This is a genomic window from Photobacterium sp. SP02 (assembly GCF_038519165.1).
Lineage (GTDB): Bacteria > Pseudomonadota > Gammaproteobacteria > Enterobacterales > Vibrionaceae > Photobacterium > Photobacterium halotolerans.
The window spans coordinates 1-83,779 of sequence record NZ_JASJOJ010000017.1; the positions used below are offsets into that span (position 1 = coordinate 1).

The 83,779-nt window shown below is 53.1% G+C and carries 76 protein-coding genes; 28 read left to right on the forward strand and 48 right to left on the reverse strand.

From position 1 onward, the window contains the following. Window positions 1-246 precede the first annotated feature (246 nt). The 6 genes from P0Y67_RS09485 to gmhB form a co-directional block, all read right to left on the reverse strand. Complete coding sequence (locus P0Y67_RS09485; protein WP_342391680.1) at window positions 247-1,065, reverse strand: ABC transporter ATP-binding protein; 819 nt, start codon at window positions 1,063-1,065, stop codon at window positions 247-249. 32 nt (window positions 1,066-1,097) lie between these two features. Continuing rightward, window positions 1,098-1,967: an ABC transporter ATP-binding protein gene (locus tag P0Y67_RS09490; RefSeq protein WP_342391681.1), complete on the reverse strand. Its 870-nt coding sequence runs from the start codon at window positions 1,965-1,967 to the stop codon at window positions 1,098-1,100. 14 nt (window positions 1,968-1,981) lie between these two features. Next, the gene (locus tag P0Y67_RS09495; protein WP_342391682.1) at window positions 1,982-3,814 is read right to left on the reverse strand and encodes an extracellular solute-binding protein; all 1,833 of its coding nucleotides are present in this window, start codon (window positions 3,812-3,814) and stop codon (window positions 1,982-1,984) included. Between the two features lie 33 nt (window positions 3,815-3,847). Beyond that, the gene (locus P0Y67_RS09500; RefSeq protein WP_342391683.1) at window positions 3,848-4,891 is read right to left on the reverse strand and encodes an ABC transporter permease; all 1,044 of its coding nucleotides are present in this window, start codon (window positions 4,889-4,891) and stop codon (window positions 3,848-3,850) included. 1 nt (window position 4,892) lies between these two features. Next, entirely contained in the window at window positions 4,893-5,918 is a 1,026-nt protein-coding gene (locus tag P0Y67_RS09505; RefSeq protein WP_342391684.1) for an ABC transporter permease subunit, read from the reverse strand. A gap of 271 nt (window positions 5,919-6,189) precedes the next feature. Beyond that, window positions 6,190-6,747, reverse strand: coding sequence for a D-glycero-beta-D-manno-heptose 1,7-bisphosphate 7-phosphatase (gmhB, locus tag P0Y67_RS09510; RefSeq protein WP_342391685.1), 558 nt, complete (start codon window positions 6,745-6,747; stop codon window positions 6,190-6,192). A 342-nt stretch (window positions 6,748-7,089) separates the two neighbouring features. Between gmhB and metN the strand changes: the two genes are divergently transcribed. The 3 genes from metN to P0Y67_RS09525 all read left to right on the forward strand — a co-directional run bounded on the left by metN (window position 7,090) and on the right by P0Y67_RS09525 (window position 9,748). Then, window positions 7,090-8,124 (forward strand): methionine ABC transporter ATP-binding protein MetN, encoded by a 1,035-nt coding sequence (gene metN / locus P0Y67_RS09515; RefSeq protein ID WP_342391686.1) that lies wholly within the window; start codon window positions 7,090-7,092, stop codon window positions 8,122-8,124. Continuing rightward, a complete protein-coding gene (locus P0Y67_RS09520) occupies window positions 8,114-8,800 on the forward strand; it encodes a methionine ABC transporter permease (protein WP_337112942.1) in 687 nt (228 codons plus the stop codon). Before metN ends, P0Y67_RS09520 begins: the two co-directional genes overlap by 11 nt. 123 nt (window positions 8,801-8,923) lie before the next feature. After that, the gene (locus P0Y67_RS09525) at window positions 8,924-9,748 is read left to right on the forward strand and encodes a MetQ/NlpA family lipoprotein (RefSeq protein WP_342391687.1); all 825 of its coding nucleotides are present in this window, start codon (window positions 8,924-8,926) and stop codon (window positions 9,746-9,748) included. Between the two features lie 106 nt (window positions 9,749-9,854). On the opposite strand, the gene ykgO is transcribed toward P0Y67_RS09525, so the two are convergent. Both ykgO and P0Y67_RS09535 read right to left on the reverse strand, forming a co-directional pair. After that, a complete protein-coding gene (ykgO, locus tag P0Y67_RS09530; RefSeq protein ID WP_192017596.1) occupies window positions 9,855-9,998 on the reverse strand; it encodes a type B 50S ribosomal protein L36 in 144 nt (47 codons plus the stop codon). Next, entirely contained in the window at window positions 9,995-10,258 is a 264-nt protein-coding gene (locus P0Y67_RS09535) for a type B 50S ribosomal protein L31 (protein WP_342391688.1), read from the reverse strand. The genes ykgO and P0Y67_RS09535 overlap by 4 nt, the downstream gene beginning before the upstream one ends. 143 nt (window positions 10,259-10,401) lie before the next feature. Between P0Y67_RS09535 and tsaA the strand changes: the two genes are divergently transcribed. From tsaA to P0Y67_RS09565, 6 genes are all read left to right on the forward strand, one after another. Next, window positions 10,402-11,109 (forward strand): tRNA (N6-threonylcarbamoyladenosine(37)-N6)-methyltransferase TrmO, encoded by a 708-nt coding sequence (gene tsaA, locus P0Y67_RS09540; RefSeq protein WP_342391689.1) that lies wholly within the window; start codon window positions 10,402-10,404, stop codon window positions 11,107-11,109. 141 nt (window positions 11,110-11,250) lie between these two features. Continuing rightward, entirely contained in the window at window positions 11,251-12,966 is a 1,716-nt protein-coding gene (locus tag P0Y67_RS09545) for a proline--tRNA ligase (protein ID WP_342391690.1), read from the forward strand. A gap of 169 nt (window positions 12,967-13,135) precedes the next feature. Then, the gene (locus tag P0Y67_RS09550; RefSeq protein WP_342391691.1) at window positions 13,136-14,260 is read left to right on the forward strand and encodes a patatin-like phospholipase family protein; all 1,125 of its coding nucleotides are present in this window, start codon (window positions 13,136-13,138) and stop codon (window positions 14,258-14,260) included. A 93-nt stretch (window positions 14,261-14,353) separates the two neighbouring features. Next, a complete protein-coding gene (locus P0Y67_RS09555) occupies window positions 14,354-15,208 on the forward strand; it encodes a GGDEF domain-containing protein (RefSeq protein WP_342391692.1) in 855 nt (284 codons plus the stop codon). Window positions 15,209-15,283: 75 nt separating this feature from the next. Continuing rightward, entirely contained in the window at window positions 15,284-15,493 is a 210-nt protein-coding gene (locus P0Y67_RS09560; protein WP_342391693.1) for a YaeP family protein, read from the forward strand. Continuing rightward, on the forward strand, window positions 15,490-15,678 hold the full coding sequence (locus P0Y67_RS09565) for a DUF4250 domain-containing protein (RefSeq protein WP_342391694.1): 189 nt from the start codon (window positions 15,490-15,492) through the stop codon (window positions 15,676-15,678). The genes P0Y67_RS09560 and P0Y67_RS09565 overlap by 4 nt, the downstream gene beginning before the upstream one ends. Before the next feature lie 73 nt (window positions 15,679-15,751). Here P0Y67_RS09565 and P0Y67_RS09570 read toward each other — a convergent pair whose 3' ends face one another. From P0Y67_RS09570 to rpsB, 20 genes are all read right to left on the reverse strand, one after another. Next, the gene (locus P0Y67_RS09570; RefSeq protein WP_342391695.1) at window positions 15,752-17,101 is read right to left on the reverse strand and encodes a sodium-dependent transporter; all 1,350 of its coding nucleotides are present in this window, start codon (window positions 17,099-17,101) and stop codon (window positions 15,752-15,754) included. 171 nt (window positions 17,102-17,272) lie between these two features. Next, a complete protein-coding gene (locus P0Y67_RS09575; RefSeq protein ID WP_342391696.1) occupies window positions 17,273-17,584 on the reverse strand; it encodes a c-type cytochrome in 312 nt (103 codons plus the stop codon). 70 nt (window positions 17,585-17,654) lie between these two features. Beyond that, window positions 17,655-18,977, reverse strand: coding sequence for a tRNA lysidine(34) synthetase TilS (tilS, locus tag P0Y67_RS09580; RefSeq protein ID WP_342391697.1), 1,323 nt, complete (start codon window positions 18,975-18,977; stop codon window positions 17,655-17,657). A gap of 153 nt (window positions 18,978-19,130) precedes the next feature. Next, on the reverse strand, window positions 19,131-20,090 hold the full coding sequence (gene accA, locus P0Y67_RS09585; RefSeq protein WP_192017586.1) for an acetyl-CoA carboxylase carboxyl transferase subunit alpha: 960 nt from the start codon (window positions 20,088-20,090) through the stop codon (window positions 19,131-19,133). Between the two features lie 56 nt (window positions 20,091-20,146). Then, a complete protein-coding gene (dnaE, locus tag P0Y67_RS09590; protein WP_342391698.1) occupies window positions 20,147-23,626 on the reverse strand; it encodes a DNA polymerase III subunit alpha in 3,480 nt (1,159 codons plus the stop codon). A gap of 85 nt (window positions 23,627-23,711) precedes the next feature. Next, window positions 23,712-24,329, reverse strand: a complete 618-nt coding sequence (gene rnhB / locus P0Y67_RS09595; protein WP_342391737.1) for a ribonuclease HII — start codon at window positions 24,327-24,329, stop codon at window positions 23,712-23,714. Window positions 24,330-24,342: 13 nt separating this feature from the next. Further along, window positions 24,343-25,503, reverse strand: a complete 1,161-nt coding sequence (gene lpxB / locus P0Y67_RS09600) for a lipid-A-disaccharide synthase (RefSeq protein ID WP_342391699.1) — start codon at window positions 25,501-25,503, stop codon at window positions 24,343-24,345. Window position 25,504: 1 nt separating this feature from the next. Then, entirely contained in the window at window positions 25,505-26,293 is a 789-nt protein-coding gene (gene lpxA / locus P0Y67_RS09605) for an acyl-ACP--UDP-N-acetylglucosamine O-acyltransferase (RefSeq protein ID WP_342391700.1), read from the reverse strand. Then, window positions 26,290-26,745, reverse strand: a complete 456-nt coding sequence (gene fabZ, locus P0Y67_RS09610; RefSeq protein ID WP_027251674.1) for a 3-hydroxyacyl-ACP dehydratase FabZ — start codon at window positions 26,743-26,745, stop codon at window positions 26,290-26,292. Before fabZ ends, lpxA begins: the two co-directional genes overlap by 4 nt. Before the next feature lie 103 nt (window positions 26,746-26,848). Further along, window positions 26,849-27,877 (reverse strand): UDP-3-O-(3-hydroxymyristoyl)glucosamine N-acyltransferase, encoded by a 1,029-nt coding sequence (gene lpxD / locus P0Y67_RS09615; protein ID WP_342391702.1) that lies wholly within the window; start codon window positions 27,875-27,877, stop codon window positions 26,849-26,851. A 209-nt stretch (window positions 27,878-28,086) separates the two neighbouring features. Further along, a complete protein-coding gene (locus P0Y67_RS09620; protein WP_192017580.1) occupies window positions 28,087-28,596 on the reverse strand; it encodes an OmpH family outer membrane protein in 510 nt (169 codons plus the stop codon). 19 nt (window positions 28,597-28,615) lie between these two features. Then, entirely contained in the window at window positions 28,616-31,033 is a 2,418-nt protein-coding gene (gene bamA / locus P0Y67_RS09625) for an outer membrane protein assembly factor BamA (RefSeq protein WP_342391703.1), read from the reverse strand. A gap of 36 nt (window positions 31,034-31,069) precedes the next feature. Further along, window positions 31,070-32,425 carry a sigma E protease regulator RseP gene (rseP, locus tag P0Y67_RS09630; RefSeq protein ID WP_342391704.1) on the reverse strand — a complete coding sequence of 452 codons (1,356 nt, stop codon included), beginning with the start codon at window positions 32,423-32,425 and terminating at the stop codon, window positions 31,070-31,072. Beyond that, entirely contained in the window at window positions 32,422-33,618 is a 1,197-nt protein-coding gene (gene ispC / locus P0Y67_RS09635; RefSeq protein WP_342391705.1) for a 1-deoxy-D-xylulose-5-phosphate reductoisomerase, read from the reverse strand. Before ispC ends, rseP begins: the two co-directional genes overlap by 4 nt. Before the next feature lie 149 nt (window positions 33,619-33,767). After that, complete coding sequence (locus P0Y67_RS09640; RefSeq protein ID WP_342391706.1) at window positions 33,768-34,616, reverse strand: phosphatidate cytidylyltransferase; 849 nt, start codon at window positions 34,614-34,616, stop codon at window positions 33,768-33,770. Window positions 34,617-34,746: 130 nt separating this feature from the next. Next, on the reverse strand, window positions 34,747-35,514 hold the full coding sequence (locus P0Y67_RS09645; RefSeq protein ID WP_036759066.1) for an isoprenyl transferase: 768 nt from the start codon (window positions 35,512-35,514) through the stop codon (window positions 34,747-34,749). A gap of 87 nt (window positions 35,515-35,601) precedes the next feature. Next, window positions 35,602-36,159 carry a ribosome recycling factor gene (frr, locus tag P0Y67_RS09650; protein ID WP_342391707.1) on the reverse strand — a complete coding sequence of 186 codons (558 nt, stop codon included), beginning with the start codon at window positions 36,157-36,159 and terminating at the stop codon, window positions 35,602-35,604. A 67-nt stretch (window positions 36,160-36,226) separates the two neighbouring features. After that, window positions 36,227-36,958 carry a UMP kinase gene (gene pyrH / locus P0Y67_RS09655; RefSeq protein WP_027251665.1) on the reverse strand — a complete coding sequence of 244 codons (732 nt, stop codon included), beginning with the start codon at window positions 36,956-36,958 and terminating at the stop codon, window positions 36,227-36,229. 91 nt (window positions 36,959-37,049) lie between these two features. After that, window positions 37,050-37,895 carry a translation elongation factor Ts gene (gene tsf / locus P0Y67_RS09660; RefSeq protein ID WP_342391708.1) on the reverse strand — a complete coding sequence of 282 codons (846 nt, stop codon included), beginning with the start codon at window positions 37,893-37,895 and terminating at the stop codon, window positions 37,050-37,052. A gap of 114 nt (window positions 37,896-38,009) precedes the next feature. Beyond that, window positions 38,010-38,738 (reverse strand): 30S ribosomal protein S2, encoded by a 729-nt coding sequence (rpsB, locus tag P0Y67_RS09665; RefSeq protein WP_337112919.1) that lies wholly within the window; start codon window positions 38,736-38,738, stop codon window positions 38,010-38,012. A gap of 327 nt (window positions 38,739-39,065) precedes the next feature. On the opposite strand from rpsB, the gene map reads away from it, so the two are divergent. From map to P0Y67_RS09680, 3 genes are all read left to right on the forward strand, one after another. After that, the gene (gene map, locus P0Y67_RS09670) at window positions 39,066-39,863 is read left to right on the forward strand and encodes a type I methionyl aminopeptidase (protein ID WP_337112918.1); all 798 of its coding nucleotides are present in this window, start codon (window positions 39,066-39,068) and stop codon (window positions 39,861-39,863) included. A 172-nt stretch (window positions 39,864-40,035) separates the two neighbouring features. Further along, window positions 40,036-42,666, forward strand: coding sequence for a bifunctional uridylyltransferase/uridylyl-removing protein GlnD (gene glnD / locus P0Y67_RS09675; RefSeq protein ID WP_342391709.1), 2,631 nt, complete (start codon window positions 40,036-40,038; stop codon window positions 42,664-42,666). A 203-nt stretch (window positions 42,667-42,869) separates the two neighbouring features. Next, entirely contained in the window at window positions 42,870-43,250 is a 381-nt protein-coding gene (locus tag P0Y67_RS09680; RefSeq protein ID WP_027251660.1) for a DUF3461 family protein, read from the forward strand. 95 nt (window positions 43,251-43,345) lie between these two features. Here P0Y67_RS09680 and P0Y67_RS09685 read toward each other — a convergent pair whose 3' ends face one another. From P0Y67_RS09685 to P0Y67_RS09695, 3 genes are all read right to left on the reverse strand, one after another. Beyond that, complete coding sequence (locus P0Y67_RS09685; protein WP_342391710.1) at window positions 43,346-43,801, reverse strand: flavodoxin; 456 nt, start codon at window positions 43,799-43,801, stop codon at window positions 43,346-43,348. 120 nt (window positions 43,802-43,921) lie between these two features. Further along, complete coding sequence (gene truC, locus P0Y67_RS09690; RefSeq protein ID WP_342391711.1) at window positions 43,922-44,674, reverse strand: tRNA pseudouridine(65) synthase TruC; 753 nt, start codon at window positions 44,672-44,674, stop codon at window positions 43,922-43,924. Next, on the reverse strand, window positions 44,671-44,997 hold the full coding sequence (locus tag P0Y67_RS09695; RefSeq protein WP_342391712.1) for a YqcC family protein: 327 nt from the start codon (window positions 44,995-44,997) through the stop codon (window positions 44,671-44,673). The genes truC and P0Y67_RS09695 overlap by 4 nt, the downstream gene beginning before the upstream one ends. A 148-nt stretch (window positions 44,998-45,145) precedes the next feature. Between P0Y67_RS09695 and P0Y67_RS09700 the strand changes: the two genes are divergently transcribed. The 4 genes from P0Y67_RS09700 (at window position 45,146) to P0Y67_RS09715 (ending at window position 48,464) form a co-directional block, all read left to right on the forward strand. Further along, window positions 45,146-46,186: a DUF3549 family protein gene (locus P0Y67_RS09700; RefSeq protein ID WP_342391713.1), complete on the forward strand. Its 1,041-nt coding sequence runs from the start codon at window positions 45,146-45,148 to the stop codon at window positions 46,184-46,186. A 34-nt stretch (window positions 46,187-46,220) separates the two neighbouring features. Continuing rightward, window positions 46,221-46,523, forward strand: coding sequence for a DUF3301 domain-containing protein (locus P0Y67_RS09705; RefSeq protein ID WP_027251655.1), 303 nt, complete (start codon window positions 46,221-46,223; stop codon window positions 46,521-46,523). A 1,391-nt stretch (window positions 46,524-47,914) separates the two neighbouring features. After that, entirely contained in the window at window positions 47,915-48,145 is a 231-nt protein-coding gene (locus P0Y67_RS09710) for a DUF2789 domain-containing protein (RefSeq protein WP_027251653.1), read from the forward strand. Between the two features lie 31 nt (window positions 48,146-48,176). After that, window positions 48,177-48,464, forward strand: coding sequence for a hypothetical protein (locus P0Y67_RS09715; RefSeq protein ID WP_342391714.1), 288 nt, complete (start codon window positions 48,177-48,179; stop codon window positions 48,462-48,464). A 90-nt stretch (window positions 48,465-48,554) separates the two neighbouring features. On the opposite strand, the gene P0Y67_RS09720 is transcribed toward P0Y67_RS09715, so the two are convergent. Continuing rightward, window positions 48,555-49,325 (reverse strand): Zn-ribbon-containing protein, encoded by a 771-nt coding sequence (locus P0Y67_RS09720; protein ID WP_342391715.1) that lies wholly within the window; start codon window positions 49,323-49,325, stop codon window positions 48,555-48,557. A 3-nt stretch (window positions 49,326-49,328) separates the two neighbouring features. Beyond that, window positions 49,329-49,883: a SecY-interacting protein gene (syd, locus tag P0Y67_RS09725; protein ID WP_342391716.1), complete on the reverse strand. Its 555-nt coding sequence runs from the start codon at window positions 49,881-49,883 to the stop codon at window positions 49,329-49,331. A gap of 67 nt (window positions 49,884-49,950) precedes the next feature. Between syd and queF the strand changes: the two genes are divergently transcribed. From queF to xni, 5 genes are all read left to right on the forward strand, one after another. Next, entirely contained in the window at window positions 49,951-50,796 is an 846-nt protein-coding gene (gene queF, locus P0Y67_RS09730; protein WP_342391717.1) for an NADPH-dependent 7-cyano-7-deazaguanine reductase QueF, read from the forward strand. Window positions 50,797-50,903: 107 nt separating this feature from the next. Beyond that, window positions 50,904-53,168 (forward strand): tetratricopeptide repeat protein, encoded by a 2,265-nt coding sequence (locus tag P0Y67_RS09735; protein WP_342391718.1) that lies wholly within the window; start codon window positions 50,904-50,906, stop codon window positions 53,166-53,168. A 229-nt stretch (window positions 53,169-53,397) separates the two neighbouring features. After that, a complete protein-coding gene (locus P0Y67_RS09740; protein ID WP_342391719.1) occupies window positions 53,398-54,924 on the forward strand; it encodes a diguanylate cyclase domain-containing protein in 1,527 nt (508 codons plus the stop codon). 227 nt (window positions 54,925-55,151) lie between these two features. Further along, a complete protein-coding gene (ppnN, locus tag P0Y67_RS09745; RefSeq protein ID WP_342391720.1) occupies window positions 55,152-56,525 on the forward strand; it encodes a nucleotide 5'-monophosphate nucleosidase PpnN in 1,374 nt (457 codons plus the stop codon). A gap of 59 nt (window positions 56,526-56,584) precedes the next feature. Further along, a complete protein-coding gene (xni, locus tag P0Y67_RS09750; protein WP_342391721.1) occupies window positions 56,585-57,358 on the forward strand; it encodes a flap endonuclease Xni in 774 nt (257 codons plus the stop codon). Window positions 57,359-57,395: 37 nt separating this feature from the next. Here xni and rlmM read toward each other — a convergent pair whose 3' ends face one another. From rlmM to P0Y67_RS09770, 4 genes are all read right to left on the reverse strand, one after another. Beyond that, window positions 57,396-58,478 (reverse strand): 23S rRNA (cytidine(2498)-2'-O)-methyltransferase RlmM, encoded by a 1,083-nt coding sequence (gene rlmM / locus P0Y67_RS09755; RefSeq protein WP_342391722.1) that lies wholly within the window; start codon window positions 58,476-58,478, stop codon window positions 57,396-57,398. A gap of 9 nt (window positions 58,479-58,487) precedes the next feature. Continuing rightward, window positions 58,488-58,862 (reverse strand): DUF423 domain-containing protein, encoded by a 375-nt coding sequence (locus tag P0Y67_RS09760; protein WP_337112904.1) that lies wholly within the window; start codon window positions 58,860-58,862, stop codon window positions 58,488-58,490. 38 nt (window positions 58,863-58,900) lie between these two features. Further along, entirely contained in the window at window positions 58,901-59,566 is a 666-nt protein-coding gene (locus tag P0Y67_RS09765) for an alpha/beta fold hydrolase (protein WP_446728823.1), read from the reverse strand. 119 nt (window positions 59,567-59,685) lie between these two features. Then, a complete protein-coding gene (locus tag P0Y67_RS09770) occupies window positions 59,686-60,624 on the reverse strand; it encodes a transcriptional regulator GcvA (RefSeq protein ID WP_342391723.1) in 939 nt (312 codons plus the stop codon). Between the two features lie 384 nt (window positions 60,625-61,008). Here P0Y67_RS09770 and csdA point away from each other — a divergent pair, with 384 nt between their 5' ends. Both csdA and csdE read left to right on the forward strand, forming a co-directional pair. Then, window positions 61,009-62,226 (forward strand): cysteine desulfurase CsdA, encoded by a 1,218-nt coding sequence (gene csdA / locus P0Y67_RS09775; RefSeq protein ID WP_342391724.1) that lies wholly within the window; start codon window positions 61,009-61,011, stop codon window positions 62,224-62,226. A gap of 15 nt (window positions 62,227-62,241) precedes the next feature. Further along, window positions 62,242-62,682: a cysteine desulfurase sulfur acceptor subunit CsdE gene (gene csdE, locus P0Y67_RS09780; protein ID WP_342391725.1), complete on the forward strand. Its 441-nt coding sequence runs from the start codon at window positions 62,242-62,244 to the stop codon at window positions 62,680-62,682. A 25-nt stretch (window positions 62,683-62,707) separates the two neighbouring features. Here csdE and tcdA read toward each other — a convergent pair whose 3' ends face one another. Beyond that, window positions 62,708-63,514: a tRNA cyclic N6-threonylcarbamoyladenosine(37) synthase TcdA gene (tcdA, locus tag P0Y67_RS09785; protein WP_342391726.1), complete on the reverse strand. Its 807-nt coding sequence runs from the start codon at window positions 63,512-63,514 to the stop codon at window positions 62,708-62,710. A gap of 54 nt (window positions 63,515-63,568) precedes the next feature. Beyond that, window positions 63,569-64,765 (reverse strand): murein transglycosylase A, encoded by a 1,197-nt coding sequence (gene mltA / locus P0Y67_RS09790; protein ID WP_342391739.1) that lies wholly within the window; start codon window positions 64,763-64,765, stop codon window positions 63,569-63,571. A gap of 336 nt (window positions 64,766-65,101) precedes the next feature. On the opposite strand from mltA, the gene P0Y67_RS09795 reads away from it, so the two are divergent. Further along, entirely contained in the window at window positions 65,102-65,329 is a 228-nt protein-coding gene (locus P0Y67_RS09795) for a hypothetical protein (protein ID WP_046221995.1), read from the forward strand. Between the two features lie 23 nt (window positions 65,330-65,352). On the opposite strand, the gene P0Y67_RS09800 is transcribed toward P0Y67_RS09795, so the two are convergent. Beyond that, a complete protein-coding gene (locus tag P0Y67_RS09800) occupies window positions 65,353-65,736 on the reverse strand; it encodes a DUF2850 domain-containing protein (RefSeq protein WP_342391727.1) in 384 nt (127 codons plus the stop codon). 217 nt (window positions 65,737-65,953) lie between these two features. Here P0Y67_RS09800 and argA point away from each other — a divergent pair, with 217 nt between their 5' ends. After that, window positions 65,954-67,279 carry an amino-acid N-acetyltransferase gene (gene argA, locus P0Y67_RS09805; protein ID WP_342391728.1) on the forward strand — a complete coding sequence of 442 codons (1,326 nt, stop codon included), beginning with the start codon at window positions 65,954-65,956 and terminating at the stop codon, window positions 67,277-67,279. 39 nt (window positions 67,280-67,318) lie between these two features. On the opposite strand, the gene recD is transcribed toward argA, so the two are convergent. From recD to P0Y67_RS09825, 4 genes are all read right to left on the reverse strand, one after another. Beyond that, window positions 67,319-69,451 carry an exodeoxyribonuclease V subunit alpha gene (gene recD / locus P0Y67_RS09810; RefSeq protein WP_342391729.1) on the reverse strand — a complete coding sequence of 711 codons (2,133 nt, stop codon included), beginning with the start codon at window positions 69,449-69,451 and terminating at the stop codon, window positions 67,319-67,321. Then, complete coding sequence (gene recB, locus P0Y67_RS09815) at window positions 69,451-73,095, reverse strand: exodeoxyribonuclease V subunit beta (protein ID WP_342391740.1); 3,645 nt, start codon at window positions 73,093-73,095, stop codon at window positions 69,451-69,453. The genes recD and recB overlap by 1 nt, the downstream gene beginning before the upstream one ends. A 364-nt stretch (window positions 73,096-73,459) precedes the next feature. Next, the gene (gene recC / locus P0Y67_RS09820; protein WP_342391730.1) at window positions 73,460-76,903 is read right to left on the reverse strand and encodes an exodeoxyribonuclease V subunit gamma; all 3,444 of its coding nucleotides are present in this window, start codon (window positions 76,901-76,903) and stop codon (window positions 73,460-73,462) included. A gap of 104 nt (window positions 76,904-77,007) precedes the next feature. Next, on the reverse strand, window positions 77,008-77,979 hold the full coding sequence (locus P0Y67_RS09825) for a TDT family transporter (RefSeq protein ID WP_342391731.1): 972 nt from the start codon (window positions 77,977-77,979) through the stop codon (window positions 77,008-77,010). A gap of 135 nt (window positions 77,980-78,114) precedes the next feature. On the opposite strand from P0Y67_RS09825, the gene P0Y67_RS09830 reads away from it, so the two are divergent. Further along, on the forward strand, window positions 78,115-79,053 hold the full coding sequence (locus P0Y67_RS09830; RefSeq protein ID WP_342391732.1) for a LysR substrate-binding domain-containing protein: 939 nt from the start codon (window positions 78,115-78,117) through the stop codon (window positions 79,051-79,053). On the opposite strand, the gene P0Y67_RS09835 is transcribed toward P0Y67_RS09830, so the two are convergent. Continuing rightward, window positions 79,000-79,683 (reverse strand): DNA-3-methyladenine glycosylase I, encoded by a 684-nt coding sequence (locus P0Y67_RS09835; protein WP_342391733.1) that lies wholly within the window; start codon window positions 79,681-79,683, stop codon window positions 79,000-79,002. The genes P0Y67_RS09830 and P0Y67_RS09835 overlap by 54 nt on opposite strands. Window positions 79,684-79,779: 96 nt before the next feature. On the opposite strand from P0Y67_RS09835, the gene P0Y67_RS09840 reads away from it, so the two are divergent. Both P0Y67_RS09840 and dapD read left to right on the forward strand, forming a co-directional pair. Beyond that, window positions 79,780-80,082 carry a YebG family protein gene (locus P0Y67_RS09840; protein ID WP_027251631.1) on the forward strand — a complete coding sequence of 101 codons (303 nt, stop codon included), beginning with the start codon at window positions 79,780-79,782 and terminating at the stop codon, window positions 80,080-80,082. Between the two features lie 256 nt (window positions 80,083-80,338). Beyond that, window positions 80,339-81,370 carry a 2,3,4,5-tetrahydropyridine-2,6-dicarboxylate N-succinyltransferase gene (dapD, locus tag P0Y67_RS09845; RefSeq protein ID WP_342391734.1) on the forward strand — a complete coding sequence of 344 codons (1,032 nt, stop codon included), beginning with the start codon at window positions 80,339-80,341 and terminating at the stop codon, window positions 81,368-81,370. 60 nt (window positions 81,371-81,430) lie between these two features. Here the strand turns inward: dapD and P0Y67_RS09850 are convergent, their stop codons facing one another. From P0Y67_RS09850 to P0Y67_RS09860, 3 genes are all read right to left on the reverse strand, one after another. After that, the gene (locus P0Y67_RS09850) at window positions 81,431-81,757 is read right to left on the reverse strand and encodes a DUF2799 domain-containing protein (RefSeq protein WP_342391735.1); all 327 of its coding nucleotides are present in this window, start codon (window positions 81,755-81,757) and stop codon (window positions 81,431-81,433) included. Window positions 81,758-81,843: 86 nt separating this feature from the next. Further along, the gene (locus P0Y67_RS09855) at window positions 81,844-83,046 is read right to left on the reverse strand and encodes a multidrug effflux MFS transporter (protein ID WP_342391736.1); all 1,203 of its coding nucleotides are present in this window, start codon (window positions 83,044-83,046) and stop codon (window positions 81,844-81,846) included. A 139-nt stretch (window positions 83,047-83,185) separates the two neighbouring features. Then, window positions 83,186-83,503, reverse strand: coding sequence for a hypothetical protein (locus P0Y67_RS09860; RefSeq protein WP_161446673.1), 318 nt, complete (start codon window positions 83,501-83,503; stop codon window positions 83,186-83,188). Window positions 83,504-83,779: the final 276 nt, after the last annotated feature.

Genomic DNA, 83,779 nt, shown 5'->3' on the forward strand with positions numbered 1-83,779 from the left:
TCACTGATAAATCTTTTATGACTGTATCATTGTCGAGTGCCCACACAGATTGCATGGTCAAATTGTTAAAGAACGTTTTGTTATCTCGTTAAGCCGTGCGGTTTATCGTGACAACGAGGGCGCATTATAGAGAGATGTTCTTACAGCGCAATAGTTTTTTTTGATTTTTATTTCGTTGGTCTATTTTTTAGACAACACCAAGACATGCAGTCTAAAAAAGCACATTTCACCCACTTTAAAAGGAAATTATTGTGGTACTGCAGGTCTTTTCCGTTGCGATGGATGGCTGATAGGGATCGCTGCTAATAAGGTTTTCGTATAATCCGCTTTCGGTGCATGATAAATCTCTTCAGCCGTGCCTATCTCGACAAGTTTGCCGTAGTACATAACCGCCACTCTGTCTGACACATGCTTTACGACTGACAAATCGTGAGAAATGAAAATCACGGTGAGTTTCATCTCCTGCTGCAGCGCCAGTAACAAGTTCAGTATCTGCGCCTGGACAGAAACATCCAAAGCAGAAACGGATTCATCACAGATTAATAGTTTAGGTTTTAGCGCAATCGCGCGGGCAATTCCGATTCGTTGGCGCTGCCCACCAGAAAACTCATGAGGATACCGGTTGATGGCAGTGGCAGGTAAATCGACTTTATTCAGTAATTCCAGCACCCATTGCTTACGCTCGGCAGGTGTTCCTACATTATGGATAATAAACGGCTCTTCCAGAATCATGCCTATCGTATGTCGCTGATTCAGCGATTCCAGAGGATCCTGAAACACAATCTGCATATCTTTTCTGAGCGGGCGCATCTGGCGAGGGGACAAATGCGTAATATCCTTACCGTCGAAAAAGATGTTACCTTCTGTCGGCTCATGCAACTTCAGAATAGTTCGGCCCAGTGTACTTTTGCCGCAGCCTGATTCACCGACCAGCCCTAAGGTCTCTCCTCGTCTTATTGAAAAAGAGACACCATCAACGGCTTTCACTGTGTAGCCCTTTTTAAATATTCCTTTACCTGAAACAAAGTGCTGCTTCAGGTTCTCAATACGTAAAATGTCATCCATGAAAACACCCGTTCCTTTGCGCAGTTGCCACTCTATTCCCCAAATTCCGGGAACCTTGATGGATCTATGGGTTCAAAGGGGATCATTTGTTTGCTTGGGCGTTCAGCGCTGGGCATCAATCCCAGCAGCCGTTGGGTGTAGGGATGGCGGGGATGGTCGAACAACTCAAACACATCGGCCGTTTCCAGCACTTTGCCGCCATACATAACAGCCACATCATCACAAATTTCCGCCACTACGCCCAAATCATGGGTAATAAAGATCATCGCCATCTGGGTTTCTTCCTGCAGTGCCTTCATCAATTTCAGGATTTCGGCCTGGATAGTGACATCCAGTGCCGTGGTCGGCTCATCACAGATCAGAATGTCTGGCTTGCAGGCCAGCGCCATGGCGATCATCACCCGTTGCCGCATGCCGCCGGACAAGCTGTGGGGGTATTCATGCAGGCGTTTTTCGGCCATGGGTATCTGCACTTTATTCAGCATGTCCAGTGAATAACGGTTACGCTCCTTTTTGTTCAGTTCCGGACGATGAAGCTCCAGCACTTCATTGAGCTGTTTACCTATGGTGTACACAGGATTGAGTGCTGTCATTGGGTCCTGAAAAATCATTGATATGCGATCGCCACGCATAGCACACATGTCCTGGGCGGAAAGTTCGAGTAAGTTCGTCTCCCGGTACAAAACCTTGCCATTGGTTACCCGGCCATAAGGCTTTGGCAGCAGGCCCATGACAGACATGGCCGTCACGCTTTTTCCCGACCCTGACTCGCCGACCAGCCCCAGGGTGCGGCCTTTTTTGACATCAAACGACACGCCGTGCAGTACCTTTTCCACACCGTCATCTGTGCGAAACTCAGTTTCCAGATCCTCTACCCGCAGGATAACCTGATGATCGTTCATTTCGCCCTCCCCGCTTACAGCTTGTAGGCCTCTTCCATGATAGTAACGGGCTCGAAGGTTTTGCCTGACTTCATAGCCGCTTTGGTTTCACGCTTCAGCGACTCATCAATCCAATACGTGCCCAAATCCCGGAACGTACCCGAGGGAAACAGAAATTCGGTGGATTTTGTCATCGCCGGTTGCGGTATCTGCAGCCAGCGCCAGTAAGCTTCACGGGCATAGGGGCGCATGTAACCGGGAATAATGACGCTTGCGTCTGCCACTATGCTCTGTATTTGCTTGGCAAGTGCTTTCTTTTTATTCAGTTCAAATTCGGATCGATAGGCCAGGATCAGCCGGTCTAATTCAGGCGTGCTGTAATTGGTGAAGTTATTATTCTGCGGCTTATTGGCGTTTTCAGAATAGAAATACTCCCAGTATTGGGGAATTTCATTCGTTGCCATAGAGTGGAAAGAGAGCTCGTGCTTTTTCTCCAGCACATATTTGAATGCCGATGAACCATCAACCAGATTCAGGGTGTATTCGAGCCCGGCCAGTTTGGCCTGCTCTTTCAGATAAGCCACTTGTGGTGTCAGGTAGCCATAGCTGTAGGTGATAGCAAACGAAAGCCGCTGCCCTTTGTCGTTGATCCGAATGCCATCCGGGCCAATGTTACCGAAACCCGCTTTCTGAAAATACTCAATCGCGGTATCCGGATCAAACGGCGGCGCTTTCAGCTCGCTGTTGGTGTAGTCGCCATGCCCGACTCCCATCGGGTTGGGTTTCCTGATGACATCACCACGTAAGACTTTTTCAATCAGGCCATCAAAATCGGTGGCGTATGCCAGGCCTTTGCGGATATCCAGATTCCCCAGCAGAGGTTTGGCGGTATTGAGCCATAATCCACCCGCGCCCATAGGAACTTGGTTATATCCCCAAAACTTATGGATATAGCCGTGCTCAAAATTGGGGGTGTCCGACTTCTCGCGCCACAGCTCCGGGGTGTCCAGCCAGAAGGAGTCCAGATTGCCTTTTTCAAAGTGCTGACGGGCAATGTCTTTGTCGCGTATCACTTTGACGCGAATTTTCTCGACATTATAACGATACAGATAATAAGGGTTTGAGTATCCCCACCAGTCTTTGCCCACATGCTTGAAGGTGATCGACTTGCCTTTTTTGATATCGTCAATGTAATACGGTCCGGCTGACGGCTCGGCTTTAAAGTTGTAATAGCGAACAAAGTTATCTTCTACCCCATCACTGTTTTTATCGACTTTCGGTTTATAAAAATGAGCGGGACGGGGCTGCAGATTGGTGTACAGCATTAACTCTTCTTTGTTGCGTTTTTCTGCCGAGACCACAGCAAAGGTGTGCTCATCGTATTTGATGACATCGGCAATCTGCTGGGTATAAAAGGTGTTATACCAGGGTGCGACTATGTCTTTAGAGCGCATAAACGTCAGCACATAGGTAAAATCATCGGCAGTAATAGGTTTGCCATCAGACCACCTGGCATTGGGATTAATACGAAAATAAACGGTTTTATCGTCATTGCCATAGGCCCATTCACTGGCGATATCCGGGATCCAGGCCTTAGTGTCAGGGTGGCGGGTAACCGCCGCTGGGCGGTTGTCGAGCAGCCAGGTACGGAAACGGCCGTTGGAATCCGGCCCGACGATACGAAATGTCTGCGGAAAACTCTCAATATAAGTATTAAAAGTGCCGCCGAATTGGGCTTGCGGCGAAGCAAAACGCGGTTCGTGAAGATTAGACTCCCATTTCAGCCCGGCCGGAAGCTCGGCGGCCCCTGCCGGTGCACCGCTCAATGTGATGGCCCAAAAGGCGAATATGTTCAGTATCTTTCTCATCGTACATCCTTGTTATCTGGCTACACGTCTTTATTAACTATAACGGGTAAATTTTTTCGGATCGAAAGCCGCGCGTACACTCTCGCCGATAAAGGTCACCATCACCAGAACCAGCACGATGGCCGTCACCACGGTAATCACTATCCAGGGCGCCCCCAAATTTGATTTCCCTTGCTGCAGTAAATCCCCCCAGCTGGGTGTCGGCGGCATTAAGCCCAGACCAAGATAATCCAATGCCGTTAGCGCCGTAATATTGGCCGCGATAGTAAACGGGGCCAATGTCACTATCATCACCATGACATTGGGCAAAATGTGGGCGTAAAGAATCCGCCAGTTTGAGGCGCCCAGCGCCTTGGCGGCCATCACATAATCCCGGGCCACTTCTTTGTAGGTCATAGTGCGCATGTACCAGGTCATTCCCATCCAGCCGAACAGCACATTGATGGCGACAAAAAGCGTAAACGAAGGCTGGGTAATAGAGACAAGTATCATGATGACATAGAGAAAAGGCACCATTGACCAGATTTCGATAAAACGCTGCACCAGCAAGTCAAATTTTCCGCCCCAAAAACCCATCGCGCAGCCAACGGCTGTACCTATGGCGTAGGAAATGGCCATGGTCAGTAAGGCAAACCCCATAGTGATACGAAAACCGTAAACCAGCCGGGCTAAAATATCCCGCCCTATGGTATCGGTACCAAGATAATGCCGGGACTCGGCGTCAGGCGCGGTGGGAGGAAAATCCCCGCTAAAATCCTGCTCATAGGGATTCCAGGGCACAAGCGGCATCAGCACGAAGTTATCCGTATCGCTTTGTGCAAAAGCCTGCTGCAATTCCCGGTACTGTGCCTCGCTTTGGTACTCCTGCCCGAACTGGGTGCCAGGCAGCACATCGCTGACAACCGGAAAATAGTACTCCCCCTGATACTTGACGATCAGCGCTTTGCTGTTAATCAAAAACTCGGCAAAGAAGGACAACACCAGCAGGGTGGATAAAATGATCAGTGACCAATAACCACGCTTTATCGTTTTAAAACGCTGGATTTTCTTTTTTGTCAGTGGGCTCAGTGTCAGCATCTCAGGCTCCGAATCTCACTCGGGGATCAATCATGGCAACACAAGCATCGGAAATGATATTGCCCAGCATTAGTAACACAGCATTGATCGCCACGATTCCCATCACCACAGGATAGTCCCGCTCAATGATAGATTCGTAGCCCAGCAGACCGATACCATCAATATTGAAGATCACCTCAATCAAAAAAGATCCTGTCATGAAGAACAGCAAGGAGTTTCCAAAGTGGCTGGCGATAGGAATCAGACTATTGCGAAGTGCGTGGCGGCGAACCGCGGTTGAAAATGGCAACCCTTTAGCGATAGCGGTACGGATATAATCCGCTGACAGCGTCTCCATCATGTTGTTTTTCATTGTCATTGTCAGGGTGGCAAAATCACCAATCAGGTAACAAATCAGCGGCAGACAGGCATGCCAGAGGATATCTTTTACCTGCTGCCAGAGTGATTCATAGTCATCGAAATCGTCACTGACAAAGCCGCCCATTGGAAACCATTCCAGGTGATAGCTGAACAGCGTAATGAGCATCACCCCAACCACATACCCCGGCAAGGCATAACCGACAAAAATCAGAATTGAAGACCCGGAGTCAAAGCCGCTGCCGTGTTTTAAAGCTTTGTAGTAACCCAGAGGAATAGAGATAAAGTAACTGAGAAAAAAGGTCACGCCGCCGTAGAACATGGACACCGGCAGCCTGTCCATAATCATGTCCCAGACCGGTTCGTAGTAACGGGTCGACAACCCGAAGTCCAGATACAGCATTTTGGTCAGCCACTCGGAATAGGCTTCAAATACCGGCTTGTCTAATCCGTAAAACGCATTGAGTTCGGCCAGTTGATCTTCTGACAGCGCATTACTTTCCCCTGCCATGGACGGGGACATAGACATACTTTGCTGCGCCTGAATACTGGCCAGCATACGCTCGACCGGCCCGCCCGGCACAAAACGGGTGAGGGCAAAAATCAGAATTGTAATGCCGATAAAAGTGGGGATGACCAGCACCAAACGGCGCAAAAAGTATGAAAGCATGAAAGTAAATGACTCCTGTCATTAGTCAGCCTGTTCCTTGGTGTAGTGAGTATAGCAGTTGGTTGTATAACTAATGATGACCCAAACAGCAGCCAGCTCACCATTTGACAATAAAAACATAAGCTTATATTTAACCCTGCATCAGAGGGAAAATACTGACCTGATATTCTGGCCCACCAGACAGGCCATCAGGGTGCTCACTATACAGATATAAAAAAACAGACACGGTTTGAGCGTGTCTGTTTTTGTGAACCTTGAAAATGCCGGACAGTTAGTGGTTGGCCGCTAACCAGGCCGGTACCTCAGCGACACTGTCGAGCACAACCGATGCCAGTACCTCCCCTTCAGGAGTGACTGGCTTACCGGTACGCACCAGAATTCTGGTGCCCACGTCCGCTGCTTGCGCCGCTGTCATGTCATCGGTTTTATCGCCAATCATCACTGAACGGGCCATATCAATCTTCAGAAAATCGCGGGCTGAAATAAACATGCCTGGTTTGGGCTTGCGGCAATCACAATCTTGCAGATAATCGCCCTTTCCTTCTGTCGGGTGGTGCGGGCAGTAATAGATCCCGTCAAATTCGACACCGTTATCGACAAAATTCCAGTCCATCCACTCTGTCAGGGTCAGAAATTCATCTTCGGTATACATGCCTCTGGCAATACCGGCCTGATTGGTCACCAGTACCAGAAGGTAGCCCTGCTCTTTCAGTTTCTTGCAGGCGTCAAACACCCCTTCGATATATTCAAAGTCGTCAACAGTATGGACATAGCCGTGATCAACGTTAATGACGCCGTCACGATCAATAAACACAGCAGGCTTAGCCAAGCGATCACCTAAAGATAGAAATCAAATTCGCTAAATTATGGCATGGCTGACACGCGGAATCATCTCTTTATCCTCAGGCAGACGGGCTGACACTTTTCCGGCTTAATCGCAGCGTTTTTTGATTTAGCCGTCTAGACGTAAAAATATCTATTGACTTAGCCATCTAGACACCCTAGCATCCAACAACAGATGACACGGAAAAATTCCGATAACACAAGAAGATGACAAGGTCTATCGCTTAAACCACACACAAAAACACTAATGCAGGCGAAATTACGACCATAAAGCTATGCTGGTTTACAACACAGCGAGCAAGTTAAAAAAGCAGTAGCAGGACACAGCATGATAGAGATCAACAGGGTCAATAAAACCTTCAGAGTCGGGGATAAAGACATCCACGCCTTACGCGATATCAACCTCAGCATTGAGCAAGGCACGATTTTTGGTGTAATCGGTGCGTCCGGTGCGGGAAAAAGTACCCTGATACGTTGCGTTAACTTGCTTGAGAAGCCGACCTCAGGGCACATCATTGTTGATGGTATCGATCTCACTCAGCTCTCTAATCAGGAATTGACGCTGGCTCGCCGTAAAATCGGCATGATTTTCCAGCATTTTAACCTGTTATCGTCCCGCACCGTTTTCGACAATGTCGCGCTGCCGCTGGAACTGGCCGGCACGGATAAAGCGGAAAGCAAACGCAAAGTGACCGAATTGCTCAATCTGGTTGGCTTGGCTGACAAACATCAGTCCTACCCGTCAAACCTCAGCGGCGGACAAAAACAGCGGGTAGCGATTGCCCGTGCCCTGGCCTCTGATCCTAAAGTCCTGCTGTGTGACGAAGCCACCAGCGCACTGGATCCGGCCACCACCCAGTCCATTCTTGAGTTACTGAAAGAAATCAATAATAAGCTGAACCTGACCATTTTACTGATCACCCATGAGATGAACGTGGTGAAAAGCATCTGCTCAGAAGTGGCCATCATAGGCAACGGCGAGCTGGTCGAGAAAGGTCCGGTGGGTGATATCTTTGCCCATCCGAAAACAGAACTGGCACGTGAATTTATCCGTTCTACCTTAGATCTGTCGATACCGGAAGATTATAAAGCGCGCCTGGAAACCGAGCGTACCGCAACAAACTATCCGCTGATACGGCTGGAGTTCACCGGCGCTTCCGTGGATGCGCCGCTGCTCAGTCAGGCATCGCGGCAGTTCGGTATCGATGCCAACATTCTGAGTGCCGACATGGATTATGCCGGCGGTGTGAAGTTCGGCCTGATGCTGGCGGAATTTTTTGGCTCTGAAGAAGCGACACAACAAACCATCGCTTTCCTTCGCGAACACAAAGTAAATGTAGAGGTGCTGGGTTATGTTGCTTGATTCTATCGCCACCTGGTGGCAAACCAACGAACGCCTGATTGGTCTGCTGACGGACGCTTTAGGCGAAACACTGATGATGGTCTTCGCCTCCGGCCTGATTGGTTTCGCTATCGGTATTCCTGTCGGTGTCGCTCTGCACCTGACCAAACCCAACGGCCTGCTGGCCAATCCGGGCTTGAATAAGGTGCTGGGTGGTGTGGTCAATATCGGCCGCTCGATCCCGTTCATTATTCTGCTGGTGGCCATTATTCCGTTCACCCGCTTTGTGGTGGGCAGCTCCATAGGAACTGCGGCGGCCATTGTGCCACTGACAGTCGGCGCGATTCCCTTTATCGCCCGCCTGGTGGAAGGTGCGCTGCTCGAAGTGCCCAGCGGTCTGGTTGAAGCCGCGCAAGCTATGGGTGCCACACCGGTGCAAATCATTCGCAAGGTGCTGCTGCCGGAAGCGCTGCCGGGCATTATTAATGCCGTCACTATTACTCTGGTCACCCTGGTCAGCTACTCGGCCATGGCAGGCACGGTTGGCGGCGGCGGTTTAGGTGATGTCGGTATCCGCTATGGTTATCAGCGCTTTGACGGCACAGTCATGATGATCACTGTGATCATGCTGGTCGTGTTAGTACAGCTGATCCAGTCCGCCGGGGATCATCTGGTCCGCCGCGTCGACCACAGATAAGTTTGACGAGAACACAACAGAAAACTCACATCCGCCGGACATGGCTTGCCGGCGAAACCGATAAGTTACAGAAATACAACGACAACAAAGTACAGGGATTCCCTGAACAATAGGAGAAGTACAATGGCTCTGAATATTAAACATTTCTTTGCAGTCGCGGGTCTGGCGTCAGCTCTGGCACTGACCGGCTGTGGCGAGAAACAAGAATCCACCGCTGCGGCTGACAACAGCAAAATCAAAGTGGGTGTGATGGCCGGTGCTGAAGCACAGGTAGCTGAAGTGGCCGCCAAAGAAGCCAAAGACAAGTATGGCCTGGACGTTGAGCTGATCACTTTCACCGACTATGTGTCACCTAACGCGGCGCTGGAAGAAGGCTCGATTGACGTGAACGCCTTCCAGCATAAACCTTACCTGGATCAGCAAATTAAAGACCGTGGCTACAAGTTCGCGATTGCCGGTAACACCTTTGTTTACCCGATTGCCGCCTACTCAAGCAAAATCGCTTCTATCGATGAGCTGCAAGACGGTGATCAGATCGCAGTGCCAAACGATCCAACCAACCTGGGCCGCTCACTGCTGTTGCTGCAGCAACAAGGCCTGATCAAACTGAAAGACGGCGCAGGCCTGACAGCCACTGTGCTGGATATCGTTGAAAATCCAAAGAATCTGGACATCGTTGAGCTGGAAGCACCGCAACTGCCGCGTTCTCTGGATGACGTCAAACTGGCCATTATCAACAACACCTATGCCAGCACTATCGACCTGTCTCCGGATCACGACGGTATCTTTGTGGAAGGCAAAGAGTCACCTTATGTGAACCTGATTGTTGCCCGTGAAGATAATGTGAATGCCGAAAACGTGCAGACCTTCATTAAAGCATATCAGTCTGATGCGGTGAACGATGCAGCGATGGAGATCTTCAAAGGCGGCATCGTCAAAGGCTGGTAAGCCATCGCCTCGCAACACCTTGCCGATAAAAGTTCAAAAGCCCCTGCAACGGGGCTTTTGTTGTTCTGGGATGGGGAACAATGAAGCGACCAGACAGCCCGGTCGTTTACTTCTTCTTTTTCACCGTGCCCTGTACGGCTTTAAAACGTGGATTTGATTTGCAAATCACGTAAATGCGGCCACGTCGCTTGACCACCTGGCAATCTCTATGGCGCAGCTTGGCGCTTTTGAGTGAGCTTAATACCTTCATTGTGCTTCCTTATTTCCAAACGCCGCAAAACGGCGGTTAAAGTTTGCCATCCGGCCTTCTGTCTTAATCACCCGCTGCTTGCCGGTGTAGAAAGGGTGCGATTCAGACGACACGTCCAGCAAGAAGTAGGGGTACTCCTTGCCGTCCTGCCATGTGATGGTTTTATCTGTCTTCAGTGTCGAACCGACAACGAAATATTTATCTACGCTAGTGTCGTGAAACACCACTTTACGGTACTCGGGATGGATATCTGGTTTCATCATGCCTCCTCGCATTAAATGTTATAGTATAACATAACACTCAATACGGTTTTCCTACAACAAGATTTTCAGCAACACCACATTGAGATGTGCTAAGGTCTGGCAGATAAGATCTGCAGCGACATGCACGAATGACAGAGAAAATGACTTTTCAGATTGAGCCGATTGGTGTCATCCACTCCCCTTACAAAGAGAAATTCGCCGTTCCCCGTCAGCCCGGTCTGGTACCCAGCGCCAGAGCAACCCTGGTGCTTTGCGGCGATGCGAACACGCCGGAATCGATCAGAGGCATAGAGCAGTTCAGCCATTTGTGGCTGTTGTTTTTATTTGATCAGAACCTGCCGGCGGGCTGGCGTCCTACCGTGAGACCGCCCAGACTGGGCGGTAATGACCGCATCGGCGTCTTTGCCAGCCGGGCCACTTTTCGCCCTAACGGCATAGGAATGTCAGCTATCAGGCTGATCGGCGTGCGGCATGAAAAAGGTCAGGTCCTGTTGGATTTGGCCGGTGTGGATTTGGTTGACGGCACGCCTGTCATTGACATCAAGCCCTACATTCCCTATTCCGACAGTGTGCCGGATGCCAGCGGCGGCTTTGCGGCAGAGACACCAGAACTGCTTCCCGTCGAATTTACCCCCGCAGCACTGGCTCAGCTTGATGGCGAAGATGCGGCCTATCAACAGGCGGTGATTGAAGAAGTACTGGCGCAGGATCCCCGTCCGGCCTACAAGAAAGGGAAAACGGATGACAAACGCTATGGCGTCTTATTGTTTGACTACAACGTACGGTTCCGGTTTGAAGGCGATAAAGTCCTGGTCGAACAAATAGTCGCCCCGGGCAAGCTGACCTGACAGGCTATACTTAGCCTGTTTTCCGGTGACTGAGGTCACCGGACAGCCAATAAGCCTCGGGTTCCCTTTGGCGAAAGGCGGATACGCTGCTAATATACTGCTCTCAATATTAATCCTCATAATTACCAACGGATACCATCAATGCGTACCAGTAAATATCTTCTTTCTACCCTGAAGGAGACTCCAAACGACGCAGAAGTCATCAGCCACCAGCTGATGCTACGTGCAGGTATGATCCGTAAGCTGGCCTCAGGTTTGTACACCTGGCTGCCTACAGGTCTGCGTGTCCTGCGTAAGGTCGAAACCATTGTTCGCGAAGAAATGAACAATGCCGGTGCAGTCGAAACACTGATGCCTGTGGTTCAGCCGTCTGAACTGTGGCAGGAAACAGGCCGCTGGGACAAATTCGGTCCTGAGCTGCTGCGAATTGCTGACCGCCATGACCGACCGTTTGTACTGGGCCCGACGCATGAAGAAGTGATCACTGACATAGTGCGTAATGAGGTGAAATCCTACAAGCAGTTGCCATTGAACCTGTACCAGATCCAGACCAAGTTCCGTGATGAAGTTCGTCCCCGTTTCGGTGTGATGCGCTCACGCGAATTCATCATGAAGGATGCCTACTCCTTCCACCTGGATAAAGACAGCCTGCAAGAGACCTATAACGACATGTACCGCGCTTACAGCAACGTCTTCAGTCGCATGGGTCTGGATTTCCGTGCCGTACTGGCAGATACAGGTTCTATCGGCGGCAGCGGCTCGCACGAGTTCCACGTTCTGGCCGAAAGTGGCGAAGATCTGATTGCCTTCTCTACCGAGTCGGAATACGCCGCCAACATCGAGAAAGCCGAAGCGCTGGCGCCTGCCACCGAGCGCGCCGCGCCAACAGAAGAGATGAAGCTGGTCGATACCCCGAACGCCAAAACCATCGCTGAACTGGTTGAGCAATTTGGCCTGCCGATTGAGAAAACCGTGAAAACGCTGTTCGTGAAAGCGTCTGAAGACTCAGAGGCAGAATTAATCGCCCTGATCGTGCGTGGCGATCACGAACTCAATGAAGTGAAAGCAGAAAACCTTGATTGCGTTGCCAAACCGCTGGAGTTTGCGACAGAAGAAGAAATCCGTGCCGTTGTGAATGCCGGTCCGGGCTCACTGGGACCTGTCAACCTGCCTGCCACTTTCATTGTTGACCGCAGCGTTGCCGTGATGAGCGACTTCGGTGCCGGGGCCAACATTGATGGTAAGCACTACTTTGGCATCAACTGGGGCCGTGACGTAGAACTGGGCCGCGTAGAAGATCTGCGCAATGTGGTCGAGGGTGACCCAAGCCCATGCGGTAAAGGGACTATCTTGCTCAAGCGCGGTATCGAAGTGGGCCATATCTTCCAGCTGGGTACTAACTACTCTTCATCCATGAACGCCACTGTGCTGGATGCCAACGGCAAGCAGGCCGTGATGGAAATGGGTTGCTACGGTATTGGCTGTACCCGTGTGGTCGCAGCGGCTATCGAACAGAACAACGATGAGAACGGTATTATCTGGCCAGATGCCATTGCGCCGTTCCAGGTGGCCATTGTGCCGATGAACATGCACAAATCAGAAGAAGTTCAGCAGGCGGCTGAAGCCCTGTATGCGGATCTGACGGCTGCCGGTATCGAGGTACTGTTTGACGATCGTAAAGAGCGTCCTGGCGTCATGTTTGCCGATATGGAACTGATTGGCGTGCCACATACTGTGGTGATCGGCGATCGCAGCCTGAAAAACGGTGAAGTGGAATACAAAGACCGCCGCACAGGTACGAAAGAGCCTGTGGCCGCCGACAGCATTGCAGACTTCATCAAGCAAAAGCTGGCTTAAGCCTTGGCTGATTGATCCGTGATATTAAAAAAAGCCTCCGTCCGGGGGCTTTTTTGTGTCTGTGCCACAGATACTCAGTTTAAATTACAAATAAACTGAGTATTATCACTAGACTAGACGCCACCAGTGTCTGTCGCATCTGTTTAGTATCTTGAGTGGAACGTTTTGCATGGGCAAGGAAAAGCCAAAAATCAGTCTCTTGCTTTCCGGCGGTGGTGCCAGAGCGGCCTACCAGGTTGGCGTGCTGAAAGCGATTTCTGAGTGGTACCCTCGTAACCACCACAGCCCCTTTGCCATCTACAGTGGTACCTCTGCCGGTGCCATTAACGCCACTGCGATTGCCTGTTATGCATCCTGTTTTCGATTAGGGGTGAAAAAGCTGGAGTGGATCTGGGCGCGCCTGCACAGCAGACGGGTGTTCCGTTCCAGCAGTTGGGGCATCACCCAGCATTTATCACATCAGCTGCTGGCAAGGTTGCGGGCAGGACATCACCCCAGACCGCCGTTCGGGTTGCTGGACAATCGGCCACTGCGTCTGTTGCTGAACCAGGTCAATAATTACGGCCGGCTGGAGCAGCAGATCCTGGCAGGCAATCTGCACGGCATTTCTATTACGGCCTCAAGCTATAAAAGCGGCAAAACCGTCAGCTTTTTTCAGGGCCAGCAGAGTATTACGCCCTGGACTTATTCGAAATCCAAAGGACGCCGCTCACTGCTTACCACAGAGCACCTGCTAGCCTCATCAGCCATCCCTTTTGTATTCCCGGCCAGCCGGATTGGACAGGCATACTATGGCGACGGATCGATTAACCAACTGACGCCACTGCGTCCTTCGATGAAAATGGGCGCAGACAAGATACTGATCATTGATCTGATCAATCAAAGGTTGCGGCCGCAAGATCCCACTCAGGCCCCAGGCGTGGGTATGCTGACGGGCCATCTGATGGATACCATTTTCAGTGATACCATGGCCGCTGAGCTGGAACACCTGGAATACACCAATACGTTGCTCAGCAAGCTGCCGGACGATGAAAGGCGCAAAATGGCGGTCAAATCGGTTGATACCCTGCATTTGTACCCGAGTCAGTCGTTTGAACCTCTGGCCCAGGCTTTCTATCACCATATGCCGCTGGCCGCCCGCTCTCTGATGCGCTTATTGGGGATCAGTCCCAAGGACGATGCCGCCCTGACCAGCTATATCCTTTTCGAGCCCAATTACATACACGCACTGATTAACCTCGGTTATTTGGACGCCCAGGAGAGAGAAAGTGAGCTACGTTCGTTTTTAGAATAAAAACAATGGGAGATTTTCATTTCATTCCATTTTCTATTGATCTGGTTCCAAAATCTCATATATTAAAAACCTTGCTTATCAATGATATCAGTCATGGATCCAATTATCTGGCACAAAAAGCAAACCGATACCAGCCGAACCCGCGCCAAGCCGCTGGGGGCGGATCAGCGCTTGCTTATCCTGCAAAAAATGCAGGGCAAGCCTGAGCTGTCTGTGCTGCTGGAAGTCTTTGCGCTGGAAGTTGAGAAACAGATTGATATCAGTCGCATGCTTTGGCGCCATGAAACCACCACCACCCTGATACGTCACGGGCAAGGTACAGACAACCGCCAGTGCTTCGCCCTGCGCTATGCCGATCATTCTCTGGGAGAGATCCAGTACGACACACCTTATGCGCTGGATCAGGATGAAATTAACCTTCTCCATACCTACCACAGGCTGCTGGCCGGGCCGTTATTCAGTGCGATAGAGTATCGCCGGATCAAAGAAATGGCGATGCGGGATCATCTGTCCGGCCTGCGTAACCGCAGTTGTCTGGATCAGGACATACTGCATGCCATCGCCATGAGTGAGCGCCGCCAGGTTGGCCTGGTGCTTTTATTGTTTGATCTGGATAACTTCAAGCAGGTCAACGATAAATATGGTCATCTGGATGGCGATAACGTGATCCGCCGTTTTTCGTCGATCCTGAAGCAATCAGTCCGCACCTCAGACCGATGTTACCGTATGGGCAGAGACGAATTTGTCCTGTTGCTGCAACCGGCCTCGGAGCAGTCTGCACGCAAGGTCATCCACCGCGTGATGACGCGGATAGATCAGGACCACACCCTGCGCAGCCTCGACATAGGCACCTCGATTGGCGCCACCCCTTACCGCCGTGGCGATACGCCGGTCAGTTTATTAGAGCGGGCCGATCGCCAGCTCTACCAGCACAAGCGCTCTAAATAGCCCGCTTCGCTCGATTTCAATAGCCGATAGCGGTAAGCTCTGACTCATCTTTCGTGACCATATTCAGGAGACACTATGAAAGTCGCTGACTGCTGCGAGCTTGTCCGTCAGAGTTACAGCCAGATTGGCAGCGGAGATCAGGGCTATATCCCTGCCGCGATTGCCTGTGCCGTACGTGCTTTAAATAACGTCGCCGCCAGCGCTGAGGTGCCGCAGGCCATCCGGGAGCAGGCAGCCTTTGCCGCTGCGAATTTACTGATCAGTGATCACAAGGACGCGCAATGAATCTGAAAACATTCGACACTATGGATCCTGTCATGCTGATGAGTATCGTCAATATGAAGATGCGCGATGAGTTTGGCGATCTGGACGCTCTGGCCCGTTATTACGAGATTGACAAAGATAAGCTGATCGCCAGGCTGGCAGCCGCCGGATTTGACTATTTGCCTGACGCCAGACAATTTCGCTAAGTACCCCACAAAAAAAAACGGAAAGCCAGGCTTTCCGTTTTTGTATGGCACGTGATGTTCTCAAGCAGCAGAGTTAGCTGAAAGAAGACACCAGGACCGCGATGACCAGCACAGGGCAGACAAACTTCAGATACACAGGCCAGATTTTCCAGAACAGCGACTTCTCCAGTTCCGGGCTGCCAGCACTCAGCTCTTGCAGTTTACGGTGACGAGACCATACCCAGCCACCAAACACAGTGAACAACAAGGCCGCAACGGGCTGGAAATACTGGGTGGCTATGGTCGCCACCAGGCCAAACAGCTGACCAAAGTTAAAGATAATCACCGCACTGAATACGGCAATAACCCCGCCCAGAACCCAGCTTGTCGCTTTACGGTCCGTTTCAAAGCGCTCACTGACCAAAGCCACCGGGCACTCCAGCATTGAAATCGAAGACGTCAGCGCCGCAATGGTCATCAAGACAAAGAACACCAATGCTATCAGCTGACCGGCAAAGCCCAGGCTGTCAAACAGCAGCGGCAGTACGGTAAAGACCAGGGTATCCGACCCCAGCAGCGAACCGTCTTCAGCGTATATCGCCACCCCTTTCTTCATGGCAACAAACATCGCCGGCAGCACCACCAGACCGGCAATAAAAGCCACCGCCGTATCCACCAGGGTGACGCTCAGTGCCATTTTAGGCAGGCTCTCTTTCTTGCTCAGGTAAGAGCCGTAAATCAGCATGGAGCAACCGCCGATCGTCAGGGAGAAAAAGCCCTGGCCCATTGCTGCCAGCAGCAGCTTAGGTTCCAGTACCTTACTGAAATCAGGGATAAGGTAATGCTTCAGACCGTCCATTGCGCCATCCTGAGTCATGATGTAAACAAACATCAGCAGGAAAAGCACAAACAGCGCCGGCATCAAGCGGGTCGACCATTTTTCAATCCCCTGCTTCACCCCGCTTTGTACGATCATAATGGTCAGCAAATAGAAAATAGCCGCACCAAACAGGTTCCGGGAGACAGAAAAGCCTTTCAGCCAGGCGGTGGCATCTGCCATTCCCAGAATATCGGTCACAGCCGCCAGCAGGAAGGTCACCAGCCAGCCTGCCACTATGCTGTAGAACGCCAGCACCAGACAAGGCACCATCAGGCCAATCCAGCCCACCAGCGCACCCGCACGCTTTGCCGTCGGGTTATCGCTCAGGCTGCGCATACTGTCTACCGGGTTAGCCTGACCATAACGACCAATCGCCATTTCAACGATTAGCATAGGGAAAGCCACCACCAGAATCATCAGAAGATAGACCAGCAGGAAAGCGCCGCCGCCATTGCTGGCCGCTTGAGTGGGAAATCCCCAGATGTTACCCAGCCCTACCGCTGCCCCTGCAGCCGCGAGGATAAAGCCCATCCGTGAGCCAAAATGTTCGCGTGTTCCTGCCATGCTTTACAACCCTATCGTATCAGTGAACTAGTACAATATATTTATTGGTGGGTTTTATCAATGCCAGTGAATCCGACTGGTCAAGAATGCAGCAACCGGAAGATTGTTTAATCGCGAAGAGAAAGAAAGGGAATTTATCCGCCCAGCCCGGCCGGGCGGATACGGTGGCCATTACTTCATTTGCGAGAAGTAAGCCGCCAGATTATCAATATCTGTATCACTCAGCATTGCCGCCTGTGGCTGCATCAAGATGGCGTTGCCACCATTACGTTCTTTATTCTTATAGGCTTTGAGGGCATTCACCAGATACTGCTCATTCTGGCCGCCCAGGTTGGGATAGCCCGGAATCACCGCCTTACCGTCAGCACCATGGCAAGCCGCACAAATAGCGGCCTTTCCCTTGCCGGCCTCGGCATCACCAGCAGCCATAACAGGAAGTGAAAATAGTGCCGCAGTCAGTGTCAGCGTCATTGCTTTTTTCATAAGATCCTCATTATTTTACTTATATCGACATTCAAACACTGCCTGACTATCTACATTCCTGACCCCGGTGTCAGTGTAGGTGATCACACTTCCAGACTAACTCGCATTCATTACCTTCAAAGCCTTCGACCACAAATAAGCCCGCCACCGCGGCCAGTTTGTCGCCATAAAACAGCAAGGGTGTCTGGCGCCGGCGCCAGCTGGGCACCCCATACTCCTGAAACAGCTTCTTCAGCTTGCGACGGCCAGCTCGCCCCAGTGGTTGTGCCTGCAGGCCGCTGGGATCAAAAGCGACCCGCACCCGCTCATCCGGCGCAGGGCTGCGCAGATGTCCGCCAGACAGACGGCTGAGTGTGATAACACCCAGCGAAGCCGGTAACGGGCAAGGGGTATCCGGGGTGATCTCCCGGCGCCATTCCGTCACATCCGGCCGGGGCCGGACCGCATACAGACGAGACTGAAAGCGGCGTACTTCATATCCGTGCAACGACACACAGGGGTTAGCGTCTTTACGGGCCAGACAGACCGCCTGCCAGATTTGTTCCAGTTGCGCTTTGGAGGGGACAGGCAGATCCTGGCGCTGCAACCAGAGACGCACCAGCGCCCGGCCCTGTTTCTCGTCCGTCACTGCGCTCAGATCTATGCTGCCGTCTGGCGCACTCATCTGGTGAAGTTTGTCGGCCAGCAAGGATTCCAGCAATGACTGTTGTTCGCCGCACAAGGCGGCACTTCGTGCTACGGCCTGCCGTAATCCCGGCCAGCGAGATGTCAGTGCCGGCACAATATCCAGCCGCAAAAAATTACGGTCAAAACGCCTGTCCTGATTGCTCTCATCATCCACCCAGTCCAACTGATGCTCATTGGCGTAGGCGTGCAGCTCGGCGCGGCTGACATCAAGCAAAGGGCGCAGGTGCAAGCCATTGGCGAAGGGTTTGACCTCAGGCATTGCCGCCAGACCGGCAGGGCCACTGCCGCGCTTTAACGCCAGCAAGACAGTTTCCAGCTGATCGTCGGCATGTTGCGCGGTCAGCAGGTACTGCTGAGACTGAACATACCCCGCCAGCGCGCCATAGCGAGCTTCTCTCGCAGCCTGTTCCAGACTGATTCGGCTTCCCGACGGCACACTGACGCGCTCACAGTGAAAGGTTACCGCATCGCTCTTCGCCCAGGCTGCGCACTGCGCTAACCAGCGATCCGCATTCGGGCTTAAGCCGTGATGCACATGCACAGCAAGCGCCTGATAATGCGGGTGCTTTTGTATAAACCGACTCAGAAGATGCAATAAAACACGGGAATCGAGCCCGCCGCTGAGCGCAAGAACCAGCTGGGATGGCTGCGGACAAAGACGTAAAAGGGTGTCGGAGAAATGAGTAAACAGCATAAATGTCAGCAATTCTGCTCTGTGGTCTGTGGCAATAGGGCTATCTTATCTCAGCGCTGTGTCAGGCGTTAGTGCTGCTTTGGGTCCGCGCGTACCAACGACGCGCAGCGGATAACAAAACGGGCCGCCAGTGGCGACCCGTTGATCCGTATCCGGAACTGATTATCAGCAGTAGCCGTAACTCAGCAAACGCTGATAACGACGCTCGCGCAGGCTGTCATCATCCAGACCTTCCAGATCGTTCAGCGTATTGAGCAGTTGCTGTTTGATCCGCGAAGCCATGACAGGCACGTCACGGTGCGCACCACCAAGAGGTTCTTCAATGATGTTATCAATCAGACCCAGCTCTTTGAGACGATTGGCCGTCATACCCATAGCTTCTGCAGCCTGAGGGGCTTTATCAGAATCACGCCACAGAATCGACGCACACCCTTCCGGGGAGATCACGGAATAAGTCGAGTATTGCAGCATGTTCACGCAATCACCGACACCGATCGCCAGTGCGCCGCCAGAACCGCCTTCACCGACCACATTACAGATCACAGGCACGCTCAGACCGGCCATGACTTTGAGGTTCATGGCAATGGCTTCAGACTGGCCGCGCTCTTCGGCACCGACACCTGGGTACGCGCCTGCGGTATCAATAAACGTAATGATTGGCATGCGGAAACGCTCAGCCATTTTCATCAGGCGCAATGCTTTACGGTAGCCTTCAGGTTTAGGCATACCGAAGTTACGCAATACTTTCTCACGGGTCTCGCGGCCTTTCTGATGGCCAATCACCATCACCGGACGACCATCCAGACGGGCGATACCGCCGATCAGGGCTTTGTCATCGGCAAATGCACGATCACCGGCCAGCGGATCGAATTCAGTAAAGATATGCTCGATATAATCCAGCGTATACGGACGCTGCGGGTGACGGGCCAGCTGTGCGACCTGCCAGGCGCCCAGATCGCCAAAAATCTTTTTGGTCAGTTCCAGGCTTTTTTGTTCAAGCTGTGCAATTTCTTTGTCCAGATCAACCGAGGCCGATTTATCACGGTGCGATACATCGCGCAGTGCTTCAATTTTGGCTTCTAGCTCGGCAATAGGTTGTTCAAAATCAAGGAAGTTCAGGCTCATACCACTTGTAATCCTTTGTCCATTGTTAGCAACCTGTCTGACAGGTGCCGGACTCATTAATTAAACTCAAATTCGACTTGCTGCTCGCCCAGTAACACTTTGAGATCAGTGATTAAATCATCACTTGGCGTTATCCGCCACTCTGTGCCAAGGGTAAGTTTAGCGCGTGCATTCGAACGCTGATAATAAATATTCACCGGGACAGTGCCTGCCCGATGCGGCTCCAGCGCTTTGCTGAAACGCTCAAAAAATGTGTGATCAATCTGCCCTTCAGTCAGCGAGATAGCAAGACCCCGCAGGTGCTTTTCTCTAGCTTCAGAAATATCAAGGACTTCACGTGCAGACATTTTAAGGCCCCCATTGAAATCATCAAAGCTGACCTGTCCGGAAACGACCAAAATCCGGTCTTTTTCAATCAGATCGAGATATCGATCCAAAGCATCGGAAAACAGCATGACTTCCATACGCCCCGACCTGTCATCCAGTGTCAGCACCCCAATCCGGGTACCCCGCTTGGTTGTCATCACCCGGGCGGCGATAACCAGCCCGGCAATCGTCACTACCTTATCACGCCCTGTCGGGTGGGCGTCTTTCAGGCGCCAGGTCACATAGTGCTTGAGCTCGCGCACATAACTGTTGATCGGGTGACCGGTCAGGTACAAGCCGAGCGTGTCCCGCTCGCCTTCCAGCCAGATTTTCTCTGGCCATTCCGGAATATTGGCGTAGGCTTTTTCTACCTCTTCCGGTGCCGCGGTCAGCACGCCGAACATGTCAGCCTGACCGAATGCCTCGGCCTGATGGTGCTGGCCAGCGGCTTTCAGCGCGTCGTCCAGCGTGGCCATCATCGCCGCACGGTTAGGCCCGAGACGATCCATCGCACCGGCTTTGATCAAGCGCTCCAGGACACGTTTATTGACCTTCTTGGTGTCTATTCTGGCACAGAAATCAAATAAGTCCTTAAAATGGCCGCCTTTTTCCCGTGCCGCAATAATATTTTCGATCGGGCCTTCACCGACCCCTTTGATAGCGCCTATGCCATAGACAATGGCGCCTTCATCATCAACGGTGAAGCGGTAAAGCCCCTTGTTAACATCCGGCGGCAGCATTTGCAGGTTCATGCGCTGGCACTCTTCCACCAGGCCGACCACTTTATCGGTATTATCCATGTCGGCGGTCATGACCGCGGCCATGAACTCAGCCGGATAATGCGCCTTGAGCCACAGTGTCTGGTAAGACACCAGGGCATAGGCGGCCGAGTGCGATTTGTTGAAGCCGTAACCGGCGAATTTCTCTACCAGGTCGAAGATCTTCATCGCCAGCTCGCCGTCGACCCCGTTATTCACGGCGCCGCTTTCAAACGTGGCTCGCTGCTTGGCCATTTCTTCCGGTTTTTTCTTACCCATAGCACGGCGCAGCAAGTCAGCGCCGCCCAGGCTGTAACCGGCCAGGACCTGGGCAATTTGCATGACCTGTTCCTGGTACAGAATAATGCCGTAGGTCGGCTCCAGAATCTCTTTCAGCGATTCGTGCTGATAAGTGGCATCGGGATACGAGATCTCTTCACGACCATGCTTACGGTCGATGAAGTTATCCACCATGCCAGATTGCAGCGGGCCCGGACGGAACAGGGCCACCAGTGCGATCATGTCTTCAAAACAGTCCGGCTGCAGGCGCTTGATCAAATCTTTCATGCCGCGCGATTCAAGCTGGAACACAGCGGTGGATTCTGAGCGCTGCAGCATGGCGAACGATTTCTGATCCGCCATAGGAATAGCCGCAATATTGACCGGCGGTTTACCCTGCGCTTCCAGGCGCGGGTTAATCATGCCCAGCGCCCAGTCAATAATGGTCAGCGTACGCAAGCCCAGGAAGTCGAACTTCACCAGCCCCGCGGTTTCTACATCGTTCTTATCGAACTGTGTGACCGGATGATGGCCTTCTGCGTCACAATACAGCGGGGCAAAATCTGTGATTGTGGTCGGCGATATGACCACCCCTCCGGCGTGTTTACCGGCGTTTCGGGTTACCCCTTCCAGCACCCGGCACATGTCGATCAGATCTTTGACTTCTTCATCGGCTTCGTACACTTCGCCCAGCTGCAGCTCGGCCTCAAAGGCTTTGGCCAGTGTCATGCCCGGCTCGGCCGGAATCATCTTGGAAATGCGATCGACAAAACCATAAGGGTGGCCCAGTACCCGGCCCACATCCCGGATAACGGCTTTGGCCGCCATGGTACCAAAGGTAATAATCTGGGATACCGCATCCCGGCCGTACATTTCGGCCACGTGATCTATTACCTGATCCCGCTTATCCATACAGAAATCGATATCAAAATCAGGCATGGATACCCGTTCCGGGTTCAGGAAACGTTCGAACAGCAGATCAAAAGCCAGCGGATCGAGATCCGTGATATCCAGCGCATAAGCGACCAGGGATCCTGCACCCGAGCCCCGCCCCGGGCCAACGGGCACACCGTTCTCCTTCGACCACTGGATAAATTCCATGACGATCAGGAAGTAGCCGGGAAACCCCATCTGGTTGATCACTTCCAGTTCAATATCCAGACGTTCGTCGTATTCAGGGCGACGGTTTCTGCGCACTTCTTCATCCGGGAATAAGAATTCCAGACGTCGCTCCAAACCTTCTTTAGACTTCAAGACCAGGAAATCTTCCGTCGTCATGTCACCGGTCGGAAAGTTTGGCAGGAAATATTCACCTAACCGGACCGTTACATTACAGCGCTTGGCAATTTCTACTGAGTTTTCCAGTGCTTCCGGAATATCAGCAAACAGCTTGCACATTTCTTCTTCACTGCGCAGATATTGCTGAGCACTGTAATGTTTGGGACGGCGGGGATCGACCAGAGTATAACCATCATGGATACAGACGCGGATTTCATGAGCATCGAACTGATCCGGACTGATAAAGCGCACATCATTGGTTGCCACCACAGGCAAGTCTGCTTGCGCGGCCAGTTCAATGGCAAAGTGCAGGTACGCTTCTTCATCCGGCCGGCCGGTACGGACCAGCTCCAGATAATAACTGCCGGGAAAGTGTTGCTGATAAAAGGCCACGCAGCGATCTACCGTCGCCTGATTGCCTTTGAGCAAGGCCTGTCCGACATCACCGGTTTTACCGCCAGACAGCAGGATCAACCCCTGCTTCTGCTCAACCAGCCAGTCGCGGTCAATCACAGGCATATGTTGCACATGCCCGCGCTGATAGGCACGGGATATCAGCAAAGTCAGGTTTTTGTAACCGTCATTGTCTGCCGCCAGGACAGTGAGATCAGACAGCTCATCGCCATTCTCATCGCTGCGCACTTTGAAATCCGCACCGATAATGGGCTTCACCCCCGCACCATGGGCCGCGAAATAGAATTTCACCAGGCCGCACAGGTTAGTGAAATCTGTCAGGGCCATAGCGGGCATGCCCAGCTCTGCCACTTTCTTGACTAGAGGCGGGACCTTACTCAGGCCGTCGACCATGGAAAAGTCACTGTGGATGCGCAGGTGTATAAAGCGTGGTTCTGCCATGATGATGTCGTCAATTCAGCGGTTAAGACACAAACAGGGGTTGAGTCTAAAATGATTTTTCGTCAACGCAAGTGCCCGAAAGCCATTACTTCAAATTTTGCGCAATTCGCTCTCGAACTGGCTTAAAACTCTTACGGTGCTGGTCAATCGCGCCGTGTTTTTCCAGCGCCGCAAAGTGCACTTTGGTTGGATAGCCTTTGTGCTGGGCAAAGCCGTAAGCAGGGTACAGCGCATCCAGAGCTTGCATTTCTCTGTCGCGGGTCACCTTGGCCAGTATGGATGCCGCGCTGATTTCTGCCACCCGCATATCACCTTTCACCACGGCCTGTGCCGGCACAGGTAAGGATGGTACACGGTTGCCGTCGATCAGGACATAATCGGGCTGGACAGACAGACCAGCCACCGCGCGCTGCATCGCGACCATAGTGGCCTGCAGGATATTCAGCTCGTCAATTTCTTCCGGCTCACAGCGGCCCAAAGACCAGCTCAGTGCTTTTTCCTGAATTTCGTCAAACAGCGCCAGCCGCTTTTTCTCGCTCAGCTTCTTCGAGTCAGCAAGCCCGACAATGGGGTTGGCCGGATCGAGTATGACAGCGGCGGTTACGACAGCACCGACCAGCGGCCCGCGGCCAACCTCATCCACGCCCGCAATCAATCGGGCATCCGGGTATACAAAGGGTTCGTATTGCATCATGTGTTTCACTCTGTCCGGCAGGTTAACACCGGCCACTGCTGGATGACTTACCGATGAGGGTCAGCACGGCTTCGGCAGCCTGCTTGTCCGCATCACAACGAATAAGCTGGTGCAAGCGGGTAAATTCGGCCATCAGTTGATGATTGTCGGCTGTCAGGCACTGCTCAACCGCGGCGGCCAGTTTCTCTGGCACACACTCTTGCTGCAATAATTCAGGCACCAGTTCTCTGTCCGCCAGAATATTGGGTAATGACACATATTTGGTCTTGAGCATGCGTTTGGCTAACCAGGCTGTCAGCGGCTTGACTTTATAGCCCACCACCATAGGACGCTTCACCAGCATACACTCCAGTGCCACGGTACCAGAAGCCAGTAACACCGCATCTGACGCCGTCATGACATCGCGCGCGGTGTCATCCACCAGGACAAAATCCAGCTCAGGCGCCGTCGCCTTCCACGCCTGTTCAAACTGTTCCCGGCGTTTGGCGTTCACCAGCGCCACCACAAAACCCAGCTCTGGCTGTTTCGCTTTCAGCAACTGGCAAGTCTGAATAAACGGCTCTGCCAGCAGACCCATTTCACCGCCACGGCTGCCGGGTAACACGGCCAGCCAGCGTTTATCGCTGTCCAGTCCCAGCTTTTGCCGGGCCGCGGCTTGGTCTGTCTCTAACGGAATGGCATCTGCCATGGTATGACCGATGAATTCACACGGAACGTTAAATTTATCGTAAAAGGCTTTTTCAAAGGGCAGGAAGGCCAAAACCAGATTGGTCGCGGCTTCAATTTTGAAGATCCGCTTCTGCCGCCAGGCCCAGACCGACGGGCTGACATAATGAACGGTTTTGATCCCCTGACATTTCAGGTCTTTTTCCAGACGCAGATTAAAGTCAGGCGCATCAATGCCCACGAACACATCCGGCGGATTGGCTGAGAAATACTTCACCAGCTCGGCTTTAATGTGAAACAGACGAGGCAGCCGACCGACAACCTCGACGATCCCCATCACCGCCAGCTCTTCCATATCAAACAGAGCTTCGCAGCCCAGCGCCTGCATGCGCGGTCCTGCAACGCCGACAAACTCGGCATCCGGATACCGGGCTTTGACCGCTTCAATAAAGCCGGCCCCTAAAATATCGCCGGAGATCTCCCCGGCGACGATTCCAATGCGAAGAGGCTTGCTCATATCAGCGAATAATTCCGCGTTCGGTATTGTTCAGCGCATCCAGCAACAGGCCAACTGACGGCCAGTCTTTCGCCATCTCTTCCAGTACCGGCTTCACCTCGGCCTGCGTTTTACCCGAACGGTAAATCTCTTTATAGGCACGGCGCAGCGCATGGATTTCTGGCTTTTCAAAGCCATTACGCTGCAAACCCACAATGTTCAGTCCGAACGGTGTGGCATGGTTACCCTGGGCCAGTACATAAGGCGGCACATCCTGCACCACGGCAGAACAGCCACCGACATAGCTGTACGCACCCACATTACAGAATGGATGAATGGCTGACAGCGCCATCACGCCGGCGTAATCACCGACCACCACATGGCCGCCCAGAATTGAGTTGTTACCAATATGGGTGTGATTACCTATCACGACATCGTGAGCAACGTGGGCATTGACACACAGCAGGTTGTCATCACCAATAATAGTGACGCCTTTATCCTGTACCGTGCCGCGATGGATCTGTACGCTTTCGCGGATCACATTGCGATCGCCAATTTCCAGGCGCGTCGGTTCACCGTTGTATTTCTTGTCCTGGCACTCTTCACCGACGATCGCATAAGGAAAAATGCGATTATCCTTGCCAATCGTGGTCGGGCCTTTGATCACAACGTGTGACATGATCTCGTTGCCGTCGCCAATTTCGACATCTTTGCCAATGTAGGTAAAAGGGCCAACGGTCACATTGGCTCCGATTATCACACCGTCTTCAATCACCGCCGATGGGTGAATTTGTGCTGTTTCGTGAATCATGAAAACTCTCGTCTCGCGCATTTCAACTCAGCAGAACACACAACATCGCCGTCCACTTTCGCAATGCCATTAAACATGGCAATACCGCGGCGCTCTTTCAGGAATTCCACTTCAATCACCAGCTGGTCACCAGGGCCAACGGGTTTACGGAATTTCGCATTATCAATGCTGGCAAAGTAATACAGTTCATTTTCTGCCGGCGCACCAAAGGTTTTAAACGCCAGCAAGCCAGTGGCCTGTGCCATGGCTTCAAGAATCAGTACACCAGGAAAAACAGGCATTTTCGGGAAGTGGCCGGTAAATTGCGGCTCATTGACGGAAACGTTTTTAATCGCTGTCAGTGTTTTGCCTTCTTCGTAGTTAACAACACGATCAACCATCAGAAAAGGATAACGGTGCGGAAGAAGAGCTTGGATCTCGGTGATATTCAGCGTTTTGTTTTCGCTAGTCAAAACTGCATTCCTGTCTAAAAAGTTAATAAAGCGCCGGACAAAAACGTAAGCGGCCTACGCGGTCAATGACGCAGGCCCGAAGCGGCAAAATGAGAACGAAAAACTACTGACTATCTTTTTCGAGTTTTTTCTCTACAGATTTCAATCGCTTATTCATTTCTTCAATTTTCAGAACACGTGCCGCCGTTTTACGCCATTCCCGGTTTGTCTGTAGTGGGATACCGGATGAATACACGCCAGGCTCAGTAATAGGTCGCATGACCATTGCCATACCTGTCACAGTCACGCCATCGGTAATTTCCATATGGCCATTGAACACACTGGCTCCGCCAATAAAACAATGTTTACCGACTTTCAGACTGCCTGCCATGACCGTGGCGCCTGCAACCGCAGTATTTTCACCAATGGAAACGTTATGGGCAATCTGGCACTGGTTATCAATGATAACACCATCAGCGATCAGGGTATCCTCAAGCGCACCACGATCAATAGTGGTACAAGCTCCGATCTCTACTCTGTTGCCAATACGCACTGTGCCCAGCTGAGGAATTTTTTGCCACTGGCCTTTATCGTTCGCATAGCCAAAGCCATCAGAGCCAATCACAGTCCCCGACTGGACCAGGCAGTCATCACCCAGCACAACATTGTGATAAATACTGACATTGGCCCACAGCTTAGTGCGACTGCCAAGGCGCGCACCTTTACCGACAAAGCAGCCGGGACCAACCTGAACATGATCGCCCAGCACCACACCGGATTCGATCACGGCATTATGGCCAACGGCGACGCCCTCACCCAGAACGGCGTCAGGGGCAATATACGCTGATGGCGCAATGTCTACCGCGCTGGCTGGTGTGGAATCGAGCCACTGAGCCACTTTGGCATAAGACAGATAAGGGTCTTTAACAATCAGTGCATTACCGTCGAAATATTCAGCATCAGCCGGTGTCAACATCACCGCTGTCGCCTTGCACGCTTGCAGGTGCTGACGGTATTTACTGCTGGAAAGGAAAGTGATCTGGCCGGAGCCTGCCTGGCCCAACCCTGCGATTGCTGTGACTTCAGCCGCTGCGTCACCACGCAGCTCCGCACCTAATTTTTCTGCTAATGCAGCAAGCGTCAATGCAGCCATTATTTACCTTAATATTTCGTTTTGTACGTACTGCGCCTTATTATCTGCGGAGTAAGAGACAATGCAAAGGGATAACGCAGAAACGCCCACAATTTGAACAATGTTCACATAATAATGTCATTTTGGATACCAGGAGCAAATACACCAGACGGGCCTTGATTCCCTTCCCGGTGTACTCACTCGCTAGCACTCAGTGAAACAAGCGCAGCTTATTTCACCGCTGACATCACTTTCGCAGACAGATCATCTTTAGGGTTGGCAAACAGGATTGCCTGACCATCAACGACCATATCGTAGCCTTCACGCTTAGCCACATCCTGAATCGCTGTACGCAGTTTCATGGCCAGCTTTTGCTGCTCTTCCGACGCACGACGCGCCTGATCTTCCTGCAGGGCACGCGCTTTTTGCTTGAACTGGCCATCCAGCGTCTGCAACTCATTTTGCAGTTTAGACTTGTCGCTGGCACTCATCAGCTGGCCATCACGCTTGAGCTTTTCCAGCTTGGATTTGATATTGGTTTCCAGCGAGCGCAATTCTGTTACCCGTCCCTGGAACTCGTTACGCAGCTTATCCTGCAAGTTGTAACGCTGTGCCAGTTGCGCCATGGCTTGAGCCGTAGCAACGTAGCCTACCTTCTCAGCCGCTGCCGCTGCCTGGGTATACATAGATGATGAAAGAACGACCAGGCTAAGACCGGCTGCTTTAATCCACTGTTTCAAAGGCTCTCTCCTTAAAGGGTTAGAATGTGCGTCCGATGGTAAAGGTGAAGAATTCTTCGTCATCGCCATCGTATTTCTTAAGTGGCCTCGCTACCGAGAAGACCAGAGGTCCCATTGGTGACATCCACTGCAGAGCCGCACCATATGAAGCACGGATCAGGAAAGGATCTGAATAGTCATACAGAAAATCACCATCCTGTCCGCTCAAATCGTACTCTGTGTCCCACACGTTACCGGCATCAATAAACAGGCTGGTACGGATCTGGTTCCTCGCTTCTTCAGAAGCAAACGGAGTCGGGACGATCAGCTCAACACTGGCCAGGGCGACAGCATTACCGCCCGCCGCATCATCAGAACCTGTCGCACAGCTGTTATTGCCACCTATGCTACCACCGCTGTCACAGCCACCAACGTAGACGGCTTTCGGACCCACAGTGTTGGAACGGAACCCCCGCAGGGTAGAGAAGCCACCTGCATAGAAGTTTTCATAAAACGGTAACAGCTGATCGCTGCCATTATCCGTTGTACCGTAACCATTACCATAGCCCAGCCGGCCGCGAAGCAACAGAGTAAAATCCTGTTCCTGGGTTAACGGGAAGTACTGGCGGACATCATACTGCGCTTTAAAATACTGGGCATCTGAACCCGGTACTGTCATGCGGAAGGTAGCACGCTGATGGTTACCTGCTGTCGGGAAGAAGCCACGGTTCAGGTTATTGCGGGTCCAGGACACCGACCAGTCAAAATCATCCAGCTCGATGGAAGTATTGGCCTGATCAAAGTCATGAATCTGCTTGAATTTTTCGATCTGATAATACTCTTCCGTATTCGAGATCTTGTTGTGGTCATAACCCAGGCCAAATTCAAAGAAATTCAGTTCATCGTACGGGAAACCCCAGGTCAGACTGGCACCGTAACTCTGGTTGGTATAGTCAGAAATGTTAGCGTCAGAGGCTTCAAACTCGTTGTAGTACACTTTGCCGCCCAGGCTGATACCATCCAGCGTGAAATACGGGTCGCGGTACTCAACGCTGACGTTTTTCTGGTAATCGTTCATCATGGCACTGATGCCGAAACGGTTACCGGTTCCCAGGAAGTTATCCTGCTGGATACCGGCCTGGAAAGAGACCCCGGATTCGGTACCATAGCCGACACCAAAGTTGATGTTACCGGCGTTAGCTTCTTTCACCTTGTACTGAACATCAACCTGATCTTCGGTGCCCGGAACACGCACGGTCTGGACATCAACCGATTCAAAGAAACCGGTACGGTTCAGACGTTCTTTACCGCGTTCAATCGACTTAGAGTTGAGCCAGCTGCCTTCCATCTGGCGCATTTCGCGGCGCAACACTTCGTCCTGGGTTGAGGTATTGCCAGAGAAAGCAATATTTCGCACGTAAATACGTTTACCTGGCTCAACGTTCACCAGCAGGGACACCTGCTGATTGGTATCGTCAAACTCAGGAATGGTATTCACCTGCGGGTAGGCATAGCCCAACTCGCCAAGCCGGCGTTTGATCGATTCTTCCAACCCTGTGACTTTCGCACCGTTGTAAATATCGCCCTCTTTAAAGGTGACCAGCCCGGCCAGTTCGCCCTGCGCGCCAACCAGGTTACCGCGGAATTTGACGCCCTTGACAGTATACTGCTGGCCTTCATTGATATTCAGGGTGATGTATACCCCTTTCTTATCCGGGGAGATAGACACATGGGTCGATTCAAGCTTGTATTTCAGGTAACCGTTGTTGAGGTACTGAGAACGCAGGGTTTCCAGATCGCCAGCCAGGACCTGTTTCTGATACTTTTCATCGGCCAGGAAGTTCCACCAGGGTACATCGGCCTGCAGATTGAATTTGTCGCGCAGATCTTCATCGGTAAACACGTTATTACCAATGAAATTAATTTGCTGAATTTTCGCCGATACCCCTTCGGTAAAGACAAATTTCAGGTCAGCACGATTTCGTGGCAATGGGGTCACAACGGCCTTAACACTGGCGTTGTACTTACCCACGCTGTAGTAGAAATCTTCCAGACCCTTTTCAATCTTACTCAGAGTCGTGCGATCCAGTGCTTCACCCACGCTGATTTTAGACGCGTTGAGGTTTTCCTGGAGCTGCTCGTCTTTGATTGCCTTGTTGCCAGAAAACGTAATGCTGGCAATGGTCGGGCGTTCAATGACTTTCACCACCAGAGCGTTGCCGTCACGAAAAACCTGAATATCCTCAAAATTCCCTGAAGCAAACAAGGCCTGAATCATATCCGCGACGTCACGTTCATCGACCGAATCACCAATTCTGACAGGCGTTTTCAGCAATGCAGCCCCCAAGGCTACACGCTGTAATCCCTCAAAGCGGATATCATCCACCACAAATTGTTCCGCATGTACCACACTGCTGCCAAGCAAGAGGGATGCGACTAACAGTTTCTTCATCGCCATTACTGTTCTGATTATTCCTTGCTAAAAACGCACTTATTAAAGGCGGGTAAAATCATTTATGAGCGCTACAGCCATCAAAACGACTAAAATCACAGATCCAAGACGGTAGCCAAGATCCTGTATACGCTCTGAAACAGGACGTCGTGTCACAGCTTCAATTGCAAAAAAGAGTAAATGCCCACCATCCAGCACAGGCAGCGGCAATAGGTTCACTATACCCAGGTTAACGCTAATTAAAGCCAGAAAACCCAAAAAGTACACTATGCCATAATCAGCCGTTGTTCCCGCACCTTTGGCGATAGAAATCGGGCCGCTTAAATTCTTCAGTGCCACATCCCCGGTCACCAGTTTGGTTACCATGTCAAAGGTCAGTGTCACCAGTTGCCAGGTTTTCCCGGTCGCTTCGCCAATGGCCTCAATCGGTCCATACTGGCGAACAAAGCGCTGATCTGCTGGCCACTCTGACATCACAGGTGCAAAGCCAGCGTATCCAACCCACTCGCCGCTCGGCAATTCTTTGCTAATGGGCGTCAAGGAGGCTTCTACCAGCTCGTTACCACGGCGCAGCTGAACAGTCAGCGCTTGATCCGGGCTGGAGCGAACCGCATCAACCACCTGCTGCCATTGCGTAATCGGCTGCTTGTCGATAGCGACAATCGTATCCCCTATCTCGAAGCCGGCTTTTTTGGCCGCTCCGTTATCCACCAGCTGACCAATTTCCAGCGTGATCGGCGGTGAAAACGGGGTGAGACCCAGAGTCGTCAGTATACGCTCACTTTCCGGGTCAAAAGACCAGTTACGCAAATCCAGATTGAATGTCTTTTCGTAAGATTCTTCCGACGGCACGGCTGTCAGCGTCATCTCATCATCACCAATATGGCTTATCATGGCCATATTGACGGATTCCCAATCCGGAGTTTGGATGCCGGAAACTGACTTAAGTTCCATACCGCTTTCAATACCGGCCTGGGCAGCGATGGATTGCGGCGCAACCTCTCCGATCACCGGCTTAACCGCAGGGACACCAATCAGGTACACAACCCAATAGGCAAAGATCGCAAAAACAAAGTTAGCAACAGGGCCTGCCGCCACAATGGCACTTCTTTGCCACAATGACTTGTTATTGAAAGCCTCATGGCGGCGTTCCGCCGGCACAGTGTCAACCCGCTCATCCAGCATTTTGACATAGCCGCCGAGTGGGATCATTGCCAGTATGTATTCGGTTCCTTGCTTGTCGACCCGGCGCCAAAGGGGTTTACCAAAACCAATGGAAAAACGCTCGACATACACGCCGCAACGGCGTGCAACCCAGAAATGTCCGAATTCATGCACCGCAATTAAAATGCCCAGCGCAACGAGAAAGGCACCCAAATTCCACAAAATTCCCATCATTTAGCTACCTTCTGAATCACTTGCTGCGCCAGCTGTCGTGCATCAGCATCCAACGCCATCACACACTCCAGACTCCGCGGCTCTGCCAGATTAACCCGCTCCAGCACTTGCTGGTTTACTCGCGCGATATCGGTAAAACGTATTCCGCCGGCCAGAAACTCTGCCACCGCCACCTCATTGGCCGCATTGAGCGACGTGGTTGCTGCCTGTCCACTGTAGCACGCATCTATCGCAAGCTGCAGACACGGATAGCGCGACATATCCGGCGCCATAAATGTCAGTTCGCCCGCCTGGGTGAAATCAAGCGGTTTCACACCGGCATCCACCCTTTCAGGATAGGCCATGGCAAAAGCGATTGGCGTCTGCATATCCGGCAATCCCATCTGCGCAATCACAGAACCATCTTTGTACTGTACCATAGAGTGGATGACCGACTGGGGATGAATCAGCACCTCCAGTTGCTCCCTGGCCGCATTAAACAACCAGCGTGCTTCTATGTACTCCAGCCCTTTATTCATCATAGTGGCCGAGTCGACAGAAATCTTCGGTCCCATCGACCAGTTTGGATGCGCAATGGCCATTTCCGGCGTCACTGTCTCCAGATCCCGTGGATCGGTATAGCGAAAGGGACCACCCGAGCCGGTCAGCAAAATCTTGCTGATCCCAGCCGCAGTCAGATCACAGCGCCCGGTCTGCTTTTGAACACCTAAAGGTAGACACTGATAGATAGCATTATGTTCACTGTCCACAGGTAATAATTCTGCGTCATACTTAGCAACAGCATCAATAAACATCTGGCCAGACATCACCAGGGCTTCTTTGTTGGCCAGCAGCACACGCTTGCCGGCTTTGACCGCAGACATAGTCGGCATCAATCCGGCCGCCCCCACTATGGCGGCCATCACGGTATCCACTTCATCCAGCGCGGCAATTTCGCACATGCCAGCGACACCGGTCAGCACCTGAGTGGCTAGACCGTGAGCTTTCAACTGCTCAGACAGTTCACGTGCGGCCTGCTCGCAGGCCATAGCAGCAAACTTGGGCTTCCACTGACAGCACAGTTCAAACATTTTACGGCTGTCTGTCCCGGCCGCCAGCGCGACCACTTCAAACTGATCAGGATTGTTTGCCGCTACGGCCAGTGTACTGGTGCCTACCGACCCCGTTGCTCCAAGAATGGTTAACTTACGCATACCTTCACTACTTTACGAATTCTGGCTGTTCACAGCCATAATCCTACTGTTCATTTTCAGTCAGTGTGTAAACAAGGGGTCAACACACTATCAAGGGTATCAAAATCAAAATGGGGGAAGTGGTTACCCGCTTCCCCCCGAATCAGGTCTCAGATAAGCCAGAGATAGAGCAATGCAAAAACGGGCAACGCCGCCGTCAGGCTGTCTATCCGGTCCAGAATACCACCGTGGCCGGGTAAGATCTGTCCACTGTCTTTAATTCCGGAAACACGCTTGAGCATACTTTCGGCCAGATCACCAAATACAGAGGCAATCACAGTCAGCACCACTGTCACTAACAGCGCACCGCTGTTATTAAAGGTGATGCCAAACAGTTCTGCGGTTGCCCACGCGACGACCACGGCCAGCACCACACCTCCGGCAAGCCCTTCAAGGGTTTTATTCGGGCTGACTCTGGGGGCCATTTTGTGGCGGCCAAAACGCTTACCCGCGAAATAAGCCCCGCTGTCAGCCGCCCAGACCAGCAAACACACCAACATCACCAGCTTGGCACCCAGATAGGGGGCTTCGGCATAGTTAACAGCACGCAGCATGACGACGCCCCAGAAAAAGGGGATCAACGTCAGTAAGCCGAAAAGGTAGCGAAGCGTGGTTGAACCAACCCAGAAGCCAGATTGGTTCGGATAGGTCACGACCAGCAAACAGGCAAACAACCACCAGGCGCCACCTGCGGCTAACATGATGTGATGGGGAAATTGTAAATGACCCAATTCGATGGCATCAGCAGGGAGGGCCAGAAACGACGCCAGTAAGACTAATACAGGGGGTACCATTGCCAGCAGGCGTGAACGGGTATTTACAAACTGGGTCCATTCCCAGAAGCCAGCCAGGGTGATACCTGCGATAGCCAACATAAAACCCGAAAAAGGGAGCAGGAAGATGCCGGCTACCACCAGTGGTGCCAGAACCAATGCAGTCAAAATTCGTTGCTTAAGCAAGCTTGTTCCTCTCGTTATTATTTATCGTTGTCGCTTCTCAGCAATATCTTGCTTGGCAGCAATCCAACAAGCCACGAGCTTGTTTTCAGAATGGCAGCGGGGTTCCATTTTCCACGCTACCATCTTGGTGTTACTGAGCTTTCAGTAACTTTTTTATTTGTTCACCCGTACAACCGAAACGACGCTCCCGATCCATAAACCAGGCAATGGCATCGGCTAAGGTATTTTCATCAAAATCAGGCCAGAGTTGCGGTGTGAAATACAACTCGGCATAGGCGGTCTGCCACAGCATGAAGTTACTGATCCGGCATTCGCCACTGGTACGGATAAGAAGATCGACATCAGGCAAGCCACTGGTGGATAAGCGGGCAGCCAGCATGTCTTCAGTGATATCGTCCGGGGTCAGCCCCTGCTCGGCCACTTCCCGGGCAAGAGCCTGGGTGGCCTGAAGAATATCCCATTGCCCGCCATAATTCGCCGCCACGTTCAGAACCATGCCGGTGTTGGCAGCAGTTAAGGTTTCGGCTGCCGTGATTTTGTCCTGAAGACGCTGGCTGAAGCGGCTGGTGTCGCCAATAATTTTAAGACGGATGTTATTTTTGTGCAGACGCTTCACTTCCCGGCCAAGAACGGTCAGAAAGAGTTCCATCAATAAAGACACTTCATCTTCCGGGCGGCGCCAGTTTTCACTGCTGAATGCAAACAGAGTCACTACCTGGATACCAAGACGGCTCGCAGCAGAGACAGTTTTACGTACGGCTTCTACACCGGCTTTATGGCCAAACACCCGCGCTTTACCCTTCGCCTTAGCCCAGCGCCCGTTACCATCCATAATGATAGCCACGTGCTTGGGCAGGTTCTGGGTGTACCATTCAGTGCTGCTTGTATGCTCTGTCATACTTTTCCCTCAACAAAAAAGCGCCGTGCTGCACGCACAGCGCTTTAGAGCTTATCAAGCCAGAGTCAATAATAAGTAAGGAGAACCTTATACTTCCATCAACTCTTTTTCTTTCGCTTCCAAAATGGTATCGATCTTCTTCACGGCGGCATCAGTCAGCTTCTGAATGTCATCCTGAGCACGACGATCATCGTCTTCTGAAATTTCTTTATCTTTCAGCAGCGCCTTCACTTCCGCGTTAGCATCACGACGGATATTACGAATGGCGACACGGCCTTGTTCAGCTTCAGCGCGAACAACCTTCACCAGGTCTTTACGACGCTCTTCCGTCAATGCTGGCAGTGGAACCCGGATAACCGTACCCGCAGAGGATGGGTTCAGACCCAGATCCGACATCATGATCGCCTTTTCAATTTTAGGCGTCAGTTCCTTGTCGAATACCGTAATGGCCAGAGTACGGGCATCTTCAGCGATGACGTTCGCTACTTGACGCAGCGGTGTGTTGGATCCGTAGTAGTCAACCTGAATACCATCTAGCAAACTTGGATGTGCACGACCAGTACGCACTTTTGCCAGCTGAGATTTCAGTGCTTCAACACTTTTGTCCATGCGCGTTTGCGCATCAGTTTTAATATCGTTAATCACGTTTGTACCCTTGAATAGTCGGTCTTAGCAGGAAGCTGTTTTCCTACCCTATCAATATGTTACGCCCTTACTCGCTATGAGCGATCAAGGTACCTTCCGGCTCGCCCATCACAACTTTACGCAGTGCGCCAGGTTTATTCATGTTGAACACACGAATTGGCATACCGTGGTCACGAGCCAGTGTAAAGGCGGCGAGATCCATGACTTTCAGCTCTTGTTCCAGAACGTCCTGATAACCTAGCTTATCATAAAGAACCGCTTCTGGGTTTTTAACTGGATCGTCGCTGTAGACACCGTCCACTTTTGTGGCTTTCAGCACAACATCAGCTTCAATTTCAATACCGCGCAGACATGCTGCTGAATCTGTTGTAAAGAAAGGATTACCTGTACCGGCAGAGAAAATAACGACCCGGCCCTGGCGAAGCTGGCTGATAGCTTCTGCCCAGTTATAGCTGTCACAGACACCATTCAGCGGAATGGCTGACATTACTTTCGCGTTCACATAGGCACGGTGCAGCGCGTCACGCATGGCAAGGCCATTCATCACTGTCGCCAGCATACCCATGTGATCGCCCACAACTCGGTTCATACCCGCAGCAGCCAGACCTGCACCACGGAACAGGTTACCACCACCGATAACCAGACCAACTTGTACGCCCAGTTCTACCAGTTCTTTGATTTCCTGAGCCATGCGGTCAAGCACATGTGCATCAATACCAAAACCTTCGTCGCCCTGCAGCGCTTCGCCACTCAGTTTCAGCAGGATCCGTTGATAAGTCGGTTTAGGATTCGTGGTCATTTATTGTACCTTCCAGGCTTACTATAGAGATATGGAGTTGTAAAAAGACCGCAGCCTTGGCCACGGTCTTCTATAAGCAATTTGCGAAAGATTAACCTTTCTGCGCCAGAGCAACTTCTTCAGCGAAGCTCAGGCCTTCTGCTTTCTCAATACCTTCACCTACTTCCAGGCGAATAAAGGTAGAAACAGAAGCACCGTTTTCTTTCAGTACGTCACCGACAGATTTCTTAGGCTCCATGATGAAAGGCTGACCAGTCAGAGAGACTTCGCCAGTGAACTTCTTCATACGGCCTTCAACCATCTTCTCAGCGATTTCTTGAGGCTTGCCTTCGTTCATGGCGATTTCAACCTGAACTTCACGCTCTTTAGCAACAACTTCAGCTGGTACGTCTTCTGGGTTCACGTACTCTGGGCGTGAAGCTGCAACGTGCATTGCAATGTGCTTCAGGGTTTCGTCTTCGCCGTTACCAGCAACAACAACACCGATACGGTCGCCGTGACGGTAAGAAGCCACTTTCTCACCTTCGATGTAAGCAACACGACGGATAGAGATGTTCTCACCAATTTTAGTAACCAGTGCGATACGTTGTTCTTCGAATTGTGCTTGCAGTTCAGCAACATCAGCTTTGCTCGCCAGTGCTGCATCAGCAACTTCGTTCGCGAACGTCAGGAAGTTACTGTCTTTAGCAACGAAATCAGTCTGGCAGTTAACTTCAACCAGAGCCGCTACGCTGTCGTTGTTCTTGATGATGATAGAACCTTCAGCAGCGATGTTACCTGCTTTCTTAGCCGCTTTTGCAGCGCCGCTCTTACGCATGTTCTCGATGGCCAGCTCGATATCAGCATTTGCTTCAACCAGTGCTTTTTTACATTCCATCATACCTGCGCCAGTACGCTCACGCAGTTCTTTAACCAGGGCAGCTGTAACTGTTGCCATTGTTATATCCTCAGTTTTCAAATCTTGGTGTAAAAATCAGGGGCCTGTAAACGGCCCCTGTTAACCATACTTAGTTTACACAAGGTAACTTAAGATGCTCAAAGGAGCGACTGATTACTCAGCTTCTACGAAACCGTCTTGCTCAGCCTGAACAGCGATGTCCTGGTTACGAGCTTCAGTAACAGTAGTTGCAACAGCACCTGTGTACAGCTGGATAGCACGGATTGCGTCATCGTTACCTGGGATAACGTAATCTACGCCGTCTGGGTTAGAGTTAGTATCTACGATAGAGAATACAGGGATACCCAGGTTGTTCGCTTCTTTGATAGCAATGTGCTCGTGATCAGCATCGATAACGAACATAGCGTCTGGCAGACCGCCCATGTTCTTGATACCGCCCAGAGATTTCTCCAGTTTTTCCATTTCACGAGTACGCATCAGCGCTTCTTTCTTAGTCAGCTTGTCGAAAGTACCATCGGTAGACTGAGTCTCCAGATCTTTCAGACGCTTGATTGACTGACGAACAGTTTTCCAGTTAGTCAGCATACCGCCCAACCAACGGTTGTTCACGTAGTACTGATCACAGCTGTTTGCCGCGTCTTTGATAGATTCGCTTGCAGCACGCTTAGTACCAACGAACAGGATTTTACCTTTGCGAGCAGCGATCTTGTTGATTTCTGCCAGCGCTTCGTTGAACATTGGTACAGTTTTTTCAAGGTTGATGATGTGTACACGGTTACGAGCACCGAAGATGAATGGCTTCATCTTAGGGTTCCAGTAACGGGTTTGGTGACCAAAGTGTACACCAGCCTTCAGCATGTCGCGCATTGATACAGTTGCCATTGAATATTCCTCAATTGGGGTTAGGCGTCCACATATCCCATGCTACCGACCCTTGACCTTGTTACGGCCGACTTACTCATAAGCCTTGGGCACCCCGGAGCACGTGTCGATATGTGTGAGTGATTAAATAAAATAATGTTTTCGCAATCTGACCTGCCGCACTGACTTTCGCCAATGCACAATATGCCAAATTACGGCGCGCTTTATACCATATTTAGACCGCAAAAATCCAGTCAAAATCTTCTGCGCAGACCAAAGTCAGTTTTCATCCTCCGCTCTCGCTGATACCATATAAAGTATAGAGACTGACAGAGCAGAGAAGTTTGCATGAGCATTAAGATCAAGACGGCTGAAGAAATTGAAAAGATGCGCGTGGCCGGCCAGTTGGCCGCCGACGTACTGGAAATGATTGAGCCGTATGTAAAACCTGGCGTATCCACTGAAGAACTGAACCGGATTTGTCATGAGTACATCACCGAAACCCAGGGTGCGATCCCGGCTCCGCTGAACTATCACGGTTTCCCTAAATCCATCTGTACCTCAATCAACCATGTGGTGTGCCACGGCATTCCCAGTGAACAAGACGTATTGCAAGATGGCGATATCATCAACATTGATATCACGGTAATCAAAGATGGCTACCACGGCGATACCTCTAAAATGTTCGAAGTGGGCGAGGTCTCACTGGAAGACAAGCGCCTGTGCCGTGTCGCGCAGGAAAGCCTTTACCAGGCCATTAAAAAAGTGAAGCCTGGCACCAAGCTGGGCGAGATTGGCACCACAATCCAGAAGTTTGTGAAAAACGGCAACAGCCGTTTCACCATTGTCAGAGACTACTGTGGCCACGGCATCGGTGATGAATTCCATGAAGAGCCACAAGTGGTCCATTACAAAAACGCCGACCGCACGGTACTCAAAGCGGGCATGTGTTTCACCATCGAGCCAATGATCAATGCCGGTAAATTCGGCTGCCTGCTTGATGATGAGGACGGCTGGACGGTATACACAGTCGACGGCAAAAAATCGGCGCAATGGGAACACACACTGCTGGTCACCGATAACGGCTGTGAAATCCTGACACTGCGTAAAGAAGAAAGCCTGCCACGGGTAATGAAAAACGCCTGATCCACGGGTCAATACGACTGACCATTGACTCAAAGCCAGCACATTGCTGGCTTTTTTGTTGCTGTAATTCAGGCTAGAGTAAAGAGACGACAGTTTTCCCCAGCCACCAGCAAAAGCTCGGGGAAAAGGCTTATTTGCCCGTCACTGATACCTCAACATGGCATGGACAGCAATGACACAGACTCAATCCGAACCTCACGCCCCAATCAGCTGCGAAGACACAGGTCAGCTTCTTACCGTGCTCAAGGAAGAGCTGGAGCAATTCAACGAGCAGCAGCAGTTGCTGTTCTCCCAGCATGTTCCTGTGACTGAGCTGGTCGAAGCCAGAGCCGGCTGTATAGACCGGCTGCTTCGCCATCTCTGGCCCCTGTTCGGACTCGATAAGCGCGACGATCTCTCGCTGGTCGCGGTCGGCGGATACGGCCGCGGCGAGCTGCATCCCTTGTCTGACGTTGACATCCTGCTGCTCAGTGCCACACCGCTCGATAACCACACGGGAAAACAAATCAGTGAATTTCTGACCTTATTGTGGGATCTCAAGCTGGAAGTGGGTCACAGCGTCCGTACCGTTGAAGAGTGTATCAATATCGGGCTGGAAGATTTGACCGTGGCCACCAATCTTCAGGAAGCCCGCCTGCTGTGCGGCAGCGAAGACAGCTTTATGCAGTTACAGGATCAGGTCAATTCCGGCAAGTTCTGGCCCAGCGAAGCCTTCTACCGTGCCAAAGTCGAAGAGCAGCGCATCCGCCATGCCCGCTATCACGACACCACCTATAACCTGGAGCCGGATATCAAATCCAGCCCCGGCGGACTGCGTGATATTCACACCTTAAGCTGGGTCGCCCGCCGGCATTTCGGTGCGACCAATCTGCTGGAGATGAGCCGCTTTGGTTTTTTGACCGATGCCGAGTACCGTGAACTGTATGAGTGCCAGGCCTCGTTGTGGCGTATCCGTTTTGCCCTGCATTGTGAGCTCAAACGCTACGACAACCGGCTGACCTTCGAGCATCAGGCTTCCGTCGCGCAAAAACTGGGCTATCAAGGGGAAGGCAACAAACCGGTCGAAATGATGATGAAAGAGTTCTACCGCACCCTCAGGCGTGTGGCCGAACTCAATAAAATGCTGCTGCAGCTGTTTGATCAGGCGATACTGAAAAACGGCGACGAGCTGGCGATCGTCGATCTGGACGAAGACTTCCGCCTGGTCGGCAACCTCATCGAAGCCAGGAAGCCGGCCTTATTTCAGGCCCGCCCGGAAACCATTCTCGACATGTTTCTGCATATTGCCGGCAATTCAGAGATAGAAGGCATTTCAGCCCCCACGCTGCGCCAGTTACGCACCGCACGCCGGCGCCTGAACCGCTTTTTGGTCGATATTCCGGCCGCCCGCGAGAAATTCATGGAGCTGGTGCGCCAGCCAAACGCCCTGAACAAAGCTTTTCGCCTGATGCACCGCCACGGCGTGCTTGCGGCCTATCTTCCGCAATGGAGCCAGATTGTGGGGCAAATGCAGTTTGACCTGTTCCACGTTTACACCGTGGATGAGCACAGTGTCCGCCTGCTCAAACACATGAACAAATTCAGTGACCCGGCCAACCGGGAGCTGCACCCTATCTGCTGTGAAGTGTATCCGCGAATTCAGAAAAAAGAATTGCTGATACTGGCGGCAATTTTCCACGACATCGCCAAAGGGCGAGGCGGCGACCATTCCGAGCTGGGGGCAGACGACGCCTACCGGTTCTGCCTTGAGCATGGCCTGTCGCGCCCGGAGGCCAATCTGGTCACCTGGCTGGTCAAAAACCACCTGCTGATGTCAGTCACCGCCCAGCGCAGGGACATCTATGACCCGGATGTGATCACTGAATTTGCCAAGACGGTGCGCGATGAAGAGCGGTTGGATTATCTGATTTGCCTGACAGTGGCAGATATCTGCGCCACCAATCAGGAGCTGTGGAACAGCTGGAAACGCACCCTGCTGGCCGAGCTGTATTACTCCAGCCAAAAAGCGCTGCGCCGCGGCCTGGAAAACCCGCCTGATGTCCGCGAACGTATTCGCCACAACCAGCAGATGGCCTCTGCCCTGCTGCGCAGCCAGGGCTTCAGCCAGCGTGAAGTCGAGGTGCTCTGGCAACGCTTTAAAGCCGACTATTTTCTGCGTCACACCCACCAGCAGATAGCCTGGCATGCTGAAGCCCTGCTGAAACACGAGAACCCGGATGAGCCGCTGATCCTGATCAGCAAAAAGCCGACCCGTGGCGGGACCGAAGTGTTCGTTTACAGCCGCGACAAAGCCAAGCTGTTTGCCATTGTTGTGGCCGAACTGGATAAGAAAAACCTCAGCGTTCATGATGCACAAATCATGACCAGTAAAGATGGCTACACCTTAGATACCTTCATGGTGCTCGATCCAAACGGCGATCCCCTGACGGACAACCGCCGGGCCACGGTCCGGGACGATCTTATCCATGCTCTGGACACTATGGTTTCGGTGCGGCGCAATAAACGTCCGCCGCGCAAACTGCGCCATTTCAACGTCAAAACCCAGGTCGATTTTCTGCCAACCAAAACCGGCAAAAAGACCATGATGGAACTGGTGGCGCTGGACATGCCGGGACTGCTGGCCCGGATAGGTTCAGTGTTTGCCGATCAGAATGTCAGTCTGCAGGCCGCCAAGATCACAACCATAGGGGAGCGGGCGGAAGACTTTTTCATTCTGGTCAACGAAGAGGGTCAGCAACTGAGCGCCGAGCAGGAATCGGCGCTCAAAACCGCACTGATTGAACGCATTGACGACGCGGCCTAGTCAAACCCGCCAGCCCGTCAGCCAAACATGACGGGCTGTTGCGAATCCTTGACGCAGATTCTGCGCCGCGTACAAGATTTACCCCACATTAATTGCTAGAGTAGCAACAAACTGCCTCTATCAACGCCAGGTAATACCACTTTCGTGGCATATTGTTGTACTGAGCGCAGACGGTTTATTGACTGAAACAACACGAGGCCGCCATGTACCCCAACCTTACCAGCCTGGGCATAGAACACCCTGAACGCATTGAAAGTTATAGTCTGCGCCAGGAAGCCGCGAATGACATTCTGAAAATCTACTTCGCCAAAGGAAAAGGAGAACTTTTTGCCAAAAGCATGAAGTTCAAATTTCAACGCCAGTCCAAATCTGTCATCGTGAACAGCGGCAACCGTGAAGCCAAGGAAGTCTCGGAGATTAATCGCAAGCTGACTTTTGTCACCGACGAGTTAGATAAGATCACGAAAAAGCGCCACACCGATGTCGACATCAAGAAAAAAATTCTGGACGATTTACGCCATCTGGAACAGGTGGTCAGCCATAAAATTGCCGAGATCGAATCCGATCTGGCAAAACTGAAGTGACTAGCGGTAAGAAGTAAGAAAGTAAGAAAGAAAGCAGAAATCGGGCACCTGCCAAGGTGCCCTTTTGGCATCCCGCTATCTGTCAGTCACCGGCATTAGAGCACTTTTTTCATAAAGTCCTGCAGCCAGGGCAGCGCGGCTTCCGCCGGATCAAAATTGACGCAGGCATCAATATCCAGACGCGCCGTCACCGGCTTGGCCTGCAGTTCCTGAAGTAAGGCGTCAAACTGCCGTCCGCCACCACAGTATCTGTCCTCACCGTAACTGGAATCTCCCATCGCTATCACGCCATAGTTGAGCGCCGGCATCAGCGGAAACTGATCATTCAGCGCCAGATACAGCGGTAACAGGTTTTCAGGGATCTCCCCCTGTCCTGTGGTGGAAGTAATCACCAGCGCGACCTGATCCCGGTAAGCCAGAAAATCATCCAGACTGGGATCTGTGAACAGTTCCGCATCGTGGCCATTGGTTTTCAGCTCGCTGACGACTTCTTCTGCGACTTCCTCTGCCCCGCCAAACACGGAGCCCACAAATACACCAATAGTTGCCATCACAGTCACACCTCACTCCCTGTTTAAATTTCAATGACCTGAGATTACTCTGACTCCTGTGCCGGTCAGATGCAAATCCCGAAACCCAATTGCGCGATCCTGCAATCAAAAACGGTGATTTTATCCGTCCAGATAAGACAGCGGCCACTGGAAGGCCTGCATCACCCCCTGCCAGCTCTGATCCACCGATGCACGGATCGTTATCGGCAGACCGGTTACCGGATGGATAAATTGCAGCGCAGAAGCATGCAGCATCAGTCGGTGACAGTCATAGTGCTCTCTGAACATACGGTTATGCCGGCCATCGCCATGGTTCACATCACCAATGATATGATGACTGAGATGATGCATGTGCCGGCGCAACTGGTGTTTGCGGCCAGTTTCCGGTTTCATTTCAACCAGGGTATAACGGCTGGTTGCATAACGGCCGACAGGGATCGGGGTTTCCACTCTGGCGAGCGGACGATACGCTGTGACGGCTTCCTGCGGCGCTTTGTCCTGCAAGGCCCGCTTGTCGCTCATCTTATCCAGCTCTTCTTTCAGTGGATAATCCAGCACAGCCGCTTCTTTCACCCAGCCCCGTACCACAGCATGATAGGTTTTCTTCACCTCCCGGCCCGCAAATTTTGGCATCATCTCAGCGGCCATCTCGCTTGAGAGCGCAAATAGCAGTACGCCTGAGGTCGGCTTATCGAGCCGGTGCAAGGGAAACACATGCTGTCCGCCGAGCTGATCCCGCAGGGTCTGCATTACAAACCGGGTTTCGTGGCGATCGAGCCAGGAGCGGTGCACCAGCATGCCGGCCGGTTTGTTAACGGCCACCAGATAGTCATCCTGATACAGGATCTCAAGTTCAGTGTTGAGCTCTGTCATTGATTCGCGCCACCCAGCCAGTGATCCAGTTCAGCAATCAGCGGTAACACAGCGGCCAGTTCAGGTTCCAGTCTGGCTGACTCTTCAGCATAGGGGGAGATATTGAATTGGGTCGGCAACATCAGCCTTTCCTCGACCAGATGATACATACGGGGCAGAAAAATCCATTGCAGCCATTCTGCACATGTCAGCGTATCAATGGCGAATGGCTCAGTGCTGGCCAGCGCTTCCTCACTGGGCGGACTGTGCTGCCACAGTCCTTGCGCACGTAACTGCTGTTCTAACCGCACCAGCAAACGGGTGGTTTTTTCGTAACAATCCAATGCTGTACTCCTGGATCAACATAACTAGCCTGATGGCTGAGGGTGAGCTCAGCCGGACAACTGGCGCGCAAGGATACCATCTTCACGCTCAACTCCCTATAATGCGCCACCATAAGCCGTCAAACTCTAGGAGCCCTGTAGCATGCCCATGGATAAATTTCACACCCTGACCCAACTGTTGGACAATGCCGGATGCCAGTATAAGATTTTCGATCTGGGCCGCCGGGTCTGTGAAATCGAGCGAGCCACATTCAAAGCGGTTGAAGATAACCGCCAGCCTTATCCATGGCCGTTACAGCAGCATGCTCACCTGTCGATTTCCTTCTGGCAGCAGGGTAATCCGCCCTGGATCTGGTTTCTCAAGCTGCCGCTGGATGAGCGGGGCTTGCTCAAACAGGCTGCTGTCGGTGATTTCATTAAGTATGTCATCGAAGCCATGGGCGCCACACTCAATGCGGTGCCAACAGAAGAAGAGCAGGAGAAGCTGGCGGCCAACCCGTACACCTTCAAACCGAAAGACGACAAAATGGCGATCTTCCACGCCCATCTGCGTCAGCAACTGGCGTTGCCAGCCAGCCAGTATTACGAACATGCCCAGGTCTACCTCAGCGGTAAACTGGATTGGGCGCAATGGCAGGGCGTCGGCTTACAGGGACTGGCCGATATCTGCGCCCGCATGAAGCAGGAAAATAACGCGACCTACCTGCGCAAGGCGCTGCAGAATCTCCCCATGACGCCGCTGTACGCGCTGCTGGGCTGTCTGGAACACTGTGAGCTGCCAGCGGCGCTGTCTGAGCGTCTGGAAGAACGTATTCAAGGCGAGCTGACGGCACAGCAAACCGACATCTTCCTGTTGTCTGCCTTACTGCGCGCCATGTCAGGTGCCGAGACGGCTATGCTGAACCGGGCGCTTCAGGCCATACTGGCAACACCTGAACTCTGCCACCCTGAAATGCTGGTCGCCATTGCCGGCCGGTGCTGGAAAGGCTTAGCTGACACTGATTCAGCCAGTCAGTTTTTGCTGCGCCTGGCCCAGACTCAGGATCAGAATTTGTTCAACCAGCTGTTTGCCGATCTGGTGATGCTGCCAGCACTGCGCGGCACTATGCTGCAGGTGCTGCACAGTTCAGCCAATGCCGAGCTGACCGAGGCCATTACCCGGTTGCAACAAGCCACTCGCGGCCAATAACAAATGAAACGGAACTGAGAAGGAAATCCCACGGATGGATAATTTACTTGGCATACTGGCGCTGGCCATACTGGGCTATCTGTTCTGGCAGCAGAGGCGCCAGAGCGAGCTGGCCCAGCAATTTATCACTCAACGCTGCCAGCAGTTAGGCTTGCAGTTGCTGAGTGTCGCCAGAGGCTCGCACCGCCTGAAAGATGATGCCGGCAACTGGAGCTGGCAAACCCTGTACCTGTTTGAGTTTTCCGCTGACGGTGCTGATGCCTATCAGGGCTGTGCCACCTTCAAGGGGCTGCGTCCGGTACAGTTTTATGTGCCGCCGCACCATATGCCGGGCTGAACCGTTCCCGCGCCAATTTTTTCTTTTTGCCGACACACAAAATAAAACGGGCGCAACTTACGTTGCGCCCTTAGGTCTTACTTGCAGCAATCCGGCTACTCATAGGCTCCCTGCCTCATTCCTTTGATGCGCCGGAATCCGTCGGCGATTTTCCATTAAACGCTCATCCTGAACGTGTCCGTTGATCTCCTGATCCGTTACTTCATCCTGAAATAACTCTCTTCGACCTTCCTGGCGGTGTCCCTGCTTTCGTTCTGAAAGTATCCCTGTCTCTTCCTGAGCAGTGTCATCCTGAACATTGCAGCCGGCATCCCGCCATGTCCTGAACCGTCCTTAGCGTGAAAGCTATCCTCGCCTTCACTATCATCCTTAACCGACCCTGCTCCCTGGCCGTTATCCTGTTCCGTGTGTCAATTCCTTCGACACTTCTAAGACTACGATAATTACGCGCCGGACACAGCACAGTCACTGGCTTGCTCTTTTCCCTGCGATCAGGCCACAAGACAGAGAAAACATAAGGCAATGAATTAGTTAGTATATTTTTAGATTTGTGCGCGGAAAGAGATAATAGAAAACGCATATTTCTCACGTTTTTGTGAGAGATCGCTTACAAGATAGCAGGCAAAATATGAAGCGGGATGAAGCCTGAGCAGCCGTCGCAACTCAGTACCGCCAATACAGGGTATGAGACAAAGGAGCAGAAATGAGCTGACGGTCGGAGTGCGTGCTGTGATGCGCCCAGTTGCACCTTTCAGACATAAAAGAATGGGCGCAACTTGCGTTGCGCCCTTAGGTCTTACCTGTAGCTTCCTACTACTATGGTGCTCCCTGCATCATTCCTTTGTATGCTGTATCCTTCAGCGCTTCCCTTGTTGAACTTCATCCTGAAGTGTCCTGGTCTCCTGACCCGTTACCCATCCCGGGTGAACTCTCAACAGCCATCCTGGCGGTGTCCCTGGCTTCTCCTGAAGCATCATCCTTGTGTCATCCTGACGGCAAACATCCTGCTTGCACTGACTACATCCTGCAGTCTCCGAACTATCCATGTCAGCCCTCATCCTGAAGACTGTGTCTCTTCCTGAGACCGCCAACTCCGTGGCTCATGTTCCTGTTCCGTGTCAGCTCCTTCCGACAGGGTTAAGATTACGCGATATCCCGATGTGAACAAGCGCACATTGAGCGTCAGTTATCGCGCCGCATTGAGTCCGGCACGGCAAAACCAACATAAGCCCATGATAATAAACAGCTATCGACGTCTATTTAGGCTAACTGCCATAGCAAGACTTCAGTATGTCTTACATGCTTGTAAGCGATCTCGCACAAACCACAGAGACGAATTGACGGCTATTCCCCACTATACTTATGGCAAACACCAGTAGGGGGATAGCAAGATGGAAACATTCAGCCACGACTTACACAGTTTATTCAATCAGTTAGGAATGAATTCGTCCAAGGAATCGATAGAAGGCTTCATTCGCGACCATAATCTCAAACAAGACGAAACCCTCGCTCAGGCTGATTTCTGGCAACCCGCCCAGCGCCGTTTTCTCAAAGAATCGATTGCTGAAGATGCCGATTGGTGCGAAGTGATTGATCAATTAGACGCTTTGCTACGAAAATAAGTGAACCCGAGCCACTCTTTCAGGAAGAAGTATGTCATCTGCCATTACCGATGCGCTGGAGCGCGCCATATCCACACTCATCGCGGAAGGTAAAGAGCCCAGTGTCGCACTGGTGAAAGCCCGCCTGCGTGAGCCTTTGCCTATGCCTGTGATCATTCAGGCGCTGAAAAGCTGGAAACAGCATGCCAAAGTACCAGACATTAAAGCCAGCCAGGCAGCACCGGCCAGCGACAGCGAGCGCATTGCCGCCCTGGAGCAACAAGTCGCCAGTCTGACAGCACGCCTTGCCGCCCTGGAGCAGGCCCAGCAAGATAAATAACCTGTCTTGTTAAGCGCACTCACCGCCCGTTGCTTTGTGGTAACCGGCGGTGACTGCGTCGAACGGCGCATGGCGACCAAGGGGGTTGAACTACTGATAATCCCAGGACAGGTTGGACACCAGCCGACACGGGTCGCATTTGAAATGGAAAATACCGTGGATCGGCTCATCCACCCGCCAGGCTTGTCCGCATTTAGGGCAAGGACGATCCGCCTCATCTGACAGACTGACTCCACCCACCCGGTACTGATAATAATAGGTGGGCACTTTGGTCAGGTATTCAACCCTGCCGCGTAAATCCCAGCCACGGCGGAACAAATCACTGTCGGCATCGCGGATTTCATGCAGGGCGGCATGTTCGGCCTTACAGCCTCCGGCCATCTGAATTTCATCACAGGCTTGCCATTCGGTCTGCCATTTGACCAAGGCTTTATGATCGCCGTTAAAGGTCGCCGGAATCCGGTACAAAGGGATAGGCAATAAGCTGTCGCCGCTGCGCAGCGGCGAGCAGGTGTGCACATAAGTGGTATACAGCACCTGCCAGCCCGGTGCTTCTTCGGCCGTGGCTTCCGAATTGATATCACGCCCCAGGACTTTAATTTTCGGAGCCAGCAGACTGGCTTGTGTCAGCCGGTTGATACCCGCTTTGACCTGCGGACTGTGAAACTGGCTATGCAGGCTGGTTTTCTCCGGACAGACAGCCCGCACTTTAAACACGGCGTCATCCATCACGACTGGGAACTCCCGCCCCAGCACCTGGCCGTTATAGCGCAGCGCATCCATCAGGCCATTGATCGCCTGCTCCACCGCAGCGACAGTGGTGTTGTCAAAGCATTCAAACTGTAGCTCAACGACATACATGGCTTAACTCACCTTCACAACAGGCTCGAGCTGACGGATAAAGGTCTCGACATCGTACGCCAGCACCTCCCGGTCTGATTTGCCCAGCGTCTCGAGAATGACGTTGCCGGTCAGATTACAGATAGCAATTACCTGATCTTCTGCATCCATCACCCCGATAAAAACAGTCGGCTTGAGCTTCAGCCGGCGCTGAGTCACCAAGTGACCCAGGATGTTTTCCTGCAGGCGCTCATGATCCGACTCACTAAACACCTGCAGCAGGTCAAATTCCAGCGCCTTGAAACGGGCCGCCATATCGCCACTGAAAAAGCTGCCGTAAAACGCCGTAATATCCGGATGCAGACGAAGTTCAATACCGGTTTCAACCGCATCAAAACGGCCAGCTGGCTCACGCGCGACCGGCTGCCAGCTCACGGTATCGCCATTATCCGTTTCGATACAAGGGGATGTGAGGCCAATCAGATCGCTGCTGCAGGGCAGACAGGCGCGCTCATCGTGCCACACTTTAATAAAACGGGAAGAAAATTCAGCCAATGCGGCCGTTACAGGATGATTCATTCGCAACCTCAAGCAAGATTCAGTAAACTTTGCCTATTCTAATCCAAGTGTGTGTGTCCAGGACAATATGAGCAAATACAAAGACGCGAAAGAACTAGCCGGTTTAACTCTTGGCCAAAAAAGCGAATACAAAGATCAGTACGATCCCACTCTGCTGCAGGCCGTGCCGCGTAAGCTAAATCGTGATGATCTGTCGCTGAGCGACGACCTGCCATTCACCGGGTATGACATCTGGACCCTGTACGAGTTGTCCTGGCTCAACAGCAAAGGACTGCCTCAGGTGGCTATCGGTGAAGTGCGTCTGCCCGCCAGCAGCCCTAACCTGATTGAATCCAAATCTTTCAAACTCTTCCTGAACAGCCTGAACAATACCCGTTTCGGCAGCTGGCAGGAAGTGGCAGATATTCTGCAGAAAGATTTATCCGCCTGCGCCGGGATGGATGTGGACGTGACTATCCAGCCGCTGAGTGACTTTACCGATCAGCCTATCGTGGATTTTGCCGGTGAATGCATTGATGAGCAGGATATTGAAATTACCAGTTTCGACTTTGAACCTGAGCTGCTGAGCAATGCCGCCAGTGGCGAGGAAGTAGAGGAAGTGCTGCACAGCCATCTGCTGAAATCTAATTGCCTGATCACCAGTCAGCCAGACTGGGGCAGTGTGCGGATTGCCTATAAAGGCAAGCGGATCGATCGTGAAAAACTGCTGCGCTATCTGGTGTCTTTCCGCAATCACAATGAATTCCACGAACAGTGTGTTGAGCGGATCTTCATGGATCTGATGCGTTTTTGCCAGCCGGAGCGACTGACTGTTTACGCCCGCTACACCCGCCGTGGCGGTCTGGATATTAACCCTTACCGCACCAATCAGGGCAAGACGCCAAGCAACAACGATCGCATGGCACGTCAGTAAAGGCTCGCCCGCTTAGCAGTCAAGTCCGGCAAATCGCTTTACTTTGCTGGACTTGACGTCCTGAGCCAGTAATATGAGGGCCGTGTTTCCTGATGGATAAGTGCGCTATGAACTGTCGTGACTGGCTCTTCAGCATCCTGCTTTTGTTTCTCACCGCCCTGCCGGCTCAGGCGAAGATTTATGCCACCCCTATTCTGGCCGATGCCGATCTCCTGTTGGAAACCAGCCCGGAAAAAGCGCTGGAGATCACCGAACGCTACCTGAACCAACGTCGCCTCAGTGTGCCTGTCGACAGCTCTCGCGTCCATGTTAATGAAGAAACTGACCACTCTATCCGCACCCCGCTGAGCACCATCAATGCGCTGCAAATAAAAGCCAGAGCGCAGTCTTTGCTCAATGCGCAAAGCGACGCCATTCGCACCATCAACGAAGCCGAAGCACTGGCGGTTGACAACGCATTCAACTATACGCTGCTCGAAACCCAGCTCATCCATGCCGATATTCTATGGCACGGGATGGGCGATGCCTCCTCCGCGGCGGCCCGGCTGGATAAAATCGATCAGGTCATCGCCGGCGATGAGAAACTGCAACGCAGCGAACAAATCAAAATTCTGCAGTATCAGTTGCTGATGCTGCGTGCCGATATCGAATCTACCCTTGGCGATGAAAGACAGGCAGAGAAAATGTATATCCGTGCCAAGCGCGACCTGTCTGAGCTTGATAACGCCAAAGAGGAAATCAACTTCCTGCTCAATCACGGGATGCATTATCTTCGGCACCAGCACTATGATCTGGCCCTGGATCGTTTGCTGAGCGGCTACTGGCTGGCGCAGGAAAATGACGATCACGGCAAAATGGCGATCGCCAACCTGGAGCTGGCCACGCTCTATGAAGAGCGCAAAGTCTTTGACAAAGCACTGGAACACGCGACGCAGGCAGGGGAGTTTTTCGAGCACTTCAATCGCACCATCCCTCTGGCCCGCACCCTGGCGCTGATAGCCAATATTTACGAACAGCAGGGCCGCTACAACCTTGCACTGGTGCATTACTTCAATGCGTTAGACCAGGAAAACCAGCTTCGCTTACCCACGCGCTCCTCCAAGCTGCGCCTGAGTATCGCCCGCGTTTATCTCAAACTCTATAACTACCCGAAAACCGAACAATACCTGCACCATGCCCGCCAGCTGGCGCAGGAAAGCGATGATGAAATCACCCTGATCAAGACACAGCTGCTCCAGGGACAGCTTGAGCTGGCAGAAGATAAAACCGCGCAGGCGATCTCGACCATTCAGGCGGCCCTGCTGGCGGCCAGCCGTTTGCCCAAAGCACAGCCTGCTCTGCAAATGCAGGGAGAAATCAGCCTGTCGGCCGCATTTGAGAAGCAGAAAGACTATTACAACGCCCTGCTGAGCCAGCGCCGCTATGAGCAGTTGTATGCCTCTTTGCAGGAAAATCAGGTGAAAAGTAATGCCGAAGTGTTCCGCCAGCAGCAACGCATGATGGCGCGGGCACTGCAGTTAGAAGAACTGGAACGACAGCAATTCACCCAGGAAAAAGCCCTGTACCAGCAAAAGAATATCACCACAGTGCTGTTCATCGCCCTGCTGCTGGCCCTGTTGGTGCTCTGGTACCGTCACCGCTCTGCACGCCGCTGGCGGGAACGCCTGACACTGCTGCGGGATGAATTCTACACCCACCCCCGCAGCGGCCTGCGCAACCTGAGAATGCTCAATGCCAGACTCTCCAGCTCGCTGCAGCAGAGCAGTGCGCATTTCGAGCAGTGGCACCTGGGAGAGATCATCAACGAACCTCTGAGCGACCGATTGCGCTTTGCCCTGTTTGAAGTCCCGCTACTCAAACATGTCTATCTGGAACATGGCTACCAGCAGGGACTGGAGCTGGAACGCCAGTTTGGTGATTACCTCAAAGCCCAGATTTGCGAGCCGGCCCGCCTGTACCATTTTTCCGATGCCATGTTCCTGTACATAGAGCCAAACTCGCGCCTTGAAAGTGCGCCTCAGCAGCTGGCAGATTCCATCAAACAACTGGTGGACAATTTCATGAACGACAGGCAGCTCGACAGCCGGGTACGAATAGGGATGGCCGAGTACCCTTTCCTGCCCCGGGCCTGTACCGCCATCAATGATCAGGAACTGATCGACATTCTGCTGATGGCCACCCATGCCGCCCGTCAGATAAGCAAAACCGAAACCGGCAGCCAATGGGTGCACCTGAGTGCCATTGAAGCAGCCCCGGCCGCCAGTTTCGCCGGCGAGAATATCCGCCGCGCATGCATACTGGCGATGGACAAAGGGTTGGTCAGGGTGCAGACCTCCTCCCATCAGGAATATGACTGGCGTCGGCACCTCTGAGGAAAAAACGCTCAGTATTTCCGCTGTTTAGAGGTACAAAGATCACGAAATAGCATAAAAAGCACGCGAGCGTTTGTGTCTGGGAAAACAAGCCGTTAATAATGTTCAACTCATCAGAACATTTTTGCTAACATCCGAGCTTGCACAGCGCCTGGCGCTGGGTGTAACGGATGTTTAGATAAGGTAATCATTAGTCGACGTGACTGCGAAATATAATGCAGCTTCTGATGTGAGTGAATTGAAGCTGCGTTTGGATCAGGCTCAATTGTCCTACCGCGATGTGTCATTAAAATCGCGTCGTGAGATCGTTATTTTAAAACGCCTGATTGCCCGTATGTCCGTCGCCTGTAAAGGCTTGGATAGCGAGCTGGACAAACGGCTTGATTCCCTGCGTACCGATCTTGAGCAAAACAAAGATATCAGCAAGATTGTGCCGCATCTGGCCCAGGTCGAACGGTTATTGCTCCGGCAAACCTCCACCCATTCGACCATGGAACGCCTGTCTGATCTGATCCGGCAAAGCTCTGAAAGCCTGAAACGCATCCCGGCCCTGCCGGTTCAGCTCAAACGCGACATCCATGATCTTCTGTCCCAGGCGCCTGATTCACTTCACCACAGCCACCAGCAAATCACCCAACTGTTCGGTCTGTATGATCGCGCCCTGAAACTACTGACAGTGCCTGTCAGCATCGAACGTGAATCACGCTCAAAAGACAACGATTTACAGCATAAGCTGTGCAACGAGCTGCAACAGATCATCACAGAGCTGGATGCTGAGGGTGAATCCGGCGAACAGTTACTGGCCATACGGCACCAATTGCTCGCCGGTGTCGAGCCCATTTCGCTGGTCGAACTGTGCCTGGATGTGTTGCGATTGGCGCTGGACAGCTTTATTCACGAACGCCGCCATTCGCAAAAATTTCTTGATGTCATCAGCGGCGATCTGGCGGCACTGGAACAAACGACGCGCCAGACCGCCGATCAGGGGCAAGCGCTGCACAAGCACCGCGCTGAACTGACTGCCGAGCTTGGCCAACTGTCTGACCGCTTTCACCACGCACTGACACAATACACCAACCTGGAAAGCTGGCGCGGCGCCGCGCATGCTCTTGATACCTCACTCAGGCAACTGGTCGAGCGCCAGCGCTCGCTTGAAAACCGTGAACAGGCGCTGCTGGAGCAACTGCATTACCACCAGAATCGTGCCGAGCACCTGTATCAGCAAACGCAGAACCAGCATCGTCAGATTGAAGATCTGCAACGCCGGATATTCCTTGACCCGCTGACCCGTGTTTATAACCGGGCGGCTTTTCATGACCGGCTGGAGCACGAATACCGCCGCTGGATTCGCTATCAGCACCCGCTGTGCCTGGCCATTGTCAATATCGATCACTTCGGGGATCTCAATGACAACTATGGTTTCCAGGCTGGCGACAAAGTGCTGAAGATTATCGCCCGTACTGTGCACCAGCATCTCAGAGATACCGACTTTATTGCCCGGGTCGGCAATGACGAGTTCATGCTGATCCTGCCAGATATCGCCGAAGATGAACGTCATCGCCGGCTGTCCGGTATTCGTGAAGCCATTTTGCAGCTCCCCTTCCGGTTCAGGGAAAAGAACGTCACCATTTCGGCCTCTATCGGCGCGACGCTGTTTGATGACACCGACACCCCAGGCAAGGTGATCGAACGGGGACAAAAGGCCCTGAGCAGCGCGAAACACGCTGGCCGCAACCATCTGATTTGGATCGCTTAATCACTGATTACTCACTTAGCCGCCGGCAAATCCAAGCTCTAACCTACTGCTACACAAACTCTTTTTTTTCTCCCTGCCCTAGGCAAACCCTGTAAGCCTGTGTATGTTCAATAGTACGGGTCAGGAAAATGCCCGGTATTTCCATCCGCGGTCGATCTTTTATCCGCCAGGAAAATCGCTTACATACAGAAGCTTCAGCCTCTGTATTCGTCTCCAGGGAGGTAAGCATGATTACACACATCAGCCCGGTTGGTGCGATGACACTGCTGTCGCAACTCGAAGTTGACAGCCTGAAGGCCACAGCGGCCAGCGACCTGTATCGCCTGTACCGCAACTGTTCACTGGCTGTGCTTAATTCAGGCAGTAACAGTGACGATTCCAACGCACTGCTGGAACTCAATAAGTCATTTGATATCAATGTACTGAGAAGAGAACGCGGGATAAAACTCGAACTCAAAGATCCACCCGAGCACGCCTTTGTCGACGGTAAAATTATTCGCGGTATTCAGGAGCACCTGTTTGCCGTGCTGAGGGACATTATTTACGTCAACGTACACGTTAACCAGCGCAACGATTTAAACCTGACCAGTGCACCGCACATCACCAATTTCATCTTCAGTATTTTGCGTAACGCCCAGACAGTCCGCTCACGGGAAGATCCCAATATCGTGGTCTGCTGGGGGGGTCACTCCATTAACCCGGAAGAATATCAATACACCCGGGATGTCGGCCACCAGTTAGGATTACGTGAGATGAATATCTGCACCGGCTGCGGGCCCGGTGCCATGGAAGGGCCAATGAAAGGGGCCGCCATCGGCCATGCCCAGCAAAGATACGGTAAAAGCCGCTTTATCGGCCTGACCGAACCGTCCATCATTGCCGCCGAGCCACCCAACCCTATCGTCAATGAGCTGGTGATCATGCCAGACATTGAAAAGCGGCTGGAAGCCTTTGTCCGTGTCGGTCACGGTATCATCATCTTCCCCGGGGGAGCCGGAACCGCCGAGGAGCTGCTGTACATCATAGGTATTCTGATGCATCCGGAAAATCAGGATCAACCTTTGCCTGTGGTGCTCACAGGTCCGAGAAGCAGTGAGCCGTATTTCCGCACCCTGGACAGCTTCGTGCGCGATACCTTGGGTGAAGAAGCAACCAAACATTATCAGATAGTCATAGATGACCCGGCGAAAGTGGCCCGCATCATGAAAGCGGCGATGCCGCAAACCAAAGAATACCGTCAGGAAACCGGGGATGCGTATTGTTACAACTGGTCGCTGAAAATCCCGCCGGAATTTCAGTTGCCCTTTGAACCCAACCACGAGGCCATGGGCAGTCTGGATCTGCACTTCAACCAGCGGCCGGAACAGCTTGCCGCCAATTTACGCCGTGCTTTTTCCGGTATTGTCGCCGGCAACGTCAAAGAAGAAGGGATCAAAGAAATTGAGCGCAAAGGCCCCTTCCTGATCAACGGCGATCCATCCCTGATGAAGCGCATGGATAAGCTGCTCAAAAATTTCGTCGCTCAGCGACGCATGAAACTGCCGGGCAGCGAATATATTCCCTGCTACCGGATCCTCACTCACCCCGACATGGTGAAATAATTTGCCATGCAACGTAGAATACAGGGCCAGCAGGCCCTGTTTTACTATTGTTGATATATATGTCCATACACTTAGTCGTCATTGATGCCCTCAACCTGATCCGCCGTGTGCATGCCGCCCAGCCGGGCGAGCCCGATATCGCCAACACCAGTAAAGTGTGCTGTCAGGCGCTGGGTAAAATTATTGCCATCAGCCAGCCAACCCATATCGTGGCGGTGTTTGACCATCATGGTGATGACAGAGGCTGGCGGGCTGAACTGTTGCCCAATTATAAAGAAGGGCGCAAACCTATGCCGCCGGAACTGCAGGCAGGGATGGAGCAGATACAGGACGATTTCATGGCGCTGGGCGTCGACTCACTGCTGTCTGACGGCGATGAAGCCGATGATCTAATTGCCACTCTGGCGCTCAAAGTAGCGGACCATGGCGGTCAGGTCACCATAGTGTCAACCGACAAAGGCTACTGCCAGCTGTTGCGCCCGACTGTGATGATCCGTGATTACTTCCAGCAGCGATGGCTTGACAGCCCCTTCATCGCAAAAGAATTCGGGGTCCGTCCTGAGCAGTTGCCCGATTACTGGGGACTGGCGGGGATCAGCTCAAGCAAAATTCCGGGCGTACCGGGAATCGGCCCCAAAGCGGCGTGTGAATTGTTACAACATTACCCGGATCTCGACAGCATTTTGTCCGCAGACGATCTCCCGGAGAAGTGGCGCAAGAAAATCGAACCCAACCAAGACAGCGCAAGAGCCAGTAAAGCGGTTGCCAGGCTGAAAACCGATTTAGAGCTTGGCTTTAATTTGCAGGATATCCGATTTCAGCTGGCGGGCTGAGCAGCCCGCCAGCTATCAGATCGACTAGTCTGATCGGCTAGTGAGGATGACGGTTATCCAGACTCTGGATATGGACCGTGATTTCTTCGCGGTCATGGTAGAGGTGCTTGGCCTGCAGGCGGAATTTCATGCCATTCTGAATCAGAAAGACTTTCAGATTTTCAATATCCTGCAGTACTTCTTCATAGCGGCCTTTCATGGGCAGTTTCAGGTTAAAGATGGTTTCTTTGGCCCAACCCTTAATCAGCCACTGCCCCACCAAATGCGCGACCCGGGCCGGTTTTTCAACCATGTCACACACCAGCCAGGTCACGTTTTTACGGGGCGGCTCAAACTTAAAGCCATCCACCATGTGATGCTTCACCTGCCCCGTATCCATCAGACTCTGGGCCATTTGCCCGTTATCGATAGCATGGACAAACATGGAGCGCTTCACCAGCTGATAGGTCCAGCCACCAGGGCAAGCCCCGAGATCCACGCCCCACATGCCAGAGGCCAGTCGCTCATCCCACTCTTCACGCGGAATAAAGACATGAAATGCCTCTTCCAGCTTGAGGGTAGAACGGCTTGGCGCATCCGCCGGGAACTTCAGCCGCGGGATCCCCATGAAAAATGGTGAGTTGTTATTGGTGTAGGAATAACCGATAAAACAGCAGCCCGGTTCAGTGAAGCACAAGTGCAACACCGGCTTTTTCGGGTTATCTTTGGCGTACAAAGCCCCCTGCTTACGAAATGCCTGACGCAATGGCACAGTAAACTTGCGGCAGAACTTCAGCAGTTCTTTGGCTTCGTTGGTGTCCGGGGTTTCAACCCGCAGATCGCCACAACGCGGCAAGGCTTCCGCCTCAGCCAGAATAGGACTGATACGATCATCGGTCGGTAAATCTTCCAGACGTGCTGTCACTACCAGCATCTGACGGGCAAAAATCAGCTCAGAAAACGGCTGTAGTTGCACGAACTTATCAGCATCCCCTGCCTGATAAAATTCAAACAGTACATAACCGGTATTTTTCTTCGCACGCGGAAAGCCAAACAATTCGAGTTTATTGGCTTTATCCTGCACCTCTCCGGCACATTCGTTTTCAAATCCCTGACGGCAGTACAACAGAACCTGATTCACCACGAGTCCTCACGCAGAACGCCAGGCCGCCACAGCAAGTGACAACCAGGCTAGAATAAAACACAGTCCCCCCAGTGGTGTTACGGGACCAAGCCACTTCATCCCCGTCAATGCCAGCAGATAAAGGCTGCCACTGAACAGACAGATCCCCACTGCAAATAACAGGGCCGCGTATGATAGCGCTTTTGCAGAAAAATTGCGTGCCCAAATACCGCAGCCCAACAACGCCAGACTGTGCCAGAGCTGGTAATCCACCCCTGTCTTAAAAACATCCAGCAAATTCGGACTCAGTTGCCCTTTCAGTCCGTGAGCGGCAAAGGCTCCCAAACCTACCCCAATGGCACCGCTGATCGCGGCAAAAACAATCATACTCCGGCTTTGCATTCACTCTGTCCTTCTGTGTTGTGATTCATGGAATGATCTCAGTTTGATACGCACTGGTGAATAAAGCGGGCCAGTACATCGACAGCCTGCGCCAGATTACCGGCTTCGCTAAAACCCGAGGCTTTGCGTGGTTTGAAGCTGTGGTCACCGTCCGGCAGAAAAGACAGCGTCACTGTGTCGGCATAGCTCCACCCTTCCACCTCACTGCGGGTACCAAAGGTATCGCGCTCGCCCTGCAGAATCAGGGTCGGGACAGCGATTGTTTTCAGATGATCGCCGCGAAAATTCTCCGGTTTGCCCGGCGGATGAAACGGGAACCCCAGACAAGCGACGCCGCAGACCTTGTCCTGACAGCTGTGGACATCCGGTGTCGATTCGGCAGCTTCCGTCACCATCAGGCTGGCCATACGGCCGCCCATTGATTTGCCGCCGATCACCAGCGGCCCTTGCGGGCTGAAATGGTCAATATGGCGCTGAAAATCCACCAGCAGCTTTGGCTGCCGGTCCGGTGGACGCTTTTTGCCGTCTTCCCGCCGTTTCACCATATAAGGAAAATCAAAACGCACCACGCGAATCCCTTCGGCGGCCAACCCTTGGGCAACCGCCGTCATAAACGCATGATCCATCCCGGCGCCGGCGCCGTGGGCAAACAGAAAGGTGGCAGCAAACTGGCCGTTTTCTGGTGTCGTTATCAGATATTCCACAGATTTCCTCTCATACTCGATTGCCAGACTGAGCCAGAGTTACTGGCCCACCCTGATGTTTAATCGCGGATCGACCAGTGCAGAACCGACAACACAGACCCGGACTAACGCTGATGGGATCAGGCCATGGCCTCAGCCTGATATTCAGGCTGAGGGATCGGGCCCTCTTCCTGTTCTTTACGGGCTTTCTCCAGCACCCAGTCACGGAAGATCTGAATCCGGCCGGTTTCGGCCTGCTTTTCCTGACACACCAGATAGAAGGCATTTTTGCTCAGCAAAGCTTCATCAAACGGACAGACCAGCCGGCCGGCTTCCAGCTCAGGCTGCGCCAGCACATTGTTGGCCAGTGCAATCCCCTGACTGTGGATCGCGGCCTGCAACACCATAGTCGAGTGGCTGAAAATCGGCCCCTGATTGACATTGGCGCCCGGAATATCGAACTCGCGCATGTAGTTTTTCCATTCCTTGCGCGAGCCGTCATGTAACAGGGTGTGCTTTTGCAGATCAGCCAGGGTGTCCAGCGGCTTAGGGCCACTGAGCAGCATAGGGGAACAGACAGGCACCAGAAATTCCTGATACAGCCGGTCGCAACGCAGCCCCGGCCAGTTGCCGCGGCCATAATAAATCGCCACATCCACATCATCAGTCAAAGAGCCTTCATCCAGATCCACCGCTTTGATTCTGACATCGACATCAGGATGCTGCTGATTAAAGTCACTCAGCCTGGGCACCAGCCACTGGATGGCAAAACTGGGAGATAAACTAATGGTCAGCGCCCCTTTTGAACCCCGTTCCAACACTTTGTCGGTGGCATCGGAAATGGCACTGAAGATATCTTTCAGATCGAGAAAATACCCTTGCCCCTCTTCGGTCAGCAACAAGGAACGGTTACGCCGGCGAAACAGCTTCAGGCCCAGAAATTCCTCCAGTGCTTTAATCTGGTGGCTGACCGCGGCCTGTGTAACAAACAGCTCCTCCGCCGCCCGGGTAAAACTCAGGTGCCGGGCGGCAGCCTCAAATACTTTCAGCGAATTAAGTGGTGGGAGTCGTCTTGACATAATGTCCTGCCATACTGGTTGCATTAGTTTTTTTTATCCAGGTCATTATAAATTGTCGATTGTTCAAGTACCACAGAAACCCTAAGATTGGCGCCGCAATCTCAAGGGTAAAACGCTGTAATTTTGCTTAATTGCAGAATTGTTTATCAGCTTTTGTTACCCCTCAGGTTGCAATGTTGTGTTTGCATATTGCCCGGTCTCTTCTGGGCGGGTAGCCGGAGTGCTACCGATTTACTTCCTGTTTTTTGACCTGTCTGTCAAAACTTCTTTATGGCACTGCGCCCCAACGCGGTGCCATTTTTTTATGCGATCGGCTCTGCTTCCCTTGCCTCAGTGGCCAATAATGAGGATGATCCGCTTTACCGGCTACCAACGAGTTTAAGCATGACTGCGCCATTTGACATTCAGACTATCCGCGCCCAGTTTCCTGCTGTTCAGCAGGATACAGACCATCCCATTGTCTATCTGGACAGTGCGGCGACCGCGCAGAAACCACTGGCGATGATCCAGACGCTGGACAATTACTATCGCTACCAGAATGCGAACGTTCATCGTGGCAGCCACCAACTGACCGCCAGCCTGACGCAGCGTTTCGAACAGGCCAGAGAGACGGTGCGCCAGTTCATTCACGCCAGCAGCCCGAAAGAGATCATCTGGACCCGCGGGGCAACGGAAGCCTTAAACCTGATCGCCCAAACCTGGGCCCGCAGCACCCTGCAACCGGGCGATGAGATACTGGTCAGCGAACTGGAACACCATGCCAATATAGTGCCCTGGCAGATAGTTGCCGAGCAGACAGGGGCGAAAGTCGTCAAGCTGCCTATGCTGCCTGACTGCACATTGGACATGGCTGCCTTTCACCAGCGGCTGACGGCCAGAACCCGGATCGTGGCAGTCGCACATGTCACCAATGTGTCCGGCACGCGAAACCCGGTAGAGGCCATTATCACAGCGGCGCATGCGAAAAACGCCATAGTGGTTATCGACGGTGCGCAGGGCATAGTGCATGAAGAGGTTAACGTTCAGGCGCTGGATGCCGATTTCTATGTTTTCTCAGGCCACAAACTGTTTGGTCCGTCTGGTATCGGCGTGCTGTACGGCAAACAGGCACTGCTGGAAGCCATGCCGCCCTGGCATGGGGGAGGAAAAATGGTGGAAAAGGTGTCGTTTGACGGCACACAGTTCACCGGTTTGCCGGGCAAATTTGAAGCCGGCACCCCCAATATTTCCGGGGTCATCGCCTTCGCAGCCACCCTGCACTGGCTGAACAGTATTGACCGACAGGGCGCGGAAGCGCATATCCGGCACCTGTGCCAGCTTGCCATCGAGGGCATTAAAGACATTGAAGGTCTGCGGATTATCGGCCTGCAGCCCAATACCAGTCTGTTTTCGTTTGTGGTTGACGGCATTCACCATCAGGACATTGCCACCCTGCTCGACCAGCAAGGGGTGACGCTGCGTGCCGGCAATCACTGTGCGCACCCTATGCTGGATGCGCTGGGGTTAACCGGGACTTTGCGTGTCTCTTTTGCCCTCTATAATAGCGAAGAAGACGTCGCCTGCTTTGTCGCGGCTTTGCACAAAGCCTGTGACATGCTGTAACCAGAGAGAGTGTCCATGACAGTATTCACCGATTTACCGAGCCATCCGTTCGGCACCACCATTACCCCTGATGACATTCTGGCCAGGATGCAGGCAAGCAGCGGCTGGGAAGACAGATACCGCCATGTGATTCAGTTTGGCAAGCAACTGCCCGCTTTGCCGGAGACGCTGAAACGCGAGGAAGTGAAAATCAGTGGCTGTGAAAGTCAGGTGTGGCTGGTTCAGCACAGTGAAAACGGTCATTACCATTTCGCCGCCGATTCCGACGCCAGAATTGTCAAAGGGCTGATTTGTCTGGTGCTGGCCGCCTACGAGGGAAAAACTGCAGAGCAGATTCTGGGGTTTGACATCGACGGGTATTTCGAACAGCTGGGATTACTGGCGCACCTGAGTCCATCTCGCAGCAACGGCCTGAAAGCCATTGTCGACGCCATTATCACTAACGTGAGCCGCTGACACACGGCTCACGCAGCGGCGGCTGTCAGCGGTGTTTTTCAATCAGTTTTTGCAAAATGCGGGAGACCGCCACAAATCCGAAGGTCGCGGTGACCATAGTGGCCGCGCCAAAGCCGGTTGCACAATCCATGCGTTTCGGGCCTTCCGCGGTCGATTTGGCCTCACAGACACTGCCGTCAGCCTGAGGGTATTTGAGCTGCTCGGTTGAGAACACACAGTCGATGCCAAATTTGCGCGCCGGATTTTTGCTGAAGTTGTAGAAGCGGCGCAGCATATTGCGGATTTTCGCCGCCAGCGGATCCTGAATGGTTTTGGCCAGATCCGCGATCTGGATCTGGGTCGGATCAATCTGGCCGCCCGCACCGCCTGTGGTAATTACCTTGATTTTATTTCGCTTACAGAACGCCAGCAACGCCGCTTTGGGTTTGACACTATCAATCGCATCCAGCACGTAATCAAACTGACTGCCGATGTACTCGGGGATATTTTCCGGGGTAATAAAATCGTCAATCAGGTTCACTTGGCAGTCCGGATTGATTAACGTAATCCGCTCTGCCATCACCTCAATCTTACTGCGGCCTACCGTCCCCGACATGGCATGGATCTGACGGTTGATGTTAGTCACACAGACATCATCCATGTCGATCAGCGTCAGTTGGCCGATACCAGAGCGGGCCAGGGCTTCGGCAGCCCAGGAACCGACACCGCCGATGCCAATCACACAGACATGAGCAGCCCTCAGGATCTCAACTTCCTGATGACCATACAAACGGCGGGTGCCGCCAAAACGCTGGTTATAATTGTCTGATGCTGGAGTGTCGGGATGCTGCATAACGGCCTGTCAGAGTGTGTTGAGAATGAGCGCGTTTTTATACGCGCTCTGCTGTCAGTTGTCCAGTCCCTGCGCCTGTTGAGCCGGCTGGGCCACAACGGCTTCCTCATTGAAGGTCAGCGTGGTATCCACCGGCGATACCACGGCTTTCTGACTGACTTCGATTCTCTGTTCCGTCAGCTCAGCGTCGGTATCTGGCGTCAGTCCCAGTTTCCATACCCGGCCAAAATGCTTGTAATGACCGGCATCTATGCCGGCCTGAGCGCCCATACCATGGTAGAGATCCAGATGGTTACGCTTGACTGCGCCGCCGGTATCCAGCGCCATCAGCAAGGTTAATACATGTTTGCCGTTCCAGTTGCCGTCCGCATCCAGCTGGGGCACTTCAGCCAGCAATACACTGCCCATAGGTAAGAATTCCCGGTCAGCCGCCACCGAAGCCATAGGTAGCAGCGGAATACCCGCAGTGCCTAGCACATCCAGCTCGTCGCGCGGACTAAAGAAGACATAAGACGGATTCTGCTCCAGCAGTTCACGCACTGTGGCATCATCATGCTCACTGACCCACTCCGCGATCGCTTTAAGGGACATTTTCTCCCTGGGCACCTCACCGCGCTCAATCAGCACTTTACCAATACTGACATAAGGATGGCCGTTCTTACCGCCATAAGCAAAATACTGCAGCTCGTCATTGTCCTCGAAATGGACAAAACCGCTGCCCTGCACTTCCATCATGAACACATCCAGCTTGGAGGCGGAATACCCCAGCTCCAGACCCTGACCTGCCAGTGCACCATTGTAAATTTCGGCACGGGTCGGACACTGGCCGTTACATTCTGGCAGCGCGTAAACCGGGTATTTGAACCTGTCGTCCTGCTCGTGACGCAATTCGATCACCGGCGAAAAGTAACCGGTGAACATCACATTGCCGTAACCGTCACCGCCACCCATCTGCTCAGTCGTCAAACCGTACTGAGAGAAAGATGTCGGATCGCCGCTGTTCGCCGCCCAGTCGTTAATCTGCTGATACAAATTCTGATAACGCAGCATCATAGAAGGAGAGCGGGTGAGCACTTGCTCCGCTTGCGCTTCGAAGCGGCTGTAATCGCGAGGTTTATCCGATACCACATTGGTAACCGGGTTCAGCAGATCATCAAACTCGCCATCAAGGTATTGCTGGCCGCGGTCAACCGGTTTGGCGCACGCCGCCAGGCCGAACACACAGGAAACAAAGGTCAGTTTTCTTAGCAGGGAAAATTGTTGGAACACAGAAATGCCTTAGTAATATCGACAGGTTAACGCATGGCAGGTTATCTCAAACATACCATGTCCATATAAAGCCACAATGTTAGGCTGTTTTATCATAACCAATGTCAAAGTCTTGTTTTGATTGTCACGAAAGATTAATAATACGCACTGGCTGTCATATAAGTGTCACAATATAACGGTTTAATAAAAACGTCATACAAACGACATCATTGCCCAGCAGACAGACAATGTCAGCATGGCAACAAAACGACAAACAGCAATGCGAGCACCTTTAACGGGCGTTAAGCCCCAGAGCATGACATTTCAGGAAGGACTGGCATGAACAATCAGTTTAAAGTTGGCAAAGAAACCTTACTTGATCCAAACGCTGTCGAATATCAGTGGATCCGCAATCTGGCCAGTGACGGCAATTCTCCGCAACAAATCAACACTGTGATCCAGCGTTGCCTGGGAGGCACAGCCCAGACTGCAGATACACTGCGCAAAGTGGCCTTAAATAAGCTTCCGGTCCACCAGCTTTTTTCCCGCCTCAAGGAAGAAGAATAAATCCGGGTGACCCGTCCGGGGATTTAAGAGCCCTGTTTGGCTCCCTGGCGTGCGAACGAAGACACATAATGCGCAGGCTGCTGGCGGATGAACTGACCTTCTTCAAAAGTATAACGGTAAGTCTCATCCCCCATGCGGTAACGTAACTGACTGCCATCCCATTCATAGCGGGTACTGACCAGACGGCCTGCCACATAGACACCATCAGCTCTGAGTTCGAACTGATCCGCGGCGTAGGGCGCCACGTCCTGCTCTATCCAGGTACCATAAATACTGGGTTCAGGCGTAGGGGTAAACCAGTCTCCCTTGGCTGCCCCCACCGCAATAAAGCCGCTTAACGCAAGGCCGCTCACCAAGATAAACAGTACTGTGGCTGCCTGCCACCGGGTGTAATTATTGAATGCCATTAACATTGCCAGTCATCCGCACGTTCTACAACTATACGCTTATCTGGCGTCGCTTCGGCGCATCGAATAAGTACGTAATGTCAGAATGGGATCTCGACTCAATATTTTCCTCCCGGCGTTGCGCGTCCTGAGTGATTTTCATGCTTGCTGCGCAGTGGATAAACAGGCAACATGCAGGCATGCTTGATCCCTATTAATTTTTGTAACGGAAGACAGAGTGAAGCTCAGAAGCACTGCGCTGGTGAAAGGTTTTCGCCAATCAGCGCCTTATGTAAATGCCCACCGCGGCAAGACGCTGGTGATTATGCTGGGCGGTGAAGCCATCGCCGATAACAATTTCCGCAATATCGTCAACGATATTGCCCTGCTGAACTGCCTCGGGCTGCGTATCGTGCTGGTTTATGGCGCCCGTCCGCAGATCTCCCACCTGCTTGATGTGCACGGCTACAGCACCCCGTACCATAAAAGCGTCCGGGTTACCGATGAACGTTCACTGGAAATTGCCAAGCAGGCCGCGGGTCAGCTCCATTTAGATATCACAGCCCGCTTCTCTATGGGTCTGAACAATACCCCTATGGCGGGCTCGCAGATCAATGTGGTCAGCGGCAACTTCGTCATCGCCCAGCCTTTGGGCATTGATGACGGTATCGATTATTGCCACAGCGGCCGCATCCGTCGCATCGATGTCGACGGCATCAAACGCCAGCTGGATCAGAACAGCATTGTGCTGCTTGGCCCGATTGCCAGCTCGGTCACCGGAGAGTGTTTCAATCTGACCTCGGAAGAAGTGGCGACTCAGGTGGCGATCCGGCTGGAAGCCGACAAACTGATCGGCTTTTGCTCTCATCAGGGCGTGAGGGATGAAAATGATCAAATCGTTTCGGAAATGCTCCCGGCGGAAGCCGAAGCCACACTGCAGCGACTGACAGAACAAAACAAAGCCGATTCAGGCACCGCGCGTTTTCTGCGTGGCGCGATGACCGCCTGCCGGGCCGGTGTGCCGCGCAGCCACCTGATCAGCTATAAAGAAGATGGCGCACTGATCCAGGAGCTTTTCTCTTTTGACGGGATAGGCACGCAAATCGTCATGGCCAGTGCTGAAAAAGTCCGGGGCGCGAACATAGATGATATCGGCGGTATTCTGGCGCTGATTCGCCCGCTGGAGCAGGATGGCATTCTGGTTCGCCGCTCCCGCGAACAGCTGGAGCAGGAAATCAAACAATTTACAGTGATCGAACGGGACGGCCTGATCATCGGCTGTGCGGCGCTGTATTCCTTTATGGAAGAGCAGATGGGCGAGATGGCCTGCGTGGCCGTTCACCCTGACTATCGCGACGGTGACCGCGGCTCCCTGCTGCTCAACCGCATTCGCCATCAGGCACGTACTCAGGGTCTGAAACAACTCTTTGTGCTGACCACCCGCAGCCTGCACTGGTTCAGGGAACACGGTTTTGTCGAAATCGATGTCTCTGATTTACCTATGGCAAAACAGGCACTCTACAACCTGCAACGCCGCTCAAAAATCCTGACGCTGGCACTGTGAGCCGCTACCGCCAGTCAATGACTGGCGGATAAGCTGCCCTCAGCTTAAGTTAGCTTCCAAGCCGCTGGCCCGCTCAATACAGCGCTGGATACTGCGCTGCAACACCTCTGGCTGAGCATACAGGTACAGTCTTTCCCTGGCCCGGGTAACGCCGGTATACACCAGCTCCCGTGTCAGGATCGGGCTGAAATCCGGCGGCAGTATCATCAGGGTATCGGCAAATTCCGAGCCTTGCGATTTATGAATTGTCATCGCATACACCAGCTCGTGCTCCGGCAGACGGCTGGGCAGGAAACTGCGAATACTGCCGTCCGGCATGTCGAAATACACCCGGAGTGCCGGGCGGCCTTTGCTGTCAGTCCGGCCGTCAGGGTCTGGCATCGCAATACCGATATCGCCGTTATACAAACCCAGACCATGATCATTGCGGGTGATCATTACCGGCCGCCCGACATACCAGGTTTCCTCGCCGGGGGCGATCAGCCCCTCTTTGGCCAGTTGCCGCTCAATGCGTGTATTGAGACCCTTCACGCCAAAATCCCCTTCCCTGAGCGCACACAGCAGCCTGACGCTGGCAAACGCCTGCAGCACCTCGCCGGGCTCTTTACCCTCAGCAATCGCCTCAAGATAGCGGCGATAAAAAACGGACATCTGTGTGATCAAACGCTGGTAATGCTCAGCACTGAGCGGGTACTGATGAATATCAGTAAAATTCTGTTGCCACACAGTCGCCAGCCTGTCGGGCAGGCCGCTGTTGATGGCTTTCGCCAGTTGTCCTATGCCTGACAAGGCATGAAAACGGTAGCTTTTTTGCAGGACACACAAACAATCCGCCACCGGACTCTGCCCGCCTGACGGCCCGGCCGGCAGCACAAAGCCCGTCATCTCACTGAGCTGCCTGGCTTGCTCAGCACTGTAGCCCTGACCGGAAAACGCACAGATATCCCCCAGCACAGCGCCCGCCTCCACCGAAGCCAGCTGGTCTTTGTCGCCCAGCAGAATCAGCTTGCAGTGAGCAGGCAGTGCTTCCAGCAGGCGGGCCATCATAGGCAAATCGACCATAGAGGCTTCATCCACCACCAGCACATCGGCATGCAGCGGATTCGCGGCGTGATGGCGGAAAGAGGCCCGGCCCGGAATGGCGCCAAGCAAACGGTGCAGGGTACTGGCCTGGGTCGGAATCGCCGACTGAACCGCCGGCGGCACAGGCAAAGACTGAATCGCCTTGCCGATCGATTCGGTCAGGCGTGCGGCCGCCTTTCCTGTCGGCGCCACCAGCACAATATGGGGCACTCTGGCTGAATCAAGCGTTTCTGTATCGGGCTGCTCCTGCATCACCAGCGCCGCCAGCAATTTGGCGACTGTGGTGGTTTTCCCTGTTCCCGGCCCGCCGGAGATCACAGCAAACTGACGACTGAGAGCGGTTGCGGCCGCCACTTTCTGCCAGTTCAGACAAGCGGCATCCGGGATCAGCCGATCAAGCGGCGCCAAATCGGAAAAACGCTGCGCCTGACACAGCACACTGTCTATCTCAGCCCAGTTCAGGGTTTCCGCTGCCACCACATCCAGCTTATCGCACACCATCATCCGGCGCTGCTCCGCACTGTCAGTGCCGTTGCGTCGTAAGTCTGCCAGGGCGTCATAAATATAGCGATAATTGCGTGAAAACAGGGTGTCCAGCATGCCGGCCTGACGCCCTCCCCGAACATGCCCCTGCCCGGCAGAGACCAGCAGCCGCTGCGCGACAGTCTGTTCATATTGCCAGTAACGATGCAGATACAATCGGTTGTCGAACAACACCAAAGGCGTGGGCTGAGAGCCATCGGACACCGCAGCGGACTGGCTCAGCACAGCTGGCCAGCTGGCGGGCAAACGCCAGGCGGCCGGCAATGCCGCCAGCAGCGATTCAGCCATCTCTCTTGGCAGCCCCAAAAGCGGGCTGGCCGCAGTCGCCAGCGGCAGGCAAACATGGCCGCGCCCCAGCTCCTGACTGAGCCAGGCCGCAGCCAGAGCCAGCACCTGTTGTGAGGCTTCATCATCCTGTCCGTTGACCGACTGACAAATAAACTTGGCAAACTGGCTATCCAGCGGTCGCAGCACGCCCTGACGGGTCAATCGCTCAAGCTGGCCGATGACAGCGCTATCATAGGTGGTGTGGGTTAACAGGCTCATCAGGCAGGCTCTCCCTGGCTGATCTGACCATCAATCAGCTGTTCCAGTTCGCTCAGCAGCGCATGGCTTGGCCGGGCATGAAAAATACCACTGTTGTCTTCTGCCCGTACGCCCCGTAAAAACAGGTAATACACGCCGCCAAAATGCTGCTCATAATCGTAATCGGCTTTTCGGCTTTTCAGAAAGCGGTGCAGCGCCAGCGCATAGAGCTGATATTGCAGATCGTAGCGGTGCTCGCTCATCGCCGTATTCAATGCCTCACCACGGTACGCCTCATGGGTGTCTCCCAGCCAGTTCGATTTCCAGTCCAGCACGTAATATTTCCCCTGATATTCAAACACCAGATCGATAAACCCTTTCAGCATCCCGCTGACCGTAGAGAAACCCAGCTCCCCCGCTTTGGCCGACAAGGCATCATGCCGGGCCAGCGTTTTATTCAGCAGGGCCGATGACAGCAGGTGGATCGGCAGCATGAATTCCATCTCGACCAGGAGTTGCTGCGGCTGAAGGGCGCCAAGACGCAAATCCTGGCCATCCAGGGCGCAGTTCAGTACCTGGGTCAGCAATTGCTGCAGTACCGGCAACCATTCGGGATCGTAATTTTCCTGTCGCAGTAAATCACTGATGATCTGGGTGGTGGCAGCACTGTCGGCCGCATCGGTGAATTCAATGGTCTCAAACAGGCTGTGCAGAAAGGTGCCCGGCCTGGCGCCTTTCGGGAAGGTGAACACAGAGCGTTCAGGCGCGGCAACGGCCATTTCATGGTCCGGATCATCCAGCAGACTGTCTTGCGATGAATCGGTATCAAAACCGGGCAATTCGCTGGTGGCGTCCAGCGCCGAGTGGCCCTGCTTCACCAAAGCGGAATAACTGGTGATCCACCAGTTGTGCTCGATGGGATGTAAAAAGCGGGCCGCTTGCGGCACAGGCTGCTCGCTCAACGCCGGTTGCCAGAGCGACTCAGGCAGCGAGGGCGGGATCTCCACACCGATATCCTCACTTTGCGCCAGCGTATTGAGCGCCTCAGTCAGCTCGGCCAGCCCGCCTTCTTTGCCGTTCTGAATCAGATAGCCCATCGCAGACAGGTGCAACCCGGTAGGTTCTTTGGTACTGCGTCCATTGCGCAGCGGCGCCATACCGACATAACAGCCATAGACGGCCCGGGTCAGCGCCACATAAATCAGACGCAGATCCTCAGCCAGCCGCTCTTGCTCAGCCAAAGCCAGACTGTGCTCTTGGCCACTGACATCCAGCACCGCCTGCTGAGACTGGGGATCATGGAACAGCGCGGTTTCGGTGCTGCGGTAACTGCAGACAAACGGCAGAAAGACCAGCTCGTATTCCAGCCCTTTGGATTTGTGGATGGTGACGATTTGCACCAGATGACTGTCGGATTCCAGCCGCAGTTGCTGTTCATCACTGTTACCGTTCGGCGAGGCCATGTGTTCAGCCAGCCAGCGGATCAAGGCCTGATCACTGTCCAGGGTCTGACTGGCCTGCTGGAGCAGCTCACCCAGATGCAGTAAATCCGTCAGTCTGCGCTCGCCGCCGTTTTCGCCCAGCAGACGTTCGGCGATCTGACGGCGTGTTAAAGCATGACGAATCATAGGGAGCACTCCGCGGCGCAGCCACAGGCTGCGATAGTCACGAAACTCCGCAATCCAGCGCTCCCACTCGTCTTCTTCGTTATTCAGCCTGTCGAGCTGAAAGGTACTGAGCGCAAACAACCGGGTGGCCAGGGCGGCCCGCAAAGTGGTTTCCTGCTCCGGGTGCAGCACGGCCACCAGCAAGCGAAGCAAATCTGCCGCTTCCTGACTGGCAAACACACTGTCGCGGTTAGACAGGTACACACTGGGTATTCCCTGAGCAGCCAGTGCCTGGCGTACCAGCGCCGCTTCTGAACCGGTACGCACCAGCACAGCAATATCACCGGCCGACACCGGCCGCTGCTCGTCCCCTTTGACCAATAACGCCTGGTGATCCTGAGCCTGAGTCAGGATGGCCTGAATCTGCGCAGCCGTCGCTGCCGCCATCGCCTGCTGGTATTCACCTTTGCTGACCGGGGCGTCGGCGTCCATCTGCCACAAACACAGCGCCGGCTGGCGCTCACCGTTGAGCTGCCAGTGCTTGCTCTGCGCATTCGGGCTAGGCTGAACGGGCAGAAACTGGATATCGCTGTCATAAATAAACGGGCTGTCCGGCAGTGCAAACACCCGGTTAGCCGCCGCCACCATGCCGGCGGTCGAGCGCCAGTTGGTGCCCAGCGTATAGTGGGCGCTGACCTGGCGCCTAGCCCGGATGTAGGTAAAGATATCTGCGCCGCGAAAAGCATAGATCGCCTGCTTGGGATCGCCGATCATGAATAATCCCGAGTCCATAGCCGCATGATCCGGTCCGGCCTGATCATCAGGCAGATACACAGTGCTGAAGATCTGATACTGGAGCGGATCGGTGTCCTGAAACTCATCAATCATGGCAACGGGATACAAATGGCGGATCCTGGCAGCCAATGCGCCTTCGCCGCTATCTTTGTCCGTCAGCAAAGCCGCCGCCAGCTGGGTCAGCAGATCATCAAACGACAGCCAGCCCTTGCGCTGCTTGGCCTCTGCCAGCAGTTCCCGGCAGGCCTGAATCGCATGGGCCAGAATCGGCTCTCTGACACTGGGCTTGGCAGCCAGCAAGTCATGAATGGCGGCAAACACCGGATGTTGTGGCACTTCGCCCTTGGTGGTTTTCTCTTCCAGCACCGCCTGATCAAATTTTTCCAGCGCCTTGGGCAAGCTGTAATCCAGCGTTGGCTGGGTCGACCACAGTCCCACTTCATCAAGGGCTTTGGGCAGGCTGGTTTTGGTATAGCTGCGTTTATTCACGCCTGAGTCACTGATCAGCGCCAGAAAATCTGCCGCATGCTCGCGCCAGCCCTGCTTTACCGCCTCAATCCGCTGCAGATTCTGCTGATGCAGCTGCGTCAGATCGCCCGACAGCGACGGGGCCATCAGTGTGACCGGGGCGCCGGACAAAAACGCATTGATATCTTTGAGCAGCTCTGCCGGTGCTGGCCAGCAACGACGGATTTCGTTCGCCAGTTCGCGGGGCAGAGGGTAAAAATAGCGCCGCCAGTAATCCGCCGCCACCTGCGCCCGCAGCAGGCTTTCTTCGGTAATGAATTCATTGGAAAACAGGCTGCCTGACTCGAAGGCATTTTGCGTCAGCATACGCTGGCAAAAACCATGAATGGTGAAGATCGCCGCTTCATCGATCTGCCTTTCCGCCTGCAGCAGCAAGGCCGCCGATCGGGCATGATCCGGCAGATCACGCAGCAGAGCCGCCAGCACAGGATCATCACTCATGCCGCGGCTGAAGGCGATCCTGGCGTCATGAATACGGCGACGGATCCGGTCACGCAGCTCGGCCGTGGCCGCTTCGGTGAAAGTCACCACCAGTATCTTGTCCACCGTCAGTGGCTGCGGGTACGCGGTATTGGCATCACCGTGTCCCAGCAGCAAGCGCAGGTACAAGGTCGCTATGGTAAAGGTTTTCCCTGTCCCTGCCGATGCTTCTATCAGTCGCGTGCCGTGCAGCGGGAACACCATAGGTTCCAGGGTTTGCGGCATGATGGCGGAGACATCTGTTGATGGGGTCAAAGTCATGGTCGTCAACCGGTTCCTGTTGTCAGGCTCGCTGCGGCTCATGCACTCAGTCCATAAGCCGCAGCGACAATAATTTAGGTTTCAGGCAGCATAAATGATGGAAAGCTGCCGCTGGTTTCAAAGCACTGTGTGATCTCTGACTGATTGGCTCTCAGCCAGCGGATTTTATTCTGATTCATCTATCACTATGGGATACGTTTCACATTTTCAGTGCCGGGCTTTCGGTAGTATCGCTGCCAAGAAATTTGGTCTACCTCTGGACCTTGTGGCCGACCGGTGAACACCCTACACCTTATAACGATTTTGCCGGCGGCCACCTCGCACCTTTCTCCTCGTACCTTCCTCTTCGCACCTTCCACTAAGCTATCTCTTCAAGATGCATCAACACTGGCTGTAACACCCGCCGTGCCCAATCCATTGCCTCAATGGCAAGATCGTCCTGCCAGTTCGGCCAGACCCGGGCAATGTAAGCATTGCTGCCTTCACCGCTGAACAGATAACTGTCGTTAAACACCCCGGCCATTTTGACAAATGCTTTGTCCTGACTGTCTTCATCTGTCAGCCAGTGCCCGCTTTTGTCGCGCAGCGCCTCCAGGCCGGCCTGCGCCGTTCGCGGAAAAAATGGCAAAGGGGATGACTGCCCGGCCAGATACCCTTCGGTCAGCATCATCAGCTGCTCTGTGGCATACGCTGCCTCAACGGGCCGCAGGCGAACATGCTTATCAATACCCAGTACATGGCTTTCGGCGGTTATCCCCTGTACCGACATCGCCAGATGCTCCAGCCAGGCATGAATAAGATCCTGGGTCCGCACTTTGCCGGGCCTGAAATGCACCATCCCGGACGCAGTATAATGGCGGATCCAGCCTTGTAACCGGCACTGCCCGGAAGGGATCGCCATCAGCAGGTCAATCTCCGGGTCATCGAGCGGCGCGGCGAGCAAACCGGCAACTCGCTCAGCCAGCGGGGCGATCTGCTGGTGTTCCTGCTCCAGAGTCAGCTCACCAAATGCCGCAATCGGCAAGGTGCCGGCCGCCTGCTGCATTGCCTGAAAACGGCTCATCGCCTCGGGGCGGGTCTGCGCTTCGAGCATAGTGGTCAGCAAGTGTGCCCGCAGCTGATAACTCTGCAGGCCGTCGAGCGCAAAGGGCTCTTCATCCACCATGGCCCCAGCAGCGGCGTCAAAATAGACCTTGAGACGCCGGTTAAAAAAGTACTGCACCGGCAGGCGCCAGAAGCGCTGCAACTCTGCCATTTCAATCACAGGCAGTGCGGCGGATGACTCCGCCAGATCCGTCAGCGCAAACGGGGACAGCGATTGCGACAGGAAGTCCACCGTGTCGACCGTAATGCGCCGTGCCGCGGGCAGCCATTCGGCGGCATAGCTGGGCGATGTGCCCAAAAACGCCTGCGGGCTGAACGGCGTCAGTGGATGGTGATGAGTCAACCAGCGGATCAGACGCTCCGCCGAGTCCTCCGGAGGCAGCGCGCTGTCTCCCTGCAGACAAAATCCCTGCTGGCAATAATCCAGTAACTCACTGAGCAGGACGGAGGGCATTTTTTCGCTGTTATCCTGAATCGAGCGCCCGACATAGCTGATGTACAGCTGCTGCTGGGCAGACAGGAGCGCTTCCAGAAACAGGTATCTGTCATCGTCGCGGCGAGAACGGTCACCGGCGCGCTGGCGGCCCACCATCAGATCAAAGCCTTCAGGGGCAATCGTTCGGGGATACACACCATCATTCATGCCCAGCAGGCAGACCACTTTAAACGGGATTGAACGCATCGGCATCAGGGTACAGAAGTTGATCTGACCGGCCAGAAAGCGCTGACTGACACGCTCGCCGCTCAGCTTGTCATTGAGGTAATCGCGCATGATCGCTGGCGTCAGCGCTTGCTGATAACCGGCATCATCCAGCTGTTGCTCCAGTTGCTGCAGCTTTTCGCGGATCAGGCGCAGTACCAGTTCGCCTTCGGTATCGACACTGAAAAAGTCATCCAGCAGCTGATTCAGCACACTGAACCACGCTTCCGCCGAATGCGGCTGATTGAGTACCCGGCGGTAATGGATTAGCTGCTCAACAAAGACACTGAGCTGACCGGCCAGTTCGGCATCCATGCCCTGCACTTCATCATAGGCCAGTATCCCCTGATACAAACCCGCCTGCGCCGGCATCGCATAGCCAAGCAACATACGCTGCAACCCGAACAGCCAGGTATTTTGCTGCTGCACCGGTAGTGAAAATTCGCTCGCCGTGTCGGCATCGAGTCCCCAGCGGATCCCGGCTTCCTCAATCCAGCCCTTTACCTGCATGAAACGATCGCTGTCGAGATTAAAGCGCTTCATGATGGCCGGCACTTCCAGCAATTCCGTCAGCTCAGAGGCATGACAGCGGCTATTGGGTAAATCCAGCAAGCGCAGACAGGCCAGCAGCACAGGGTTTTCCTGATCGGCACTGCGGTCAGAAATGGAAAATGGCAGGTAGCGCTCAGACGGCGCATTGCCGAAAACAGCCTGAATATACGGGCTGTAGGCATTGATATCGGCGACCATGACTACGATATCACGTGGCGACAGGCCGGGATCGGCATCCAGCATCGCCAGCAAATTATCATAGAGAACTTCCACTTCCCGCATCGGCGAGTGGCAAACGTGCACCGACAAAGAGCTGTCTTGCGCCTCAACCGGCTGTTTGTGCTGACTGTCGGCCAACAGCTGGTCATTCACTTTGTCTTCCAGGTTCAGGATATCCGACTGAATGCTGTGCAGCAGGCTGTCAGGCGGAATATCGACAAACGCGTCCACCTCGAAAGCCTGTAATTCCGACAGCAGATACAGATTGTCCCGCCCCAGCTTACCCAGAGACGCTAACAGGGTATTGCCAACCGCGGCATCCTGATGCGTGTCGTCAATCAGATTATCTTCCAGCGAGCCTTTGAGTATCCCCACGGCCCCGGCCTTCTCGCTGTGTTGATCCTGCCAAATCACCTGCTGACGCTGCTGCGCTGCCAGCCGGGCCAGGTATTTGCGATCTCTGACCTCCCCCCAGTAGTGGCGGCAAGGATTGGTAAACATCAGGTGCACATCAATGTGCTGCCCCAACGCCGCCAGGGCATCCATATAGCGTGGCGGCAGTGCTGAGATACCAAAGACAAACAGACGCTGAGGTAATCCATCCGGCAGCTTCGTCCCGGACTGGGCGTACTGCGTCAGCGTTTCAATAAACTGCTGATACAAATTCGCGCGGTGATAAGGCGATTGCCCCTGCGCCAGAATGTGGTCATACAGCGCCTGCCACAACACCGGCTGCCAGGGGTGATCGCCCGCCAGTTCAGGATCAATGCGCCCCGCTTCCCATTCCTGTATCCACTCCGGCCGGTACACCAGGTACTGATCAAAGATGTCGGCAATTTTTCCGGCCAGCTGAAAACGGCGCTGCTGATGAGCATCCTCTGCAAGGTAACGCGCCAGCGGCGCAAATTCAGGCTGCTCCAGCAATCCGGGCAGCACCTGCATCAGCGACCAGGTCATGGCGTCTTTATTGAAGGCACTGCGGGCCGGCACATCCTGCAGCACTTTGGTGAACATGTCCCAGATGAAGGTCGCTGGCAGCGGAAAACTAATATTGGCGGCCACGCCCAACGACTGGGACAGTTCGAGTTTGAGCCATTGTGACATGCCCGGACTCTGCACCAGAATCTGCTCGGGGATAAAGGGGTCTGAAAGCGGATCCCGGCGGATCAGCTCAACCAGCAAAGACTTCAGCAGATCCAGCTGGTTGGAATGGTAGACAGTAAACACGCATCAGGCTCGCTGGCAGAGAATAATGCCATGATTGTCTACCAAGGCACGCAGGGTGTAAACAGCAGTGCCTGTGATGACCGCCGACCTTTCGCTTCAATGCATTACATCGCTGCTCTGCGATAGCCTACCTCAGCGGTACAATAATGGGCCAGATAGCGAACTATGACATAACTGACCACCACAGTGGCGATTAACAGCTCAGCCAGCGCCAGCACCTGAACCTGGTGCACGTAGTCGGCCAGCAGGGGCTGAGTGCTCATCCAGTGAGCCGTTTTGTACAAGGCCGTCGCCCCGATCACCATAGGGAACGTAAACGCGGCATAAGCCGGACTGAAGGGTAATCGCAAGAGTCTGAAGAAGGCCAGATAAATCACCAGCGTCATCAGCAATCCGATACTCGCCAGCAGCGCCACCAGCAGCACTGAAGGGTGCGCCGTCACTGTCAGATAACCCGCCAGCGACAAACTGGCCGGTGCCGCCAAAATCGCAATGGTCGGCTTGGCCGCATCCGGCACTTGATGACAGAAAATCAGCCGGTATAACATCACAGGCAGCATCAGGGCGTAAGCACTCAGGCCAAACACCATCAAGCCCTGCGCCAGGGGTGCCAGCGCCCCACCCGGAAAAGTGACATCGGCCACTATGATACCGACAGGCGGCACAAACCAGCTGGGCACCATATGGTGCAGCTCAAACCGGCTCAAGCGGTGGAAGACAAAGCAGGCTAAAAACGCCAGATGCAAGACCACAGCCGCCAGCCACAATACTAACCCGGCAAGCGGCAGATATGTCGCCAGCGCATGGGATACCACCATGAGCGCCATCGAAAAAGTAGGCACCACACTGCCAACCACAGGGTGCTTCAAATCCTGCCACAGTAGCTGAGGGTGTAAGACAAACTTCAGCGCCAGCCCCAGCAGCATCACAGCGACAATGACGGCACTGCCCGTTTGCGCCATACCGTGCAATGGCGCCGCATTCTCCCAGCACCAGCCCAGGCTGGCAATGGCCAGAGCCAGCCCGGCCATGGGTGTCGGCATCAAGGTAAACCGATTTTTCCAGGCTTGATTCATGATTTGCTCTCCATCACATCCGATTCGTTTTTGTTCTTTTTATCGATAGAGGCAGTGTACTTCTCTCACATGGTTTAGAATAATTGAATAAATTTAAACAAAGGTTAAATTTAATTTAACCTATAAAGAGCGACTATGAACATTGCGCTGAAACAATTGAGAGTCTTCGTGGCCGTGGCACAGGAAAAAACTATTACTGCTGCCGCCGAGCGGCTGTTTCTGACTAAGCCGGCTGTCAGCATGGCGCTGGCCGAGCTGGAAAAACAGCTCAGCCAGCCCCTGTTTGATCGTCATAACAACCGGCTGACCCTCAACAGCGAAGGCAAGCGCCTGTTACCTCTGGCCGATGAACTGCTCCAGCGCAGCCAGAGTATTGAGCAACTCTTCACCCAAACCGGTGCGCTGTCCGGCAGCTTAGCCTTGGGTTCCAGCGATACCGTGGGTAATCAACTCACCCCTTTTCTGCTGCGGGATTTCAGGGCGCAGACAGCGCATACCGACCAGTCACTGCTGATCGGCAATACCGCGGCCATCGTGAAAAAGTTAGGTGATTTTGAACTGGATATCGGACTGGTCGAAGGCCGGGTCACGGAAAAACACTTGGTAAGCCAACCCTGGCTTAAGGATGAGATGGTGATTATCGGTCATCCCGAGCACCCACTGCTGACCAGAAACAAGCTGTCTCTGTCAGATCTTGAACACTCGGATTGGGTACTCAGGGAAGCCGGATCCGGCACCCGGGATTATTTCCTGCATCATCTCGCTCCGGGAATTGATAACTGGCAGCTGGCCTTTGAGCTCAACACCACAGAAGCCATCATCAACAGCGTCGCCGCCGGATTGGGGCTGACCTGTTTATCGCGGCGCGCGGTCCATCATGCGGTACAGGAAAAGCGCGTGGCTGAACTGCCCATCAGGCTGAACAAGCAAAGACAATACTGGCTGCTGTACCACAAAGATAAATACAACAGCCCGCTGTTATCTGCCTTTATTGCATTCTGCCAGCAATGGCAACCGGGCTCAGATCCGGTTATCGCCGCCACTGAAGGCAATGATCTGGCTGATCTGACATAAAGGCCGGCCCGACTCCTGCTGCCAGTCGCTAAACGCCGCCTGTGCCGCCGACAGGGAGCGCTGGGTGTCCCGACCGCCATCAATGATTCCGGTACTGCGCAGGTAAGCTTCAACATCCTGGCTGAGGATAAACGTATCTTTGCCCATCACCCGTAGCGTATAGGGGCCGGTATTGCCGCCCAAACGCTTACCTTTGCGTTTCAGATAGTGCCATAAGCCGATAATGTCATCCGATGGCCACGCTGCGACCATAGCGGCAAACGAGCCGTGCTCTTTCGCGGCTCGGTGGATCATGTACGCATTGTCCGGAATCGTCATGACTTTGCCGAGATGACGGATAATGGCCGGATCTGTGGCTTTTCGCTCCCACATTTCGTTCGGCACCAGCAACAACTTTTCTATATCAAAGCCAAAAAAGACCGACTCAAAGCCGTCCCACTTTTGCCTGACCACTTTCCAGCTCATCCCTGACTGGAACACTTTCTGCGTAAAGGCGGCCAGCCAGCGATCATCGGCAATGGCGGTCAAGGCCTCTGGGCTCAGCGGGGTCGACAACAAGCTTTCCAACACCGCCTCGCCTCCTTTGCGATCAGCAGCACGGGTATAAATTTGTTCAAATTTTTCTCTCATGCTCACAAGAACACCTTCTGTCAGAACTCAGCACTGGACTCAGCCCTTATCCTACTGTATAAAAAACCAGTTAATCAATATCTGGAGAGGGTGACCATGGCTGTTATCGTCAAATATGTAGTAGAGCGCAACGGAGAAGAGAAGATGACTTTTACCTCTAAATCTGAAGCTGATGCCTACGATAAAATGTTGGATATGGCTGACGAGCTGTTTGCTGTTCTGAGTGAAAGCAAACTGCTTGAAGACGAAGCCAAACAGGAAGAATTAGCACTATTCCTAGCACAAGAGCGTGAAAAAGTCCTTGTCGCTCTGGGGGCGAAAAAAGCCAAACCCGCCGCGAAAAAGAAAGCGGTAAAACCCGAAGCCGTGCAAGACGACGCTGACAGCGAAGCCGCCTGAGTCAGCCCCCTTGACGATAAAAATAAACCTCCGCCGGGAGGTTTTTTTATTTCTGTGTTTATTCACAAAGACTGACTTTATATGTGGTTAAGTGTGGATTTTCGTCATTTCTCAGTCATTTTGCCATGAATGGCAGATTTCCCCTTCAATATCCCGCTCAGTCTCTTTATGATGGGAACATCTAACTTTTTCAATATCAGACCGACTGCCTCGACATTGCAGTCGTTATCCCTTTTGACATGGAGACCATTTCATCATGGCGACATTTTCTCTAGCCCTGGGTACCGCGACCAAAAACCGTGACGGTAAAATCATTGAAGCTTTCTTCCCGACCCCGCTGCTGAATCCGGCTCAGGCTCTGGTTGATACCATCGCAAAAGTTGTTGATTACCAGGAAGGTAACCAAGCCATTGAGATTACCCCGGCTCAGGCCGCTGAACTTGCCGGCGCTTTCGCGGCGAATGGCGAGCAAGCCAGTGCGGGATTTGCGGAAAAAGCGGCACAATCCAGTCAGCCTCTTGTAGTGGTTATTCTGGCTACTGATGCGGCGCCGGCTTCTGTGGCTGAAGGTTTCCTGAAACTGCAATTGATCTCTCAGCGACTGGTTAAGCCTCATGGTCTGGTACTGGACGGCATCTTCGGTTTGCTGCACAACATTGCCTGGACCAATCAGGGCCCGATTGATCTGCCTGAACTGGCAGAGCGTCAGATTGAAGCTCGCCTGAGCGGCGAGGTGCTGAGCGTCGATTGCGTTGATAAATTCCCGAAAATGGTCGATTACATAGTACCGGCTGGCGTGCGAATTGCCGATACCTCCCGTGTTCGCCTCGGTGCTCACGTCGGTGAAGGTACTACTGTGATGCACGAAGGCTTTATCAACTTCAATGCCGGTACAACAGGTGTGAGCATGGTTGAAGGCCGTATTTCTGCCGGTGTTGTGGTCGGCGACGGTTCCGATATCGGCGGCGGCGCTTCTATCATGGGTACCCTGAGCGGCGGCGGTAAAGTGGTCATTGCAATTGGTGAAAACAGCCTGCTGGGTGCCAATGCCGGTCTGGGCTTCCCGCTTGGCGATCGTTGTACCATTGAGTCTGGCTTGTATGTCACCGCAGGCACCAAAGTGACTATGCTGGATGCAGATGGCAATGTCGTTGAAACCGTCAAGGCGCGCGATCTGGCCGGCAAGTCCGATCTGCTGTTCCGTCGTAACTCAGTAAGTGGCGCTATCGAATGTCTGACCAATAAAACCGCGGTTGAACTGAACAGCGAACTGCACAGCAACAACTGATCCTCCATCACTGAGTGAAAGATCGCAAAAGGCTGCCGATGGCAGCCTTTCTTATCGGTATCAGTAGCCTCTTTCCGCCAGCCCGAACTGACTGGCATCTTGCCGGCATTCATCCGGATAACCTGGGTTAAGCGCTGTGGTCACTGTTTTCTTACCCGTGCAGTACTCATATCGCCCCTGCAGATAGCCCGCGCGGTATTTTTCATAATCAGATTCAGACATCACACCAAGCCAGTCCAGGCGCTTTTTCTCCCACTCCTGATAACCATATTCTCCGTGATAAGCCCCCAGTTCCTGCCATTCTCCATGCTGAGACAAGTTAGCCTCATACTGACTGACACAAGCCGATAGCACAATAATCACCACCAAACAGATCAGCTGACGCATACTACCTCCTCAGCCAACTGCGATCCGGTGTCTTAAGTATGGAAGAATATCTCTGGAGTGAGAAAGTTTCTCATCTGACGTTTTTATCAAGGCTGGCTCAGTTCCAGCGATGCCTGACGCCCTGATTCACTTCTTACCCCCAGATTCACCAATACGATTCCAAGGAATGCGGCGCTCAGCAATACTGCCCCAAGATGCCAGGGCTGGCTGATCCCCAGCTGTAACAGGCAATGGCTGATAACAGACGCCGCTACCATCTGGCAAGCCCCGGATAACGCAGACACAGTCCCTGCTTTTTCACCGTACGGAACCAATAGCATCGACTGTGCACACGGAAAAGCTATGCCGTTTGTCATCGCCAGCAGAAAATGGGCCACTGACATCCAGACCGGGTCTAACGGGGCCAACACATACACAGCAGCCGAGACCAATTGCATCAAAGGTGCCAGCTGCAACATTCTTGCTGTCCCCAACTTTGGCCGTAAGCGCTGACACAGCAAACCACCAAAAAGCAGTCCGCAAGCCGGCACCATAGCCCACATTGCATACTGGTCAGAGCTTATCCCTAACTGCACTTGCATAATGTAGGGCATCATGGAAATTGCCAGCACAACCATGGCAAAATTGATCCAGCCTATAGCGGCAAATGTCAGGAAGTGGCGGTCTTTAAACAAAGACAGGTAATTACCCGCAAGTTGCTTAACTGAAGGTGGCACACCCGCTGTCTTTAAGGTTTCGCGAAAGCTAAATACCAGCAACAACCAAACCAGTGCGATGTAAGCAATAAGCAGCACAAAAACTGAAAGCCAGCCCAGATAATGATTAACCATACCGCCAATCACTGGGGCCATAATGGGAGTAAATGCGGCAACAATGGCTAACCAAGTCATGGCTTTTGCCAGATTTTGCTTCTGGTAGCTATCCCGGATTGTCGCCCTGGCCAGGACAGAAACACTGCCTGCCCCACAGCCCTGAATAAAGCGTCCAAGCAATAATCCGGAAAACGATTCCGCGTTGAAAATCGCCAGCGCAACACCGAACAAAGCTATCATCACCCCAGCAAGCAATACCGGCCGACGACCCAGCACATCAGAAAGCGGACCGTAAACCAGCTGTGAGGGACCAAAACCTAACAGATAAATGGCAACCAGAAGCTGTGTTTGATCTGAGGTCAATGTCAGATCCTGTCCGATCCAGGGTAACAATGGAAACACCAGGCCAAGACTGAGCTGACCAATGCTGACAATCAAACAAGCAAATAACAGGGGTTTCCAATGGAATGCTGGCATACATTTCTCTATATCGATAACAACACAGATATTATGCCTGCATACTGGCCAGGAATAAGCCATCATTGGCAACAGGAGCTATGTCCTGACAGGAAAGAATAGCCGCACTGCTTTACGGCTATTTCATGAAGTGAAAGACTTAGGAATCGGAGCTCTGTGCTTTTTGAATCACATAACGAAACGGATTAGTGAAAGAGAACTTGCTGCCCTGAGTGGTAACCCGTCCCTGCTTCATTGCAACCAGCACTTCGCGCTGTACTCTGACTAATGAAAAGAAACGTATCACCATAAACACAATAAATATCGGCATGATGATTTGCGCCATGGAGGCTGACTTTAACAAGAAATCATTCCCTAACCAGATCGCGAGCATCACCAGCATCAGGTACAAGGAATGCGGTTTCAGTGTAATAGTGACAGAATCAGCGGTTTCTTGCCGCTCGTAGAATAAACTCATGGCGAATTATCTTTAATCATCCCAGAAAAATTGTCCTAACCCTCTCACAGCCTCACACCTAAGGCAAGAGCTTAACAAACCAAATTGTAACCAGTTTCTACCCGCTATAACGGGTTCAGAGGCGTGTCATGAGGTTTCAATAAGTAACGAGCAGTCGAACAAATTACAAACGCCAGATAGCAAAAAACCCAGTCATTGCTGACTGGGTTTCTCTAAGAAGTGGCGGAGCGGACGGGACTCGAACCCGCGACCCCCGGCGTGACAGGCCGGTATTCT

Excerpts from the sequence above, each read along its gene's own strand:
- P0Y67_RS09485 (WP_342391680.1), bottom strand. The coding sequence starts at position 1,065 with ATGGATGACATTTTACGTATTGAGAACCTGAAGCAGCACTTTGTTTCA.
- P0Y67_RS09490 (WP_342391681.1), bottom strand. The coding sequence starts at position 1,967 with ATGAACGATCATCAGGTTATCCTGCGGGTAGAGGATCTGGAAACTGAG.
- P0Y67_RS09495 (WP_342391682.1), bottom strand. The coding sequence starts at position 3,814 with ATGAGAAAGATACTGAACATATTCGCCTTTTGGGCCATCACATTGAGC.
- P0Y67_RS09500 (WP_342391683.1), bottom strand. The coding sequence starts at position 4,891 with ATGCTGACACTGAGCCCACTGACAAAAAAGAAAATCCAGCGTTTTAAA.
- P0Y67_RS09505 (WP_342391684.1), bottom strand. The coding sequence starts at position 5,918 with ATGCTTTCATACTTTTTGCGCCGTTTGGTGCTGGTCATCCCCACTTTT.
- metN (WP_342391686.1), top strand. The coding sequence starts at position 7,090 with ATGATAGAGATCAACAGGGTCAATAAAACCTTCAGAGTCGGGGATAAA.
- P0Y67_RS09520 (WP_337112942.1), top strand. The coding sequence starts at position 8,114 with ATGTTGCTTGATTCTATCGCCACCTGGTGGCAAACCAACGAACGCCTG.
- P0Y67_RS09525 (WP_342391687.1), top strand. The coding sequence starts at position 8,924 with ATGGCTCTGAATATTAAACATTTCTTTGCAGTCGCGGGTCTGGCGTCA.
- ykgO (WP_192017596.1), bottom strand. The coding sequence starts at position 9,998 with ATGAAGGTATTAAGCTCACTCAAAAGCGCCAAGCTGCGCCATAGAGAT.
- P0Y67_RS09535 (WP_342391688.1), bottom strand. The coding sequence starts at position 10,258 with ATGAAACCAGATATCCATCCCGAGTACCGTAAAGTGGTGTTTCACGAC.
- tsaA (WP_342391689.1), top strand. The coding sequence starts at position 10,402 with ATGACTTTTCAGATTGAGCCGATTGGTGTCATCCACTCCCCTTACAAA.
- P0Y67_RS09545 (WP_342391690.1), top strand. The coding sequence starts at position 11,251 with ATGCGTACCAGTAAATATCTTCTTTCTACCCTGAAGGAGACTCCAAAC.
- P0Y67_RS09550 (WP_342391691.1), top strand. The coding sequence starts at position 13,136 with ATGGGCAAGGAAAAGCCAAAAATCAGTCTCTTGCTTTCCGGCGGTGGT.
- P0Y67_RS09555 (WP_342391692.1), top strand. The coding sequence starts at position 14,354 with ATGGATCCAATTATCTGGCACAAAAAGCAAACCGATACCAGCCGAACC.
- P0Y67_RS09560 (WP_342391693.1), top strand. The coding sequence starts at position 15,284 with ATGAAAGTCGCTGACTGCTGCGAGCTTGTCCGTCAGAGTTACAGCCAG.
- P0Y67_RS09565 (WP_342391694.1), top strand. The coding sequence starts at position 15,490 with ATGAATCTGAAAACATTCGACACTATGGATCCTGTCATGCTGATGAGT.
- P0Y67_RS09570 (WP_342391695.1), bottom strand. The coding sequence starts at position 17,101 with ATGGCAGGAACACGCGAACATTTTGGCTCACGGATGGGCTTTATCCTC.
- P0Y67_RS09575 (WP_342391696.1), bottom strand. The coding sequence starts at position 17,584 with ATGAAAAAAGCAATGACGCTGACACTGACTGCGGCACTATTTTCACTT.
- accA (WP_192017586.1), bottom strand. The coding sequence starts at position 20,090 with ATGAGCCTGAACTTCCTTGATTTTGAACAACCTATTGCCGAGCTAGAA.
- dnaE (WP_342391698.1), bottom strand. The coding sequence starts at position 23,626 with ATGGCAGAACCACGCTTTATACACCTGCGCATCCACAGTGACTTTTCC.
- lpxB (WP_342391699.1), bottom strand. The coding sequence starts at position 25,503 with ATGAGCAAGCCTCTTCGCATTGGAATCGTCGCCGGGGAGATCTCCGGC.
- lpxA (WP_342391700.1), bottom strand. The coding sequence starts at position 26,293 with ATGATTCACGAAACAGCACAAATTCACCCATCGGCGGTGATTGAAGAC.
- lpxD (WP_342391702.1), bottom strand. The coding sequence starts at position 27,877 with ATGGCTGCATTGACGCTTGCTGCATTAGCAGAAAAATTAGGTGCGGAG.
- bamA (WP_342391703.1), bottom strand. The coding sequence starts at position 31,033 with ATGGCGATGAAGAAACTGTTAGTCGCATCCCTCTTGCTTGGCAGCAGT.
- rseP (WP_342391704.1), bottom strand. The coding sequence starts at position 32,425 with ATGATGGGAATTTTGTGGAATTTGGGTGCCTTTCTCGTTGCGCTGGGC.
- ispC (WP_342391705.1), bottom strand. The coding sequence starts at position 33,618 with ATGCGTAAGTTAACCATTCTTGGAGCAACGGGGTCGGTAGGCACCAGT.
- P0Y67_RS09645 (WP_036759066.1), bottom strand. The coding sequence starts at position 35,514 with ATGACAGAGCATACAAGCAGCACTGAATGGTACACCCAGAACCTGCCC.
- pyrH (WP_027251665.1), bottom strand. The coding sequence starts at position 36,958 with ATGACCACGAATCCTAAACCGACTTATCAACGGATCCTGCTGAAACTG.
- tsf (WP_342391708.1), bottom strand. The coding sequence starts at position 37,895 with ATGGCAACAGTTACAGCTGCCCTGGTTAAAGAACTGCGTGAGCGTACT.
- rpsB (WP_337112919.1), bottom strand. The coding sequence starts at position 38,738 with ATGGCAACTGTATCAATGCGCGACATGCTGAAGGCTGGTGTACACTTT.
- map (WP_337112918.1), top strand. The coding sequence starts at position 39,066 with ATGAGCATTAAGATCAAGACGGCTGAAGAAATTGAAAAGATGCGCGTG.
- glnD (WP_342391709.1), top strand. The coding sequence starts at position 40,036 with ATGACACAGACTCAATCCGAACCTCACGCCCCAATCAGCTGCGAAGAC.
- P0Y67_RS09680 (WP_027251660.1), top strand. The coding sequence starts at position 42,870 with ATGTACCCCAACCTTACCAGCCTGGGCATAGAACACCCTGAACGCATT.
- P0Y67_RS09685 (WP_342391710.1), bottom strand. The coding sequence starts at position 43,801 with ATGGCAACTATTGGTGTATTTGTGGGCTCCGTGTTTGGCGGGGCAGAG.
- truC (WP_342391711.1), bottom strand. The coding sequence starts at position 44,674 with ATGACAGAGCTCAACACTGAACTTGAGATCCTGTATCAGGATGACTAT.
- P0Y67_RS09700 (WP_342391713.1), top strand. The coding sequence starts at position 45,146 with ATGGATAAATTTCACACCCTGACCCAACTGTTGGACAATGCCGGATGC.
- P0Y67_RS09705 (WP_027251655.1), top strand. The coding sequence starts at position 46,221 with ATGGATAATTTACTTGGCATACTGGCGCTGGCCATACTGGGCTATCTG.
- P0Y67_RS09710 (WP_027251653.1), top strand. The coding sequence starts at position 47,915 with ATGGAAACATTCAGCCACGACTTACACAGTTTATTCAATCAGTTAGGA.
- P0Y67_RS09715 (WP_342391714.1), top strand. The coding sequence starts at position 48,177 with ATGTCATCTGCCATTACCGATGCGCTGGAGCGCGCCATATCCACACTC.
- P0Y67_RS09720 (WP_342391715.1), bottom strand. The coding sequence starts at position 49,325 with ATGTATGTCGTTGAGCTACAGTTTGAATGCTTTGACAACACCACTGTC.
- syd (WP_342391716.1), bottom strand. The coding sequence starts at position 49,883 with ATGAATCATCCTGTAACGGCCGCATTGGCTGAATTTTCTTCCCGTTTT.
- queF (WP_342391717.1), top strand. The coding sequence starts at position 49,951 with ATGAGCAAATACAAAGACGCGAAAGAACTAGCCGGTTTAACTCTTGGC.
- P0Y67_RS09735 (WP_342391718.1), top strand. The coding sequence starts at position 50,904 with ATGAACTGTCGTGACTGGCTCTTCAGCATCCTGCTTTTGTTTCTCACC.
- ppnN (WP_342391720.1), top strand. The coding sequence starts at position 55,152 with ATGATTACACACATCAGCCCGGTTGGTGCGATGACACTGCTGTCGCAA.
- xni (WP_342391721.1), top strand. The coding sequence starts at position 56,585 with ATGTCCATACACTTAGTCGTCATTGATGCCCTCAACCTGATCCGCCGT.
- P0Y67_RS09760 (WP_337112904.1), bottom strand. The coding sequence starts at position 58,862 with ATGCAAAGCCGGAGTATGATTGTTTTTGCCGCGATCAGCGGTGCCATT.
- P0Y67_RS09770 (WP_342391723.1), bottom strand. The coding sequence starts at position 60,624 with ATGTCAAGACGACTCCCACCACTTAATTCGCTGAAAGTATTTGAGGCT.
- csdA (WP_342391724.1), top strand. The coding sequence starts at position 61,009 with ATGACTGCGCCATTTGACATTCAGACTATCCGCGCCCAGTTTCCTGCT.
- csdE (WP_342391725.1), top strand. The coding sequence starts at position 62,242 with ATGACAGTATTCACCGATTTACCGAGCCATCCGTTCGGCACCACCATT.
- tcdA (WP_342391726.1), bottom strand. The coding sequence starts at position 63,514 with ATGCAGCATCCCGACACTCCAGCATCAGACAATTATAACCAGCGTTTT.
- P0Y67_RS09795 (WP_046221995.1), top strand. The coding sequence starts at position 65,102 with ATGAACAATCAGTTTAAAGTTGGCAAAGAAACCTTACTTGATCCAAAC.
- P0Y67_RS09800 (WP_342391727.1), bottom strand. The coding sequence starts at position 65,736 with ATGGCATTCAATAATTACACCCGGTGGCAGGCAGCCACAGTACTGTTT.
- recD (WP_342391729.1), bottom strand. The coding sequence starts at position 69,451 with ATGAGCCTGTTAACCCACACCACCTATGATAGCGCTGTCATCGGCCAG.
- P0Y67_RS09825 (WP_342391731.1), bottom strand. The coding sequence starts at position 77,979 with ATGAATCAAGCCTGGAAAAATCGGTTTACCTTGATGCCGACACCCATG.
- P0Y67_RS09830 (WP_342391732.1), top strand. The coding sequence starts at position 78,115 with ATGAACATTGCGCTGAAACAATTGAGAGTCTTCGTGGCCGTGGCACAG.
- P0Y67_RS09835 (WP_342391733.1), bottom strand. The coding sequence starts at position 79,683 with ATGAGAGAAAAATTTGAACAAATTTATACCCGTGCTGCTGATCGCAAA.
- P0Y67_RS09840 (WP_027251631.1), top strand. The coding sequence starts at position 79,780 with ATGGCTGTTATCGTCAAATATGTAGTAGAGCGCAACGGAGAAGAGAAG.
- dapD (WP_342391734.1), top strand. The coding sequence starts at position 80,339 with ATGGCGACATTTTCTCTAGCCCTGGGTACCGCGACCAAAAACCGTGAC.
- P0Y67_RS09850 (WP_342391735.1), bottom strand. The coding sequence starts at position 81,757 with ATGCGTCAGCTGATCTGTTTGGTGGTGATTATTGTGCTATCGGCTTGT.
- P0Y67_RS09855 (WP_342391736.1), bottom strand. The coding sequence starts at position 83,046 with ATGCCAGCATTCCATTGGAAACCCCTGTTATTTGCTTGTTTGATTGTC.
- P0Y67_RS09860 (WP_161446673.1), bottom strand. The coding sequence starts at position 83,503 with ATGAGTTTATTCTACGAGCGGCAAGAAACCGCTGATTCTGTCACTATT.